We start from the raw sequence: 115,343 nt of genomic DNA, 5'->3' as shown, positions 1-115,343 counted from the left end.
CGGCCCGCTGCTGGATCTGTCCGATGCCGCCGTCAAGAAGATGATCAAGACCGCCAAGAAGCGCGGTTATGTCACTTATGACGAGCTCAACGAAGTTCTGCCGTCCGAGGAGGTGACCTCGGAGCAGATTGAGGACACCATGGCGATGCTCTCCGACATGGGCATCAATGTGGTGGAACAGGAAGAAGCCGACTCCGAGGACGGTGGCGAGGAGGAAGAGGGCGGCGATCTCGTCGAGGTCGGGTCCCAGGCCGTCACCAAGCAGACCACGACCCGCGAGCCCGCGGAGCGGACCGACGATCCCGTCCGCATGTATCTGCGCGAGATGGGCTCCGTCGAGCTTCTGTCACGCGAAGGCGAAATCGCGATCGCCAAGCGCATCGAAGCCGGCCGCGAGGCGATGATCGAGGGGCTGTGCGAGAGCCCGCTGACCTTCCAGGCGATCATCATCTGGCGCGACCAGCTCAACGAGGGAAAGATCCTCCTGCGCGATATCATCGATCTGGAGGCGACCTACGCCGATCCGGAAGGCAAGGGCGCGCCGGACACGTCCGCCGCGACCGGCAGCGATGACAGCGACACGTCCTCGGAAAGCGAGAGTGAAGGCGAGGGCGAAAGCGAAGACGACAGCGACGACGATTTCGAGTCCAACGTCTCGCTCTCGGCGATGGAAGCGGAACTGAAGCCGAAGGTGCTGGAGACCTTCGACAACATCGCGGAGAACTACAAGAAGCTCCGCCGCCTGCAGGACCAGAAGGTCGAAGCCCGGCTGCAGCAGAACAGGTCGCTCTCGCCCAGCCAGGAAAAGCGCTTCAAGAAGTTCCGCGACGACATCATCGTCGACGTGAAGAGCCTGTCGCTCAACCAGAACCGCATCGATACGCTGGTGGAGCACCTCTACGAGATCAACAAGCGGCTGATCAGCCAGGAAGGCCGGCTGATGCGGCTGGCCGATTCCTATGGCGTCGGCCGCGAGGATTTCCTGCGCCAGTACCAGGGGTCCGAGCTCGATCCCAACTGGATCCGCCGGGTGGCGAGCCTCGCCAGCCCCGGCTGGCGCCCCTTCGTCCAGAAGGAGAAGGAGACGATCCGCGATTTGCGCCAGGAGATCCACACGCTCGCCACCGAGACCGGGCTAGAGATTACCGAGTTCCGTAAGATCGTCGCCAAGGTGCAGAAGGGCGAGCGCGAAGCCCGGATCGCCAAGAAGGAGATGGTCGAGGCCAACCTCCGCCTGGTGATCTCGATCGCCAAGAAGTACACCAACCGCGGCCTGCAGTTCCTGGACCTGATCCAGGAGGGCAACATCGGCCTGATGAAGGCGGTGGACAAGTTCGAGTATCGGCGCGGCTACAAGTTCTCCACCTACGCCACCTGGTGGATTCGGCAGGCGATCACCCGCTCGATCGCCGATCAGGCGCGCACCATCCGTATTCCGGTCCACATGATCGAGACGATCAACAAGATCGTGCGGACCTCGCGCCAGATGCTGCACGAGATCGGCCGTGAGCCGACCCCGGAGGAGCTGGCGGAAAAGCTGCAGATGCCGCTGGAGAAGGTCCGCAAGGTCCTGAAGATCGCCAAGGAGCCGATCTCGCTCGAAACCCCGATCGGCGACGAGGAGGATTCCCACCTCGGCGATTTCATCGAGGACAAGAACGCGGTGCTGCCGATCGACGCGGCGATCCAGTCGAACCTGCGCGAGACCACCACGCGCGTGCTCGCCTCGCTCACCCCGCGCGAGGAGCGCGTGTTGCGCATGCGCTTCGGCATCGGCATGAACACCGACCACACCCTGGAAGAGGTGGGACAGCAGTTCTCCGTGACCCGCGAGCGTATCCGCCAGATCGAGGCCAAGGCGCTGCGCAAGCTGAAGCACCCGAGCCGGAGCCGGAAACTGCGCTCGTTCCTCGACAGTTAAGCCGCCCTCACGCCGAGTTCGCTACGCTCACCGGCTCCGGGTGGGCAGCCGGTTTTTTGATCCCGGTCGCTTCGCTCCGCGCCTCTTGATCGGCCGGCGCGCAGTCGCGCGCTGGTGGATGAGATACGGCCGGTCTGGGGATTGGCCGTAGGTTCGGCCTTGCCCCAATCTCCGCTCATTCCCGCGTAAGCGGGAGGCCGTAGGGCGGTCGTACAATGGCTGGTGCGTAACCTTCGTCCGCGTGCCTGCAGAACAGAATCTGATTTCTGTGCGGCCGGAGCCCGCCTTCGCGCTGGACACGGCGAAAACAGCCGGTTTGGACGAGCGTTGGGGGGCGGCCGGTTTCCTCGTTTTCCGGTTTCACGGCTGGACAGGGCAGCCACACTCGCAGTGTCTGGAAGTCTCGTCCTGCCCGGCGTGCCCAAGATATTTTAGGCGAAGAAGGAGGTCCTCACTGAAACCGGGCCGGAAGGCGTCTTTTTGCGCGAGGTCGATGGGTATCTTATGGGGTGTCGACGCCAAGCCGGGATTCACCGCCGCACGATCCATTGTCGGCGAAAGCATCAGGCGCATCGTCAGCGTCACCTGATGCTCTCGTTTCTTGTCGCTCAGATGATTTTATCTGCGTGAAAAAGGCTCTATTGCCAGTCGCAGTTCGCCTCCGCAGCTGTGCCGTAGGTGAGCCCGTCATGCGTCATGCATCCAAACTGGGTCTCGGTAGCACTGATTGACGTCGCCCAATCCGTACAGTCCTGTTTTGTCCAAGTATGCGGAACGGGAATGTCGTTTCTCCAAGAATTGGTGGCGATTACGGAACACACTTTCTGCGGGGGAAGGCCCGTGTTGGTCTGAGCCATGGCGGTGGTGGTGAGGGCACTGGCGACGGCGAGCGGGGCAATCAGGAGTCCGAAGCGCAAAGTCATAAGTGTCTCCATTTGGAAAATGATCTTATGAGTAGCAATTATATTAAGAGCACATGTTTAGGTTGAGTCAACGCCCGCGTCGTTGCCCTCGAGATTTTTCGGTAGGCACGCGCGCCGGCGCAAATGTCAAATTTGAATCACAGGAATCGCGACGCGCAATTGTTGTTCGCCTAGTGATCCCGAAAGCGGCCTAAGGACGACGCATGACCCGCATCTATCTCGCCGGCCCAGAAGTCTTCCTGCCCGATGCGTTGGAGGTGCTGGAAGCCAAGAAGCGGATCTGCGCCGAAGCCGGGCTCGAAGGCGTTTCGCCGCTCGATGCTGCGCTCGGCCCAGTGATGGACGGAACGGAAGAGGCCGCGCAGGCGATCTTCGCCGCCAATCGCGATGCCATGACAAGCTGCCCCTTCGCGATCGCCAACATCACGCCGTTTCGGGGTGTCTCCGTCGATCCCGGCACCGCGTTCGAGATCGGCTTCCTGGCGGCAAGCGGGGCGGTCGTGTTCGGCTACACAACCGATCCCGCCTCCTACCGAGTCAGGGTGGAGGACCATGCGCCCAATAACGCTGCGGTCCGCGCCCACGCTCATCCCCATTTCACCGTCGAGGACTTTGGGCTGGTGGAGAATTTGATGGTGCCGCTCGGCATCGCCGAAAGCGGCGGCACGGTGATCGAGCACCAGGTCGCAGAGCCGGAGCGGCGCTTCCGCGACCTCGTCGCCTTTTCCAACTGCGTCGCCGAAATCGCCCGGCGCGTGGACCTGGGAGATCGGGTGGGGTAAAGCAAAGCCTGAGAAAAGGGGATACCGGTTCGCCGCCCGACAACGCATCTCAGGGAGACCGATAGGCGATCGCGCAGGCTTCGGAACGGCGCCGACAAGGCCGGATGCCGGGAATGTGAGCTTCGGCGCTTACCCCGTTTTCGCTCGCACCATGGCAATTTTGTTGCCGAATGGCAGCAATGCGACAAAGCGACGACACGCCTCTCTGGATCAAAACGGCCAAAGACCCATATCTGGCGGGAATGCGTCGTCCGGGCATGCCGAGGATGACGAGCGAGGGGCCTATCGCCCGGACCCGTTTTGCCGATTGCGGAGCGCCACGTCGAAGAACCGGAATGGCGCCGTTATATAGGGGGATTGCCGCAGATCCGAGGTCCGCGCGGGCCTCAAGCTGCGGTCTATTTGTTGGACATGCGTATTATGTGGGATTCTCGAGGGCCGTCCCGTCCGGGCGAAGACATGGCGCCGGTGACCCCGGAGGCGATCGTCGACTGGCTGGTGGCCGAGGCGCCGCGGCTGGAGGTCGGAGCGTTCGTCGATGGTCTCGGCTGGCGCCTGCGCCGCGCTGGCATGCCGCTCGATCGGATGATGATCTCGCTCAGGATGCTGAGCCCCAACCTGCTTGCGGCGGGCATCGTCTGGCGTCCGTTTCAGCCGATCGGTTACTTCACTTACGATTATGCCGACCGCGACAAGGGCTTCTACGAGCGCAGCCCCTTCAAGGTGGTGCACGACTCCGGCGAGTGGCTAGAGCTGGATGTGGACAAGACGCCGGACGACCGGTTCGGCGTGATTCCGGATCTCAAGGAAGAAGGCGTTCGCCATTATCTGGTGGTGCCGCTTTGGTTCACGGTCGGCGCCCCCAACTCGCTCTCCTTCGCCACCAAGTCGCCGGATGGTTTTTCCGATGCCGACCGCGCGCTGGTCGCCCGCATCCTGCCGGCCCTGGCGAACGTGTTGGAGATCAAGCGGTTGCGGCGCACGCTGGACGAGCTGGTCGCCACCTATGTCGGCGCGGGCCCGGCCTCCCAGATCTTCAACGGCGTCGTGCACCGTGGAGAGGTGACGCGCATCGAGGCGGCCATGATGATGGCGGATCTGCGCGGCTTCACGGCGCTGTCCACCCGCCTGCCGGTGCAGGAGACGGCGGAGCTGTTGAATCGCTACTACGACGCCGTCGTGCCGGGCATCGTGGCGGAAGGCGGCGAAGTTCTGAAATTTATCGGCGACGCAGTGCTGGCGATTTTTCCGGCCGCGCCGGTCGGCAGTCAGGACGCCTGCGCCCGGGCGCTCAGGGCCGCGGAATCCGCCCTGGCGAGCGAGCTGGAGCCGGTCGTGGTCGACGGCGTGCCGCTGCCGGTGCGTTTCGGTATCGGCCTGCACTACGGCGAGGCGGTCTATGGCAATGTGGGGTCCGGCAATCGGCTGGACTTCACCGCCGTCGGGCGCGACGTGAACGTGCTCGCCCGGATCTCGGAGATGTGTAGTGCGCTCAAGCAGCCGCTTCTGGTGACGGAAAGCTTCGTGACCGCGCTCGGCGATACCGAGCGCGCCTTCAAGGCGCTCGGCAGCCATCCGGTGCGGGGCCTCTCAGAGCCGTTGGCCGTGTTTGAGCCGGCAACGTTCGGCGAGTTGAAACCGCCGCAAGCGCAACCGCCGACGGATCATGTCGGGTCGGGCGAAGGCGTTTCCACCAGCGCCCTGCCGAGCCGGGCGATCGCGATCTAGACTGTTTCCCCGGCCAAGAAGAAACCGGTTGGTCGTGCGGGTGCGCGTCAAACCGATCGGTTAGAGCCGGTCCGCGAAGGGCGGAGCGGCTCCAGAGCATGCCCCGTTCAAAGTGAATCCATTTGGACGACAAGGGTTTGCGCAAGCTATTGAATCTGGAGCCTCTTCCTATTGCACGGATGGTTCCATCTGAGCGGAAAAGGCTCCAGGTAGGTCGAGGCTGCTTACTCGGCCAGAATCTCGTAGACGATTCGAACCTGGGCCGACAGCGACTGCTCCCCCGCTTCGACCGGCACCGACATTGCGCTCGCCTCCATTCGCATCATCGGCATGGGCCGCGGCTCCTGGTTGCCGCCCTCGGTGATGGCGAGGACCCGGCCGAGCCGGACACCGGCGGCTTCGGCATAAAGCGCCGCCTTGTGCTTGGCGTCGGCCACGGCCGCGGTCCTGGCGGTGTCCTCCAGCTTGTCGGTGTTGGAGATGGCAAACTGGATCCCGGAAACGTCGTTGGCGCCGGCCTTGACCAGGGTGTCGAGCAGGCCGCCGAGCGTATCGAGCTGGCGTACGCGCACCGTCACGCCGTTGGTGACGCGGTAGCCGTCGATCTTCGGCGCCTCGTTGGAGTCGTTGCCGGGGTTGGTGTAGCGCGGCGAGACCGAGAAGCCGCTGGTCTGGATATCGCGGGCTTCGATGCCGGCGCCTTTGACGGCGTCGATCACGGCTTGGACCTGGCTCGAATTCTCGCTCAACGCGTCGCCCGCCGAGGCGGCCTCGGTCACGGTTCCGACGGAGACGGTCGCCATGTCGGGCGTGCCGGCGGCGGTACCCGTGCCGGTGACGGTCAGGTTCGCGGTATCGCGCGCGAAAGCGGGTACGGCGGAGACCGCAAGAACGGCTGCAAGGGTGACGGCAGCCAGAGGGGCAAGGCGCATGGTCAGTTTCCTCCCTGTGATGGATCGGAACGGTGTCGGCAAATGCGGGGCCGCCTTTTCCCGATGAAAGTGCGGCAAAACAAAGGCTTGGCGTAAACGCTCCAGCGCTCGACAACGCTCCAGCGCTCGACGGCCTGGATCCGTCATGTCTCGCGCTTGAGGTCGGAACTCGCCATCATCGCCTTCCGCGACCATCGGGAGCGTTTCCTCCTCGGCCCGGATGTCATGGGATTGCGACGCGAATGCGACGGTGCGGAGCGAGGGAAGTGGGTACGGCAAGGTGCTTGGGCGGCGTCCAACGCACATCCGCTGCACGCATCGGCTGGACAGCCTCCGCCGAGTCTCGATATAGACCAGACGAGGTGCCGCCTTCGCCGCGGAAACAGGAACGGACTTTGCCTCGTGTGACCGCAGTTGCTTTCAGGCGGGCCGGCACGGGCCTGTAGCTCAATGGTTAGAGCCGACCGCTCATAACGGTCTGGTTGCAGGTTCGAGTCCTGCCGGGCCCACCAATTTTCTATCTCACGGCAGATTGCTTCGCTCGCGCCTCCGACAGGGGGCGCTGACCGCGCGGCCCGGTTGGGCTTTGCGAACCTTCGGTTCGGTCTGATTCCATCACATTGCAGGCTCGTTCGCCGACGATGGCTTTGCCGTTCCGACGGAAGTTGTGCCGCTATAACGGTTGACCTCACAAAGGTCTGACGCCAGTTTATTATCAAAATCGATTGGTCGGCATCATTGTTTCATTATGGCAAATAACGTCAATCTGCGGCAGCTCCGCGCCTTTGTGATGGTTGCCGACAAGGGGAGCTTTGTGAAGGCGGCGGCCGCCCTCAATCTTTCGCAGCCGGCCCTGTCGCAGTGTATCCGCCAGCTCGAAGATCATATTGGCAGTCCGCTGTTCAATCGGACGACGCGGTCGGTCTACATCACCCCGCTGGGTCTCGGTTTCATCCCACACGCCCGCGACATTCTGCGCCAGTTCGACAACCTGATGGCTAATGTCCAGGACACGGTTCAGCGCCGACAGGGCCACGTCACCGTCGCCTGCCTGCCATCGGTCGCTTCGCGCCTGATGCCCCGGGTGCTTGCCGTCAACGAGAAGCAGTTCCCGAACATCCACGTCACCATCCGCGACAGCAACATGAAGGGCGTGGCCGCGATGATCCTGTCGGGCGACGCGGATTTCGGGATCGGCAGTACGGTGGTGGCCCACAGCGACCTGGATGCCTGCGCGTTCGCCAAAGATATGATGTGCGTCGTGGCTCCGGTCACTTCGCCTTTGGCGCGCAAGCGTACGATCCGATGGGCGGATCTGAACGAGCAGCCGTTCGTCGCCATGTCCCACGAAACAGGCATTCGCGATCTGGTCGACGAGACGGTCGAAAAGCTCGGAATTTCCCTTAAGATCGTCAGCGAGATTTCCAATCTTGCTACCTTGAGTGGCATGATTGAGGAGGGCATTGGCATCTCGGCCGCACCGGACCTCGCCTTGCCGCGCGAGAATCAGTCGCTGATCCGCCGCCGGCCGCTCTCCAACCCGACGATCCGGCGCCCAATCTCCCTATTCTGGAAAAAGGGGCAGGGCCTGTCACCGGCCGCCTCCGCGATCCTGAGCTCCTTGCACCGGTGTATCGTCGACGGCGAGATGGAGACCCACTTCCCCAACGTCGAGTGGGACCACAAGGCGCTGGAGAAGACCGGGCTGTTCTGAATTGGTTTCGAATTGGTGGCTCGACCTGATGGGCGCCACGCGTCCCGCTTGGTCGGCCATTGCCTCCGCTCGAACCACTGCGATCCACGCCCCCTCGCATCTCGATCGGATATCGCTGAAAACGATTATCGATGCGGGTGATTATGAAGTTAGGTTGAATAATCGTTCGGGTCATTGGATTTGTTCGGGCATTGGCCGGCCTTCTATAAATGCTTGGAAATTCGAACCAAGCAGGAGGTGACGCGTGGCCTTCGGACCCGACGACAACCGCGTCTACATAGTGCCGCTGATCGACGTGAATTGGCTCGTTTACGCCCCGTTCGATCCGGGCCGCAATTTCCGCGTCGATCCGCCGAATGTCCCCCAGTCGATTCTCGATACCCGTCAACTTATCGGCGAAATGCAGTCGATGACCGACGGCAAGTTCATCCTCACGCCCCATTCCGGCACCTATTGCCGGACCGGCTACTACGAGGGTGAAATGCTCGAGGTCTACCGCGAGGCGGTCAAGATGGGTGGCGAGCTCTCGGTTCATCTCCACGAGGAGATCAAGGGCGAGGGCACCCGCTACGATGAGCCCGAGCACATGGCGGAAGTCTTCAGGGACTGTCAGCGCCGACTGGAAGATGCCGGGATCATTCCGGTCGCCTATCGCGGCGGGCACAACGCCTACCATCCGCTGATGAACGCGTTGATGGAAGAGCAGGAAGTGTTGGTCGACTATTCCTGCTGCCCCGGCATGAACAAGCCGGATCGTGAGGCGATCTGGACCTATGCCTCGCTCAGCGCGGACTATATTCCTGAAAAGCTGCGCGAGCCCTGGGGGGGGCAGGCGCGCACTCGGATCCTGGAAATCCCGATCGGTTCGGACGGCGAAGGCGCAGCCTATAAGAATATTCTGCACGTGGAAATGAGCGAGCTCGACAATCTGGAGCGCGTGTGGGCGGCGCTCGTCGCGCGGGCAGAACGGGAGGAGCGCTCGCAGATCGTCCACTGCCTGTTCCACACCGCCTCCGTCGGTGTGCCGGAATGGCTGGAGCGCTACCGCCGGTTCCTGGATATGGTGCCGAAGCGGCACGGGCAGTTCGTCACCACGGCCGAGGCACGCGCCCTGCACGACCGCTTCGTCCTTGAGGCGACGGCATGAAGTGTCTCCTGATTCAGCCGATCCATCCCAGCGGCATCCAGCTTCTGGAAGACGCAGGGCTTGAGGTCATTCAGGCGAGCGCCGCCGATATGGCCACAGTCGCGGACGAGATCGTCGATGCCGACGCGGCGATCACGCGCAACGCCGGCTTGAACCGGGCGGCGATGCAGGCAGCCTCGAAGCTCCAGGTGCTCGGCAACCATGGCATCGGCGTCGACCCGGTCGATGTCGAGTACGCGACCGAAATCGGGCTTCCGATCGCCTTTACCCCCTACGCCAACGTTCAGTCGGTCGCCGAGCTCGTGATCGCTCACATGCTGGCGATCGCCAAGCGTGTGCGCGAGTGCGATGCCGCCGTCCGCGAGGATCGGTTCGACTATCGCTATACGCGCGATTTCCGGGAGGTCAGCGGCAAGACCCTGCTGATCGTTGGCTTCGGCCGGATCGGACGGCGCACGGCGGAAGTGGCGAAGGCCGCCTTCGACATGCGGGTGCTGGTGCATAGCCCCTCGGTCGCCGCCGACGAGATCGAAGCGGTCGGCTTCGTGCCCGCCCCCGATCTGGACGCGGCCCTAGGCGAGGCCGACTATGTCTCACTGCATCAGACGTTGACGCCGCGTACCCGGGGGCTCTTCTCCCGCGAGCGGCTGTTCTCGATGAAGAAGACCGCCGCCCTGATCAACACCGCTCGCGGCGCCCTGGTCGACCGGGAGGCTCTGGTGGAGGCGGTTGAGACGGGACACTTGCGCGGCGCGGCTTTCGACGTCTTCGAGACCGAACCGCCCACCGCCGACCACCCCTATCTCGCCTCCGACCGCGTTTTGCTCTCCCCCCACATTGGCGGCTCGAGCGAGGAGGCGGCCGAGCGCACAGCGGTTCAGGCGGCCGAGGCCGTGCTTGCCGTCCTTGCCGGCCGGCGGCCGGACCACATGGTCAATCCGGACGTCTGGGATCGGCGGCGCAAAGTCGCCTGATCCAGGCTGCGATTTTCAGCGACATAAGGAAATGAGATGATCAGATCCAATCCCGTCAAGGCGCTCTGGGCGGCGGGCAAGCCCGCGTTCGGAACCTGGATCACGCTGTGCCCGCATCCCCGCGTGGTAAAGATCCTGGCGGTCTCCGGATTCGACTTCGTACTGATCGAAATGGAGCACACCGATTTCTCCATGCAGACGGTGGGCACGCTTGCCATGTACGCTCGCGAATGCGGCTTGACCCCGATCGTCCGTCCTCCCGGAACGCTGAAGCCCCATGACCTTACCCGGCCGCTCGATGCCGGCGCCCAGGGCCTGCTGCTGCCGTCGATCGACGATGCCAGCCAGCTTGAGACGATTATCAGCCAGATCAAGTATCACCCGATCGGCAACCGGCCCATGAACCTGAAGGGGCCGCACACCGACTACTTCGTGGCGCCGCCGGCCGAAGTCATTGAGCATCTCAACCGCGAGACGCTGACGGTGGCGATGGTCGAGACGCGCAAGAGCATCGACAATCTGGAGGAGATCCTGAAGGTCGAGGGGCTGGACGCGATCATGATCGGTCCCGACGACCTGAGCCAGGATCTGGGCGTGCCCGGCGATCTCCAGGCCAAGATCCTGCACGAAGCCTACGATGAGGTGTTCGGCCTCTGCCGGAAGCACGGCGTGACCTACGGCCTCTCCGCCCAATCTCCGGAGATGGCCGGCGACTGGGTTGCCAAAGGCTGCAAGTGGATCCCGTATCAGAACGACGCCGCGATGGTGTTCAACACCGCCCGGGCGGCCGTGCCGAAGCTGCACGAGGTTGGGGGCCGCTGAGTCATATGGGTACGCCGGATACCGACGGTGCCGCCAAGCTCGCGGCGTCCCTGTTCGACCGGCTGTTCGAGGCCACGCGGGACGATCCGGGCGTGACCCGGATCGCCTATGGCGAGGGCGAGCAGACCGCCTTTGCGCTGGTCGCGGAAGCCGCGGCGACATCCAGGGTCGAGCGGACCTTCGATGCTGCCGGCAATCAGTTCCTGACGCTGCCGGGCCTGGATCGGTCAAAGCGGATCGTCATCGGTAGCCATCTCGACAGCGTCCCTCACGGCGGGAATTTCGATGGGGCGGCCGGCGTGATCATGGGGATCGCTGCTCAGAAGGCGCTTGCGGATGCCGGCATCCAGCCGGCCTTCGACCTGACCGTCGCCTGCCTCAGGGCAGAGGAAAGCTGCTGGTTCCCGCATTCCTATATCGGCTCCAAGACAGCGCTCGGCGTGCTCGAAAACGGCATTGCCGACCAGGTTCGGCGATCGGACACCGGACAGACCCTGGCGGAGCATATCGATGCTCTCGGTTTCGACGCCGACGGCGTGCGGCGCGGAGACGCTTGGCTCGATCCGGCGACGATCGCCGCCTATATAGAGCCGCACATCGAACAGGCGCCGGCGTTGATCGATGCCGATCTGCCGCTCGCCGCCGTCTCGGGCATTCGCGGCAGCTTCCGCTATCGCGAGATGGTCTGCCACGGCGAATACTCCCATTCCGGGGCTATGCCGCGTCACTTGCGGCACGACGCAGCCGTCGCGTCGGCGCGGTTGGTGGTCGCTATGCAGGCGCTTTGGGAGCGGCTGGAAGCCGAAGGCGAGGACCTGACGGTAACCTTCGGCCAACTCGGTACCGATCCGGCCAACCACTCTTTTTCCAAGGTAGCCGGCGAAGTCCGTCTCTGTCTGGACGTGCGCAGCCAGAGCAAGGAGACACTCGGTCGGGTCGAGAACGAACTGAAGGCGTTCGTCGACACGATCGGTGCGGAGACCGGGACACGGTTTGATCTAGGGCCGCGGAGCGGCAGCGAGCCGGCGATGATGGCGCCGCATCTGGTGGCGATGGTCAACGAAGCCTGCCGGGCCAAGAACTTGCCTGTCCATACCATGGCGAGCGGTGCGGGACACGATGCCGCGACTTTCGCAAACACCGGCGTGCCCAGCGTGATGATTTTCATCCGCAATGCCAACGGCAGCCATAACCCCGATGAGGCAATGGCGCTTGAAGATTTCAATGCCGCGCTTGCCGCTCTCACGCAAATGCTCATGGCTCGGGCCGCAGCCTGGACACTGAAATGATCGATGCCTCCGATGCGCCCGTCCTGCTTCCCGCCGAAACCCTGAAGCGGCACTGCGTCGGCCTTTTGACCCATGCCGGCGTATCCGAACCCGATGCGGAGCAGACCGTCGCGGTCTTCCTGCAGGCCGAGCTGATGGGGGAGGAAAGCCATGGGCTCCGGCTACTCTGCCAGGTGATCGAGCGGGTCCGTGCCGGCGGTGATCGCGCCCGGACGGAGATCACCGTGCTCTCCGAACGTGCCTCGGTCGCCCACTGGGACGCCAACCGGAGCCTTGGGCAGGTGACCGCCGCGCGGGCCATGGAGCGCGCCATCGCCATGGCGCGAGAGACCGGCGTCGGGCTCGTCGCGGTCAGGAATGGCAACTCGCTTACCTCCGCCAAGTTCTATCCGCTGATGGCGGCGGACGCCGGAATGGTCGGCGTGGCGTTCACCAACACCTCGCGCAAGCTGATGGCGCCGCCCGGCGGCACCGTTCCGGTCCTCGGCAACAATCCCGTCGCCTATGCCGCGCCGGCGGGGCGTTACGGCGCGTTCGTCCTGGACATGGCCTGCACGGCGGCGGCCGTTGAGCGGATCGTCAAGGCCAAGGAGCGTGGCGAGGAGATACCGTCCGGCTGGGCGCTGGACGCTGACGGCCGCGAAACGCGCGATCCCGCCGTTGCGCTCGAGACCCTCTCCCTGCAGCCGTTCGGGGGCTACAAGGCGTTCCACCTTGCCGCCGTCCACGAGATCTTTTCCAGCGTACTTGCTGCGGGCCAACTCTTCGCCGGCAACTCGACGGGCTTCCGCCCTTATGACGGGGCGATGAATACGAGCTTCAGCCTGCTGGCCGTTGATGTCTCTGCCTTCCAACCGCGCGCCGAGTTCGAGGCGACGATGGAACGAATGATCGACACCATGAAGGCGGGCCCGCTTGCGCCGGAGGCGACAGGCGTCAGCTTCGCGGGAGAGCGCAGTCAACGCGAGCTCGCCAAGCGGAGCATGGAGGGCATTCCGCTCGCGCGCTGGACCTATGACCGGCTGAACGAGTTGGCTGCCGAAGTCGGCCGAGAAGCGCTCGCTTAAATCTGCCCCAGCGAGGCGAGAATCCGCGGTGGCGTCAACGGCAGTGCGTAGACGGCCGATCCGCCGGCCGCCAGCAGCGCGTGGTTGACCGCATTGAGAAGTGCGGCCCCGGCCCCGACCGTTCCTGCTTCGCCGACGCCGACGATCCCGAGCCCGTCATCGGTGAAGGCCGGGTTCTCGGCATGGACCAACTCGATATCGGGCAGGTCGATGGCCATGGGCATCGGATAGCGGCCGAGCGAGGTCGCCGTCGCCCGGCCAGCCTCGTCGTAGCCGCAATGCTCGAAGAGCGCGCCGCCGAGGCCTTGAGCCACGCCGCCCCGGATTTGCTCATTCACCAAAAGCGGATTGACCACCCGGCCCGCCTCGTGAACCACGAGATGGCGCAGTGGTACGACCTTGCCGGTGCCCGGATCGATGTCGACGACGGAAAGCTGGATGCCGGTTCCGGCCCGGAATGGCTGATCCAGTGGACCGTACTCCGCCGCCGCGGAGAGTTGCGGCTGATGATCTTCCCCGAAGCGGTAGGGCTGGAAATGCGCCATCGCGGCGAGTTCGGCGAGCGAAACAAGAGCGATCCCGCTCGTTGCATCCACGACGGACCCGTCCGCCAGCTTCAGCGCGTCCGGCTCGCGCTGGGTCAGAAATCCGGCCAGCCGCAGGATCTCAGCGCGCAGAATCTGGGCGGCATCCCACGCGGCCTGTCCGCCGATTGCCATCGCGCGCGAACCCCAGGTGCCGCCACCATGCGGCGTGACGGCCGTATCGCCGGTGATCATCTCCACATCGGCGAGTTTGAGCCCGAGCGCGCGGGCGACGAGCTGGCGCACGCCAGTTTCCGTGCCTTGGCCCTGCTCGGTGACGCTGGAAAGGCAGCGAACCGTGCCGGATGGCTCCAGACGGACAACCGCGCCGTCGCGGCTGGAGACCGGGGCACCTCCCTTGCCGTAGAAGCCCGGTCCGCGGGCAGTCTGCTCTACGAAGGCAGCGATCCCCCATCCCGCAATCCGTCCGTCTGTGCGGGCTTGCGCGATCTCCGCTTCGAGTTCGGCAAGATCGACCTTGGCCTCAAGCGCGGCGAAGCACTCGGCAAAGGCGAGGCGCTGAAACACGGTGCCGGTGGGCGAACGGTGCGGAAAATCGCGGATAAGCTGTGCTTTGCGAACCGCAATTCGGTCGCGTCCGGTTGCCCATGCGACGGCGTCGACCAGCGCTTCGGTCACGGTGCAGGCGAGGGGATGACCGACCCCGCGATAGTGGCCGGACATGGCTTTGGTCTGGAAGACGATGTCCACGCGGCCGGCAAAGGCATCGAAGACATAGGGCGCGCCGGTCAGGCTCAGCAGCGCCCGGCTCTCTCCCAGGTTGGAGCGGGGGTATTGGGGATAGGGTCCGATGGCGTGAATGTCGTCGACAGCGAAGCCGGTGATCGCCCCGCTTACGTCAAGCGCGACGCGGGCTGTTACCTTGTGCTCGCGGGCCTGGATGTCGGAGAGCAGCGCTTCATGCCGGTCGGCCACGAACCGGACCGGACGACCCAGCGCGACCGCGGCCGCGGCGACCGCAAGCTCGTCCCCGTAAAGCTGCTGCTTCACGCCGAATGCGCCACCGACATCCGGCGTGGTGATGCGGACGCGGTGCTGGGCCAGGTCGAGCAGCCGCGCGAACTCCACCTGCATCTGATGCGGGCATTGATGACTCATCACCACCGAAAGTCGGCCCTCGCTCGCATCGAACTCGGCCCAGATGGCCCGAGGCTCCATCGGCACGCCGGTTTGGCGATTGAAAGAGAAGGTGCGTTCAACGATCTGGTCGGCCTCGGCGAAGACGCGATCCGCTTCCGCGCTCGCCTGTTCCAAATGGAGGGCGAGATTGGTGCCGAGCTCGGGATGGATCGGCGGCGCACCGGCTGCCGTCGCGGGATCGGTCACCGGAGGAAGCGGATCCCAGTCGACTGCGATCGCGGCGACTGCGTCCTCCGCCTCTGCGCGGCTGGCAGCCACGACCAGGGCGACGGGTTCGCCGTGCCAGCGGGCGACGTCGAGGGCGAGGGCATGTTGAACCGGCACCCGCATATCCGGATGCATTGCCGCCGATACCGCATATCCGCGAACGATTGTCGCCATATCGCGCGCCGTCATCACCGCCACGACACCTGGCATGGCCTTGGCGGCACCGATTTCGATGGCGGCGATCCGCGCATGGGCATGGGGCGAGCGCAGGAACGCGGTCTCCAGGGTCGTGCGGTCGGCGACATCGGCAGTGTATCGGCCGCGGCCGGCCAGTAGCCGCTTCGTGCGCGGCACCGGTACGGCGCCGCCAAGCACGCCGGGCAGGTCGAGGTTGCTCATTGCCCGCTCCGCTTGGCCGCGGTTTCGGCGATGGCGTCCACGATGGCGTGATAGCCGGTGCAGCGGCAGATGTGGCCGGTCAGACCGGCTCGGATCGCGCGTCGATCGACCGGACGCGTCTCGCTGAGCATCGCGTCCGCCGTCAGCAGGATACCGGAGGTGCAGAACCCGCACTGGAGCGCACCGCGAGCGTGAAAGGCCTCCTGTAGATCGGCAAGCCGGCCGCTGTCGCTCGCCCCTTCGATCGTTTCGATCGCCATGCCGTCGGCCTGCACCGCGAGCATCAGGCAGGCGCGCACGGTGTCGCCATCGGAGACGACCGTGCAGGCGCCGCATTGCCCCTCTTCGCAGCCGAGATGGGTGCCGGTGAGGCCCAAAACATCGCGCAGGAAGTCAGCGAGGCTCATGCGAACCGAAACCGCCTCGGTGCGTGCGACGCCATTCACCCGGCAGGTTATGGTGCGGGTGGTCTCAGAGCCTGTCACGATCGGATGCCTTCGCGTAGGCTCGGGCCGCCCGCCCGAGCAGAGTCATGACGAGATGAAGTCGGTAGCTGCGCTCGTCGGCGGGAAGTCGGTCGCCGAGCTCCTGCCCGGCAATGGCGCGCACCTCCCCCCAGTCCGGATTGGTGCCAAGGGCGGCCACGGCGGTCGCCTCGATCGTTATTGGCCTGTCCGCGACGGCGCCGAGGGCGACTCGCAGCGTTCCGTCCCGGTCTTGCGCCAGGGCCAGGCTGGCGAAGGCCGGCGCCGTGGGACGGAGCGAAATTTCATCGAAGTAGGCAAAGCGCGGAACGGGAAACCGTGCGGCGACGACCAGTTCGTCGGAACGCCTAACGCTTCGATGGGAACCGCGGAAGAACTCCGCCGCCGGCACGGTTCGCTCCCCCTTCTTGGACGCCAGGCGCACGGATCCGCCCAGGGCGACGAAGCAGAGAGGCCACTCCGCGGCCGGATCCGCGAAGGCGATGGAGCCGCCCACCGTCCCGCGATTGCGGATCGCGACGTTGCCGATCAGTCGTCCGGCCTCGGCGAGCATCGGAATGTTCCGGACGACATTCGCATCAACGATCACGTCGCGATGGCGCACCAGTGCGCCCATCGTCAGCGCGTCGCCGTCGGTCTCGATCGCTCCATGGGCCGCTCCGATCCGGTTGATGTCGACCAGAACGCGCGGACGGTGCGCCCGTGTGGCCAGGAGCGGCATCAGGCTCTGGCCACCGGCGAGCACCGTCGCATCGGCGCCGTGAGCTGCCAGCACCTCCAACGACTCTTCCAGCCCCTCTGGCCGGACATAGTCGAACGGCGCCGGCTTCATAGGGTCAGTGTCCGGTGAACAAACGGTTGCCGCCGACGTCCGCGGCCCAGATTCGGCGGTGGGCCTCGTCGAGATAGGGCTGCAGCTTCTCCACCCGTTTCTCGATCGCCGCATAGTCCTCGCGGAATTGCGGAACCACCGCCTTGATGTCGTCGAGAAGGCGCGCCTGGTCCATGGTCTTCAGCGCGCCGTCCTCGATGACGACGCGGCCGTCGACGATCACCGTGTGAACGCCGCGCCCTCCCTCCGTGTAGACGATCTGGCGAACCGCGCTGTTGAGCGGCACGAAGGACGGATCGGTGAGATCGAACAGCACGAGATCGCCGCGCGCGCCCACCTTGATCCGGCCGAGATCCGCGTCGCGATTGACGGCGTGGGCGCCGCCGGTCGTGGCGGCGCCGAAGGCGGCTTCGGCCTGCGGCGTCAGATCCTGATCATGACTGATATGGACCATCAGGCCGAACAGCTTCATGGCCTGGAAGATGTTCTGGGCGTCGCTGCACGAGCAGTTGTCGCAGCCGAGCGCCAGCGACACGCCCGCCTTTTGCAGCTCCAGGATCGGCGGAATCCCGCTCTTGAGCTTCATGTTGCTTAGAGGGTTGATCACCACGTTGGTGCCGGTCTCGCCTAGAAGCGCGATCTCTTCGTCCTGCAGCCAGACCGAATGGGCCAGGTTCAGGCGCGGCCCGAGCAGGCCCTCCTCATTCAGTCGTCGGATCAGCGAGCCGCCGTGTTCCGGGTATTCCATGCGCGCTTGCAGCGCCATGCCCTTGGATTCGTAGATGTGAGTGAAGATCGGCAGGTCGTAGGTCGCCGACAAGTCCACGGTTCGTCCGATCAGCGCGCTGGTGCAGCGCTCAGGCGCGGAGGGACCGAGCGCCCAGGTGATGCGCTCGAACTTATCGGGATGCTTCAGGAAGGTGTCTTCGAAATAGCCGAGTTGATCGATCCGGGCGTCGGGTTCGGCTGCGGTCGAGAGCTGGCCATGCAACTCCTCCGGAAACACCTCCTTCCAGAAGGGGATCGTGTTGATGCCCTTGATGTCGGCGTATTGGAGGGCGACGACGGCGCGCAGCCCGATTTCGTCATAGGCCTCTAAAACGGCGTCGAGATGCTCTTCGTCGAAGGGATAGAGGGTCACCATGTCCTGCACGGTGGTCATGCCTGAACGCAAGCACTCCAGCGCGCCCAGGAGCGTGCGCGCCTTAATCTCTTCGCGGCTGCGCTTGGGGTATTGTGGCGGCAGCGCCAGGAGCCGCCAGGTCTCCAGCGGCTTCTGCTCCATCAGCCCTTTCGCGAGCGTGTCGTGGGAGTGGTAGTGGGCGTTGATGAAGCCCGGCGAGACAAGCTTGCCGGCGGCGTTCAGCTCCGTGACGTCGGGCTCGGTCTCGGCATCGGCGATCGCCTGGTCGCCGATCGCGGCAATGACGCCGTCCCTTACGAGAATATCGGTTCGGACCGGCTGATGCGGGTCGCCGCCATCCAACAGGACGAGCCCGTCTCGGATCAGAAGGGAAAAGCCGGCCATGTCGCCAGGGTCTCCAGTTTGGGGTGTGAGATAGCGAGGACGCGGATCAACGTGACTTCGCGTGGCGCGTCAGTCGCTTTTCGAAAAGCCCGACGAGCTCCACGAGGACGAAGCCGAGCGTGAAGACGACGAGGACCAGGGCCCAAAAGCGGGTCATCTGGAACGTCTGAAGATAGGTTTCGAACAGAGCGCCGAAGCCGACCAGCGCAATCACGATCTGGCCGATGATCACGCCCTTGACGCCGCGGACGACGCCCAGACGGATTCCGGTCATTACTTCGGGCATCGCGGAGGGCAGCAGGATTTTCCAGAACATCTGCCAGCGCGTGGCGCCATTCGATCGCGCCATCTCGACCAGGGACGGACTGACGCCGCAAATGCCTTCGCGCGTGTCGATGATGATGACCCAAACCGCGAATAGGAACACCGTCGCGACCACGGTGGCCTCGCCGATCCCGAGAAGCGGCATCAGTGCCGGCACCACCGCCGTCAGTGGCGCGGAAATGAAGATGTTCACCCACACGTTCAGGATCTTGTCGGCGGCTTCGAAGCGTCCCATAAGGGCGCCCACGGGGATGCCGACGGCAAGTGCCAGCGCCATGCCCAGGGCGAAGGAACGGGCGGTTACGACGAGCGCGTTCTGGAACGACGTGAGCTGTACGACCTCGCCAATGGTCACGAGGATGGCGCTCAGCGGCGGGAACATCGTGCTGTCGGCGATCTGCGTCGCCACTTCCCAGAAAAGGGCCCAGGCGACGAGGGACAAGAGGATCGGAAGACGGCCAGCCATCGGTCAGCTCAGATATTGCTTGAGCTGGGACCAGATGTCGTCGACCGCATCGAGATAGCGTTGATCCCGGCGCACGGCATCGGGCCCGGCATTGCGGTCGAAACCGGGACGGATCGACTTGACCACCCGGCCGGGATTGCGGGTCAGAAGCACCACCTGATCGGAGAGGTAGACGGCCTCCTCGATGGAGTGGGTCACGAAGATCACCGACTTCTTCTCTTCGCGCAGCAGCTCCAGCAGGTCCTCCTGCAGCTTGCGGCGCATCTGTTCGTCGATGGCGGAAAAGGGCTCGTCCATGAGAAGCACGTCGGCATTGACCGTGAGCGCGCGGGCAAGACCGGCCCGCTGGCGCATGCCGCCGGACAGTTCGCTGGGAAATTTGTGCTCCGAACCGGCCAGGCCGACGCTTTTGATGTAGCGCCGGGCGACATCTTCGCGTTCCGCCTTCGGCGTCCCGCGCAGTTCCAGCCCGAACGCGACGTTGCGCAGGACCGTCGCCCACGGCATGAGCGCGAAATCCTGAAAGACGAATGCCCGTTCCGGGCCGGGACCGTAGACGGTCTTGTTGTTGACCCGGACTTCTCCGCCCGAGGCCGATAGCAGGCCTGCGATGATCTTGAGCAGCGTGGTCTTACCGCAGCCCGACGGTCCGAGAAGTGTCGTGAGCTCGCCGCGGCGGAATTCGATCGTCACGTCGGAGAGGGCTTCCGTCCCGTCGCCGTAGCGCTTGGAAATGCCCACCGCCTTGACGATGACCTCATTGGCGGAGACAGCGTCCGTCTCTCGGATGGCGCTCATGGAATTCATCAGCGGCTCCCCTGTCCCAGAACTTTGAAGATGCGGCGTTCGATGAGCTGAAGCCCGGTCAGGACCAGGGTGGCGAATGCGATCACGGAAAAGATGGCGGCGAACATTTCCGCGTAGCGGGCGATCGAACGGTAGTAGCTGATGATGTCGCCGATGCCCGTCGGCGTGATCAGAAGTTCGGCGAGAACGATGCCGATGAAGCCGCCGGAAATGCCGAGGCGGAGCCCCGCGAAGATCATGCCGCTGGCGTGTGGAAGCATGATCTTGGTGACTTGCTGTCGCCGGGTTCCCATGAAGGACCGCGTCATCTCCAGAAGCGAGTCGCTGGTGTGGCGGATGCCGTTGTAGGAATTGAGCGTGACCATCGGCAGGCTGAGAATGACGACCGCGATCACCTTGGCCGTGATCCCGATTCCGTAGGCGTAGGTGATCAGCGGGATGATGGCGGCCATCGGCGCGGTCTGCATGATGATCATCGGAGGAAAGAGCGCCAACTCCGACATCCTGGAAAGGCCCATGGCCACGCCGAACACGACACCGAAGATGGAGGTGATGGCCAGGCCGATGAGGAGTGGAGGCAGCGTCCGTCCGTAGGCTGAGAACAGTTCGCCGCTCGCCATCAACTTGACCAGTGCGACCATAACCGCGCTGAACGGCGGAAACGCCAAGCTGATCGGGATCTGTCCCGCGATTTCCCAAGCGCCGAAAAACAGGACGAAGGAGAGGATCTTCCAAGCGATCGGCGGCAATTCACCGACCCGGTAGTACAGCTTCCCGGTGGAAGGGGCGGGAGCCGGGCTGTCGTTGGAAAGCGTGTCGGCGGACATCGGGTCCTTCATGCCTTGCGACCGGCAGGTCGAATGCGCCCGACAGGTCCGGGCGCATTCTCAATCCGGGAACGGCCTACTTGCTGCTGTCGACGGTCTTCAGCGCAGCATTGAGCGGGCCGAAATCCCAGACCGTCTCGAGGTTGTTCGCGATCGCGGGCTCCAGCTTACCAGCCTGAGCGAGGAACTGAATGTCGGCTTTGGCTGCCGCCTCGCCGCCACCGTTCGTCGGGAAGATGCCGGCCTCGACCGCATCCTGGAAATAGGGCGTGATCTCGGCGACCTCTTCGGCCGTAAGATCCGGCAGCAGGCCCAGCTCTTCGCGTTGTGCGGCGGGCCAGGACGGGTCGGCGACTGTTGCCTTGGCTGCCTTCAACAACTCCTCCAGCAGGATTTCAACGGCTTCGCCGTTCTTTGCCAGGAAGTCGGTGTTGGCGTAGAGCGTGGAATCGGAGGCGTCGACGCCGTCCATCGGCAGTCGGCCGAACCGGTCCGGATCGCTATCCAGAAGGACCTTCGAGCTGACCATGTCGAGGAAGGTGGCCTTGATGTTGCCCTGCTGCATGGCGACGACGCGGACTTCGGAGCCCGGCACGTAGCTGATCTGGCTGAACTCGATCCCTTTGTTGGCTTCGATGATCTGAGCCAGCGTTTCGGTGCCCGATCCTCGCGAATGGACGACGAACTGCTCGCCGTCGAGCGCGTCCCAGTCGGGATAGATCGTCTTGTCGGCCACTGGGATATAGGCGAGCTTGCGGATCTGGTAGATGTTGCGGACCGGTGCGTCGAGATTGACGATCGGCTCGTAGGAATCGCCGACGCCCATATCGATCTGACCGTTCAAAACGGCCTGAAACACGATGTCGTCCGCGCGCAGCGAAGACAGCTGGATATCAACGCCCCGTTCCCGAGCCCGCTCATAGGCAATGAGCTGGATCAGGTCCTCGCCCGAAAAGGTATCGGCCTCGGCGACGCGAATGGTGCCGACATCCTGGGCTTGGGCGCCGTAGGCGGTCATCACGAAGAAAGCTGCCGTAGTGATCGGTTTAAGCATGTTCATGGGGATCTCCTGCGAACGTCCAACCGCGACCGAGGTCATGAACGGAAGCCTCGCATGGGCTCGATTAATCAGACCAATGGAAAGATCGAATAAACTATTCCCTTTCTTTTATTATTCCCGCGTCGCGGCGGATGGGGGACGATCGTCCGCCGCAGCTTGCAGAAAGCGGATGAACGCGGAGAGGAGGGGCGCGCCCGCAGCGGCCGGTCGGGACACGCACCAATAGCTCGCCCCGGTTCGCCAATCCGCGCCAGGAACGGCCACGAGCCGGCCGGATGCCATATCGTCTCGGACCAGGATTTCCGGAAGCAGGGCGGCGCCGAGCCCGGAACGGGCAGCCTCGAGCACCATGAAGAAATGCTCGAATGCGAGCGCGTTGGCCGTGTCGGTCTCCAGGCCGATGCCGTGGCGCGCGGCCCAGCGGGCCCATGCATGGGAGCGGGTGGTGTGGCTGAGCCTACGAACCCGCGCCACATCGGATGGCGCTTGAAGCCCATGGTGTGCGCTGAAGTCCGGGCTCGCCACAGCCAGCATCGTCTCCGGCATGAGGCGTTGAGAGGTGAGAGGAGTCCAGCCGCCGTGTCCCCAGCTTATGGCGGCGTCGATGGCGCCAGGGTCCCAGGTCACCGGATCCTTACGGTCGGTCCGGAAATCCGCGTCGATGGTGACGAGTTCGATCGCCGCGTGGGCGTGCGTGTCCAGAAAGCGGCCCAGCCGCGGCGTCAGCCACATGGCGCCAATGGAGGGCAAGGTTCCGATCCGCAGAATGCCGGGAAGGCTTTCGGCGAAGCCCTCCGTCGTCGCTTCGAGCCGGCGCATGGTCTCGGTGGCATAGTCCCAGAATCGCTCCCCGTCACGCGTCAGGGCGAGACTTCGGCCGTCCCGAGAAAACAGTGCCGTGCCGATTTCCGCCTCCAGCGCCTGCATGCGCCGGCTTACCGCGCTTTGCGTCAGGTCCAGATGGTGGGCGGCTTTCGTGAAGCTTTTGAACCGGGCGCAGGCCACGAAAAGGGGCAGGGCGGCGAGGACGCGGGAAGAGCGCGTATGCAACATGATCTATCGTGCATTTTCGGAATGGAGCCATGAGTATAGCGCAATTGAACGGGCGCGGAGAGCCGTTATCTCTCCCGGTGAAGCCGAGACTTGAGGAGAAAGCATGACTGTTCAGGACAAAGCCCGCCCGTTCCATCTTGCCTTCCCGGTGACCGATCTGGAGGAGACGCGCACCTTCTACCGCGATGTGCTCGGCTGCGGGATCGGGCGCGAAGACCCTGGCCATTGGATTGATTTTGATCTCTACGGCCATCAGATGTCCGCGCATTTGAGGCCTACGTCGCTTGCGGGCGACGAAACGGGCGTGGTTGGCGGCGATGCCGTTCCGATCCCCCATTTCGGGGTCGTGCTGACCATGGAGCAGTGGACCGCTCTCGCCGATCGACTGAAGGCCAACCCCGACACGCGCTGGGTGCTCGAGCCGAAGGTGCGCTTCAAGGGCGAAACGGGAGAACAGGCAACCCTGTTCGTTCTCGATCCCTCGGGCAATCCGCTCGAGTTCAAGGGCTTCGCCTCCGACGACGCGCTCTTTCAGTCGTAGCGAGCCGAGAGAATACAGAAAGAGAGCATCCTGGAAATGAAATAGGGTGCGGTTTCACGGCAGATTGCTTCGCCCGGCGCGTCCGGTCGCGGAGCTGTTGCCCATCATAGAAGCGACATGAGGTGTTGGGCGACCGGGAACAGCGCCGCGTCTTCATGCTCGAAACCCATGAGCTGAACCCCGAGCGGCAAGCCGTCCACGGACAGGACGGGAAGGTTCACGGTCGGTGCGCCGACGGCGGACGAGGCGTCGTTGTACCAGGGCGTGCCGACCTCCGGGTCGCCGTGCTGTCCCGGGCCGATATGGGCCAGCGTCACGAAGCCGTCCACCTTTCCCGACAGCGCGCGATGCAGGGCGCGCAGGGCATCGCGTCGGTCCAGCGCCGCGCGATAGTCATCCAGCGTGAGGGCGGCGGCGCTGTCGAGATGGCGATGCATCACGTGGCTGAACTGCGCCGGATGCGCTTGGCGCACTGCCAGCCAGGGCCAGCGGATCTCCCAGAACAAATCGAAGAAGAACTCCTGGGCGCGGGCGGTCGCCGCCTCATAGGCGGCAAACTCGGGGGATGCCTCCGGTTCCACGATTTCGACGCCGGCGTCTTGCAAGTGCGACAGCCAATCCTCGAAGGCGGCCTTGGAGCGCGCGTCGGTCTTTTCCCAGCCAATGGTGTATTGCCGCGCCAGCCGGGTCGGTTGTTTCGGTTCGGGGAACGGACCCGGCCGAAACGGGCGGTAGCCCGGATCTCCGCCGACGCCGCGGGCGATGATGGAGGCGCTCTCCCAGATATCGCGGAATGTCGCGCCGAGAAGGCCGAGATGGTTCAGTCCCGGCGAGGGGTCAACGCCGCCTTGGACGTTGAGAGCGCCGAAGGTCGGCTTGTAGCCGGGAACGCCGCAGATCGAGGCGGGCCGGATCACAGAGCCGCGCACCTGGCTTCCGGTCGCAAGCGGGAGCATCCCGGCGGCCACGGCCGCGGCGGAGCCTGAAGAGGAACCACCGGGCGTGTGATCGGTGTTCCAAGGATTTCGCGTCGGGCCGGGAAGCGCCATCGTGAATTCGGTGGTGACGGTCTTGCCGAGGACGTAGGCGCCGGCTGCACGCAGGGCGGCGACATGGGCGGCGTCGAACGCGGCGGGTGAGGCGTTATCGAAAACCGGGCTGTTGACGCGGGTCGGAAGGCCGGCGACGTCGAAGCAATCCTTTACCGCGAATGGCAGGCCGTCGAGCTCGGAAAGCGGCCGGCCTTGGCGCCAGCGGTCCGCTGCGGCATCGGCCGCCGCGCGCGCAGCAATGAGATCGAAGGAGACGAACGCTTTGACTGCGCCTTCCTGGCCTTCAAGGGCGGCAAGACATTCCTCCAGGAAATCTCGGGGGCCGTAGTCCGGAGAAAACCGGGCGCGAGCTGCGGCGAAGCTTCGGAACGCGGCCGTCTCGGGACGGTAGCTCATGCCGGGGTGTCCGGATTGCTGACGAGAATGCCGGCATCGGCACCGGGACGAAGCATCTGGCTGCAGGCGACCGGCGCCCCACCCATGTTGTTGACCCACCACAGCGAGAGCAGGGGCGCGCCCGGCGGGGTCTTGAGCATCATTGCAAAGCGGGGTTCGGCCAGGATCGCCTCCGCCCACACGGGTCCGAGCGCGACGGGCTGTCCCATGACCTCTGCGAGACGGGCCTCGAAATCCTCCGCTTCCGCCACGCCCTTGAGGTGTTCGGCAAGGCGGGGATGCAGATAGCGCTTGAGAGCGACCGGCCGCTGTCCGCCGGCCGAGGTCCGAATGAAGAAGGGACAATCGCGCCCGTGCGAAAGGTCCAGCATCTCGCGCACGACCGGTGGCGTGGGGCCGGCCCCGGTTCTGAGCAGTCGGCGCGCGCGTGACGCCGCGCCCAGCGCCTCCGGCATTGGAAGGCGCGGCCGCCCTTGCTTACCGGACGGTCGGGTGCGGACGAACGTTCCCCGGCCCGGTTGGCGCACGATCAGGTGGTCGCGTTCCAGGGCATCGAGTGCTTGGCGGATCGTGCCGCGGCTCACCTTGTGGGCGGCCTGAAGGGCGGCTTCCGATGGCATTCGCATGCCGGGCGCGAACGCGCCGTCTGCGATCTGATCCCTCAGAACGGCTTCCACCCGTCGGTAGAGATTCAACGCCTCGCGTGCCGACGCCTTTGCCATCGATCTGCCTCTTCAGAAGATATAATTGTATCTAACAATAGACATTTAAGCTACAGTTCTAAAAGAGATTATTTCCATAAGGCTTCCAACTTGACCGCTTCCGATTCCCCCGCCTACGGCAGCGATGTGATCGCCGATCTGCTGCAGGTCCTCGGCGTGCCGCATCTGGCAATCAATCCCGGTGCGAGCTTCCGCGGACTGCACGACAGCCTGGTCAATCGGACGGCTCCTGAGGCGCCGGATCTGATCCTCACCTTGCATGAAGCCCAGGCGGTGGCGATCGCTCACGGCTACGCCAAGGTTACAGGCGAGCCGATGGGCGTCGTGCTTCACGCCAATGTGGGGCTGATGAATGCGGTGATGGCGATCTACGACGCCTGGGCCGATCGCGTGCCGATGCTCATTCTTGGGGCGACAGGGGCGGTCGATGCGGCCCGGCGCCGGCCGTGGATCGAGTGGATCCACACCAGCCGCGACCAGGCCGCGATGGTTCGGTCCTTCGTGAAATGGGACGATCAGCCGGTCTCTGTCGCCGCGGCGCAGGAGGCACTGCTTCGCGGCTGGACGATAACGCGGACCGTGCCGTCCGCGCCGGTCTATATCTGCCTCGATACCGGCCTGCAGGAAGATCCGATCGAGACGGCGCCGGCACCGCCCGAGCTCGCCCGCTATGCGCCGCCCGCCGAAGCAGGCCTCGACATGGCGGCACTGCAACGGGTGAGAGATATGCTTTCCCGGTCCGAGCGGCCATTGCTGCTTGTCGGACGGCATGAGCGCAGTGAGGCAGCCTGGGCTGATCGGATCGCGCTTGCGCAAGCGATCGGTGCCGCAGTGCTCTGCGATCAGAAGTGCGGCGTGGGCTTTCCGAGCGATCATCCGGCCTTCATTGCCGCTCCGGCCCAGTATCCCGATGCGCGCACGGCCAAGCTTCTGGCCGAGGCCGATCTGGTGATCTCGCTCGACTGGCCGGATCTGAAAGGCCTCCTCGGCCTTAGACCCGATCGCGGGGAGGGTCTGGCGACCATCGTGGTTTCTCCCGACGAGCGCCTGCACAATGGCTGGTCGTTCGACCATTTTCCCTATCCGGAGGCAGACCTCCGTCTACCGATTCGGCCGGAGGTCTTTACCCGCACGTTGCTGCCCCTTTTGGAGAGTGCGGCGCAGTCGGCCTGGACCATTCCGCCCTCACCGAAACCGAACTGGCCGACCGCCGGTGCCATCACGCTTCCCGCCCTTGCCGATGCCTTCGATCGCGCGCGGGGAGACCAGCCGGTCTGCCTGACGCGGCTTACCTTCGGTCTCCCCGATGCGCAGGTGCGCTTCACCCATCCGCTCGATTGTATCGGCTACGATGGTGGCGGCGGCATCGGCTCCACCCCCGGGATCACGGTCGGTGCGGCACTCGCTCTGAAAGGCACGGGACGGCTGCCGGTCGCCATTCTCGGCGATGGCGATCTTGCGATGGGAAGCCAGGCGCTCTGGACAGCGGCTGCCCAGAAACTGCCGGCGCTCTTCGTCGTTAACAACAACCGCGCCTTCTACAACGACGTGGAGCATCAGGAAGCCGTCGCGCGCCGGCGCAATCGGCCGGTGGAGAACAAGACGATCGGGATGGCGCTGGAGGATCCGCCGCTGGACCTCCTCGCCATCGCCAGAGGCCATGGCTGTCAGGCGTTCGGCCCGGTGCGGCGCGTCGAGGAACTGGATGCCGCGCTCGCGCAAGCGTTTGCCGCCGCCCAAACCGGACCGGTCGTCCTTGATGTGGAGGTGCTGCCGCCTGCGCCGCGAGCTTGACCGGAGTCAGGCTGCCCGCGTCGCTGTCGGGCGACGGATCAAGGTCGCGACTTCCGAGCGGATGTGCACGAAATCCTCCCGCTCCTTGGTTTCGATCTGATCGCGCGGCAGCGGCAGCGGAACGGGAATGTTCGCGATCACCCGGCTCGGCGAGGTGGACAGCACGATCACTCGATCGGCCAGATAGACCGCCTCGTCGATGTCGTGGGTGACGATGAGGGTCGTGATCCCGAATTTCTGGTGCACGTCGAGCACCAGGTCCTCCAGATCGGCGCGGGTCTGGGCGTCGACGGAGGCGAACGGCTCGTCCATAAGCATCAGCTTTGGCCGGTAGGCGATGGCGCGGGCGATCGCGACCCGCTGCTGCATACCGCCGGAGAGCTGCCAGGGATAGCGGTCGGCAGCCCCAGTCAGACCTACGGCATCCAAGCTCTCGTCCACACGGTCCTTGCGGGCGGCGGCGTCGATCGATTGATATTTGAGCGGCAGCTCGATGTTCTCGCGCACTTTCAGCCAGGGCTGCAGCGAACGGCTGTATTCCTGGAACACCATCGCCAGGCCTTCCGGCACATCGGTAACCGTCCGTCCTTCCAGGGCGACCTCTCCGGATGTGGCTTTGAGCAGGCCGGCGAGGATCTTCAACAAGGTGGTCTTGCCGCAACCCGACGGACCGACGATCGAAACGAACTCACCCGCGTTCACCTCGAAGCTTTGCTCCGCAATCGCGACGCTGCTCGGCGTGTAGGCATGGTGGAGCTTGTCCACCTTGAGGACGGACGTCTGGTCGGATGAGGTCATTTCGCAAGTCTCCTGGCTGCCCGGTGCCAATAGAGCACATGGTTCTCGACCAGCGAGAACAGGCCGTTCAGAGATATGCCCAGAAGCGCGAGCAGCAGCACGTTTGCCCACATCGCGGCGAGTTGGAACGTGTTCTGGGCGTCGATGATGGCGTGGCCGATGCCGCTCGAGCTGGCGACGAGCTCGCTGACGACCATCAAAATGATGGCGATCGCAAGCGAGACCCGCATGCCGGCGAAGATATGCGGCATGGCCGCCGGCAACACGATGCGGAAGAGACGGGCGTGCGGTGGCAGGCGGAACACCCGGGCCATGTCGGTCTGGCCCTGATCCAGCGTGCGGATCCCCTCGATGCTATTCAAGAGCACCGGCCAGAGCGAGCCCATCACGATCAGGGTGATGCGCATGGTGGAATCGGTGCCCAGAAGGATCAAGAAAACCGGGATCAGTGCCGGGCTCGGCAGGGCGCGCAGGAACTCAAGCACCGGTTGGGCGGCCTCGGCCAATCGCCGGAAACCGCCGATAGCAAGGCCCAGTGCGACGCCCAACACGACCGCGATCGCCCAGCCGGCGAGCAACCGGCCGAGGCTCGGCAGCACGTCCCGGAACACGGCGTCGGTCAGGAAGAAGTGGGATGGGTCGCCGCTGAACCACAGCTCGCCGGCGGTCTGGAGAATGGTCAGCGGGGTGGGGAAGAAGAAGGAGCCGGCCCACATGGTGGCAAGCTGCCAAAGGATCACCAGCGTCACGATCCCGCTGTAGCGCCGCAGGCTCAGAAGGCGGCCGGCCAGAGCACCCGATGCGCCGGGACCTGGGGTGTCGATGGCGCTCATGTGTCGGCCTCCCGGCGGCTCCAACCGAACCAGCGCCGATCCAGCGCGGCGAGGCCTGCGTTCACGATCACGCCCAGCACTCCGGCATAGGCGGCGCCGGCGAGCACGGAGTCCATATGACCGCCGCTCGACGAGACACGGAAGATGAAAGCGCCGATCCCGGAACTGGTTGCCGCAAGCAGTTCCGCGCTGACCAGGACGACGAGACCGATGGAGGCGGAGATCTTCAGCCCGGTGAAGATCATCGGTGCCGCTTGGGGAAGCACGATACGTCGCAGGATCGCGCCTCGCGGCAGGCCGAAGCAACGGGCCGTGTCGGTCGCGACCGGATCGGCCCCGTGCACGCCATAGACGGTGTTGATCAGGATCGGCCACAGCGCGGCGTAGCTCACGAGAAGGAGCTTCATCGCCAGCCCTTGCCCGATCACCAGGATCGCGAGCGGGATGATGCAAACAGAGGGGATTGGTCGCAGCAGGTTGACGATCGGAAGCCCGATCTCGTGAGCGGTGGGCGAGAGGCCGAGCCAAAGCCCGAAGGCGACGCCCAGACCAAGGGCGATCGCGATTCCGAGGGCCCAGGCCCACAACGTGGCGGCCACATCGCTCAGAAACACGGGATCAAAGGCCAATTCGACGAACCGCACGACCACGCCGGTCGCGTGCGGGAGATACTGCTCGGGCACACCGGCGAAACGCGTCAGGATCTCGAATAACGAGATCAGAACCGCCCCGCCGAGGAGGCCAAGCAGGATCTTCCGAACCTGCGGGGGCATCCGCAGGCTCGGCAAGGATCGGCCGGCGCCAGAGGCACGCCTGGCGGCCGCCGCGGTGCCGGTCAGATCGGTCATTGCTCGGGAACCTTCACCGGGCCGTCGATCACGTCGAGCTGATCCATCAAATCGGCCACCACCGACAAGTCGCCTATGCCGCCTCCCGTGGGATAGGTGGGCAGGACGGCGGTCTTGGCCGTTTCCGGGCCGACACGCGTGTAGACCGAAAGCACCTCGCGGGAGCGGTCGGGATCGGTGTGGGCAACCTCCAAAGCCTTGGTCATCGCGCGCTGGACAGCGGCGAAGGTGTTGGGATTCTGGTCGCGGAACCGCGTGGTCGTCGAATAGCCGACGATCGGCATGTCCTCGTAGGGGCCGGTGAACAGGTCCAGGACATCGCGCAGGTCGTTATCGGCCATGGCCGGAGTGCGCAGCGGCTCGGGCAGGCAAGCCGCATCGATCCCGCCGGTCATCAAGGTCGAAACGAGTTCCGGTACGCCCAGCGCGACATATTCGATCGACTGATAGTCCTTGCCGTCTTTGAGCAGGACATCGTTCAGCGTGAGATCGCAGGCGCCGTTGGTCGACAGCACCCCGACCTTTTTGCCGATGAGATCTTCCGGCGTCTTCACCGGAGAGTCGCCTTTGACCGCGATGGTGGCGTAGCCCGGAGTGCCGCGGTCGAGCTCGCTCGCCGCCACCAGGGGAAGTCCGCGATTGTAGGCGGTCAGAAACGCGAACCAGGTGACGCCCGCGAAATCATAGGTGCCGCCGAGCACCCCGTTGAGAGAGGCCGGTGCGGTGGTGACCTGATAGGTCACGTCCAGGCCTTCGTCCTTGAACAGGCCGTCCTCGATCGCGATGACCACCGGCACATAGTCCATGGTCGGTAGGATCGCGACATTGAGCTCGGTCTTCTCCAGCTCCTGGGCGGTGGCCGGAGCCGCGGCGGTCAGCGTTAGCGCGGCGGCGACCATGGGAAACAGGCGCTGAAGGCTTCGACGTCGTTCGGATGGATGGATGGTTGTCACGGAAGGTCCCCGGTTGGTTTCTCTGGTGGATTTATTGTTGTGAAAGCACCGCCTCGGCCCAGCGGGCGACGGCGAGCAAGCGGGCGTCGTCCCAGTAGCGGCCGACGATTTGCACACCCAGCGGCAGCCGGTTCGGTCCGGTGCCGGCCGGAAGCGTGATGGCCGGCAGCCGCAGGACAGACCAAAGCCGATTGAAGATCGTGTCGCCGGTGTTCTGGAGGCCGTGCGGCGCTTCGCCCGGAGCGCTGTAGGTGAGGATCGCATCGGCCTGACCGAACAGATCCGCCACCCTGGCCCGGGCGGCCGCGACCTGACCGGATGCCGACTTGTAGGTGTCCGGCGTGATGCTCCAGCCGGTCTCGATATAGCTCTGCAGCAGCGGGCTGATCTGCTCGCGATGGGTTTGCCATTCCCAGACCATCGAGCGCGCCATCTCGTAGCATAGAAGTTTGATCTGGGCGTCGCAGGCCGCCTGTAGCAGTGCGTCGTCTGGGACGTCTCCTATTGCGGCGCCGGCTTCGGCGAACCGTTGCGCCACTCGGTCGAGCGCGACCACCGCCGGAGGCTCAGCCATTTCCGGCGCGGGGCCGCGAAACAGCGCCAAACGCGGAGGCGCGCTCAACCGGCCTTGCCAGGCGGATGCATCGACGGTCGCAATCAGCGCCGCCACGCGGGCCGCGTCGTCCACGCGCCGGGCCATGACGCCGATATGGTCGAAATCGGCCACCTGGGATTTCATTCCGGCCGGCGAGATCCGGCCCCAGCTCGGCTTGAAGCCGACGATTCCGCAATAGGCCGCCGGCCGGATCAGCGAGCCCATGGTTTGGCTCCCCAAGGCGACGGGGACCATATCGGCGGCGACGGCGGCCGCCGATCCGCTGGAGGAGCCGCCGGGCGTGCGCTCCAGATCGTGCGGATTGCAGGTCGGTCCGGGATAGGGGGCTGCGAACTCGGTCAGCGCTGTCTTGCCGACGATCTGCGCACCGGCTGCGCGCAGAAGCGCAACGCAGGCGGCGTCCGCCCGTGGCCGATAGCCGGAGTAGATCGGCGAGCCATAAGTTGTCAGCATGTCGCAGGTGTCGATGGAATCCTTGATCCCGATCGGCACGCCGGCCAGCGGGCCGGGCGGATGTGTTCTCTGAAGCCGCTCCGCGCTGGCGCGCACCTGTGGTGGGTCGAGATGCGTCCAGGCTTTGATCTGACCGTCCTGTGCGGCAATCCGTGCAAGCACGGCTTCCGCGAGCGCCGAACACGACGTCCGCTCGTCCGCCACCGCGTCGACCAGATCGGCGATTGGCTGATCGAGCAGAGCCGTGGAGTCGTTTGAGGAGATCGTGCTGGCTATGTCCTGCATGGGGCGGTGCCGTCACAAGGCCGCGTCAGGGAGCGGGCAGGGTGTCTCTCTGTCCGCTCTGCTATTCAGTTGTTTTCATAACTATATGATTTTGCTGTATTTTCATGATCAAATGTTATGAATTATGCATATATTTTGAGCGCGGAATTTTGCTCCTGTTCGGTTGGCCATATCAGCGAGCCCATCCCGTTCAAATCGACCCAATTTGGACGAAACGGACTTGCTCAACCTATTGAAGCTGGAGCCATTTTTTATCGCTCGGATGGTTCCATCCGAGCGGAAAAGGCTCTAGGAGGCCGCCCGATTGAGTTGCTCCGGCGAGTAGCCGGCAAGCCGTGAGTAGCCGTGGACGATCTCGGCACGCTCTTCGCGCGGGATGTCGGCGGGGGCGATCCCTTCCGCAGCAATCCGCGCTTCCACCATGTCGATAACTCGCTCCGGGCCGCCCTGGCGGTTGGTCATGACCACTTGGTAGACCCGCTCCCGGCGCTCGTCTTCATAGTTGGCGAGGGCGGCGACTGGATCGCTCTCCGCCGCCAAAGCACCTGCCAGCGCTTTGGCGTCCAGAATGGCTTGGGCGGCGCCGTTGCCGCCGAACGGATACATCGGGTGCGCGGCATCGCCGAGCAGGGTGACCCGTCCGACGCTCCATCGGGGCAGCGGATCGCGATCCGACATCGGAAACTCGAAGATGTCGGTCGTCGCCTCGGCCAGCGCTCGGATGTCGAGGTCGGGCAGGTCGAACGGCTCCAGCGCCTCCAGGCATTTGGCGCGGTCGGCCTTGCCCTGCCAATCCTGTGCGGGCGGCAAGGCCGTGCCATCGTCGGCCGCGCGGTGGACCAGCACCCAGTTCGTGCGCAACGTGCCGGGCGTGTCGCCCTTGGCGATTGGAAACAGCACCAGCCGCGTATCGATCGAACCGGCGATGACGAAGGTCTTGCCCTCTCCGAAGGCCGGCCAGTCGGCCGTGCCGCGCCACATGACGCGGCCACTCCAGCGCGGCGAGCCTTCCTCGGGATACAGGATGCGGCGCAGCTCGGAATGAATGCCATCCGCTCCGATCAGGATGTCTCCCGTCGCGGTATGGGTGGTCCCGTCCGCGGACCGGAAGGTCGCGGTAACGCCGCTGTCCGTCTCCTCGTATCCGACGAACCCGCGATCCGTATGGACGGCGCCGGGCACGCGCGCCTGAAATGCGCGGTAGAGCACGGCCTGCAGCCGTCCCCGGTGGACCGAGATCTGCGGAACCGGTAGGCCGGCTGCTCGTCCGCGGGGTTCGTCCCAGGCGGTCAGTCCGGAAAAGGTGCGATAGTAGAGGTGTTCCGGGGTGATGCCTTCGGCCTCGATATCGCCCAGAAGGCCGATCTCTTCGAAGGTGGAAATGGCCTGCGGCATCAGATTGATGCCGACGCCGAGTTCCTGGATCTCCGGCGCCCGTTCGTAAATTTCGCAGTCGAGCCCGTATTTGTGCAGGAAGAGCGCGGTGGTCAGTCCACCGATGCCTGCGCCGACGATGATGGCTTTCATGGCCGATCTCCCGGTCGTTCCGAAATCACTCGTGGTCTTCCGGCATCGTGCGGCTGTCCGTACCGAGCCAGCCGTGATGGGAAATGTCGAACACGATCCCATCGGGATCCTTGAACTTGCGCTCGAAATTGCCCTTCCGGGCGTCGCCGAGATCGAAATAGAATCTGCCGCCCAGCTCTTCGATGCGGTTGCGCATGGCATCGATATCGTCGACCTGGACGCCGAAATGATCGGTCCCCACGCTGCCGACCGCGTCTTCCGTGGCGGCACCCTCCTGGCCGAAATATTTGATCAGCGCCAGGTTGATCACTCCGTCACTGAGGTAGACGGCCGCGCCGATCGGGATTTCTTCCTGACCGACGCGCTCGAAGCCGAAGATCTCCTGGTAGAATGCGGCCGACTTTTCCAGGTCCTGAACCCTGAGGGCGATGTGGCGAAGGCGGGGGCGCATGGCGTGTCTCCTGTCGGTCAGCTTCCGTTGGCGCCGAGCGTGGCATCGGCGCCGCGCGCGGCGCGGAACGAAACATCGGTTGAAATTTGGGACGTGGCCAGGATGGCGTGGACGTGTCGACCGATCTCGGAGCTGGGATCGGCGAGGACGTCGAGAATCTCGAAATGATTGACGTTGGCGATCTCGGTGCAGCCGGCGAGTTTGCCGGCCGGTTCGAGTGCCGTCGCGAAGGCGCAGGCCTGCCGGCGGAATTCCGGCGATTCGTCCGCGCCATAGAAAAGATGCGCGGCCAGGCGCATGTCGGCGATGCGATGGATCGGGCTCAGCGCGGTGATCTCGTCCGGGCTGAGATCGATATAGCTGCGCCGAAGGCTCAGCATGACCGGCTCGAGGTCGTAGGAGCCGGAGATGCAGACGAGGGCCCGGAGCGCTTCGGCCGGAACCAGCTCTTCCGCGCCGTTTTCGGCGACCAGCAGCGCGGCCAGATGCGCACCCGACGAGTGTCCGGAAATCACGATCCCGGTAGCATCGCCCTCCGCGACGAACCGCTGGTGTGTCCACGCGAGCGCGCGCTTCAATTGCTCCAGGAGGATGGGCATGCGCACGCCAGGCAGCTTGGAGAATTCCGGCAGGACCAACGTCACGCCCGCGGCTGCCATGGAGGGGGCGAGGAAGGCGCTGTCCTCCTTGGCCTGACCGCGCCAAGCGCCGCCATGGACGTGGAAGTGGATCAGCGACCCGTCGGCGGGAAAGACGTCGATCCGCTCATCGGGGTGGGGCCCGTAGGAAAACGCGGCATAGCCGCTGTGGCCGGCCTTTGCTTCAGGGGCGGACGCTGACCAGCGCTTAAGGATGGCGTCCATGTTCGCCGCCCATTCTTTCTGGGTATAGGCGCGATCCAGTTCCGCCTGCGTGTAGCCGGGATAGATTTCGTCCGACAAGGGAGCCTTTCCTCGGTTTGCGCACGTGCCATGGAGCAACGGAGGAAAGTAAACACTAGGCCATCCCGGCGAGGCTATTGCATAATGAAGCGCATATTATAACATTTTGTAATGCTGCTAAATCATCGCGAACTCTCGGCCTTCCTGGCCATCGCGCGTCTGGGGACGATCAACCGCGCCGCCCAGGCGGCGGGCATGACCCAGCCGGCGCTTAGCCGGTCGCTGAAGCGCTTGGAAGAAACGCTCGGCGCCCAGCTGTTTCGTCGCCTTCCCGGCGGAATGGTGCTGACCGAGTTCGGGCGTGCGCTCCAGCGTCATGCGGAGATGATGGAGTTCGAGACCACGCGGGTGGTGGAAGAGATCCATATGCTCAGCGGCGCTGCAACCGGCGTCGTTCGGGTGGGCCTCGTGCCCAGCGTCGTGGCAAGCCTATTTCGCAGTGCGCTCCTGGACGTCAATCGCACCGCGCCGAACATTCAGATCCGGGTGATCGAGGGCGCGGGTGATCAGATGCTCGAGGCAGTGGTGCGCGGAACGGTGGATTTCGCCGTCATCGGGCGGCTTCAGGTGGATGCAGAGCCCGGTGTCGTGATGGTGCCGCTCGGCGTAGAGGAGGTTTGCGTCGCGGCGCGGTCGGAGCACCCGATTTTTTCCAAGGCGGATCTGACGCTGGCCGATCTCGGCGACTATCGCTGGGCGCTGCCGGAAAAGGGCAACGCCATCTGGCACGGATTTAACGACCTGTTTCGACGTCGTGGGCTGGAACCGCCGACCCCGACCGTCGCCACGAATTCGGTCCACACGTTGAAGTCCATCGTGTCTGAAGACGACTACCTCACCATGATGACGCGCATCGTCTTCGAGGTGGAGGAGCGATACGGCCTGATGCGGCCGGTGCCTCTCCCCGAAGCGCTCTGGCAAAGGGAAATCATGGTGGTCCGCCGTCCGCGCAGCGAGCTGCTCCCGGCGGCCCGGCTGCTCCTCGGCGAACTGGAACGCCAGGCCGGAGCCCTGGATGGCCGAGACGCAGGGGGCGAGGGCGTTTGAGTGCGGTGTGCCGTCCCCAGGGCCGACATTTTCCACCTTTGCAGGTCCCCTTCACCAACGCGCTGCTCTACTGGCTGCCGGTTCGTGATGGCGTCCAATCGACAATAGAGCCGGGCTTGCGCTGATCCGACCGTCGCGCGCTCCCCGCACGCGATGTCCAGCGCTTTGTCCGCACGCAATTGTTGACAGGTCTGGCGAATGTCATAGGCTATGTGACTGGGTGGTCACATTCTCGGTGAAGGTTGCGTGGTTCGGTCATGACGATAGGGATCGCGGCATACGGTCCGGGCGCAGGACGCGCCGTCCTCGACGGCGTGTTGGCGACCGAGATTCTCGGTCGCGGTGCGATCGGTGGCTTTGCCGTGTTTTCAGTCCTCGACGAGCGTGGCGAGCACCATCAGGTCGCCTGCCAAGAGGGCGGCGTTGCGGGGTTGCCCGGAGCGGACACCTATCGCGGTGCGCAATGCGCAGCGGTGATCTCCAGCGGACCGAACCGGCCGGAGCCGCTGTCGCAGTTCCTCGTCGGCCGTGCGGGGCTGGGATTGGTCACCGGCCATCGCCTGCCAAACCGGATGGGTGCGGCGGGTCGGCCGGTCAATGTGTCGGCGCTGGATCGTCTGTCTCGGGGCATCGCGCCGGCGGCGGCCGTGCGGGCCGAACTTGAGGACAATCCCGAGCTGGATTTCGGACTGATTGCGGTCACGCAGGATGGGCGCATTGGGTTCGGCAATTCGGCAAGGGTCGCGCGCCGCGGCGATCTGATCGAGGCGTCTCGGTTGGAGGAAGGGCGCGGTTACGCGCTGTTGTGCAATTCGATCTTCTTTGCCGCCGGCCTTCAGCCCGAGGTGGTTATCGGCGATATCGTCTGGTCCCGCCTCTCCGACGCACCCTCCCGTTCGTTCCTGGCCGAGCTGGCGGGGCCGGTTCCGGTCTCGTCGGCGCCAGAGGACAGGGTCGAGCTCGATGGCAGTGGCCGTGTGACGCGAGTTTATCGCGCCGAGCCTTGGCTGCCGGACGAGCCGGCTTTGACCACCGTGATCTATTCTCAGGCTCCTGTTTGGCAGGACGGAAAGCCAATAGGCCTCTGTCTCTCGGAAGTGTTCGCTCGTTTGGAGAAAGGTTGCGTTACGCCAGATCCCGCCTGTCAGGCCCGCTTTGCGGTGGAGAGGATCTAGGCGATGTCGCGGCGCAAGAACACGGAACAAGCCATCCTCAATGCGCTCGAGGCGCAGTTGACCGAGGGTGGGATGCAGAGCGTCGGAGTCAATGTGGTCGCCAAGCGGGCGGAAGTCAGCAAGGAGCTGATCTATCGCTATTTCGACGGGCTTCCAGGCCTGATGCTCGCGTGGATGCAAGGCCGCGACTACTGGAGCAGCAAGGCCGGGATGCTGGGCTCGGAAGATACCAGCAACCTAACCCCGGCCGCGCTTATCCGCGCCATGCTGCGCGAGCAAGAAGCGGTGCTGGCAAACGATCAGGCGCTTGCGGCAGTCCGCCGGTGGGAGCTCATCGAGCGCACGGAAGTCGGCGACCGGCTGCGGGAACGACGCGAGCGCGAGGCCCGGACCTTTATCAATCGACTCGATGGGCTGACGGACGATGTCGACATGCCCGCATTCGTCAGCGTCCTGTTGGCCGGCATCCTCTACCTGTCCCTGCGCGCCAAAACGGAAGACGTTTTTCTGGGGGTGCCTCTGCGCACGGAAGAAGGGTGGGAGCGCATTTGGAGCGCCGTGGATCTGATGCTCACCGCACTGCCGGAAGACCTGCGTGCGGAATCTCTGCGCGCCCTGGAGCGCGCGGATGCGGAAGCGACGGACAAGAGGGGGGCGACTGAATGACCAGGGCCGCAGACCTGCTTGTCAGGTCGCTGATCCGGCATGGGGTGGATCGTGTGTTTTGCGTTCCGGGCGAGAGCTATTTGAGCGTGCTTGACGCGATGGTGGACGCGCGGGAGATCCAGGTGGTGACAACCCGCCACGAGGGCGGCGCTGGTTTCATGGCCGTGGCGGACGCCAAACTGTGCGGGCGGCCGGGGGTTGCGTTCGTTAGCCGGGGTCCGGGTGCGATGAACGCCGCGATCGCGGTGCATACCGCTCAGCAGGACGCGGTGCCGTTCATCCTTTTCGTGGGTCAGGTCGAGCGGTCGCATCTCGGCATGAACGCCTTTCAGGAGGTCGATCACGCGGACGTTTTCGGCTCGATGTGCAAATGGACCGCCGAGGTGCATGACCCGGGGCGTTTGGCCGATACCGTCGCCACCGCATTCCATCGTGCCCGCAGCGGGACGCCTGGTCCGGTCGTCGTGTCACTTCCTGAGGACATGCTGGAGGAGGGGCCGTGCAGCGTGAACGTGCCTTTGCGGGGAGCGGTCCGGGCGGCAGCCGCCCAAGACGACATTGAGGAATTGTGTCGGCGGATCGCCGCGGCCGCTCGTCCGCTCATTGTCGCCGGTGGGCTTCTGCAGACACCCAGCGGAAGGGAAGCGCTGGCACGGGCGGCTGAATGTTTTGGGATCCCGGTCGCCGCGGCGGTGCGTCAGGTTGACGTCATCGACAACGATCATCCGCAATATGCCGGACATCTGGCCTATGGCGCGCCGGCCGAGCTGATCGACGCTCTTTTGCAGAGCGATCTCGTCCTCGGCTTTGGCACTCGGCTGGGAGACGTGACCAGCCAGGGCTTTCGTTTTCCCGCAGCACCCGATCCGGTCCAGCCGGTGATCCAGGTTTGGCCCGACGCCACCGAGACCGGCAGCTTTCGCGATCTGGCGCTGGGGATCGCCGCAGACCCGGTCGAAGTGCTGCTCCAGCTCGCTGCGGCCGCGCCTGAACGGCCCGATGAACGCCATGCCGAATGGAGCCGCCGACTTCGGAAGACGGCGGCCGGACTGCGTCGTTGGGAGGGATTGGACGACGCCGAGGATGGTGTCGTTTTCGGTGCGCTCGTGCGCGAAGTCGATGCGCTACTCGCCGACGATGCGATCATCGCCAGCGATGCCGGCAATTTCGGTGCCTGGGTGCAGAAGTTGATCCGTTTTGGGGGGCAGCGGCGAATGGTCGGCCCTTGCTCTGGTGCGATGGGTTTCGGCGTGCCCGGCGCCGTTGCGGCAAGCCTGCGGTTCCCCGGCCGGCAAGTCGTCGGCTTTGCCGGTGACGGCGGCGTTCTGATGACGGGAAACGAGCTTGCGACCGCCGTTCAATATGGCGCGAGCCCCGTGTTGATCGTGTCCGACAACGGCTCGTACGGCACGATCCGCATGCACCAGGAGCGGAGCTTTCCACGGCGGCTCGCCATGACCGATCTTCGCAATCCCGACTTCCGGGCCTGGGCGGAGAGCTTCGGCGCGAAGGCCTTCCAGATCGATCGCGCTGTGGAGATTCGCCCGGTTCTCCAAGACGCTCTTGCCGCCACGGAGCGTCCGGTCGTCGTCACCGTGCGCACGAGCCTCGAATATATTTCGCCCGCCACGACCATCACACGGCTGACGGCGGGCGACTGACCACAAAAAAACGACTCCCAACCAGAGGAACCGACGATGAAACTCAACAGGATGACAGGAGCCCGCCTGTTGGCGGGTGTCGCGGCGGCCGCGCTCACGCTCGGGGCGACAGCAGCGGGAGCTGAAACGCTCCGCGTGGTGATGCAGTCCGGTCTGCGGATCACCGATCCAATCATGACGACCGCGTTTATCACGCGCGATCATGGATACATGATCTACGACACCCTTCTCGGCGTGGACTCAGACTTCAACATTCGACCTCAAATGGCGGATTGGGAGGTCTCTGAGGACGGGAAGACCTATACCTTCACGCTGCGCGACGGTCTGAAATGGCATGACGGGGCTCCCGTGACCGCCGAAGACTGCGTCGCCTCGATCAAACGCTGGGCCGAGATCGACGGCACGGCCAAACCCCTCATGACCATGGTCGATGCCATCGAGGTGGTGGACAACAGCACTTTCAAGGTGGAGCTCAATACGCCGACGACGTTGCTGTTGGCCGGCCTTTCGAAGATGAGCTCGCGCGCGCCCTTCATGATGCCGAAACGCGTGGCCGAAACGCCAGCCAGCGAGCCGATCGACGAATATATCGGTTCGGGACCGTTCGTTTTCGTCGAGGATGAGTTCCAGCCAGGCATCAAGGTCGCCTATGAAAAGTTCGAGGACTACGTGCCGCGCGACGAACCTCCGAGCTGGACGGCCGGCGGCAAGGACGTGAAGGTCGATCGCGTCGAATGGCTGACGATGCCCGACCAGATGACTGCGGTCAGTGCCCTTCAGAGCGGCGAGGTCGATTTCATCCAGCAGGTGCCGTTCGACCTCCTGCCGCTGGTCGAGAACGCGTCAGATATTAAGGTCGATGTGCTCGATCCGCTGGGCGCCTGGACCTATTTCCGGATGAATTGGCTCTACCCACCCTTCGACAACAAGCTGGTGCGGCAGGCCGCCATTGCGGCGGTGGATCAGAACGACGTGATGCAGGCGTTGGTGGGCAATCCCAAATACTACCAGACCTGCGCAGCGATCATGGGATGCGGTAACGTCAACGGGGACGAATACGGCAAAGAGTGGGTTGTGAATGGCCAGATTGACAAGGCAAAGGCGCTGCTTGAGGAGGCGGGATATGATGGCACTCCGGTCGTCATCATGGCGCCCACCGACCTCGCAATGGTCGTACCCCAGCCAATCGTGATCGGCGACGCGCTCCGCAAGGCCGGTTTCAACGTCCAGATGAAGATGATGGACTGGCAGACGCTGGCTGCTCAGCAAAGCAATCAGAATGCCCCCTCCGAAGGCGGCTGGAATATCTTCTCGACGTACAGCATCCTGGCCACAAGCGGCGATCCGTTCGGGAACACGCCTCTTTCGACGGACGGACGCGAGTCTTGGGCGGGCTGGCCCGACGTGCCTGAGATTTCGGCGCTCCGGCTAGACTATGCCAAGGCCTCCTCCGTGGAGGAGCAGAAGGCGATCGCGAAGGAGATCCAGAAGATCGCCATAGAGGAAGGCGTGGTCGGCCCACTCGGCCAGTTCCGTATCCCCGCAGCTTGGAACAGCGACTGGAGCGGCTTCCTCAAAAGCCCGATCACCGTGTTCTGGAACGTGTCCAAGAACGGGTGAGGCCGGACCATGCTCCCCTACGTGCTCAAGCGTGTGTTGTCCTCTGTGCCAGTCATGATCGTTGTCGCCGTGGTGGTCTTTGCCATCCTGCGGTTAACGCCGGGCGATCCGGCGGCAGTGCTGGCGGGAAATGACGCGACAGGGGAGCAGCTGGCCCAAATCCGCGAAAACTTGGGGCTGGACGAGCCGATACTCGTTCAGCTCATGACATGGTTCCGCAACATCCTGGCCGGCGATCTGGGCGTGTCGCTGCTATCGGGCGTGCCGGTGGTGCGCATGATCGGCGAGCGGGTGGGGCCCACCCTCTCGCTCGCGGCCGGTACGATCATTGTGACCATCCTGATCGCGATCCCGATGGGGATCATCGCCGCACGTCGGCCCGGTGGGGTGCTGGACCGATTGGTCATGGCCCTTTCTGTGCTCGGCTTTTCGGTGCCGATCTTCGTGACGGGCTACCTTCTGATCTACCTATTCGCCCTCAAGCTCGGCTGGTTGCCGGTGCAGGGCTATCGTCCTTTAGGCGACGGGTTCTGGCCGTTCGCGCAGCGGCTTATCATGCCGGTGACGGCGCTCAGCGGCGTCTACATTGCCCTCGTCGCCCGCATTACCCGCAGCAGCATCATCGAAGTTCTGGGCGAGGACTACATTCGCACCGCCCGTGCAAAAGGTGCGCCCGAGCGCCGCGTCCTGCTGCGTCATGCGCTGCGCAACGCTGCGGTGCCCATTGTGACCATTATCGGCATCGGCGTCGCCTCCTTGATCACCGGCGTCGTCGTGACGGAGTCGGTATTCAACCTGCCGGGTCTCGGCCGGTTGGTGGTCGAGGCAGTATTGGCTCGAGACTACCCAGTCATCCAGGGCCTCATCCTGTTGTTCTCGTTTACGTACATCCTCATCAATTTGGTGGTGGACATCCTTTACACGGTGTTCGACCCGCGCATCCGATATTGAGAGGCGCACAGATGAAACTCTCCGCTCAGACCGATGCCTCCGGCGCTTCCACGCGTGAGGATGCACCGGCGAGCCGGCGCGCGCTGCTCCTGCAACGGCTGTGGTCCGCCTTCGGCAGGGGTCCGGCGCTGGTGGCTGTGATCATCCTCGCGCTGGTGACGCTGATGGCGCTCCTCGCGCCGTTGCTCGCCACAGCCGACCCGATTGCCATTGCGCCGGCCGAGCGGCTCTCCGGCGCTTCGGCGATTCATCCGCTTGGTACCGATGCCTACGGGCGGGACATTTACTCTCGTGTGCTCTACGGCGCCCGTGTCTCACTGCTCGTGGGGGCGGGGGCCGCGCTGGTGAGTGTCGCGATCGGCCTCGTGATTGGTGTCGTCGCGGGATATTTTCGCGCGATCGACACGGTAATCATGCGCACCATGGACGGGATCATGGCGATCCCCTCGATCCTGCTGGCCATCGCTTTGATCTCTCTGACCGGGGCATCGTTGTTGACGGTGCTGGTCGCCATCACCGTCCCCGAAATCCCCCGCGTGGTGCGCCTGGTCCGCAGCGTGATCCTCAACGTGCGTTCGGAAGCCTATGTTGAGGCAGCCGTCACGCTCGGCAGTCCCGTGCGCCGAATTCTGATGCGGCACATGGTGCCGAACACTGTGGCGCCGCTGATCGTCCAGGGAACGTTCGTTTTCGCGTCGGCGATCCTGACCGAAGCCACGCTCAGTTTTCTCGGCGCGGGCCTGCCGACCGAGATCCCGTCCTGGGGCAACATCATGTCCGAAGGGCGGGCATATTTTCAGCTCTATCCCGGCCTGGTCCTTTGGCCCGGCATCGCGCTCGCGCTCACGCTGCTTAGCGTCAACGTCCTGGGCGATGTGTTGCGCGACATGCTCGATCCGAAGATGGCGAAGCGGACATGACGGAAACAACAGTGCCCTTTCGCAATCCTGTGATCCGTGTCCGCGACCTGACGGTCAGCCTCACCCAAGGTGGTTCTCGGCCGGTGGTCCAGAATGTTGGTTTCGACATCGGTCCGGGCGAAACGCTCTGCGTGGTCGGCGAATCCGGCTCCGGCAAGTCGGTTACCGCGTTCTCCATCATGGGGCTCTTGCAGGCGAACGCTCTGCAACCAACCGGTGGTGAGATCCTGCTGGAACGCGAAGACTTGCTGCGGGCCCAGCCGGAGAGGCTACGCCAACTGCGTTCGACCCGAATGTCGATGATTTTCCAGGAACCTATGACTGCGCTCAATCCGGTGGAGAAGGTCGGGCGCCAAATCGAGGAGGTGCTTCTCCTGCATTCACGGGCAAATGCCGCGGAGCGCCGCCGGCTTACGCTCGAGATGCTTGAGACAGTTCATCTGCCGGACCCGGAGCGGATCTATGAATCGTATCCGCATCAGCTCTCTGGAGGCCAGCGGCAACGGGTCGTGATCTGCATGGCGCTCATTCTGGAGCCCGAACTGCTGATCGCGGATGAGCCCACCACGGCGCTCGACGTTACCACTCAGCAGCAGATCCTGACGCTGATCCGCGAAATGCAGGAGCGGCAGAATACGGCCGTTCTTTTCATCACGCATGATATGGGGGTCGTGGCCGACATCGCCGACCGGGTCGTGGTGATGAAAGACGGGCGTATCGTTGAGATCGCCGATAAGGAGACGATCCTGCGGTCTCCGGCGCAGGACTATACGCGGATGCTGATTTCGTCGGTGCCGAGTCTCGTGCCCGAGCCGCGCGCGCCGCTTCGCACCGAGACGGTTCTTAGCGTTGAAGGCCTCTGTAAAACCTTCCGCAAGAAAAGGTTCCTGCGGCCGGTCGCCGAAGTCCAAGCCGTGACGGACGTCCACCTGACCCTCCGCCGCAATGAGATCCTTGGCGTGGTCGGACAATCGGGGTCGGGCAAGTCCACTGTTGCACGCTGCATCGTCGGGCTGGAAGAGCCGAGCGCCGGGACAATTTCCATCTGCGGCGAGCGGCTCGACAGGGCTGGAACGGCTGCCCGGCGGCAGATGCGGCGCCGCATTCAGATGGTTTTTCAAGATCCGTATCGCTCGCTCAATCCACGGGTGAAGATCGGTCGCTCATTGATTGAAGGTCCCACGAACTTTGGGATTCCGGCCGAGACCGCGTTGAAGCGGGCCGGGGAGCTGATGGAATTGGTCGGCTTGCCCAAGGGCGTACTGGATCGCTATCCGCATCAATTCTCCGGCGGTCAGCGGCAGCGGATCTGCATCGCCCGGGCACTGATGCTGGAACCCGCGGTGCTGGTCGCAGACGAGGCCGTTTCGGCGCTCGACGTTTCGGTGCAGGAGCAGGTTCTGGAGCTGTTGAACGAGATCCGGACGGAGACGAGCGTTGGGATCGTGTTCATCACGCATGACCTTCGGGTCGCGGCCCGCATCTGCGACTCTATTTTCGTGATGAATGACGGCCGCATCGTTGAGTACGGCCCGGCAGAGCGCGTGCTGGCAAGACCCGAGGAGGCCTATACGCAAAAACTCTTCGAAGCGGCGCCTGGCCGACATTGGGATTTCCGCAACTTCTGCCCTGTCTGAGGAGCCTCATCATGGCGGAACACTTCGACCTGCTCATTCGCAACGGTACCATCGTGGACGGGACCGGCTCGGCACGCTACGAGGGCGACGTTGGTGTGACTGGCGCGCGCATTTCGCGGATCGGTGCGTTGGGCGATTGCGCCGCCGACTACGCGATCGATGCGGCGGGGCTGATCGTGGCGCCCGGCTTCATCGACTCCCATACGCATGACGATCGGATGCTGCTGGCCGATGGCGGAATGGTGCCCAAGGTCAGCCAGGGCGTAACCACCGTCGTCGCGGGAAACTGTGGCATATCGCTGGCGCCCATGCCTGTCCCCGTCTCCCGCCCTGTCCTGCCGCCGCTCGATCTGCTGGACGATAGCGGTGAGTGGTACCGTTACCGCAGCTTCGCCGACTATATCGAAGCGCTGACCGACACTCCCGCTGCGGTGAACGCGGCCGCCTACGTCGGACACACCACGCTCCGCGCCATCGTCATGGACGATCTGAACCGGCCTGCTACCGCGTCCGAAATTGCTCAGATGCAGGATTTGGTGGCCGAGGCGATGGAAGCCGGCGCCATCGGCGTATCCACCGGACTCGCCTATCCGCCGGCCAAGGCCGCGACGACCGAAGAAGTGATAGAGGTCTGCCGTCCCATAGCGGGGTATGATGGAATTCATGCCACGCATATGCGCGACGAGGGCGAGGCGACGATGGCGTCGCTCGACGAAACCTTCGCCATCGGGCGAGCGCTCAAAGTGCAGTCGCTGATATCGCATCATAAGCTTGCCGGTGCCGCTGCGCATGGTCAATCGGTCGCCACGCTGCGTGTCATCGCAGAGGAGATGGCGCGGCAGAAGGTCAGCCTCGACTGCTATCCCTATACCGCTTCGTCGACCATCCTGACCCTGGAACATGCCGAGAATTCCGGCCGCACCTTGGTGTCATGGTCGCGCAGTCGGCCCGATTGTGCCGGGCGGGATCTGGCGGAGATCATGGTCGAACTGAATTGTTCGCTGGAGGATGCCGTCGCGCAAATACAGCCGGCCGGAGCGGTCTATTTCCGAATGGACGAGGATGACGTGAGCCGCATTCTGGCCTTTGATCCTACGATGATCGGTTCAGACGGGCTGCCGCATGACAAATTCCCGCATCCGCGTCTTTGGGGCACCTTTCCGCGGGTCCTTGGCCACTACAGCCGCGATCGGGGCCTATTCAGCCTCGAGACGGCCGTGCACAAGATGACCGGCCTGACCGCTGCGGAATTCGGGTTTATCGACCGCGGTGTCCTTCGCGAAGGCGCTTTCGCCGACATTACGGTGTTCGATGCCGACCTGATCCGCGACCGAGCGACATTCGAGCAGCCGACACAACGCGCGGAAGGTATCAGCGCGGTTCTCGTGAACGGTGTTCCGGTCTGGGAAAATAACGAGCCGACAGGGGCGCGTCCCGGCCGTGTTTTGCGGCGCCAGGCGTCCAGGGCGGATTAGGTGCTGCCGGATACCGGTCCTCGGAGTGCGCCGTCGGGCGTTGCAGTCGAACCGTCCGAAACCGTGCAGCCGGACTCGCCAAGTCACTTTGCAACTCGTCGAACGCTGATCCGATCTGCATAATTCCGGTTCGCGGCTTCCATTCTCTTCACCACGAGCCGTCCCCGGGAGGATTTCAGATGCTGAAAATCATCGTCTTGGCTACGGCCCTTGTCTCTGCAAGTGCCGGCGCCGCATTGGCCCAGTCGGCCGCGCTGTCGGAAGACATCCGCGCTGCCTGCAAGAGCGATGCGGAGCGGTTGTGCAGCGACGTCGAGCCTATAGCCGTACCGGCGTGTCTGCAGGAGCACGGCGACGAGGTATCGAAGGGCTGCCGCGATATGATGAATGCCGGCGAGCTCGATCAGGAATATGGCAACGACTAGGGCGTTTCCAGGCCAAGTGGAAATCGGTTGGCCGTCCGGAAACGCGTCGAAACAATGACTTAGACCTGCTCCGTGATTCCGTGAAAACGGAATTGGCTAAACGCTGGACGATAGCCGAATCCGTTTTCTCGCAGTACGCGGTGCGACAGCGACAAAGGCTGTGAGCATCGGGCGAAGCCGACTATTGGCGTGATGCTCCAATGGTGCTGTGGCCCCCCTATTTGATCAGCTCATAGGCGGAGATCGTCAGAAAGGGCTCCAGGTCCGCAGCCGTCGATAGCTCCCGGAATAGGCCGATCGCTTCCTCGAAGCGGCCGCTGTCATAAGCCTCATCGCCAATTTCGGCCCGCACGGCATCCATCTCTTCGTTCAGAAGCTGAAGGAACAGCGGCTGGGTCACGGCGCGGCCATCCTCAAGCTGCGCCTCGAAGGTCAGCCACTGCCAGATCTGGGAGCGCGAAATCTCCGCCGTGGCCGCATCCTCCATCAGATTGTAGAGCGGCACCGCGCCCCGGCCGCGCAGCCATGCCTCGATATATTGCACGCCCACGCGGATGTTGTCGCGCAGGCCGGCGACCGTGCGCGAGCCGGGATGCACTTCCAGCAGATCGTGTTGGCTGACTTGCACATCGTCACGCTGCCGATCGACCTGGTTCGGCCCCGGCATCAGCCGGTCGAACACTTCCATGGCGACTGGCACCAGATCGGGATGGGCGACCCAGGTGCCGTCATGGCCGTCGCCGGCCTCTCGCTCCTTGTCCGCCCGCACCTTGTCCAGCGCGGCGGCGTTTGCCTCCGGATCGCGCCGGTTGGGGATCTGCGCCGCCATGCCGCCCATGGCGAACGCACCGCGGCGATGGCAGATCTTGATCAGAAGCAGCGAATAGGCCCTGAGAAAGGCCTTGCCCATCACCACTTGGCTGCGGTCGGGCAGCACGTAGCTGCGGTTTCGCCTGAGCGTTTTGATGAAGGAGAAAATGTAGTCCCAGCGGCCGGCATTGCAGCCGACGATGTGATCCTTCAGCTCGTACAGGATCTCGTCGATCTCGAAGGCGGCAGGCAGCGTCTCGATCAGCACGGTCGCCTTGATGGTGCCCACCGGCAGGCCGAGCGCCTCCTGAGCGTAGACGAACACGTCGTTCCACAGCCGCGCCTCGCGGTGGCTCTCCAGCTTGGGCAGATAGAAGTAGGGGCCCGTGCCCTTTTCGAGGAGCAGCTTGGCGTTGTGGAAAAAATACAGCCCGAAATCGACCAGGGCGCCGGCAATCGGCGTGCCGTCGACCTCGATGTGGGCCTCAGGAAGATGCCAGCCGCGCGGTCGAACCTTTAGGACGGCGGGCGTCTCGCCGAGGGCGTAGCGCTTGCCGCTGGCCTCGTCGGTGAAATCGAGCCGATCGCGCCAGCGGTCCATGAGGTTGAGCTGGCCTTCGACCACATTGGCCCAGGTCGGCGCGGTCGCGTCCTCGAAGTCCGCCATGAAAACCTTGGCGCCGGAATTGAGCGCGTTGACCACCATCTTGCGATCGACCGGGCCTGTGATTTCCACGCGCCGGTCCTGGAGGTCGTCGGGGATGGGGGCGACCTTCCACGTCCCCTCGCGGATTTCGCGCGTTTCCTCCAGGAAATCGGGAAGCGCTCCGTTGTCGAACTGCTTCTGGCGTTCGGCGCGCAGCGCAAGCAGCTCGCGGCGTGTGACATCGAACCGACGATGCAGCTCGGCCAGGAAGGCCAGTGCCTCCGGCGTCAAAACGTCCTCGTAGCGCGGCCCAAGCTGCCCGCTCACCCCGACGGAGTCCGGTGCGGCGGCTGCGGCGGTGATGTTCTCGGCCATGTGCCTCTCCTGTGTCGGGTCTCTCCCACTTCGCTCCTGCTACCACGACGCGGCGGCGGAAAGCAGGGAAGAATGTTTCCGTATAGGAGAAAGTCCTTATTCGTCAGCGAACGAACCCATGTTCTGGGCCCCGAGGTCCCATATGAGCGAATACGGAGCGGTAAGGCGAAGCGGGGGGATTCCCCGTTGCGCCGGTTCCAACCTATTGTTTGGACACGATCGCCAAACACCGATGCCGGCGGACTGGAGATTTGCATGGCTTGGGAACGACATCTGAGACCGGAACGCGGCGGGCTCTTTTGTGCCGACGGGGGTTTCTTCGTCGACCCGACCCGGCCGGTGGACAAAGCGATCATCACCCATGGCCATTCCGACCACGCTCGCGCCGGCCACGGCACCGTCTACGCCACGCCGGAAACGCTTGCCGTCATGGCCGCGCGCTATGGCGCGAATTTCGCGGAGGTCGCCCATCCGCTCGGCTATGGCGAAACGGTCGATCTCGGCGCCACGCGCGTCAGCCTGCATCCGGCGGGCCACGTTTTGGGGTCGGCCCAGGTGCGGATTGAGATGGCGGCGGGCGTTGCGGTGGTCTCCGGCGACTACAAGCGCCAGGAAGATCCGACATGCGCCCCATTCGAGCTCCTTGCGTGCGATTTGTTCGTAACGGAGGCGACCTTCGCGCTCCCGGTGTTTCGCCATCCCGATGCCGCCGGCGAGATTGCGAAGCTTCGCCAATCGCTCGCGCTGTTTCCCGACCGCCCCCATCTCGTCGGCGCCTACTCGCTCGGCAAGGCCCAGCGCGTGATCGCGCTTCTGCGCGCCGGCGGCCACGACCGGCCGATCTATCTGCACGGCGCGTTGGAGAAACTCTGCACGCTCTACGAGACGCTCGGGGTGGCGCTCGGCCCTCTGGTGCCGGTCAAGGATGCTGCGAAGGAGGAGCTTGGCGGCGAAGTCGTCATGTGCCCGCCGAGCGCGCTGTCCGATCTCTGGTCGCGCCGGTTCGGCGATCCGGTCACGGCGTTCGCGTCGGGCTGGATGCGCGTGCGCGCCCGCGCCCGCCAGCGCGGCGTGGAGCTGCCGCTGATCGTCTCCGACCACGGCGACTGGGAGGATCTCTGCACCACCATCGTGGAAACCGGGGCGCGCGAGGTCTGGGTCACCCATGGCCAGGAAGACGCGCTGGTGCATTGGTGCGAGACGAACGGCATCCGCGCCAAACCGCTTCGCCTGGTTGGCTATGGCGAGGAGGACGAGGCGGCCTGATCCTCCGTTTTAGCCTTCAATTCGACGTCGGCTTCAGCCGGAGCCCCGCCATCGCCAGAGACAGCCAGCCGAGCAGGAAGGCGACCCCGCCCACAGGCGTGATCATGACCAGGGCCCGACTGCCGGTGATGCCAAGAAAGTAAAGGCTGCCGGAAAACAGCACGATGCCGATCAGGAACAGGATGCCGGCGGCCTTGGCGGGCCAGCCTTTTGCGTTCAGACCCACCAGCGCGACTACGACCAACGCCACCGCGTGGACCAGGTGATAGTGTGCGCCGGTGTTGAAGATCGTGAGATCGGCTTCGGGCACGCTGCCCCGCAACCCATGAGCGGCGAACGCACCAAGCGCCACTGCAAGGAAACCGTTCAAGGCGCCGATGATGAGCCAGATGCGCATTTGTGTCTGTCCTTCTCGTCGGGCGCCTTTGTGCGCAGCCAACCGACCGCTTCCATGGCTTGGCCGGGCCAGGTTTGCCAAGGTGGCGCGCGGTCGCGGGGATGTCCGCGCTCTGAGTTTGGTTGCTCAATGCTCGCAACGCACGCTCTGACATCCTACTTTCGCTTAGTCGTCCGTCCCGAGTGTCTATTCTGCCGATATGCAGGCCTTCGCCCATCTTCTCGACCGTCTGTCCTACGAGCCGCGTCGGCTGGGTAAGCTGACGCTGATTGAAGCGCATCTGCGCGACACGCCGGATCCGGAGCGCGGTTTCGCGCTCGCCGCGCTGACGGGCGCGCTGTCCTTCCGTCATGCCAAGGCCGGGCTGATCCGCACGCTTCTGACCGAGCGCACCGATCCGGTCCTGTTCGCGCTTTCCTACGACTATGTCGGCGATCTTTCCGAGACCGCTGCGCTGATGTGGCCGGCCCAACCTACGAAAGTGGAGGACGCTCGGCCGCCGCGCCTGTCGGAGGTGGTGGACACGCTCTCCACCCTTTCCAAGGCGGATCTTCCGGGGCAGATCGCGCGCTGGCTCGACAGCCTCGACGAGATTGGACGCTGGGCGCTCTTGAAGCTGATCACCGGTGGGCTGCGCGTGGGTGTTTCCGCGCGCCTTGCCAAAACCGCAGCCGCGCGGCTCGGCGATGTGGACGTCAACGCCGTCGAAGAGGTCTGGCACGGCCTTTCGCCGCCCTATGAGCCGCTATTTGCCTGGCTGGAGAAGCGCGGTCCGGTTCCGGCCTTTGAAGATCCAGCCCCGTTTCGCCCCGCCATGCTGGCACATCCGATCGAAGAGGAGGCGTTTTCCGGCCTCGACGCCGCCGACTTCCTGGTGGAATGGAAGTGGGACGGTATCCGGGTCCAGGCGGCCGCCGGGCTGGACGCGGACGGACGGCGCGTGGCCCGGCTTTATTCGCGCACGGGCGAGGATATTTCCGCCGCCTTTCCCGATCTTCTCTCCGCCTTCGAGTTCGACGGCGCCGTCGACGGCGAGCTGCTGATCGTGCGGGAGGGGCGTGTCGAGCCGTTCAACGTGTTGCAACAACGGCTCAACCGGAAGACCGTGACCGCGAAGATGCAGGCCGCGTTTCCGCCAGTCATCCGTCTTTACGACGCGCTGGTGCTGGAAGGCGAAGATCTGCGCACCTTGCCCTTCCTCGAGCGCCGCCGGCGCCTGGAAGCCTTCGTCGCGGCGATGGGGGATGACCGGATTGATCTCTCGCCCCTCGTTCCTGCCCCAAGCTGGGAGGCGATTACGGCCGCGCGGGCCGACCCCGCCACTGCCGGGGCGGGAGCAGATGCCGATGCGGTCGAAGGGGTGATGCTGAAGCGGGCCGACAGCGCCTATGTGCCGGGCCGGCCGAAAGGGCTCTGGTTCAAGTGGAAGCGCGATCCCTTCAGCGTCGATGCCGTGCTGATGTATGCCCAGCGCGGCCACGGTAAGCGTTCGTCGTTTTATTCCGACTATACCTTCGGTGTCTGGCGTCAGGCCGAGGAGGGCGGCGAAGAGCTGGTGCCGGTCGGTAAGGCCTACTTCGGCTTCACCGACGAGGAGCTGCGCAAGATCGACGCGTTCGTGCGCCGAAACACAATCAACCGGTTCGGGCCGGTGCGGGAGGTTGTGCACGATGCGGCCGAGGGTCTGGTGCTGGAAATCGCCTTTGAGGGGCTGAACCGCTCCACCCGCCACAAGTCCGGTGTCGCCATGCGCTTTCCGCGTGTGGCTCGGCTCAGATGGGACAAGCCGCCCGGCGAGGCCGATCGGATCGAGACGCTGAAGGCGCTACTTCCGAGGGAGTGAGGGTGGCGGGATTCTTTTCCGCTCTCGCGAGTTCGCTTCGCTCACCGCTGCCCGGGCGCGGCCAAATATGGCAGGCGCGCGGTCGCGCACTGGTGGGATGCGATCATTAAATGTTGATGCTGGTTCTTCCTGAGCAACCCCAACCCTCCGCTCACTTCCACGAAAGCGGGAAGTGCCGGAGTTCGAGGGAGCGCCTCAAGTCATTCGCACCGCCTCTCCGTACTCACCAACCAGCCGACGACCGTCGGCCGGCCGGAGGCCGCCCCCGCGGAGACGTCGCGTGAAACGCGACTGTCGTGAGCGAAAGTAATCACAACGTCGCGGCGGCCTCCAGCGTGCGGCGGTCTTCGATGCAGTAATAGCCGGAGATCCGGCTGATGGTGCCGCCGCGCTTCCAGTCGTTGAGAACCCGGCTCACATTTTCCCGGGCACCGCCCGCCATGGAGGCGATGTCCGACTGGCTGATCTTGTAGTGGATCAGGACCCGCTCATTCTCCAGCGGCCGGCCGAAACTGACGGCCAGGTGCAACAGGGTCTGGGCGACCCGGCCCGGTAGGGGCAGGAAAGAGCGGGCGGCGAGCGCGTCGTTGGATTGGCGCAAGCGCTGGCCGACGATGGTGAGAATGTGCCGGTAGACGCCCGGATTGTCGTCGGCGAAGCGCTCGAAGGTCGATTTCTCAATGAAGGCGAGCCGGGTCGGCTTGACCGCGATGACGCTCGCCGAGCGCGGTCGCCCATCGAAAATCGAGAGCTCGCCCACCACCGATCCCGGCCCCAGCATGGCCAGAAGCTGCTCCGACCCGGCGCAGGAGGTGACGCAGACCTTCAGCGACCCGTCCAGCACGACATAGAAGCCGTTGCCGGGGTCGCCGGCGGTAAACAGCGTCTTGCCCGGCTCTAGCTTGACCGTGCGCGCAAGCTCGGCCAAGCCCGCGGCCAAGTCCGGATCGAGCCCCTCCAGCGAGAAGCTGCGATCGACGATCGTCTGTCCTATCGTCGCCGGCTCGGTGGCCATGTCCGGTCTCCCTAAATCCGCATTTACAATACTACCACAATTAAAAGCCCATTTCTCTTTGATTGAACCGAAGTGAGCGGTGTCCACGTTTCGGCAACGCAGTGTCACCGGTCGTTTGGCGATCGCCTGGTTTTCTTCCCCATCTCGACTGACCATCTTCCGCTCCACGATCCGCCAATACAGGCATGCGCCATTCGTTGGCGGCCATCATCATGGAGCGTTGTCATGTCGCCCGTTCGTGGTCTTCATCACATCACGGCCATTTCCTCGTCCGCCCAAGGCAATGTCGACTTTTTCGGCAAGGTTTTGGGCCTGAGGCTCGTCAAGAAAACCGTCAACTTCGACGATCCCGGCACCTACCATCTCTACTTCGCCGACGGCACCGGCACGCCGGGAACGGTGCTGACGTTCTTTCCCTGGGCGGGGGCGCACAAGGGACGGCCCGGTACCGGAGAAGCGGGCCTGACCCAGTTCGCCGTCGCCCCCGGAGCGCTCGATTTCTGGCGCGATCGGCTGATGGCCGCCTCCGCCCCGCTCGAAGAGAAGACGGTGGCCGACGAGACCCGGCTGATCTCGGCAGATCCCGATGGTTTCGCGTTCGCCCTGGTCGAGGCGCCCGACGATCCCCGCACCGGCTGGATCGTCGACGGTATCGACCCGGCGGCGGCGATCAAAGGGTTCCGCGGGGTCACGCTGACCTTGCGTGATGTCGAGCCGACCCGTGCGCTTCTGACCGGACTGATGGGCTACACCGAGGTCGGTCACGAGGGCGCGTTGACGCGGCTTGCCAACGCTGAGGTCGCGGCTGGCGTGGTCGATCTCGTTGCCGCTCCGCAAACGCCGCCCGCGTCCCAGGGTGCCGGCCGGATCCATCACATCGCCTTTCGGGTGGCCGACCGCGCGACCCAGGCGACCATCCGCTCGACCCTGGTCGCGGAGGGCTTTCAGGTCACGCCTCAGATCGACCGCTCCTATTTCACTGCGATCTATTTTCGCTCACCCGGCGGCGTGCTGTTCGAGGTCGCCACCGACGAGCCGGGCTTCGCCACCGACGAGCGCGTTGAGGAGCTGGGCCAGGGCCTCAAGCTGCCCGTCGAGCACGAGCATCTGAGGCCGATGTTGGAAAAGCGGCTTCCCGAACTGGTCGTGTGAGGCGCAATTCGCTCGCGTCGGGATCACGTCGATTTCAGAGTGCGGAGCGCGCAATGCATCCCCACATAACGCTCGCCTTGACGGCAGTGGTGAAGCGAGAGGAAATCGACGATGACCCCGACGGAGCGTGAGCTTCTGAGCCGATTGTTCGACCGGATCGACCAAGCTTCGAGCGGCCCGCGGGACGGCGAGGCGGAGGCCTTGATCGCGGAGCGCGTCGCCGCCAACCCGCAGGCGGCCTACCGGATGGCCCAGACGATCGCCGTCCAGGACAAGGCGCTCAATCGTGCCGAAGAGAAGATCCGCAATCTGGAAGCCGCCCCGGAGCGACGATCGGATGCTCCGCCGGCGCGCAGCCTTGCCGACGAGGCCGATGCCGCGCTTCCTCCGCGTCGCTCCAGCGTGCCGACGGCAGGAGCCCGGCCGGCGGGCTTCGGCGCCGGTGGTTTTCTTGCCGGGGCCGGCCAGGTCGCGCTCGGCATCGTGGGTGGCTCGCTGTTGATGGAAGGCATTCGCGGGCTAATGGGCAACGACGGCGCCGCCCAGGCCGGCGAGGGGGCGGGCGTGGATGGCGCGCCGGCCGACGCGGCGGGGGCCGATCCGGGCCAGGACTACGCCGACGCGGATGGCGACATGGACGCCGACGGCGGCGGTTTCCTGGACGGCATGTTCGACGACTGGGGGTAGGCCGCTCTGCGGCGAAGTGGGATCGATTTTCCCTGCGGAGACGCGACGAGCCTCCCGCAAAAGACAAACGGGCCGGCAAATCGCCGGCCCGTTCTCACTTTAGTTCGGCTCGAACTCCGGTAGAAACGCGGTTCCGTCCGTGCTCAGCGCGTGACGACGACCCGGGATCCGACCGGCACGCGGTCGTAAAGGTCGATCACGTCTTCGTTGCGCATCCGGATGCAGCCCGACGACACGGCATGGCCGATCGTCCAAGGGGCGTTGGAGCCGTGAATGCGGTAGAGGGTCGAGCCCAGATACATGGCGCGGGCGCCGAGCGGATTGTCCGGCCCGCCTTCCATGTAGGCCGGCAGATCCGGCTGGCGCTTGCGCATCTGCGGCGGCGGGGTCCAGCCCGGCCATTCCGCCTTGCGCGTCACGCGATGGGTCCCGGCCCATTCGAAGCCCGGACGGCCAACGCCGACGCCATAGCGGCGGGCCTTGTTGCCGGCTTCCACGAGATAGAGATAGCGATCCTCGGTATCGATCACGATCGTGCCGGGCCCGTAGGGACCGGAATAGTCGATCACGGTCGGCATGAATTTCGGATCGAGCTTGAAGGAGGCCGCTGCGCCGCCCGCCTGCACGGCGGCCATCTGGTTGCGCCGCTGCTCGCGGATTTCTTCGGCGGTCATGCCGCGCTGGGCATCCGCCTGCTCATTCAGGTAGCGCAGCCAGTCACCGCGATCGGTTCCCTGGAACGAGCTGGACGCAACGGCCGGACCGGCGATAACCAGCCCGAGCGCAAGGCTAAGAAGGAATTTCCGTTTGATCATGGTGACGACGCTCACACGCATCCTGTCGAATGTATCCCAGATCACGAAGATTTCGCGCCACACCGACCCGAAATCGAAAAACGTGACCAATTCAAACCAACTTAAGCAGGGATGACGACGAAAACCGGTTACCGCTTGTCCGCATCCTGCTCTCGGAGCGGGCAGCGACGCTCGAAAGCCCCGAGTCGCCCGCATCAGGCGTCTTTATGGCTGAAAAGTGTCGCAACCAGAAGCCCAATGCTGCGCGACGTAGCGCAAATTCAGTCAACATGCGGTGAACGTGCAACAGATCGCCGCCACAATTTGCGTCGGCTCCACGATTTTTTAGGGGCTGCCTTCCGCCAACCTGTCCGCGACTTGGAAACGGACAAAAACGAACCAATGCGCCGCAAGTCCCGGCGGGACTGAACAGGCGTCGAAAGCAGGCTGCACTTTCTTGCGTAGTTCTTCTGTTCAGGCCCGATTTTGGCTGCCAACGCAGCCTCTATTCCAGGTTCATGACCTAGCGTGCGTTGGGCGAGATCAGCTTGCGGGTGCGCAGCACCCATCTCAACCGCTGGCGGGAATCGCGGATGGCGGCGGGCAGCACGGGCAGCACCTCGTCCAGCGTCATACCGGTCTTTACCCGTCGATCGTACAGCATAGACAGGATGAACCAGTCGTACACGCCGAAGCCTTGAACCTTCGAATTGTCGTTGTAGATCGAATGCGGCAGCGAGGAATCGTCGTTTACCGGGCCGAGGCTCTGGGTGATTTCTTCGATCATGCAGTGGCGGAAATTCCGCCGGCCCTCGTTGGAAACGATGTAGACGAAGGCGCGCTCGAGCCCCTTGCCGGCGCGGCCACCCGTTACGGCCGAGCAGTCGTTGGACCGCAGAAAGCTGGTATCGAACGTATCGGGCAGGGTTTCGCGGATGGTTTTGCGATAGTAGGCCCGGTCGATCAGGAAGACGATCATGTTCGCCTGGTCTTCCTTGGAAACCACCCGGATGGAAAGCCCGGCCACCGTTTGATTCAGGATGCGGACGAACTCGACCACCTGGCGAGAAAAGTCCCGCTCGGCGCGATTGACGATAAAGACCTTCACCGGCCCGGAGAATTTCTTGACGGTGGTGAAGGTGGTCGGATCCTGGTCGCGCCGCATGATCTCGGCGCCGAACACCGTGGCGACGAATCCGTGAATCAGCTCCTCGTCGGAGAAGGCGTTGACCACCCGCTCCACGGTGAGCGGTTCGTCGCGCTCGGGCTCGCTGGACTGGGCCTGAACGCTCACGCCGGGGAACACGAGCAGGAGCCCGAGGAGGAGGAAAAACGAGGCGCGCATCACGCACTCCGAAGCCAATGCCTACACGGGTTTCGAGCACGTTCCGACGAGCGCAGCAAGGGCGATCGACAATCGGAGCAAAAATCACCCTGTCCAGGACCATTGCGGACCTTTCCGGACCGCAGGCCCGATGCTATCTGAAGCTTCATGAGCGAATCCACCCTTGCGACCCAGGCGAGCCAGGCGTCCGTCGGCGCTGAGCCGATTGCGGACATCCGAAACTTTTCGATCGTGGCCCACATCGACCACGGCAAGTCGACGCTGGCCGACCGGCTGATTCAAGCCACCGGCAGCCTGACCGACCGGGAGATGAAGGACCAGATCCTCGACAACATGGACATCGAGCGCGAGCGTGGCATCACGATCAAGGCGCAGACGGTCCGCCTCGTCTACAAGGCGAAGGACGGCAAGACCTACAAGCTGAACCTGATCGACACGCCTGGCCACGTCGACTTCGCCTACGAGGTGAACCGATCGCTCGCCGCCTGCGAGGGCTCGCTCCTGGTGGTGGACGCCAGCCAGGGCGTGGAAGCCCAGACGCTCGCCAACGTCTACCAGGCGATCGACAACGACCACGAGATCGTCCCCGTCCTCAACAAGATCGATCTTCCGGCTGCCGAGCCGGAGCGCATCAAGGCCCAGATCGAGGACGTGATCGGCCTTGACGCTTCCGAGGCGGTCGAGATCTCGGCGAAGACTGGCCTCGGTATCGAGAATGTGCTGGAAGCGATCGTCACGCGGCTGCCGCCGCCCACCGGCGAGGCAAAGGCGCCGTTGAAGGCGATGCTCGTCGATTCCTGGTACGATACCTATCTCGGCGTCGTCGTGCTGGTGCGCGTCATCGACGGCTATTTGAAGAAGGGCCAGCGCATCAAGATGATGCGCACCGGCGCCGTCTACGACGTCGACAAGGTCGGCGTGTTCACGCCGAAGATGCTGGAGGTCGACGCTCTCGGCCCTGGCGAGATCGGCTTCGTGATGGCCGCGATCAAGGAGGTCGCGGACACCCAGGTCGGCGACACCATTACCGACGCGGCCAAGCCCGCCGCCCAGCCGCTGGCCGGTTTCCGCCCGTCGATCCCCGTCGTATTCTGCGGTTTGTTCCCGATCGACGCCGCCGACTTCGAGGATCTGCGCGCCGCCATGGGCAAGCTGCGCCTCAACGATGCCAGCTTCTCCTACGAGATGGAGACATCCGCGGCGCTCGGCTTCGGCTTCCGCTGCGGCTTCCTCGGCCTTCTGCATCTGGAGATCATCCAGGAACGGTTGGCCCGCGAGTTCAATCTCGACTTGATCGCGACCGCACCCTCGGTGGTCTACAAGCTCGAGCTGACCGATGGCACCGAGCTGGAGCTGCACAATCCGGCCGATATGCCCGATCCGGTCAAGATCGCCGAGATCCACGAGCCCTGGATCCGCGCGACGATCCTGACCCCGGACGAGTATCTCGGCAATATCCTGAAGCTCTGCCAGGAACGGCGCGGCATCCAGGTCGATCTCAACTATGTCGGCTCGCGCGCCATGGCGACCTACGACCTGCCGCTCAACGAGGTGGTGTTCGACTTCTATGACCGGCTGAAATCGGTCTCCAAGGGCTATGCCTCGTTCGACTATCATGTCACCGGCTATCAGCCCGGCGATCTGGTGAAAATGCAGATCATGGTCAACGCCGAGCCGGTCGACGCGCTCTCCATGCTGGTCCACCGCTCCCAGGCGGAACGGCGCGGCCGCGCGATGTGCGAGAAGCTGAAAGAGCTGATCCCGCAACATATGTTCCAGATCCCGGTGCAGGCGGCGATCGGCGGGCGGGTGATCGCGCGCGAGACGATCCGCGCGCTCCGCAAAGACGTGACGGCCAAGTGCTATGGCGGCGACGCCACCCGCAAGCGCAAGCTTCTGGAAAAGCAGAAGGAAGGCAAGAAGCGCATGCGCCAGTTCGGCAAGGTGGAGATCCCGCAGGAGGCCTTCATCGCCGCCTTGAAGGTTGACAGCTAAAACGCGTGTTGCCGCGTCGTTTTAGGCCTCTCGCGGTCGTCCACATGGCGCTATGTTGCATTGCACTCGTCGCACGCATAGGCGAGATTGCCGCATGGCCGATGCATCCTTCCGAGTCCTGGTGATCGACGACAATGCCGTTCGCGCCTCGATCATCGAGGACGGGCTGCGCGAGGCCGGCCACGCCGACGTCACCGTCATCACCGAGATGCGCGGGCTCTTGCGCCAGATCGTCGAAGCGGATCCGGACGTCGTCTTCATTGACCTGGAAAATCCCAACCGTGACGTCCTGGAGCAGATGTTCCAGGTTTCCCGGACGGTTCGTCGTCCCGTTGCCATGTTCGTCGACCGCTCCGATGCTGCCTCGATCGAGGCGGCGATCGATGCGGGCGTTTCGGCCTATGTCGTCGACGGTCTGCGCAAGGAGCGGGTCAAACCCATCCTCGACATGGCGATCAGCCGCTTCAACGCCTTCAACCGGCTCCGCGAGGAACTCGACCGGACCAAGCAGGCGCTGGAGGACAGGAAGGTCATCGACAAGGCGAAGGGAATCTTGATGAAGACACGGGGGATCGGGGAAGAAGAGGCCTATGCACTCCTGCGCAAGACCGCGATGAACGAAAGCCGTCGGGTCGCCGATATCGCCCAGGGCCTCGTCACCGCGTCGAAGCTTTTGGGGTGACGATGATGGGCCCAGACGATCACGCGGACCGACAGGGCGGTTCTTCGAACGACGATAGCCGGACCGTTACGATCGGTTTCATCCCGCTCGTCGACTGCGCGCTCGTCGTTGCCGCCGCCGAAAAAGGGTTCGCCGAGGACGAAGGCCTGCGCCTCTCCCTGGTCCGCGAGACCTCTTGGGCCAATATCCGCGACCGGGCGATGCTAGGCCACTTCGATGCGGCCCACATGCTCGCGCCGCTGCCGATCGCTTCGACGCTCGGGGCCGGCGGGCACCTTCAGGTACCGATGGTGGCGCCGTTTTCGCTCGGGCTCGGCGGAAACGCCATAACCTTGTCGGAGCGGATTTGGTCCGCGCTCGAAGCCGAAGGCGCGCGGATCGACGACGATCCCGCAACGATGGTCGGTCATCTCGCCCGCCTGGTCGCACTGCGCAGGACCGAAGGCGCACCGCCGCTGACATTGGCCACCGTCTACCCGTTTTCCGGCCACAACTACGAGCTTCGCTATTGGCTTGCCTCGGCGGGGATCGATCCCGATGCCGATGTCCGGCTGGTCGTTCTGCCACCGCCGTTCATGGTCGATGCGCTCGCCGATGGCCAGGTGGACGGCTTCTGCGTCGGGGAGCCGTGGAACTCGACGGCGGTCGATGAGGGCGTTGGCGTCATTGTGGCCACCAAGTCCGCGCTTTGGCGTCAGGGGCCCGACAAGGTGCTCGGGCTGCGCAGGCAATTCGCCAAGGAGCATCCCGAACGCCTGAAGGCGCTGATCCGCGCGCTGCACCGTGCGGCGACCTGGGCTTCGGAGCCCGACCATCACGGCGAGCTGGCGGAGCTGTTGAGCCGCCCCGCCTATGTCGGCGGCCGGCCTGAGGTCATGCTGGCGGCGTTGAGCGGGCAAATCACCCGGCGCAAGGGCCTCGCCCCGAAAGCGATTGCCGATTTCCTGGTCCTGCACGCCCATGCGGCGAACTTCCCATGGCAGAGCCACGCCCTGTGGTTCTATTCGCAGATGGTGCGGTGGGGCCAGGTTCCCTATCGGGCGGAGGATCTCGCCAGGGTACGGGAGGTCTACCGGCCGGATCTCTATCGTGCCGCGCTGCAGTCGACGGATGCCGACCTGCCCAATGCCAGCGCAAAGGTCGAAGGTGCCTTGAAAGCGGCGACGCCGGTTGCCTCCAAAAGCGGGCGGATGGTGCTCGGCCCCGACGGGTTCTTCGACGGACGGCTGTTCGATCCCGACGATGTGGAAGGTTATCTCAAGTCCCTCGGCGTCGAGTTCTAAATCGTCACCACGGCCTAACCCCCTTTCCCCGCAAATCCCGGATGGAAAGCCGGCTGCCCCTTAATCCTGGGACTTGCTCGATCTCCCGCGCTGCCGCAAGTCTCATCGCACATGCACAATAGTTGGGCTTGCGAAGAGCGGAGGCCCGCCCGTAACCTTAAATTACTCGAACATCAGTTTCCCGGATCAGAAGTCTGAGAGAAATTTGAGATGGTCGAGCCGGCATGGGTTTGTGCCAACGATGGCTGACCGAGCTGGCTAGAGCGTTTTCCGGCGAAGCGGGACCCGGTTCGCCGTTGGGAAACGCGCCGAGACAATGACTTGGAGCTGTTCTGCGCGTCCGTGAAACGCGGAACGGCCCGAGAGACCCCGAACATATTTGGCGCACCCACTGTCGGGGCGCCCCAGGCGACGCCGTCGATCATCGTCCCCCTCGCCGGAGGAGGACGCGCTGATCCGACGGCTTTTTTCGTTTGCGCGGCTTTGCTCGCGACCAAGAACCGGAGTGGGAGATAATGATAGGGACGTTCGACAGGCGCACGGCGCTCAAAAGCCTCGCGTTGGGAGCCATGCTGGCGACGTTCGGGGTCGGGGAGGCCACCACCGCCTCCGCGGAGATGCTGTTTCCGGAAAAGGACGAGCTGACCTTCGGCTTCATCAAGCTCACCGACATGGCGCCGCTCGCCATCGCCTACGAAAAGCACTTCTTCGAGGATGAGGGGCTCTACGTCACGCTGGAACCTCAGGCGAACTGGAAGGTGCTGCTCGACCGGGTGATCACCGGCGAGCTCGACGGCGCCCACATGCTCGCCGGCCAGCCGCTGGCGGCGACCATCGGCTACGGCACCGAGGCCCACATCATCACGCCGTTCTCCATGGATTTGAACGGCAACGGCATCACCGTCTCCAATGAGGTCTGGGAGAAGATGAAGCCGAACATCCCGACCAACGAAGACGGCAAGCCCCAGCATCCGATCTCCGCCTCGGCGCTCAAGCCCGTGGTCGAAGAGTTCAAGCAGCAGGGCAAGCCCTTCAACATGGGCATGGTCTTTCCCGTCTCCACCCATAACTACGAGTTGCGCTACTGGCTGGCGGCCGGAGGGATCCATCCGGGTTACTACGGCGAAAACGATACCACCGGCCAGATTCAAGGCGACGCGCTGCTGTCCGTGACGCCGCCGCCGCAGATGCCGTCCACCCTCGAAGCGGGCACGATCTACGGCTACTGCGTGGGCGAGCCATGGAATCAGCAAGCCGTGTTCATGGAAATCGGCGTGCCGGTGATCACCGACTACGAGATCTGGAAAAACAATCCGGAGAAGGTCTTCGGCATCACCGCCGAGTTCGCGGAGAAATACCCGAACACGACGCTTGCGATCACCAAGGCGCTGATCCGGGCGGCAATCTGGCTTGACGAGAACGACAACGCCAACCGCGAGGAAGCCGTCGAGATCCTGTCGAAGCCGGAATATGTCGGTGCCGACGCCGAAGTCATCGCAAATTCCATGACCGGCACCTTCGAATACGAGAAGGGCGACAAGCGCCAGGTTCCGGACTTCAACGTCTTCTTTCGCTACAACGCGACCTATCCCTTCTATTCCGACGCCATCTGGTACCTGACGCAGATGCGGCGCTGGGGCCAGATCCCCGAAGCAAAGCCCGATAGCTGGTACGACGAGACCGCTAAGAAGGTCTATCGGCCGGACATCTATCTGAAGGCCGCGCGCATGCTGGTCGAAGAAGGGCTTGCCGACGAGGCGGACTTCCCCTGGGAAACCGACGGCTACCGCGAGCCCACCGACGCCTTCTTGGACGGCGTCGTCTACGACGGCCGCAAGCCCAACGCCTACATCGAGTCGCTGTCGATCGGCCTGAAGGGCTCCGAGAAGATCAAGGGCACCGAGGTGGTTGGGGGCTGAACGACCACCGAACCCGCCGCCGCCCGTCTTCGCGCACGTTCCAGCCATCGAGATCCAGACGCCATGACCACCGCCGACGATTTTGTCGATAGCGCCTCGAAAGCGCGGTCGAGCCAACGACGCGACGCCCGCCTGGCCGCCGTCGATCGCCTGTCCAGGCCGATGTCCAATTTCGGGTTCGGATGGCTGGTGCCGCTGGTGAGGATCGGTGCCGGCGACCATTCGCCGAGCCAGTTCAAAGCGGTCGGAAGCCAGATCCTGGTCCCGCTGATCGGTATTCTTGCCTTTCTCGCCGCCTGGGCCGTGCTTGCGCCGCAGGTCAAAACCTCGCTCGGCGCCATCCCCGGACCGGTTCAGGTGTGGCATCAAGCCGAGGCGCTTTACGGCGAACACGTCGCCGAACGCCAGGAAGCCCAAGCCTTCTACGACCGGCAGGAAGCGCGCAATGCCAAGCTGGTCGAGGCCGGCTACGGCGACCGCGTGAAATGGCGGGACTATACCGGCCGGCCGACCTACTTCGATCAGATCCTGACCAGCTTGAAGACCGTCGCGATCGGATTCGTTATCGCAACCCTCATCGCCGTGCCGCTCGGGATCGCCTGCGGCCTCTGGCCGACCGTGAACGGCGCGGTGAACCCGCTGATCCAGGTGTTCAAGCCGGTCTCGCCGCTCGCCTGGCTGCCGATCGTGACGATGGTTGTTTCCGCACTCTACGTGAATGCGGTCGATGCCTTGCCGAAATCGCTCGTCGTCTCGGCGATCACGGTGACGCTGTGCTCGCTGTGGCCGACCTTGATCAACACCGCGCTCGGGGTGTCCTCGATCGACAAGGACCTTCTCAATGTCAGCCGGGTCCTCAACCTCTCGCCGACCAAGAAGCTCACCAAGCTGGTGCTGCCGTCGGCGCTGCCGCTGATCTTTACCGGGCTGCGCCTGTCGCTTGGCGTTGGCTGGATGGTGCTGATCGCAGCCGAGATGCTCGCCCAGAACCCCGGGCTCGGGAAATTCGTCTGGGACGAGTTCCAGAACGGCTCCTCCGACTCGCTGGCGCGCATCATGGTCGCCGTTTTGACGATCGGCATCATCGGCTTCCTGCTCGACCGCCTGATGCAGGCGTTGCAGGTCGCCTTCACCCACTCCGCGACCCGCTGAGGAGGTGAGGCCATGGCCCTTCTAGAGCTCAAATCCGTGACCAAGGCCTACGGCAGCGGACCCGATCGCAATCCGGTCCTGGGCGGGATCGACCTGAGAGTCGAGCAAGGCGAGTTCGTCGCGATCGTCGGCTACTCCGGATCCGGCAAGACCACGCTCGTCTCCACGATCGCCGGTTTGGTGGCGCCGGACGCCGGCGAGGTGATCTTTCGCGGCAAGCCGGTGAGCGGACCGTCTCCCGAGCGCGGCGTGGTGTTCCAGTCCTATTCGCTGATGCCGTGGCTGACGGTCACCGGCAATGTCGAGTTGGCGGTCGACGCGATCTTCGCCAAGAAGGGCGGTGCGGAGCGCAAAGCGCTCGTCGACGCCTATGTCGAGATGGTGGGCTTGTCGCACGCCCGCGACCGGCGTCCGGCCGAGCTCTCAGGCGGCATGCGCCAGCGCGTTGCCGTCGCCCGGGCGCTCGCCATGCAGCCGGAGCTGCTGCTGCTCGACGAGCCGTTGTCGGCGCTGGACGCGCTCACCCGCTCCAAGCTGCAGGACGAGCTTACCGACATCTGCGCGCGGGAAAGGCGGACCTTCGTTCTGATCACCAACGACGTCGACGAGGCGATCCTGCTCGCCGATCGGGTGATCCCGCTCAATCCGGGCCCGAACGCCACGCTCGGTCCCGACTTCGAGGTGGATCTGCCGCGCCCGCGCGACCGGGCGGAGCTCAACCACGATCCGGCGTTCCGGCGGCTGCGCGTCGACATCATTCGCTATCTCGACGAGGCGGGCAGCGGAGCGGAGAGCGCTACGGAGCTGGACGTGCCGAAAGTCGTCTCGCTCGCGGCAGCCGGAGGCCCTCCGAAGGCCTATCGCGCCGCCGCCGCATCGCCGATCGAGGAGCGTTTCGTCGAATTCTCCGGCGTGCGAAAGACCTTCCCGACCAAGGACGGTCCGCTCACGGTCGTGGATGGCTTCGATCTGAAAATGCAAAAGGGCGAGTTCGTCTCGCTGATCGGCCATTCCGGTTGCGGCAAGTCGACCGTGCTCAATATGGCCGCCGGTCTCGCCGATGTGAGCGGTGGGGGGATCGTGCTCGATGGCCGCGAGGTCGATGGCGCGGGGCCCGAGCGGGCCGTGGTCTTCCAATCGCCCTCGCTGTTTCCGTGGCTGACCGCCCGGGAAAACGTGGCGATGGGCGTCGACCGGGTCTATCCCAAGGCCAGCGCGGCGGAGCGGCGCGAGGTGGTCGCGTATTACCTCACGCGGGTCGGCCTCGCCGACGCCATGGATCGCCGGGCCGCCGACCTTTCCAACGGCATGAAGCAGCGCGTCGGCATTGCCCGCGCCTTCGCGCTGTCCCCCAAGCTCCTTCTCCTCGACGAGCCGTTCGGCATGCTCGACAGCCTGACCCGCTGGGAGTTGCAGGACGTGCTGATGGACGTGTGGAAGCGCTCCAGCGTGACGGCGATCTGCGTCACTCATGACGTCGACGAGGCGATCCTGCTCGCCGATCGCGTGGTGATGATGACCAACGGTCCTCACGCCCGGATTGGCAAGGTCATGGAGATCGACCTGCCGCGCCCTCGCGACCGCAAGGCGCTGATCGAACATCCCGATTTCTACGCCTATCGCGAGGAGCTTCTGGAGTTCCTGGAAGCCTACGAAGGTGGCGCCGATCCCACGCCGGAGCATCTCGACCAAATCAGGGCCAAGCGCGCCGCGCGCCGCCCGGCCGTGGCGGCTGCGGAATAGGAGACCCCCAATGATCGAAGCGTGCGCAGCAGCTTGCAGCGACCCTACGGCAGCGGAGTAAGCAAGATGACCGATAAGCTCGTGGTCGTCGGCAATGGGATGGCCGCCGGCCGACTTCTCGAACACCTGACGGAAACCGATCGGGACCGCTACGACGTTACGCTGTTCGGTGCGGAACCACGGGTGAACTACAACCGGATCATGCTGTCGCCGGTGCTCGCCGGGGACAAGCGGTTCGAAGACATCCTCATCCACGATGAGGACTGGTACGACGAAAACGGCGTGACGCTGGTCTCTGGCCGCAAGATCGTCGGGATCGACCGCGCGGCGAAGACCGTCACTGCCGATGATGGGGCCGTCACGCCCTACGACAAGCTGGTGCTCGCCACCGGCTCGGATCCGGTCATGATCCCGCTTCCGGGGCACGACCTCCCGGAAGTGATTTCCTTCCGCGATCTCGATGACGTGGAAAGCATGACGGCGGCGGCGGCGAACGGCGGCAAGGCCGTGGTCATCGGCGGCGGCTTGCTCGGGCTGGAAGCGGCCGCCGGTCTCAACGGTCGCGGCATGGACGTGACCGTGCTTCATCTCGCCCCCACCCTGATGGAACGCCAGCTCGACCCCTCGGCCGGCTATCTCCTGCAGAAGGAGCTGGAGAGCCGCGGCATCCGGGTGATCACGCGGGCCAATACCAAGGCGATCCAGGGCGGCCGCCACGTCGAAAGCGTGCTTCTCGACGACGACACCGAGCTTGACGCCGACCTGGTGGTGATGGCCGTCGGCATCCGCCCGAACGCCACGCTGGCGAAGTCCGCCGAGCTTGAGGTGGGGCGCGGCGTCGTCGTCGACGATCGCCTGCAGACCTCGGACCCCGACATCCTCGCCATCGGCGAATGCGTGGAGCATCGCGGTACCTGCTACGGGCTGGTGGCGCCGCTCTACGAGATGGCGAAGGTCGCCGCGGCGCGTTTGTGCGGCGAGGCGGAGGCCACTTTCGTGGGGGCCGTGACGTCGACCAAGCTCAAGGTCACTGGCATCAACCTGTTCTCCGCCGGCGATTTCGCGGAGGGCGATGATCGCGAGGAGATCGTCCTGCGCGATGCGTCGCGGTCGATCTACAAGCGCCTGGTCATCGAGAACGATCGGATCGTCGGGGCCGTGCTCTACGGCGACACCTCCGACGGCGTCTGGTTCTTCGACCTGTTGAAGGAGAAGGCCGATGTGACCGAGCTGCGCGAGACCTTGATCTTCGGCAGCGCCTATGCCGGAGGGGCGCCGCTGGACCCTACGGCGGCCGTTGCAGCCTTGCCGGATAGCGCGGAGATCTGCGGCTGCAACGGCATTTGCAAGGGCGACATCGTCTCCGCGATCGCCGACAAGGAGCTGTCATCTTTGGAGGACGTTCGCAGCCATACCAAGGCCTCCAACAGTTGCGGCACGTGCACCGGGCTGGTCGAGCAACTGCTCTCGCTCGCGCTGGGCGACGCCTACGATCCGGCGGCCATCAAGCCGATGTGCGGGTGCACAGATCTCGGCCATGGCGAGGTCCGCCGGCTGATCGTGGCCAAGGAGTTGAAATCGATCCCGGCCGTCATGCAGGAGCTGGAGTGGGCGACCGCGAACGGCTGCGCCAAGTGCCGACCGGCGTTGAACTACTATCTGGTTGCCACCTGGCCGGGCGAATATGTCGACGACCAGCAGTCCCGGTTCATCAACGAGCGCGTGCACGCCAACATTCAGCGCGACGGTACCTACTCCGTGGTTCCGCGCATGTGGGGCGGTGTGACCAGTGCGCAGGAGCTGCGCGCGATCGCCGATGTGGTCGACAAGTTCGAGATCCCGACCGTGAAGTGCACGGGCGGGCAGCGCATCGACATGCTCGGTGTGCGCAAGGAAGACCTGCCGGCGGTGTGGGCCGATCTCAACGCCGCCGGGCTCGTGTCGGGCCACGCTTACGGTAAGGCGCTGCGCACCGTGAAGACGTGCGTGGGAACTGATTGGTGTCGCTTCGGCACGCAGGACTCCACCGGGCTCGGCATTCGGGTCGAAAAGTTCATGTGGGGCTCGTGGACCCCGGCCAAGGTGAAGATGGCCGTGTCCGGCTGCCCCCGCAACTGCGCCGAGGCGACCTGCAAGGATGTCGGCGTGGTGTGCGTCGACAGCGGCTACGAAATCCAGATCGGCGGTGCCGCCGGCCTCGACATCAAGGGCACGGAACTCCTCGGCAAGGTTGCCACGGAAGACGATGCCTTCGAGGCGATCGTCGCCGTCGTGCAGCTCTACCGCGAACAGGGCTGGTATCTGGAGCGGATCTACAAGTGGATGGCGCGGGTCGGGCTGGAGACCATCCAGGCCCAGGTGATGGAAGACCTTGAGAACCGGCGGGCTCTGTTCGACCGCTTCGTCTTTTCCCAGCGCTATTCACAGGCCGATCCCTGGCAGGAGCGGACCAAAGGCCGCGACGCCCACGAGTTCGCCCCGCTTGCGGATCTCACCCTCCAGGAGGCTGCCGAATGACAGAGCGCTGGCACAGGATCGGGCACCTCGACGACGTTCCGCGCTTGGGCGCGCGCTGCGTGCTGACCCCGTTCGGCCGCGTGGCCGTGTTCCGCGCGGCGGATGACGAGGTCTACGCCCTGGAAGACCGCTGCCCGCACAAGGACGGGCCGCTCTCCCAGGGGATCGTCCACGACAGATCGGTGACCTGTCCCCTCCACAACGCTGTGATCTCGCTTGCGACGGGCGAGATGGAAGGGCCGGACAACGGCCGCACGCGCGCGTTTTCCGTCCGGATCGATCCGGCGTCGCACGCAATCGAGCTGTCATTGGAACCGAGTTCGGCTGAGTTCAGGCGGCCTGAACCGGAGAGCGAACCCGCCTGAGAGAAGATTGAGGAAACGCCCGAGGGCCCGAGGCCGCCGCACGGAAATGTCGCCGGCCACAACAAGCACCTCCACCATCGGGAGTACCAGCCATGTCTTATCTCGCCCCCACGGAGTTCGTGGCCAAAATGGTCGACGCCGGGGAATCCAAGGTCTTCATGAACGCCAAGGATACGGTGATCCGAGCCTATATGGCCGGTGCCATCCTTGCGCTTGCCGCCGCCTTCGCCGTCACCATCACCGTCCAGACCGGCGAACCGCTGATCGGTGCCGTTCTGTTCCCGGTCGGGTTCTGCCTGCTCTATCTCCTCGGATTTGATCTTCTCACAGGGGTCTTCACCCTGGTTCCCCTCGCGCTGCTAGACCGACGCAACGGCGTGACCGTCAACGGCGTCTTGCGCAATTGGGGTCTCGTCTTCGTCGGCAACTTTGCCGGGGCGCTGACCGTGGCCGTCTTCATGGCGATCATCTTCACCTACGGCTTCTCCGAGGCGCCCAACGCCGTTGGCCAAACCATCGGCCATATCGGGGAGGGGCGCACCGTCGGCTACGCGGACCATGGCGCGGCCGGCATGCTGACGCTTTTCATCCGCGGTGTGCTCTGCAACTGGATGGTCTCCACCGGCGTCGTCGCGGCGATGATGTCCACCTCGGTATCCGGCAAGGTCATCGCCATGTGGATGCCGATCATGGTGTTCTTCTACATGGGCTTCGAGCATTCGGTGGTGAACATGTTCCTGTTTCCCTCCGGACTGATGCTCGGCGGCAATTTTTCTTTCGCCGACTACCTGATCTGGAACGAAATTCCGACCGTAGTCGGCAACCTCATCGGCGGTGTGACCTTCGTCGGCCTGACGCTCTACTCCACCCATTACGTCAAAGCGCCGAAGCACCGCTCCGAAGAGACGATGGATAGCATCGCTGAACCGGCAGAATAGCCACCGCGAAGGCGCGTCGCCGGACCGCGCGGTCGCGGCGGCGCGCTCCTCTTCACCCGCCTTTTAGTCAACCCGAACCGGAGACCGGCAATGGACGCGGCACGCACCGACACCACGGTTCGGACCACCTGCGCCTATTGCGGGGTCGGTTGCGGTGTGTTGGCGACCCCACGCGCCGACGGTGGCGTCGAGATCTCCGGCGATCCCACCCACCCGGCCAATTTTGGCCGGCTGTGCTCCAAGGGGATGGCGCTTGACGAAACAGTGGGGCTTGAGGGGCGGCTGCTCCATCCGCACGTCGACGGCCGGCGGACGGGGTGGGAGGCTGCGCTTGATCGGGTCGCCTCCGGCTTTTCCGAGGCAATCGTCGAAGATGGTCCGGATTCCGTGGCCTTCTATGTGTCCGGCCAGCTTCTGACCGAGGACTACTATGTCGCCAACAAGCTGATGAAAGGCTTCATCGGCTCGGCGAACATCGACACCAACTCCCGCCTGTGCATGGCCTCCGCCGTGGCCGGGCACCGCCGCGCCTTCGGGGCGGATATCGTTCCCGGCACCTATCAGGACGTCGAGACCGCCGATCTCGTCGTCCTTGTCGGCTCCAACCTCGCCTGGTGCCATCCCGTGCTCTATCAGCGCCTGATGGCGGCGCGCGAGAAGACCGGCGCCCAATTGGTGATCGTCGATCCGCGCCGCACCGCGACTGCCGTCGAGGCCGACCTGCACCTTGCGATCGCGCCGGGCTCTGACGTTGCCCTTTTCAACGGTCTTTTGACCCATCTCTCCGAGGCCGGGGCGATCGATACGGCGTTCGTCGGCGCGCATGCCTCTGGCCTCGGGGACGCCCTTGCCGCCGCATATGGCGATATCGCGAACGTCGCTCGGGCGACCGGCCTCGGTCCCATCGAGCTGAGGACGTTTTACGCGCTGTTTTCGGCGACGAATAAGGTCGTGACCGTCTTTTCTCAGGGCGTGAACCAATCGTCGGCGGGAACCGACAAGGTGAACGCGATCCTCAACTGTCATCTCCTGACCGGTCGTATCGGCAAGCGGGGCATGGGGCCGTTTTCGGTAACCGGCCAACCCAACGCGATGGGTGGGCGCGAAGTCGGTGGCCTGTCGAACCAGCTTGCCGCGCACATGGAACTGGAGAACGTCGCCGATCGCGATCGGGTCTCCCGCTTCTGGGGCAGCGGCCGCATCGCCGACCATGCCGGACCGAAGGCAGTAGAGCTGTTCCGCGCGGTTCGCGATGGCCGAATCAAGGCGCTTTGGATCATGGCGACCAATCCGGTTGTCTCGATGCCGGAGGCCGATCTGGTGCGGGAGGCGCTGGAGGCGTGCCCGTTCGTGGTGGTCTCCGACGTTCTGCCGGACACCGACACCGCGGCCTATGCCGATATTCTGCTGCCTGCGGCGGGATGGGGCGAGAAGGATGGCACCGTTACCAACTCCGAGCGGATGATCTCGCGTCAGCGGGCCTTTCTCGACCTTCCCGGCGAGGTGCGTCCCGACTGGTGGATCGTCACGGAAGTTGCCCGGCGGATGGGCTTTGCCGCAGCGTTCCCCTACGCAACCGCCGGCGAGATCTTCGCCGAGCACGCCGCCCTGTCAGGCTTTGAGAATGAAGGTACGCGCGCCTTCGACATCGGCGGACTGTCCGGGCTCGATGCCGCAGGATATCACGAGTTGGGGCCGGTGAGGTGGCCGGTGCGCCGCGACGCAACCCGCCGGGTGCGGTTTGGGAGTGATGGGCATTTCTTCACGCCCGATGGCCGCGCCCGGTTCGTACCGACGCCGGCTGCGTCGTCTACAGACGATCCGGACTATCCGCTGGTGCTCAACACCGGCCGGGTGCGCGACCAATGGCACACCATGACCCGCACCGGCCGCTCGCCGCGCCTGTCGAGCCACATTGCGGAACCCTATGTCGAGATCCATCCCGATGATGCCGCCACGGCTGCGATTGCGCCGGCGAGCCTCGTTCGGGTCGAAAGCCTTGAAGGGCGGATCGTCGTGCGGGCGCTGGTCACCGAGGCGCAGCGGCCGGGAACGGTCTTCGTGCCGATGCACTGGAACGGTCGGACGGCGAGCGCCGCACGTGTCGACAGCCTGGTTACCGCAACGACCGATCCGGTCTCGGGCCAGCCGGCCCTGAAGTCTGCAAGGGTGCGGGTCGGACCGTTTCCCGTCCGCTGGTACGGCTTCGCCGTCACGCGAGGTCGGCCCAAGCTCGGCGCCTGCGACTACTGGGCCGTTGCCAGGGCGCGTGGCGGCTACCGGGCGGAACTCGCCGGATCGGCGGATCCTGAAAGCTGGCGCGGGCTGCTTGCCTCGCTGCTCGGGCTGCCGCTGGCCGACGACGAGGTGCTCGCGGTTCAGGACGCGCGCTCCGGACATCACAGGTTGGCGGCGTTTTCCGGCGACCGGCTCGTTGGGGCGCTGTTCGTGGCGCCTGAGCCGGTGTCGGTCTCGCGCAGCTTCGTCGCCGGCGCCCTCTCCGAGACGTTCGAGTCGCCGCAGGAGCGGCTCGGTGTTTTGGCGGGGCGTCCGCGCGGCGAAGTGCCGGACTCGGGCGCGATCGTCTGCTCGTGCTTCGACGTCGGCATCAACCAGATCGACGCGCTGGTTCGATCCGGCGCGGCGACGAGCGTCGAGGCCGTCGGAACGGCCTTGAAGGCCGGAACCAACTGCGGCTCCTGCCGCGCGGAGATCCGGAGGATCATCCATGCCCGTTCGCTTCAAACAGCCGTCTGAACGCAAGCCGGGGCGCATTGCTCCGCTGGCCAAGCTTCCCGTCTTTTTCGATCTCGCTGGCCGAACGGCCGTGGTGATCGGTGGCTCGGAGGGAGCGGCCTGGAAGGCGGAGCTGCTTGCGGCGGCCGGTGCCGAAGTCTCCGTCTTTGCCGCGCAGGCGGGCGAAGACATGGAGGAGCTAACGGCTGCGGCTCTGCCCGCGGGGGCGCTCCGCCTGGTCCGTCGCGGCTGGCGCCCGGACGACCTTGCCGGAGCGGCGATCGTCGTCGGCGACGCCGATACGGTGGAGGAAGCTCAGGCGATCCGGGAGGCGGGACGCACGGCCGGGGCTGCAGTCAACATCGTCGACAAGCCGGACTTCTGCGATTTCCAGTTCGGCTCGATCGTTAACCGCTCGCCGGTCGTGATCGGCATTTCCACCGACGGGGCCGCGCCGGTGCTCGGCCAGGCGATCCGTCGGCGGATCGAGGCCCTGGTGCCGCCCTATCTCGGTGGCTGGGCGCGGGCCGCGAAGGATTGTCGCGCGTTTGTGGCGGACCGCATCGCCGACCCGGCCGGCCGCCGTCGTTTCTGGGAGCGGTTTTGCGATCTCGCCTTCCGTGCGCCGCCGGACGACGATGCGGCCGGGACGTTGCAGTCCCTCGCGACTGATATCGGCGCCGGGAGCCAAGGCGGGCGGGTCACTCTGGTCGGGGCAGGTCCCGGAGATGCCGAATATCTGACGCTGAAGGCGATGCGGGCGCTGCAGTCGGCCGACGTGATCCTGTTCGACGATCTGATTTCCGACGAGGTTATGGAGCTTGCCCGCCGGGAGGCGCGGCGGCTTCTGGTCGGCAAGCGAGGCGCCCGCGCCTCCTGTCGGCAGGAGGAAATCAACGCGCTGATGATCAAGTTGGCCGGCCAGGGCAAGCATGTGGTCCGGCTGAAGTCCGGCGATCCGATGATTTTCGGTCGGGCGGGCGAGGAAATCGCCGAGTTGTCGCGTCACGACATCGCCGTGGAGGTGGTTCCCGGTATCACCTCCGCGCTCGCGCTGGCCTCGAAGCTCGGGGTGTCGCTCACGCACCGCGACTGCGCTCACTCCGTGCGGTTCGTAACGGGTCATGCGCGTGATGGGCAGTTGCCGGAGATCGACTGGACCGGCCTTGCCGATCCCGAGACCACCCTGGTGGTCTATATGGGCGGCCGCACCTGCTCGCAATTTGCCGAGCAGCTCATCGCCAAGGGCCTGCCGCCGTCGACGCCGAGCGTTGCCGGGTGGGCCTTGGGCCGTCCCGACGAGCGGATCGTGCGCGGCACGCTCGCCAGCGTGGCCGACGACGTGGCAGAGGTCGGCTATGAGCGCCCGGTCCTGCTCGGCATCGGCGAAGTCTTTCTTTCGGCCCTCTCGGCCGCAACAACCGAGGTTCCGGATCTTCCAATGGAGGTCATGGCCTCATAAATGAGAAGGCGCCAGCCGCAACGCTTGGATCGTTCTGCGGTTCGCGGAATCGCCGAACGCTCCAAGTTATTGTTTTGCCACGTTTCCGGACGGCGAACCGGTTTCCACTTCACCTGGAAATGCGCAAACTGCGGCCTACTTCGCCTGCAGGTATACGCCTTTGTGCCAATCACGAAGTCGGTTGAAACTGGCAAATCTCCCCGCTGTCCACGTATGAAAGCCATCGGTCTTCGCGGAGAGCCCCGTGACGTTCCGCCCTGGATTTGCATCGGCCACAATATTGGTGTCGACGGGATAAAAGCTGCATTTCGCAGAGTGAGGGCCGGCGACAAATCGTTGGATAGGGCCTTCGATGCGCTCGTTTATGATTGGCCGCTCAAGGAAGGCAAGGCAAAGCGGGCATATGCGCGGCGGGGCATATCGTGTGGATACTCCACACCGCATGGCATCGATGTGGTCCGGCAATGGAGGCGACCCTGAGTCAAACCCGTAACAAAGGGAACCATCAAACCGATGCGCGAAGGAGGACGACGACAACCGGCTCAGCCGAGCGGGGGTTGGGTGCTTCCTTGCGTATGGCGCATCGCTTCTACACCAGACGACTTCAAGGACATCTCGCTAAACGTGGTCTCACGCTTGCCCAGTATTTGCATATGCGCGTCCTCTACGAGGAAGGCGCTCTCTATCAGACGGAAATCTCCTCGCTTCTCGGCATCGAAAAGGCATCGTCTACCAGTGTTCTCGACAATCTGGATCGGAGTGGGTTGATTGAACGAAGGCGTGATCCGAGCGACCGCAGACGCTTGGCAGTCAGTCTTTCCGAAAAAGGGCGTCTTCAGACAGTGGACCTCTTGCACTTTGCTCGAGAAGTTGCCCAGGATGCGATTTCCGGGGTGGACGACAGCGACCGCGAAGCTTTTTTTCGCGTTATCGATCGGATCGTTGCCAATCTCGCCCCTCTGCCTTCGGACGATTAGGCGGTGGTGACGATTTGGTGACCCTCCGCGTGGCCGTCTAAGCGCGCTCGCAATTCAGCGACAGTCATTAAGGTGTAGGGTCAAAATTGGCCCTTAAGGCGCGCGGCTCATGAGGCCTGTGCGTCGATGCGCCCGAAATAGTCCAGTATCTCTTCCGTCTCGATCACATCGGCATATTTCGCATTCAGATCATACAATGCCTGATCATGGGCATCTTTCCAGCGGTCCCCGACGGCATCGCGCGCGATGATCGGACGGAAACCGGATTGAATGGCATCGACGGCAGTCGCGCGCACGCAGCCGCTCGTCGTCATTCCAACGATGATCAGCGTGTCGCGCGCGGACGCGTTCAAGCGGCTGGAAAGATCGGTGCCGAAAAAGCAGGATGCGTACTTCTTCACGAGTACCGCTTCTTTGTTCTCGCGGCTCAGGCGCGGATCGAGTTCAACACCGTCCGATCCGGCAAGCAGGTCCGGATGGGTCCCGATTTTCTTCGCCCACAGCCCCGCGTCCGAGAAATCGGGATCGTCATAGGCGACGACCGTGAAGATGATGGGGATATCCGCCGTCCGCGCCGCCCCGGTGATGCGGTTGATTTGAGCAATCAGTTCGCTTGACCCTGTAGCCAGTGGTCGGTGCTCTTCGGTGAACGCCCGCGTGACGTCGATCACCAGCAGGAGCGGCCTCGCGCCGAAACCGAGCCGCCGCCCCCATGTCGAAGCGGTATCGCTGTCTGTGGTGGGTTTGCTCATGAGGTGGCCCTCCTGTCAGTTGAAAACGGCGCCGCCGTCGACGATCAGGTTCTGGCCCGTCATGAACCGGCTGTCCTCCGACATCAGGAAAGACACGACGCCGGCGAGGTCGTCTGGTACCTGAGCCCGCTTCAGCGAGCGCATGGCAATCAGCGCTTCGCGCTGAGCCGACGTCACGGTGGCGCGTTCGATGCCGGTTTCGGTCGCGCCGGGCAAGACGGCGTTGACCGTGATGTTCCAGGGGCCGAGCTCTCGGGCCATCGCGCGCGTCATCCCGACAACGCCGCCTTTTGAACCGACATAGTGCAGGTAGTCCTGACGTCCCATCGGCACGACGGACGAAGCGATATTGATAATGCGCCCCTGCTCGCGTTCGCGCATAGGACCGGCCGCGGCCTTGGAGCAGATGAAAACCCCGGTCATGTTGACGTCGACGACGCTCCGCCACTCGTCCAGCGGGATCTCGAAAAACGGCCGCATCTTCAGCGTGGAGAAGATCGAGGCATTGTTGACGAGACCCTCGATTGCACCGAACCGATCGAGCGCGAGCTCCACCATCCGGCCCGCCGAGCCTTCGTCGGTGACGTCGACCCCAATGGCGGCCGCCTCGTGGCCCTGCGCCGCAATGGCTTTGGCGACAGCGTCAGCTTTGTCGGATGCGATGTCGGCAACGACGACGGGATAGTGCTCTGCTGCCAGCCGTACGGCAAAGGCCTGACCGAGGCCCTGTCCCGCACCGGTCACGATGACGGCGCCTCTTTTCGGCGATGCGTTCATTGAGTGTCCCCTCAAATCAGGCTTGGAAGAAAGGTTACGATTCCCGGGAAAATCGCGAGCAGGACCATCCCGAGAATGAAGATGAAGACAAAGGGCCATGCGGCGGAGAACACCTCGGCCAGTCGCCCGTCCTCCCAGCCGCTTTTGAGGGCGAAGAGGGTATAGCCAAACGGCGGTGTCATGCCGCCGACGGTGATGTTGATGAGAAACAACAACCAGAACCAGAGCGGATCCACCCCGATATTGTTCAGAATCGGTATGTAGATCGGCACGACGATGAGCATCAGCGCGATCTGGTCGATGAACATGCATAGGATGAACGGCAATGCCATCAACAGGAAGATCATCAGCCATGGCGCGACATCCAGCCCGGCAACGAGCTGGGTCAGTGCCGTTGCGCCGCCGGTAAAGGCGAGAAGTTGAGAGAAGAGCTTCGAGGTGGCCATGATGATGAGGATCATCGCGGCGATCCTGGCCGAAGAGATGGTCGAGTCCTTGATCAGGGACAGGCTGAATCGTCGATAGATCGCCGCGGTGACGAGGGCGCCGAGAACGCCCATGGCACCCGCCTCGGTCGGCGTTGCGATGCCCATGAGGATGAGGCCGATAACGCTGATGATGACGATCGAGAACGGAATGAGTTGGACGAGCGCCATCACGACCTCGCCGACTGAGGGCTCCTTGCGGATGCCTTCGTCTGAAGGGGCCAATGACGGATCGAGCCGCACCCTAATAAACGTGTAGCCAAGGAAAAGGACGGCGAACATGAGGCCCGGTAGGATGCCCGCGATCAGCAACCCGGATATCGAAACACCGGCCAGCATCCCCACGATGATCGCCAGAATGCTGGGCGGAATCAGCGGCGCGAGGCTGGCGCCCGCCAGGATGTTGCCGATGGCCAGTTTGGAATCGTAGCCGCGCGCCACCATGGTCGGCAGCAACGATCGACTGAGCATGGCGGCGACGCCCATCGCGGCACCGGACAGCGTACTGAAAATCGTGGCGAGCAACACGGTCAGGACGTATTGCCGGCCGCGCACTTTGCCGACGATGGTGTCGATGGAATGAAACAGCACGTCGACCGCGTTCGAGCGGAACAGGATTTCACCCATCAGGATGAACATCGGAATCGTCACGAGCGAGTTCGTCGTGGTCGTGTCGAACATGCTGGCGATGAACATGCCGTAGCCCGACGGGCCAAGCATCAAGCCGACAGCGAGCAGGTTGACCGTCAAAAACGCAATGAAGACGGGGAGTCCGAGAAGCATCAGTCCGAGCAGAAGCCCTACACCGACGACAATGGCGGGAATGCCTTCAAGCACGGCCGGTCCCCGCTGCGTTGGTCGCGTGACGGAAGGTCAGACGGAAAAAGTAAAGACCGGCGTTGAGCATGCTTAAGGTGATAAGGGCCAGCATCGGCCATCGCGGCACGCGAACGGTTGTCAGCGTCATGGTGTTGCGCTCGAAAAGCCGAAGCGTCTCTTCAAGTCCGATGTAGGCGACGTACAGACAGGCGAGACCGCTAATGAAAAAGCCGAAGCGCAGGAGCTTGTCGCCGAGAGCTGGCGGGAGATAGTCCGGCAGAAGCGTTACAGCGACATTGCCTCCGTCACGGGTGAGCCAGGGCAAGACCGCGAAGACCGAGATCAGAAGAAGAAACGAGACGAAATCACTCGCCCAGACCGTCGGGGTGCCGATGAAATAGCGCATGATGATCTCATAGGCATAGATCACCACGATCGCCGCCAAAGCGATCGCACCAAGCCCTTGACCCGCAATGGATACCGCATCCTGAACGCGCAGGAGGGGCCTGAGAGAAGAGACAGCGTTCGACATGGATGAACCTCTTCGACAGGAGTGGGACGGAGCGCCATCGCGGTCCGTCCCACATCCTTCGCTATTGCCCGTCGTTGAGGCCGGCGTCCTCTGCGATCTTTCTGATTTCGGCGACCGCGTCGGGGCTTAGTCCGGCCGCCAGGTTCATGGCCCCGTCGTACCAGGTACTTCCGATGACCGAGCTGTACTCATCGCTGAGCTCGGTAACCGACATGCCTTCCGCCGCAAGCGTCTCTTCTTCTTCCGCGACGACAGCGTCGAAGAGCTCAATCGCTTCGTCCTCGAACTCCCGCGCAACCCGCGTGATGAGCTCCTTGGTCTCGTCGTCCAGCGAATTCCAACGTTCGAGATTCATGAAGACGGGATGTCCGACCTGCCCGAATGTCGGCCGCATCAGATAGTCCGCGACTTCAAACCAGCGGAAGCCTGCGGCGCCAACGGTCGGCCAGGCTGCGCCATCCACAACGCCGCGCTCAAGCGCGGAATAGATCTCGTTGCCCGGCAGCACGACCGGCGAGCCTCCGAGTTCTTCGATGAGCGGATGGTAGATCGGGGTGCCGCGGACACGCCGGCCTTCAAGGGCGTTGTCTGTGACGGGCTCGCGCAGAATGATGTTATACCCGTTCATGTCATAGAGAACGGCGATCAGCTTCAGCCCGAGTTCCTGATAGCGCTCATCGATATAGTCCCACATGCCGGACTCGTGCACTTCGGCCGGTGTGGCGCTGACGGCATCGAATGTCATACCGGCAGCGGTCTGGTTGGCGTGGTAAGCGCCGTTCGTGAACAGCATGTCGAACAGGCCACGCGAGACGGGATCCAGCTGCTCGAACGGTGGAATGGTCTCCGGACCCGAGCGAGATGTCGTGATCTCGCCGTTGGATTCCTCCGAAAGCCGCTCGAGAAAGGGATCCAGCACGCGGGGAACGGGTGCGTAGGTCGTGTCCCAACTGCTGAGCACCCGAAAGTCTTCGGCCAGAGCCGGCTGTGCCACCAGAATGGCCGTGGACAGCAGTAACCCGGACATCAGAGTCTTCATCGTGGTTTCCTCCTCCTCATGAAATTCGTGACACCGTCACTCTCTTTGTTCCGCGAACAGCCCGGCGCCTTATGCCCTGTTGCGGGCAAGGGCTATGCGCGTGTTTCCTTTGACGAACGTGACAGTTGCTTTGTCGCGGATGCTCGTCAGATTGCGGACCAACTCGACAAGCGAATTGCCGGCGAGCGCTTCCTCTTTCGGCTCAGGCGCGTTTCGCGCGATTTTTGGCGCTTCTTCATCGACATAGACGCGCAGGATAAGATCCTCGTCGCTCAGGCTCTCGCCATAGTGCCGACGGACTTCGTCCAGGCTCGGCTGGGCGTACTCCACGGCAGCCAATTCCTTGGCGCGTGCGCGGTCGAGAATGCGGTCCCGGGCATCGGCGTCCATATGCTCCAATGCTTCGCGACCCCAGTGCCCCAGCGCGTATTGAATGGTTTCGTCCGTCACCTGGCCGTAGCGGGATCCGGTCATGACGTTGACCGCCGCTTGAGTCCCGACAAATTGGGATAGCGGTGTGACCATGATCGGATAGCCGAAATCGCGGCGAACATTGGCGGCCTCCTCGAGAACCTCGGGGAGTCGGTGTTCCTGTTTTACCTTGGCCAGCTGGTAATACAGGTTGGAAATCATGCCGCCGGGGACCTGGTGGCTGTAAAGGTGCTCCTCGTACTCGACCGGATGCCCGATCGAGAAACCGTCGCGGTCTGCCACACCGGTCAAGAACTCGGATGCTTCGCGCAGGGGGGCTTCGTCGATCCCTGGATCAAAGCCCAGTTCGCGGGCATTCGCGACGACATTGAAGACGGATGGCTGGGAGGAGCCATTCGCGAGGGGCGGGAGAGCTGAGTGCACGTGCGTTAGCCCGTGCTGCAAAACCTTGACCACATTGTAGGGGCCTAGCCCGTTGTTGCAGTGGCAATGGAATTCGATCGGAATGCCGCCGGCAGCTTCCTTGATTTGCGGCAAGAGCGTATCGATGCGGTCCGGCGTCAGGAGTCCGCCGACGTCCTTCAAACACAGCCGGTAGGGCTTGAGCGCTGCCGCCTTACGCACCCGCGCGATGAAATACTCATCGGTATGGCGTGGCGAAACCGAGTAGATGAGGTTGACGACGGACTCCATGCCCATCTTTCGAAGCTCGTCGTGCTCCTCACGCATGCCGTCGAAGTCGTTCCAGGGATCGGATACCCTGGCGACGGAGATGCCGGTGTCGATAACGAGCTTGACGAGCAGCTTGGCGACGGATTCGGGAATTTTCCCAAGGCCGCTGCGATATCCGGCGTGAAGGCGCAACGGTGTCTGTGACGTCTTTTGTGTGCCCAGACGCAGCCACTGAAACGGGTCCTCGCCCAGGTCGCGGATCATCTTCTTGATCTGCACAACCGGCACGTAGAACTCCATCGCCTCGAAGCCGGCCCGGTCCAGCCGGTCGAGTGCGGCCAGCATCGTGCCGGTGCGCATATTCATGGCCCAGAGGCTCTGTTGGCCGTCCCGCAATGTCGTGTCTATGATCGAAAGGCTTTTCGACATTGGTTTCCTCCCCTGGTCATGCCGCATCGGCGGCAAAACCGGGCGCGATCGCCTCGAGCCACCGTGTATTGAAATGCCCCTCCCGAAAGTCCGGCTTGTCGAAGACATAGCTGAGGAAGGGGAGGGTGGTTTCCGGCCCTTCGATCTCGAAAGTCGCAAGGGCTTCGCTCATGCGTTCCACGGCAGCCGGCCGGTCTTGGCCGCGGACGATGAGCTTCCCCAGAAGAGAGTCGTAATAGGGGGAAATCACCCAGCCTTCGAACGCATGGGTGTCGAGCCGGATATGATCCCCGGTCGGTGGCCGCCAGCGCATGACGCGCCCGGGCGAGGGGTTGAAACCGCGGGCCGGGGCTTCGGCATTGATGCGGCATTCGATGACGTGCCCGCCGAGCGCCACATCCTCCTGCTTTACCGACAGTGGCAGGCCCGCGGCGATGCGAAGTTGCTCCGCCACGATGTCGACGCCGGTCAGCATTTCCGTCACCGGATGCTCAACCTGAATCCGGGTGTTCATCTCAAGGAAATAGAAAGAGCCGCGATCGAGATCGACGATGAATTCGACCGTTCCCGCGCTCACATATCCGATCTTCTGCGTCAGTCGGACGGCCGCCGCATGAATTTCGGCGCGCAGGTCGTCGGCGAGACCGACCGAGGGCGCTTCCTCCACCATTTTCTGATAGCGGCGCTGGAGCGAGCAATCGCGCTCTGCCAGATGAACGACGTTGCCTTGAATGTCGGCGAGGATCTGCACTTCGACGTGGCGAGCGTTCTCGATATATCGCTCCATGAAGAGCGCGCGATCGCCAAAGGCCGCTTGGGCCTCTGCCGCGGCCTGCTCGAAGGCTCCGCGCAATTCGGCTCGGTCTCTGACGATGCGGATTCCGCGTCCTCCGCCTCCGGCGGCCGCCTTGAACAGCAGCGGCATTCCGATATCGTCAGCAATCGCTTCGGCATGCGAGAAGTCGTTGATCCGCACCGAGCCGGCCGCCAGCGGAATATCATAGGCTTGCGCCAGACGGCGCGCTTCGAGCTTGTTGCCCATCGATTTGACGTTCTCCGGCGTGGGGCCGACGAACGTCAGGTCGTTGTCTCCGCATAGCTCGGCGAAAGAGGCATTTTCCGCAAGGAAGCCGTAGCCCGGATGGAGCGCGTCGCACCCGGTGCCGAGTGCGGCCGAGATCAACCGCCCCTGGCTCAGGTAGCTGGCAGCGGTGGGGCCAGGACCGATGCACACCGCACGGTCGGCAATCTGAGCGGCAAGACTGCCCCGATCGGGCTCGGAAAAGCCGACGACAGCTTCGATACCGAGCGAATGGCACGCTTTAACGATCCGGACGGCGATCTCGCCTCTGTTAGCCACAAAGACGCGATTCAGCATCGTCCTCATGTCTTCTCTCGAACGAGAAATAGGGCCTGGCCGTGCTCGACAAAGGCGGAGTCATCGACCAGCCGCTTGACGACGGTCCCGGCAACGCCCGCTTTGACGCCATTGAACACCTTCATGACTTCGACCAGGCCGACCGTGGTGTCCGCATCGATGTCGTCACCCTCTTCGATAAAGGGTTTTGCGCCGGGTTCGGGGGCGACGTAGAAGAGTCCGACGATCGGGGCTTTGATCTCGACGAGACCGGCCTCGTTGCCGCTGTTGACATCGGTGTCCGATGACGACGCTGGTCCAGGTGTTCGGACCGGTGCAGGCGCGGTCTCCACGGCGGAGGGCGCAGGAGTCGGGGTTGATGCCGGCGCAACGCTGGCAGGTTGCGTGGGCGCGCTCGCCGCGCCCGTCTTGCTCACCGATAAATGCAAGTCTCCGACCTGCAGCTCGAAACTCTCGAAGATTGAATTTTCAACGAGGGCGAGAATCTGACGCACATCGTCGGTCGAGAGCTCGCTTCCCATGTAACGCACCATTATTCGTTTCTTCCAAGATGCTTGCCGATAGCTGATCAGTTCATTCGATTCAGGGCGGCGGCCGGTGTTCGCTGACCTTTCAAACCCCTTGAGAACCGGATCTCTCATGGTCGCAAAGAAATGTGCCGGGTCGCACGGACGCGGTGTCGAAGGGGTGGAGAACTTTCGGCCCCTCGTTCGAAAAACATAGATTGATCAACACGTGTCGGACACGGGATTGCCGACGACGTGCGCGCTCGCGATCAAGCGCATGCCTGCAAGTAAGCTTGTTGGCACCGGCAAATGTCCCTCCCTTTCCCATGCGGCACTCGCCTAGACGAGCCGACGAAATCGCTCCCCGGATCTCGTCGGTATGTCCGATCATGGATGTGCGCTGTGCGCGCAACGTGTACGCTTAGTGAAGAGCGTATGAGCGAAGCGAGTCAACTGTCAATCATTAGTCTTCTTAGAAATTATTCGTCTATCCGACCTTGGCTGAGTGCCTCACCTCATCGATGGTCCGCACGGCCTCGGATCCAATTGGTCAAAGCCCGCGCCATGGGAATCAGGCGCGTCGGCAGGTCGCTCCGACGAGGTACGCCCGCTCAGAGAGGATGACGGGAAGCGCTGCGGCTGTTGGCGAATGCCGGCAGCAAGACCGCCCGTTGTTCGATTTTCCAGAAAGCCGCGACGCGTCTCAAATGCAGCGATATTCGCCTTTTCAGCGAAAAATGGGCCGTGATTGACAACCTTGGCTTGGGCCGCTATCGCTCTTTACTAAGTAATCTAATTATATCTCAGGGAGGGATCTATGAAGAAATGCGTTTCGGCGATGGTTCTTGGCGGGATGATGGTCGCCGCAAGTGCCATTCAGCCTGCATCGGCTCAAACCTATAATCTCACGCTTTGCGGCGCGAGCCCGGGCGGTCTTTGGAGCTTGTTGGGCGCGGGTATCGATGCCGCCGTAAAGGCATCGTTTCCCGGCTCCACGGTGACCTATCAGACTTCGGGTGGGGGGCTTGCCAACGTCAAGTTGCTCGACGAGGGAAATTGCGACCTCGCCATCATTCACGACGCGGAAGCCAAGGCGGCCATCGGCGGGCTTGAGCCCTTCAACGGAGTGATCGATAGCATGGCGACCGTTGCTCAGCTCTACACCTGGGCACCGATGCAGGCGATCGTGAATGCGGACTACGCGGCAGAGCATAGGCTGACCAAGCTCGAGGACATCGCCGAGCAAGAGCTGCCCATTCAGATCGCGCTCAACAGGCGCGGCAATGTCGTCAGTGCGGTCGGTGAATCGATGCTGAACGCGGTGGGCGCGAGCCCGGAGCAGATCGAGTCCTGGGGCGGCCAAGTGACCTACGCCGCGTCCAGCGAGCAGGGCGACCTCATGCGGGACCGCCGCGTGGACATGATCCTGAACTCACTTTTCGTCAATCACAGCTCGATCCGTGAACTGGCGTCGGCGATCGACGTGACGTTGCTTCCGATTACCAAAGAGACGGCTCAGAAGGTCATCGACGAGTGGGATATTCAAGAATTCACCATCCCCTCCGACGCCTATGAATGGAATGACGACGATACCCTCACCGTCACTGTTTCGGCACAACTGTTCGTGCGCAAGGATGCCGACGAGCAGATGGTCCGCGACATCACCACGGCGTTGACCGAGAATTTCGAGGAGTTGCGGCGTGTCCACAACGCGATGTCACCATTGGACGTTGAGTTGATGGCGGGTGCATCCACCGTTGATTACCATCCGGCGGCGCAAGAGGTGTACGAGCAAGCCGGCAATTGATCGTGCGAACAGCACATGGATGCGAAGGCGTGGGGTGCTCCCGCGCCTTCGTTTTTGTGAGCGGGATCGGAAATAATGTTGAAATTCTTCTTTGACACGGGCACGCGCCGCAGTCCCGAAGGATGGGCCGGCCATGTGATCAAGGCCTATGCGGCGTTCACTGCATTGTGGGTTGTCTATGCGGCTGCCTTCTCCCGTGAAGACACGCTGACACTGACCATGACGTTCCTGGCGCTCATGCTGGTGTTGACATTCCTCCTCATCGGACCATCCGCCAACTCCGACCGTGTGCGCATCCTGTTATTCGATTGGGTCGCCGCCGCCCTGTCTTTGGTGTGCGGATTCTATTTTGTCTCGCAGGCGGAAACGATCGCTCGCCGCATCACGCTGCTGGATCCCTTAAGCACCTATGATATCGCCTTTGCGTCGCTGCTTCTTCTGCTGACGATCGAGGCGATGCGTCGAACGGTCGGTATGGGGTTGACCACGATCGTGTTGCTTTTCCTCGCCTACAACCTCTTCGGTCATCACATCGGAGGTGTGCTTGGCCATGGCGAGATTTCCTACGCGCACTTCCTCGACATCATTGTTTTCACGACGGATGGCCTGTTCGGCGTGCCGCTTCGGGTGGCCGCCACCTATGCATTTCTCTTCGTCTTGTTCGGAACGGCGCTCGCAAAGTGTGGCGGCGCGAAGTTTTTCTACGATCTGGCTGCCTATCTGACCGGTTCCTCGCCGGGCGGTCCTGCCAAGATTGCGGTCGTTTCGTCGGGCCTCTACGGGACCATCTCCGGAAGTCCAACGTCAGACGTCGTGACTACGGGCAGTATTACGATCCCGATGATGAAGCAAATGGGCTATCGCTCGACTTTTGCCGCCGCGGTCGAAGTTGCGGCATCTTCGGGGGGGAGCCTGTTGCCGCCCGTCATGGGCGCTGCGGCCTTCATCATGGCCGAATACACCGGGATCGATTATGTCCAAATCGCGATCGCGGCGCTCATTCCGGCCCTTCTCTATTATTTTCCGATCTATCTTCAGGTGCATTTTCGCGCGCTGAAAGAAGGTCTTGCCGGTGTCGATCGGTCGGCGGTTCCGCCTCTGTCCAACGTTCTGCGGGAAGGGGGGCTGTTCGTCGTTCCGTTGGCGGTGATCAGTTGGGCTCTACTTGACGGTTACACGCCGACGTACAGTGCAGTCTACGGCATCGTCGCCGTCCTCGCCGTGTCGATGGTGAGAAAGAGCACGCGCCTCACACCCCGTGCGATCTACGAGGTTCTGTCGGAAACCAGCGTGCGGATGGTTGCGGTAGCCGGCGCCTGTGCGGCTGCGGGATTGGTGATCGGAGGTATCACCATGACCGGCCTGGCGTCCAAATTCTCGACCCTCGTTTTTCTCGTGTCGGGCGCCAACCTGTTCCTCTCTCTGGTGATTGCGGCCGTTTTGACGACACTGCTCGGTATGGGGATGCCCACACCCAGCGCCTACATTCTGGCCGCGGTTCTGATCTCGCCGGTGATGCAGCAACTGGGGATCGATCAGATGGCAGGGCATCTGTTCATACTCTACTATGCGGTCATGTCCGCCCTGACACCACCCGTCGCCGTAGCCGCCTATGCCGCGAGTGCGATCGCCGATGAGAATCCACTCAAGATCGCAGCCCAGTCCGTCAAGATCGCGGTTGGTGCCTTCCTGATCCCATTTGCCTTTATCGCCTATCCGGGCCTGTTGCTCCAGGGCAATGTCGGCCAGATCCTGTTCGCAGTCGGCAGTGCGCTCGTCGGACTCTTCTGCATCGCTGTGGCCGTTGAGGGGTACCTGCGGTCGATCGTAAGCCGCGGCCCGCGGCTCCTTTTGTTTGCCGGCGGCATGCTGGTCTTGTTCGGTGGCTATATTGTTTCGGCTGCCGCCTTGGCTTGTATCGCCGGGGGGGTCGTCTGGCATCGATATGGTCTGCGCAGCGAACGGGAAAAGCCGTCGACCACTTCTCATTCGGAGGAGGGCTCCAGTCTTGCCGACAAGTCACCCCAATAGCGCGTCGCAAAGGCGTTTGCGCTGGCGGCGATCTTTGCTTCCACACCCATTTGAATCAGGGGATTCGCCCGGCCGGTTCGTTCATTGATCGGGCCGCTCTTTGCGTTGCTGTCGGCGCTTTGTTTTGCGACCGCCAGCGCGTCCATCGCCAAAGGGGCCGGACAGACCAGCGGTGACAACGGCGCATTTCTCTCCGTTGTCATGACGTTGATCGTGGCCGGAACGCTCTGGCTCTTGCTGGGAAATCCGCTGGGATCCTTCGACCGGGCGCTGGCGATCGGCGCAGTCTATTTTGCGCTGAGCGGGGTTCTTTCGACGGTCGTGGGGCGCCTCACTCTATTCCGGTCCGTCGAATTGGCCGGAGCTATTCAGGCCAGTCTTTTTCGACGTTTGACCCCTCTTTTTGGCGCGGTTTTCGCCTTCGTCATTCTCGGGGAGACCGTGGGTTATCTCGGTGTGGCCGGGATGGCGGTCGTCCTGGCGAGCCTCTTCTTGGTCATCGCGATCAAGGCCGAGGCCAACCCATTCGAAATACGCGGTGACGATGTCGCCACCACCCACAGAGGCCAGGTCTTTGGGACGCTTTCGGCGGGGTCCTACGGTGCATCGTACGTCGCGCGTAAGCTCGGCATGATGTACGTGCCGGATCCCACGCTGGGTACCTTCGTCGGCGCCTTGTCTGGGCTTCTGTTCTACGGCATCGCGATGCCCGTTAACCGCCGCTTTCGCGCCGCCATTTGCGGCGTGTTCCGCAACACGGGCCGATGGCAGCTGCTTGCGGCGGCGCTGATCTCATTTGGCCAGGTCGCGCAATTTTTTGCGCTTATTAATACCGGCGTAGCCGTTGTGGCAATTATCGGATCTTTGGAAGTTTTTCTCAGTATCTACGTTGCGGCTTACATTTTTAAGTCGGAGCCACCACCCGGGATCCGCGTCGTTGTTGCATCGACGGTTGCGACCATCGGCGTCATTTTGTTTGCTCTCGACTAGGTGACCGCCTCATAACTCCGCAACCAGATGCGGATCGAAGCGAGCTGGGCGGAAGCGAGGAAATTGTCGTCGCGCTTATCGTATCGGGTGGCTGCGGCCCTGAAGTGTTTGAGTTTATTGAAGAACCGCTCGACGGCGTTGCGTTGGCGGTAGACCCATGCGCTGAACGGGAAGGTTTTGACGCGGTTCGGCATGGCTCGGATGTTGGCCCATGCGCCGCGCTTTGCCATCGCGGCGCGGAGCGTGTCGCCGTCATAAGCGCGGTCGGCGAGCAGGATATGCCCGGCCTCGACGGTCTCGAACATGTCGGAGGCCGAGCGTCCGTCATGGGCCTGGCCCTCGGTCAGCTTGAGGCGGATCGGCCGGCCTTCGGCATCAACGAGGGCATGGATTTTGGTGATCTGGCCGCCGCGCGAACGCCCCATGCAACGGGATCGCTCATCTTTTTTTGACCGTTGGCGGCGTGCTGGTGGACGCGGATCGAGGAGGAGTCAATCATTTGCACGTCACCATCGTAAGCGGCTGATACGGCTTCGAGAATGCGCGCCCAGTAGCCGGCTCTGCGCCACCGGTTGAAGCGGTTCACGCACGTCGTGTGCGGACCGTAGCGCGCCGGAATGTCGGCCCAGGGAGCCCCCGTGCGCAACCGCCAGAAGATGCCGTTCAGGACCTTTCGGTCATCGGCGCGCAGCACCCCGCGCACCTTCGTAGGAAGCAACGGCTGGATCACCGACCACTCGAAATCCGTCAGATCGAAACGCCCCATCTCAGCCTCCTGTCGATTGCAGGAAGGGAAGCACAGCCGCTGATTGGGAATCGCGTTTATGGGTATGTGACCTAGAGCAATTTCTGGAAAAGTGGGAACCGGTTTTCCGTCCGAAATTGCACGAAAAACAGAGGGTTAGAGCTGTTTGGCGCTTCAACGAAAAGCGGAAAAGGCTGACGACGTCGTCTCGGCCTTGATCAGCCGATGTTGAGCCGTTGCACCAAATTGGTTTGAATTAGGCCAAGCAACCGAAGCAGCTCGTCGCGCTCTGTCTCGTCCATCGTGCAGGCCGCGTCATCGACAACCTCGCGGGCAAGCGGAAGAAGTTCCGTTCGCATCGACCGACCCTTCGGTGTCAAATAGACATTGATCTTGCGCCGGTCGCGCTCTTGCCGCTCTCTCCGGATGAAGCCGCTTCGTTCCATGGCGCGTATCGCTGTCAGCGTGGTCGGCTCCATCGTCCCGACGCGTTGGGAGAGCTCGCGCTGGGTGAGGCCATCCTCGTCCCACAGGACACGCAGAAAATACCACATGCCCAGAGAGACCCCATAAGGCTCGATCTTGACTTGCAGATAGCGTTGAAACAGCCGATGTGTCGTCCGGATCTGGTAACCAATGCTTGTCTCGAGCGGCAGAATCTCGAAATCGGCTGTTTCGTCGATCACTGTCATTGTCAACCTTGCTCCGCCACGCGCGATCTCAAATCGGGAACCCTACGTCAATTCAGTTGGTTTGTTGGCGGGGCTGGCCGGCAAAGGGCCGTGTAACGGTCGCTATCCCCACGAAAATGCACGATATACCAACCAAATGATACCATCGAAAGGCCTCGCCGAGCGCGACGACGGCCAAAAAAGTGCTGAAGATGGGCATCAGATACATGAACAGCCCCGTCGTTCCCGGACCGAGCGCCGAAACCGCACGATTCCAAAAAATGTAGGCGAGCAATGAGGCGAACAGGCCAAAATAGACGAGCGCGATGATGGCGGGGGCCGTCACTTGGAATGTGCCTCGGACGGGGATTTCGATCGCAAGCAGTGGCAGGTGTGCCACAAGACCAAAAAGAATTGTTGCCGACAGGAAGGCAAGAGGGGGCAGCTTTGTCGGCCGCCAGCGGATCAGCACCGTATAAAGAGCCCAAAATGTCAGCCCGATCAGCACAAAAATATCACCGCGGTTGAAATCGATCGCTAACAGCGTGTCCAAGTGGCCGCGGGTGATAATGAACAGCGCTCCGACGATGCAAACAGCAACCCCGCCGATCTGGGTTGGACGCAGGCGGTCACCGATGAATATGAGTGCGAAGATGAAGGTGGCGACGGGCATCAACGAGTTTATCAGGGCTGCGTTGACCACGGTCGTATATTGCAGTGCCGTATAGACAGCGCTGCTGAAAATCATCACACCGACAGTGCCAAGGAGCGCCAAAAACGGCAGTTCGTGCCGTATCTGATCACGGTTCTGCCAGAAGGCTCCCGCGGAAAAGGGGAACAATATCGCGAACGCGATGACCCACCGCCAGAAGGACATCTGGATCGGAGGAATCTCCTCGTGGAGCATCCGGGCCACGAGGAAATTGCCGGCCCAGAAGAGCGGCGGGAAGAGCGCAAATATGTAGGCCGCAGACTTGGTCTGCGGCCCATCTTTCCGAAAGCGATCTAGCATGGTTATGCCGGATTGATCCTCATCTTATGTTCTTGGCCTGCTCGAAAGGCCCCGGCCTGGGATTATTCCGCCGCATCGAGCTTTTCTTCTGCGTCCACCAGCGTTCGCCAGTCCACGGTTTTGGGGTAGACGCCCTCATGCGATGCAATTTTCGCCTGGGGCACGCGCGGCTCCTGGGTTCCGATCGCTTTACCACCTTCTGCCACCTTGTTGGCAGCATCAACCATGATGCGGCGGAACTCCACGATCGCCAAGTCCGACGCGCCGAGAACGTCGGTGTGACGCTGAACCCGCGACCCCATGCTGACCCACATCACGATATCCTGGTTCGGAATTCCCTTCACGCCGGTGAAGTCACCTTCCTTCATGGCTTCGCGATCCTGCAGAAAGTCGTTCTCCAGCGTTCGGACGGGCCGCCACTTGTGGTCGATATCAGTGCCGGGAACGGCATGGGCAAAGCGCCGCCATTCTTCCGTGCTCGGGACGTTCGGGCCGCCCCACGCAATGAAATGGAACGCGGTTTCGTCATCGTTGATCGGCACGATGACACTGGCGACCTTGTAGTTGTTGTTCGGCGGAATCAGCGAGTAGTAAGGCGCCACGAACTCGGTGATGCGCAGATAGTTATGCGTTTTTGCATCTTTGATGGGTTTGCGTATGGCGGCATAGTGGAAGCCATAGCTGGTCGTCTGGGTCTGCATGCGGGGCGACTTGTCGGTGGACGGACGGTACCAGGACTTGTCGTCCGACGCGGCGCTCTCCACCTTCGCCGGCTTCATGTCCGACGAGTGCAGGCTGGACGAATGCGCGCTGTCGATCTGGCCTTCATGAATCTGCGCCCAATTGGCCGGCACGCGGATTTTCAGGATCGATACCGGCGTGTCTTCAGTCGGGGCAAAGGCCGGCGGATCGAATTCCGGCACCTCTTTCGGGTCCCCAAGCCAAGCCCAGACGAAACCGCCCCACTCCTTAACCGGGTAGGCGCGTGCCTTGACCTTGTCCTTCAAGGGGCTGCCTTCGGGCTCCGAGGACATTGCCAGGATGTTGCCGTCAACATCCATTTTCCAGCCGTGGTATAGGCACCGCAAACCGCAATCTTCGTTGCGCCCGTAGACGAGTGAGGCCTTCCGGTGCGGACACTTCTCGTCGAGCAGTCCCACCCGACCCTTAGTATCACGGAAGGCCACATAGCTTTCACCGAGTGCCTCCACCCGAAGGGGCTTGCCGTCGGGTTCGGCCACTTCCTCGATGAGACAGACGGGCGTCCAGTGCTGGCGCATCAACTTCGCCATCGGCGCCTCGCCGGTCACTCGGGTGAGAACTTCGTTTTCTTCAGGCGTAAGCATTTCAATCTCCCACGCGTCGCTTCATTAGTATTCTAACTAAACATAACGCAGCCACCCAAAGGCGTCTAGAGGTTGACATAAAATGATTAGATTTCTAAGTCATCTCCTTCGAAACTGGAATTTTAGAGGACCGATACGCGGCAGCTGGACCTCATGACGGAAAAATCAGAAACCATAAAAATGCGCGTGACGGCGCGGCGCAATCTCACGCCACACATCGTCGAATTCACGCTTTCACCGGTCGAGGAAACCGCTCTTCCGAGCTACGGCCCCGGTGCCCACGTGACGGTGGAAACCCCGTCCGGCGCAATGCGTCGCTATTCGCTCGTCGCTCCCGGCGACAGCCCATCTCAGTATGTCATCGCGGTCAAGCGCGAGCCGGATTCGCGCGGCGGTTCCCAATCCATGCACGATGAGGCCGTGGAAGGGACCGAATTGGAGGTCGAGCCCCCGGAAAACGACTTTCCGATGGGGGAGGCCCCGAAATATCTCCTGATCGCGGGCGGGATCGGCGTCACGCCGATCTATGCGATGGCGCAGAAACTGGCGGGCGACGGCAAAGAGTTCGACATCATCTATTGCACGCGCAGCGCGGAGGAGACGGCTTATCTCGACGAGATGAAGGAGGCGTTCGGCGACAGGCTTGTTGTCCATCATGATGCCGGCGATCCGGATGAGGTCTACGATTTTTGGGACCACTTCGAAGAGCCGAAAAATATGCACGTCTATTGCTGCGGTCCGAAGGTCCTGATGGAGGAAATTGAAGCGATCTCGGGTCACTGGCCGGAAGGGCGCGTGAATTTCGAGGATTTCAAGCCGGTCGAGGTCATCCGGGCCGACGACGAAGCGTTCGACGTTGAGCTGGCCAAGAGCAACAAAACGGTGACCGTTCCGGCCGACCGCTCCATCCTCGAGGCTATCCGCGACAGCGGCGTCAAGACCGTCAGCTCTTGCGAAAGCGGCACTTGCGGAACCTGCAAGACGCGTCTGATCAAAGGCGACGTCGATCATCGCGACATGGTGCTGATGGATGAAGAGCGCGACGATTACATTATGATCTGCGTTTCACGCGCCCGCAGCGGGAGCCTGATTCTTGACATTTGATCGTGGGAGCAACCCGCTGCGTCTGGGCGTCGTCGGCCTCGGACGCGGTTTTGTGTTGATGCTGTCGGCCTTCCGGAGCGATCCGAGGGTTCAGCTGGTTGCAGCCTGCGCACCGCGCGAAGAGTCGCGCAACGCGTTCACGGCCGAGTTCGGCGGGCGGGCCTACAGCGACGTCGACGCGCTTTGCGCCGACACCGATGTCGAGGCCGTCTACATCGCGACCCCGCATCAGATGCATCGCGATCACGTCATCAGCGCGGCACGGGCAGGCAAGCATGTCCTCGTGGACAAGCCTCTCGCCGTGTCGATGGACGACGGGCGGGCAATGGTCGAGGCCTGCCGCGATGCCGGTGTCGCGCTCTTAGTCGGGCCGAGCCACAGCTTCGATGGACCGGTCGGCCAGGCCCGGGCGATGATCGACGACGGCGTGATCGGACATGTGCGCATGATCCAGGCCTTCAACTATACCGACTTTCTCTACCGTCCGAGACGGCCCGAAGAGCTGGTGACCGCAGAAGGCGGTGGGGTGATCTTCTCGCAGGGCGTTCATCAAATCGATATCGTGAGGCTTCTTGCCGGCGGCGGCGGGGAGCGCGTATTTGCCATGACGGGCGCGTGGGATCCGAACCGCCCCACGGAAGGCGCCTATTCGGCACTGGTCTCCTTTGAAGGCGGCGTCTTCGCGTCGCTGACCTATTCCGGCTATGCCCACTTCGATAGCGACGAATGGATGGACTGGGTCGGCGAACTGGGAACTGCGAAATCCGCGGACAGCTACGGCGGCGCTCGCAAGGCTCTAGCGGGTATCAAGTCGGCCGCCGATGAAAGCGCGCTGAAGTCGACGCGGACGTATTCGGCGGATGTCAAAACGCCCAGCCCGAACGATCATGAACATTTCGGCCCGATCATCGTTTGTGGGGAGCGAGGTGACCTCAGGCTGACGCCCAGAGGGATCCATTTCTATGGCGACACGGAGCGAACATTCGTCGACGCGCCGCCGCTCGTGCATCCGCGCAAGGAGGTTGTCGATGCACTGGTCGCCTGCGTGCGGGACGGAAAGATGCCGGCCCAGACAGGGCAGTGGGGGCTCGCCAGTCTGGAAATCTGTCATGCCATTTTCGCCTCAGCGGAAAAGGGCGAAGCGGTCGGGCTCGAACATCAAGTAAAGGTATCAGGGGAGGGTGTCATAAATGACCGATCTTAGGCTTTCGCTTGCGATGGGAAACTATGACCGCACGCGGCCAATCGCTGACGGGCGGGTCAAGATCGACGGTGTCGATCCGGCGTGTATGCTGCTTTCACCCGAGGAGATGTTCTTCCGGGCGTTCCGTCACCAGGCGTTCGATATCAGCGAATTGTCGCTCTCGTCCTATTCGATCTCGGTGGCTCGGGGCGACCCGCACTATGTGGCGGTTCCGGTTTTCCTGTCGCGCGCCTTTCGGCACACCTCGGTCTACATTCGCAGCGACAAAGGGATAGAGAAGCCGGAGGATCTGAAAGGCAAGCGCATCGGAATCGCCGAATACCAGCTGTCGGCCAATGTCTGGATTCGCGGGATACTTGAAGATGAGTTTGGTCTGAAACCCTCCGACGTCACATGGGTTCGTGGCGGCATGAACGCGCCGGGCCGACCGGAGAAGATTAAGGTCGACGTCCCGGCCGACGTGACGATGGAAGAAGCGCCTGCGGGAAGCACCCTCAACGAAATGCTCATGGATGGGTCGATCGACGGGTTCGTCGGGCCACGTGCGCCACGGTGTTTCGATGAGAGGCATCCGAAAATCACGCGGCTTTTCGCCGACTCCGTGAAAGCGGCCGAAGACTACTATGAAAAGAGCGGTGTTTTCCCGATCATGCATGTCCTGGGGGTTCGCCGATCACTGGCGGAGGCCTACCCCTTTCTGCCCGGGACGTTGATGAAAGCGTTCGGCGAGGCGAAGGCGATGGCGCAGGCCGCGTTGGCGGACACCTCTGCCACCAAGGTGACGATGCCGTTCGTGGAAGACAATCTCGCGCGCGCACACAAGCTGATGGGCGCGGATATCTGGACTTACGGTGTTCAACCCAACGTGAAAACGCTTGAGACCTTCCTGGAATACCATCATCGACAGGGACTTTCGCCGCGTAAGGTGAATATCGATGAATTGTTCCATCCCGCAGCGCTGGAAGCCTACAGTCTCTAGAGCAATTTCGGGAAAAGTGGGAACCGATTGGCCGTCCGGAAATGCGTCAAAACAAACGATGTTAGAGTCGTTTGGAGATTCAACGAAAAGCGGAACGGCTCTAGACGTCACCGAAGGTAAGAAGGGTCGGTATAATGTACGCTTTCAATCCCGGCGACATTGTCGAGATCGAGACGAGCAATGGCCTTGCCTACGTGCAAGTGACCCATAATCATCCCTCCTATCCCGAAGTCTTTCGCGCTCTGCCGGGACTTTTCCAGAAGCGTCCCGACGATTTTTCTCTTTTAGCGAAGAGAGAGGGCGTATTCGTGGCGATGAGCCCCCTTCGCAGTGCGATCGAGCGCGGCTCTCTGTCGGGCGAATTCTGTGGCAATCAGCCTGTTCCGAAATCGGAACAGACGTTTCCGACCTTCAAAATGGCGATCCGGGACAAGCAGGGCAACGTCGCCTATTGGTGGTATTGGGATGGCGAAGGCCTGCGTTATGAGGCCGACGCGGATGCCGATAATGAGACCCTGCCGGCACGTGAAATCATGAGCGTCAAAGCGCTCGTGGGCCGACTGGCCGCAGCAGAGATGCAGTCCGCAGACTGAACTGTCTTTGTCATTGCCGTCTGACCCGGATGGCGACGCTGTCCGCGCAAGCAGGACGGCCGTGTTGCTGACATTCTCACTGCAAGCGAAACGCGCCGGCGTCAAGCCGTGTGGGAGCACGGCTTGACGCCTGAGACGCGGCTTGACGTCCGATCCGCACCCTTATATCGTATGGATAGCATACTAATTAGGGGCGCGTGATGTCCAAGACGTATGTTTGCGCCGAGGCTGAGCTTGCTGACGGAGATGTGCGGGTCGTCGAAGTTGGCGACGTCGAGATCGGAGTTTTCCGTCACGGGGATCAATATTACGGCTATCGCAACGTCTGTCCTCACCAAGGAGGGCCGGTCTGTGAGGGTATGCGAATTGCCAAGGTAACGATGGAGCTCGACGAGGTCCGACGGTTCCGACGGCACAATTTCGATCGCAGCGATATGCACGTCGTCTGCCCCTGGCACGGCTGGGAGTTCAGACTGGAAACGGGCGAAGCCGCCGGCGATCCCGCGATCCGCTTGAAGCGGTACACGGTGAAGGCGCAGGACGGCGGCATCTATGTCGACGCCTGAGCTTGCCGAAGCGACCGCTGTTCTTGAGGCGGCCGTATCCGACGGAACCGTTGAACAGATTGCAGATCGCGACCTCCAAAGGATTCTGGCGGCAGCCTTGCGCCTTTATGCGGCAAAGACGAGCAACGGCGAAGAATTCCCGCCTTTTTTGTCGGATGATGGCGTGACGGCGACCGATGTCGCCACCAGCGCGACCGCCATACTGGATGCTGCGCAGATTGCGGTCTTCGAACTGGGAATGTGGCAGGCGGTCACGGGGCGCTCATAACACGCGGATAAATGCCAGGGAGGAAACCGCGATGGATTTCAATTTGACGGGTCTTCCCGCTGAAGGTCCCCCAGTCGAGGACTTCGATACGACGAAGCTGCTGCGCAACGCGGCGCGACAGGCGCGCAAGCGGCACTATGAAGATTTCTTTATCTGCGATGTCGACGCGCACCACTACGAGACCGAGGCGTTGCCGGAAATCCTAGAGTATATGGATGATCTGGTTCTGCGCCATCTTGGCGTTTCCTCGGGCAACGTCGGACGTTCCGGGCTGATCCCCTCGGTGATCGGCTCCCAGGACATGGCGGGCCGGGTCACGCGGTATCCCGGGCGCCGGCACGAGACAGTGCCGGAAACGCCGCATCGGGACATCACACTGACACGGCGCTGGATGGATGCACTCGGCGTTGATATGGCCTGCCTCTTTCCCACGCCGATGCTGACGCTCGCGACGCACCCGCAGTCCGACGTCGAAGTGGCCATGGCCCGCGCCTACAACCGCTGGCTTTGCGAACGTATTCTGGAGGAAGATCCGCGCATTTGCTCGATGCTTTATCTGCCTCTCAACGAGCCGCATGAAGCGGAACGCATCGTCGAGGAGTTCGGCGAGCGGCGCGGCGTCGTCGGGTTCCTCTCGACGGGCTACCTGAAGCGGCCGGTGCACGACAACGCCAATATGCGGGTCTACGCGATGCTCGAAGAGCGCGGGATGCCGCTCGGATTCCACGCCGTCTATCATTGGGGCGACACGTCGCTCGCTCAGCTCAACCGGTTTATCTCCGTTCACGCGCTTGGCTTCACCTTCTGCAACATACTCCACATGACCAACTGGTTGATGAACGGCATGCCGGAGCGCTTTCCGAAGCTCAAGACGATATGGATCGAAAGCGGCCTTGCGTGGATTCCCTTCGTCATGCAGCGGCTCGATAACGAATACATGATGCGGACATCGGAGGCGCCTCTCCTCAAGCGCAAGCCGAGTGAGTACATGCGGGAAATGTATTATTCCTCGCAGCCTATGGAGATGGTGGACAATCGTGAGGCGCTTGAAGTCACGTTCAAGATGATCAACGCGGAAACGCAGCTTCTTTATTCGTCGGACTATCCGCATTGGGACATGGATCTGCCGAGCACGATCTACGACCTGCCTTTTCTCTCGGAGCAGTCCAAGCGGGACATATTGGGTGGCAACGCACAAAAGCTCTTTAATATCGAGCCGCTGCTTGCGGATTGGAAAGTGGAGGCACGCGCCGCGGGCCCTGGCTCTGGAGTCAGGCAAGACAGTCGCGTGTGATTTCGGCGATGTTTCGGCAGCCGATGAGCCTCATCGTCCGACTTAGTTCGTCGGTCAGGATCTCAAGGGTGGCCCGCGCGCCGCTTTCACCCGCGGCGGCCAGCCCATAGAGCGGCGCCCGGCCGGCCATCACGGCATCGGCACCGAGCGCGAGCGCCTTGACAATGTCCGTGCCGCGACGAAAACCGCCATCGGCCAAAATGGTCATTTTTCCTTGCGCGGCCTCGACGACGGCGGGCAATGCGGCAATGGCAGACGGCGCACCGTCCAGTTGTCGCCCGCCGTGGTTCGAGACTACGACGCCGTCGATCCCGATCGACTTCGCTTTAATGACGTCTGCCGGTGACAGCACACCTTTGACGATGAGCGGCTTGTCCCACACGTCCCGAATGCGCTCCAGATCGGACCAGTCGAACGCCGGGTTGCGCTTCTGGCGTGAAAAATCGGCCATATCGCGCGCGGTGGCGTTTTCTGGCAGGAATGCCGCAAGATTTTCGAGTTTCGGCATTCCCGTTTTGAGCCAAACCTGGGTCAGCCACCTCGGGTGCAGGAGACCGTCGAGAAGGATGCCGGGCGACCAATTGATGTGATGTGAAAAGCCGTTGCGGCGGTCGCGTTCCCGGTTGCCGGGAACCAGGGAGTCGATCGTGACGATGGCAGCGCTGTATCCTGCGTCTTCGGCTCGCTTCAGAAGGGCTGCCGAAAAATCCGGGGTGCCCCAGGGATACAGCTGGAACCAGCCCGGCTTGTCCAATGTTTTGGCGACTGTCTCGAGATTCGTATTGGAGGCCGTCGACAGGGAAAAGCCGATGCCGGTTGCGTTCGCTGCCCGGGCCAGACACAGATCGCCTTCCCGCCAGAAGATGCCGTTCAGTCCTGTCGGTGCAATTGCCAGTGGGGCGGCGAGATTTGTACCGAACAAATCGACTGTCGTGTCGATCGCGCCCCCCGTGAGGATCCTGGGCTGAAAGGACAAAGACTCGAAGTCGCTTCGGTTCGAACGAAGTGTCACTTCATCTTCTGCGCCGCCGTCAAGATAGTCGAATACGACGCGGGGCAGGCGTCGTTTGGCGAGAGTCCGCCAATCATCGATATTGATTGTTTGCGTCATTCGGTAATCCCACGAAAAAAAGCCTGCCGAGACGAGTGTCACCTACATTCCATTCGCCGACAGGCCAACCCATTCTTGCCAAGTGAGGTGAGGGCCGCGACGCCAATTCTCGACAACCTGCCGGTGTCCGTTGTCGGGCGAACCGCACGCGACGAGCCGGGCTGGAGCCGGTACGGGTCGCGTTGCCGATCTTATAAATCGTTGGATAACGAAGGATATAGGCTGGGAAGCGGTTTCGCGATGCTTCGTGGGTGATGGGTATGCCGTCCATTACGGGAAACCGTTTGACAAAAATCAAAACCAGCATTTAGGTTAATTAGAGTTCTAATCTTTGACGCTCTGGTCGTCTGGATAGGAACCGGGGAGGATATGAGTGGTTCTAGAAATCCGAAACGTCGGGAAGGCGTTCCAATCCAAAGACGGTCAGGTCGTTCGTGCGCTTTCGGAGGTGTCTCTTTCCGTTCAGGAAGGGGAATTCGTTTCGATCATCGGGCCGAGCGGCTGCGGAAAGTCGACGCTGTTCAACATCGTCGGCGGCCTTTTGACCGACCATGACGGCAAAGTCGAAGTGGACGGAATGACCATCCAGGGCCCGCACCGGGAAATCGGCATGGTCTTTCAGGAGGAGTCGACCTATCCGTGGCGCAGCGCGATACGCAACGTCGAGCTGCCTTTGGAGATAGCCGGCGTCGCGGCCAAGGAACGCCGCAAGCGCGCGGCAGATTTGATCAAGCTCGTCGGGCTGGAGGGGTTCGAGGAGCGGTTGCCGCGTGAATTGTCCGGCGGCATGCGTCAGCGGATATCGATCGCGCGCACGCTCGCGTTTCAGCCACGCATCATGCTGATGGACGAACCTTTCGGCGCTCTCGACGAACAGACACGTCTGCTTCTGGGCGATAAAATCCTTCAGATTTGGCAGGACATTCGTCAGACGACCCTGCTGATCACACACAACATCACCGAAGCCGTGCAGATGAGCGACAGAGTCGTCGTCATGTCGCACCGGCCGGGACGCATCAAGCAGATCATCGAGATCGATCTTCCGCGTCCGCGAAGCTCCGAAAACATTACCGACAAGGCCTTTGGCGACTATGTCGGGATGATTTGGCGCGATCTGCGGGAGGAAGCGAGCATGTATCTCACCGAAAGTGAGGCGCCGGGCGCGGTCGCCAAAAGTGCGTAGACGCGAATACTCGAAAAAACGACTGGGAGGAAACATGAAACATTGGAAGACAACCGCATTGGCCGTGGGGCTCGCCACCGTCGTCGGAGGACATGCCGTCGCGGCCGACCTCGTCCGGGTCGCCAGTTCTCAGCGCGGCTTCTGGGATCAGACGCTGATCCAATTCGGCGATGATGCCGGCATCTTCGATAAGCACGACATCGATCTGGAGATCCTCTGGACGGACGGGGGCGCCGATGCGCAGCAGTCGGTCATCTCCGGCAGCATGGACGTTGCGGTCGGCACCGGCGCCCTGGGCGTCATCAGTGCCTGGGCAAAGGGCGCTCCCATCGATGTGATCGGCGCGTCTATGACCGGGTCGTCGGACCTTTTCTGGTATGTGAAGGCCGACAGCGACATCAAGAGTATCGCCGACGCAGCCGGGCGCACGGTTTCCTTCTCGCGCCCGGGGTCCTCGACCAATCTCATCGCTGCCAAGCTCGTCGCGGCGGCCGACGTCGACGCGGAGTTGGTTCCCACGGGCGGGCCGGCGGCGACGATGACCCAGGTCATGTCGGATCAGATCGATGTCGGCTGGTCGGCCGTGCCGATCGGCCTCGACCGGGAAGCCTCGGGCGACATCCGCATTATCGCCAGCGGGAACGACGCGCCGGGGGTGGCCGAACAGTCGGTCCGCTACCACGTCGTCAACCGCAATTTCCTCGAACAGAATCCGGACGTCATCAAACGTTTCCTGGCCGCGTACCAGGAAACGCTCGATTGGGCCTACGACAGCGACGAGGCGCTGCAGATGTGGGCCGATATGAACGACCTTACCATGGAAGAGGCCAAATCGGCGCGTGATCGTGGATATCCGCGCGAAGCGCTTCAGCCGTTCCCGATCAAGGGGACCGATCAGAACGTCCAGGAAGCGGTTGAAAACGACCGGCTCGACGAGCCGCTGACGGAGGAGCAGGTTTCCGAATTCCTGTCGACGGCCGAAGAGGTACGTGGATCGAGCAGCGAGTAAGCGACCGTGAAAGCGTTCGTTGAACATCGATGGGGGCCGGCATTCGCCGGTCTCCTGCTCGTCGTCGCTCTCGGTGGCTGCCTTCAGCTGGCCGTTGGCGGTGGGCTGATTTCGCCGTTCGTCATTCCCTTGCCGAGCGACGTGCTGGCGGAGGTGCCGAGCCTTTTTACCGAAGAAGGACTTGCGCACCTGTTTGCGTTGACGTTTGGCATCACGCTGCTCGCAACGCTGCTGTCCACGGTGATTGGCGTTCCGGTGGGGTTGTTCCTTTTCCGGCAGCGTGACTTCGGTCAGGCCTACGAAAACTGGCTCGGCGCCATATTCTCTGCGCCGGTCATCCTGCTTTATCCGCTGTTTCTTGTCGTCATGGGACGCGGTCTTCACACGATAGTGGTGATGAGCGTCTTCGTTGGGGTGACGCCGATCATTCTGAGTACGTATCGCGGCTTTCTGTCGGTTCCGCCCGTCTATGTGCGCGTAGCACGTAGTTTCAACATGTCCTCGCACGACACCTTCTGGAAGGTCCTTCTGCCAGCGGCTCTGCCGTCGATCTTTACCGGGATCCGTCTGGCGCTGATCTACGCGATGATCAATGCCGTGGCGATCGAGTTCCTCGTGAGTATCGGCGGCCTCGGTTTCCTCGTGGGCGACCTTTACGACCGCTACAACATACCCGGCATGTATGCGGCCGTCGGTTTCGTCATTATTGCCAGCATGATCTTTTTCTCCGGACTTGAATGGCTTGAGAAATGGCTGGATCCGCAGTGAGTGCTTCGACAGGGGCGGTTCCGGGCCCAATAATCTCGCGCGTCACCGTTATTCGTGTCGTCACGCTGCTTGCCGTGTGGGCGATCTACGAGGCGGCTTCGCGCTCCGGTCTCTTCTTCGAGGGTGTCGTGCCGTCATCGTTCGTTGTCCTGCGCACGATGTTCGAAACGCTGGCGTCGCCGGAATTCTATCCGCACCTGTTTCGCACGCTGACCGAGGTCGTCAGCGGCTTCGTTGTGGGCGTGGTTGCGGGGGTTTCGGTCGGCATCGTGTTCGGATCGTCCAGACTGATTGCCGGCATGATCTCGCCTTGGGTCAATTATCTGGGGCCGGCCCCGAAGATTATCTTCCTGCCGATCCTTCTTCTCGTGTTCGGGGTGGGAATGGGATCGAAGGTCGCGATGGCGGCGCTATCGGCCTTTTTCCCGGTGGTTATCGCCACCCATGCCGGGATGCGGCACATCCCGCCTGTCTATCTGCGTGTGGCCAAGACCTTTAACGCCAGCTGGCACCAGATTGTGACCAAGGTCTACATCCCCGCGCTGGTGGCGCCGGTGATGACCAGCTTCCGGCTGGCGATCGGCGTTGCCTTCATCGGCACGCTTCTCGCTGAGATCAAGCTGTCCAATCAGGGCCTCGGGTACCTCATCATTCAGCACTACAACTTCCTTCGAATACCGGAAATGTACGCGGTGCTGCTGCTGACCTTCATGTTGGCCGTCGCCGCCAACGCCTCAATGGGATGGCTTGCCGACCGCGTCGAACACGAACGCCACTGAAGCCAGGCTACCCCTCGCGATCCGTAATGTGGAGAAAGTCATGAATGTTGCAGCCGATCCGAAATCGGAAGGACCGTGGAAGCCTGTTCTGCCCGAACATCTGTCGCTCTATTTCGGAGGCGGTTGGCACGATCCCGTCAATGGCGGCCGTTCGCCGACCTTTGATCCCGGCTTGGGTGTGCAACTCGCGGAAGTGGCCGAGGCCTCGTCCGGTGACGTTGACCTTGCCGTCGCCTCTGCGCGCAAGGGTTTTCTCGAATGGCGCGATGTGCCTCCGCTGGAACGTGCGCGCGTGCTGAAGGAGATCGCCCGTATCTTGCGCGACAACGCGCGCGAGCTTGCGACAATCGATGCGGCGAACTGCGGCAATCCGGTCGCCGAAATGGTCAGTGACGCCAACATTGCTGCGGCCCAACTGGATTTCTTCGCCGGCCTTGTGACGGAAATGAAGGGCGCCTCCATTCCGATGGGGCCGAACGCGGTAAATTTTTCCGTACGTCAACCGCTCGGCGTCGTCGCGCGTATTCTCGCCTACAATCATCCTTTCATGTTCTGTGGCGGCAAGATGGCGGCACCGCTTGCCGCCGGTAATGCGGTAATCATCAAGCCGCCGGCCCAGGCTCCGCTGTCATCGCTGAGGCTTGCCGAACTCGTCGACGGCCTTCTGCCCGCAGGTGCATTCAGCGTCATTCCCGGCGGGACAGAAGCCGGCGCATCGCTCGCAAGTCATCCCGATGTCGCCAAGGTCACGCTCATCGGCAGCGTGGCTGCGGGACGCGCCGTCATGCGCTCGGCCAGTGACACGGTGAAGCCGGTGTTGCTCGAACTCGGCGGCAAGAACGCGCTCATCGCCTTTGCCGACTCCGACCCCGACGCCGTCGCCAAAGCCATTGTTGGCGGTATGAATTTCACTTGGTGCGGACAGTCGTGTGGTTCGACCAGCCGCGCCTTCCTGCACGAGGATATCCACGACGCCGTGGTCGAACGCGTCAACGCGGCGGTCACGCGTTTCAAGCCCGGCATACCGACCGATCCGACGACCACCATGGGTGCGCTCGTGAGCAAGGCGCAGTTTGACCGGGTGATGGGGTATATCGACAGTGCGAAGGAAGAGGGAGCCCGGCTGGTCTGTGGCGGCGGATCGCCGGCGACGGACGAGCTGAAAAGCGGCTACTACATTGAGCCGACGATTTTTGCCGACGTCACGCCTGAGATGCGGATCGCGCGCGAAGAGATCTTCGGTCCGGTCCTTTCGGTTCGGCGTTGGTCGGACGAAAAAGCGATGATCGACGAGGTGAACGGCCTCGAGTACGGCCTGACCTGCTCGATCTGGACCCGGGACCTCGCGCAAGCACATCGGACAGCGATGGCTGTCGAGGTGGGATTCGTCTGGATCAATGAGGTTTCCAAGCACTTCCTCGGCGCGCCTTTTGGCGGCTCGAAACAGTCGGGTATCGGGCGTGAGGAATCGCTTTCGGAGCTGATCGCCTTCACTCAGGAAAAGAACATCCACGTCAACCTCGTCGGGCAATAAAGCGAACGAGGTCCTTTTTCCTTGCCATTCTCAGAGGTTGTCTATCGCCAAATGTCCGACGAATCCGCAATAGAAGAAGCCGTTCGCGATCTGGTCATCGCCAATCGCATCCTGGCGCATGAAGATGTCATCGATGATTTTGGTCACATCAGCGTCCGCAACCCTGTCAAACCGAACCACTTTTTCCTCTCGCGTTCGCGGAGTCCGGAACTCGTGACACGCGAGGACATCTTCGAGTTTACGCTCGAGGGCGAACCCGTGTCCGGTATGCAGGGAAAAAGACCTTACGCCGAGCGCTACATCCACGGCGCGATTTACGCCGCGCGTCCTGACGTCCATTCGGTCTCGCATCATCACGCCCGCTCCGTTTTGCCTTTCACCGTCTCGAAGACGCCGCTTCGGCCCGTCTTCCACATGGGATCGGTGATCGGCAAGAACGTGCCCGTCTGGGACAGCCAGCCCGAGTTCGGCGACACCAACATGCTTGTCGATTGCTGGGAGATGGGCGTGTCGCTGGCAAAAACGCTTGGAAACGACACGGTGGTGCTTTTGGCGCGCCATGGTGCGGCCGTTGCCGCGAGCAGCGTCAAGGACTGCGTGTTCACGTCCGTGTATCTCAACGAAACGGCTGAAGTCCTCCTGAATGCTCTGCCGCTCGGGGAGCCGTCTTACTTGACGGATGGGGAAATCGACATGACCGCGTCGATGCTGAGAGGACCGATGCCGCAGGAGCGGGCCTGGACATACTATGTCAAACGAGCGGGATACGAAGGGCTCTAAAGGCGTTCCTTTGTCTGCCTGATCTATATCCTGATTTAGATAGGCGAAACCGCGACTTCGTCACGGCGCGTTTCAAGGCCGGGCCCCAGGGCGAGCGATCCGTTGAATGGCGCCTGGGGCCCGGGGAGCTCCGCCGAAGTCGGTCTCTTCATCTGCGTGGCCGCCGCACGGCGGGTTTGACGCCGGCGGCGCACCTTGGCGCGTTTGAGAAGACATCCATACACGGGTCATGGTCGGACCCAACGGACAACTTTCAAAGACGATCGATCGATGGAGAAAATCAATGACCAACGCGTCTTCTGATGAACTTGAGTTCTTTAGTAAACGCGGCTTTGGTGGCGCAATTGGATTTGGTGAGAACCCGGCGCTCCTTGTCGTCGACATTATGCGTGCCTTTACGGATCCGAATATGCCCCTCGGTTCAGACCTGAGCCCGCAGATCGGGCACATCAACAGCCTTCTGGAAACTGCCGAGAAAACGCAGATTCCGACCTTCTTCTCAGTCGTTTGTTATGACGATGCGGATTGTCGCGATGCTGGCGTATGGGGACGCAAGATGAGCGGGCTTTTCGATCTGACAGCTCGCTCGGCTGCCGTCGAACTGGACCCGCGGTTGCGTAAGCGGGCCGATGCGTCGGTGTTCAATAAGAAATATGCGTCCTGTTTCTTCGGCACTGATCTCATCTCGCGCCTTCAGGCGCGTAGGATCGACACTCTGATCGTTACGGGGTGTACGACCAGCGGGTGTGTCAGGGCGACCGTCGTGGATGCGGTCCAATACGGTCTCATGCCAATCGTCGTTAAGGAAGCGGTGGGGGATCGCTCGACTACGGCGCATGCGCAAAGCCTGTTCGATATCCAGGCGAAATACGGTGACGTTATGAGCCTCGATGACACGATCGAGAAGATCGACGCCCACTTTGGTGCGATCGGATCATAAGGGAGAATATGATGGACAATAGGCTTTACGAATATTCGCCGATCGTTTCGCGTCCGAAGCTCGCGTGGCCCAACGGAGCGCGGGTTGCGTTCTATGTCGGATTGAACGTCGAGCACTACGAAGTCGACAAGCCCTCCACGAGCATCTTCCCCGGCACAGCTGGTCTTGCGCCCGATCCCCTCAATTTCGGCTGGCGCGATTATGCGTTGCGGATCGGTATCTGGCGTCTGATCGAGTCGCTCGATCGATATGGACTGCGTGCCTCCGTGTTGCTCAACTCAGATTGCTGCGAGCGCTATCCGCAGGTCATTCAGGCAGGCAAAGAGCGCGGATGGGCCTGGCTCGCCCACGGCAAGAACAATTCCATCCTGCAGGCAGGCATGACCGTTGAGGAGGAGCGACAATATCTGACGAACGTCGTCGATACGATTCGCGAAGCAACAGGACAGTCCGTCAAAGGGTGGCTCGGGCCGGCACTCACCGAGACCTTCGAGACCCCTGGGATCCTGAAGGAGATCGGGCTTTCTTACCTTCTCGACTGGTGTTCCGACGATCAGCCATTTCCGCTAAGTATCCCAGGAATGCTGTCCGTGCCGTATTCGATCGAGTTGAACGACGTCACGATGTTTGTCGGTAAGTCGCTAACGGGTGAGCAATTCTATCAGATGGTCGTCGACCAGTTCGACCAGTTGTATGCAGATAGTGCGCAGTCCGGACGTGTGATGGCGCTCTGCCTTCATCCATTCATCATCAATCAGCCGTTTAGGCATAAATATCTCGATAAGGCACTTGAATACATCGCGAATCATGAAGGCGTATGGTTGACGACGTCGGATGAAATCGCGGCGCACTATGCCGAAAACTATAATCAATAGTGGGAGATGGAGTGCTGTCCGTTCGAATTGAGCCAATTTGAACGAGGAGAAATGGCTCACTTCGGCCGAGGTGACCGCCTCATAACTCCGCAACCAGATGCGGATCGAAGCGAGCTGGACGGAAGCGAGGAAGTTGTCGTCGCGCTTATCGTATCGGGTGGCTACGGCCCTGAAGTGTTTGAGTTTATTGAAGAACCGCTCGACGGCGTTGCGTTGGCGGTAGACCCATGCGCTGAACGGGAAGGTTTTGACGCGGTTCGGCATGGCTCGGATGTTGGCCCATGCGCCGCGCTTTGCCATCGCGGCGCGGAGCGTGTCGCCGTCATAAGCGCGGTCGGCGAGCAGGATATGCCCGGCCTCGACGGTCTCGAACATGTCGGAGGCCGAGCGTCCGTCATGGGCCTGGCCCTCGGTCAGCTTGAGGCGGATCGGCCGGCCTTCGGCATCAACGAGGGCATGGATTTTGGTGATCTGGCCGCCGCGCGAACGACCCATGCAACGGGATCGCTCATCTTTTTTTGACCGTTGGCGGCGTGCTGGTGGACGCGGATCGAGGAGGAGTCAATCATCTCACGTCACCATCGTAAGCGGCTGATACGGCTTCGAGAATGCGCGCCCAGTGGCCGGCTCTGCGCCACCGGTTGAAGCGGTTCACGCACGTCGTGTGCGGACCGTAGCGCGCCGGAATGTCGGCCCAGGGAGCCCCCGTGCGCAACCGCCAGAAGATGCCGTTCAGGACCTTTCGGTCATCGGCGCGGGGCACCCCGCGCACCTTCGTAGGAAGCAACGGCTGGATCACCGACCACTCGAAATCCGTCAGATCGAAACGCCCCATCTCAGCCTCCTGTCGATTGCAGGAAGAGAAGCACAGCCGCTGATTGGGAATCGCGTTTATGGGTATGTGACCTAAAGGAAATGGCTCCAGCGTTTGACGCCGGAGCCATATTTCATCGGTCAGGCACTTTGCCCGCGGAGTTGGGGCCGGGCTCTAATATACCGGCAACGATCCACCGTTGGCCCAGTAATCCGAACCGGTTACAAAGCTGGCCCGGTCGGAGGAAAGGAACAGAACGACCTCGGCGATTTCTTCCGGTTCGCCGATGCGTTGAAGCGCAAATTTTTTGTGCTCTTTGGCAAAGTGGTCGACGACCTTCTCGCGGTCCATTCCACCATACATTTCGGCCAGAAGATCGATAAAGCCGCCCGGCTTCTCCCAGATCGGTGTCCGCGTCGCGCCTGGTGAAACACAGTTGGCGCGAACGCCTTTGGGGCCGAATTCGATCGACAGCGATTTCATGAAGCTGAGGACGGCCGATTTCGACACGCAGTAGTCGTAGAACAGCGGCTCCGGCATGCGCCCGAAATCGGAGGCAATTGCGACGACCGAGCCTTTGCCCTGTTCGGCCATCTGCGGAACGGCCGCGCGGGCGCATCGAACGACACCGAGGGTGTTCACGTCGAAGGTGGCCATGAAATCTTCCGGACTGACGTCTGCCAGTCCGGTGCGGGTGGGAGCCACACCTGCGCAGCAAACCAACGCGTCGATCCGGCCGAACGAATCGAGAGCCGCCTCCGTCAACTGCGTTGCGCCGTCGGCTCTCAGATCGATTTGCAGCGGCACGGCCTTTTCCTTGCCGGAAAGCTCGTTGACCGACGAAACATCGAGGTCGCCGGCTACCACGTTTGCGCCCTCTTCAAGAAAGCGCCTAGTGGTCGCAAGCCCAATTCCAGAGCCCGCGCCGGTGACGAGTACCGTCTTCCCTTCCAACTGATATGTCATGGAATCCTCCCATTATTGGTACGAACTGTTTTCGTTGGTCGATGTCCTGAGGACCCCGCCTGAGGGGGTCAGATGAAGAGGCTGAATAAGTGGTCGAGCGAGAAGGGCCCGCCACCGTAAAAGACAAAAAACAGCGCACACATTCCCCACAGGGCGTAGTGCTCGAAACCGTTCTGGTTCGAGAAGAAACCGTCCTTGATGTGATGAATTGCCGACAGGAACAGCAACACGGCGCAGGACAGCGCGACCAGACGCGTCAAGAGCCCGAAGGCGAGCATCGCTCCCCCGACGAGATTGTTAATCGTCGAGAGCCACGCCCAGAATAGGCCGGGCTTCCACCCGAACCGTTCCATGTATTCCGCCGTTCCTTCGACTGTTTGTACGGGCATTCCGGTGTTTGGGAAAAAGCCGAAGCTTGCGCGCAGGGCGTAAAGGACGAGCACGCAGCCGACCCAAAGTCGTAAAACGAAGGCCCAGAGCGAAATCATTGAGCCTTCTTCCAGGAAAGGAAGAACAGAAGGGTTGGCAGGAATTTCCATGGAGATATCGGCCTGTTCCGCTACGCCACACTAGAGCACCTCCAGTTCAGGCCGGTTCGATCTGAACGAAAAGGAATTGCTCAAGCACTTAAATCTATAGCCATTTCTTGTCGATCACGTGCGTCCACCTGATCGGAAAAGGCTCTAGGCGGTTTCGTGTGGGGTGTCGGATTGCTCCATTGCCCAGCGTGCAATTTCGTCCTTGCGGAGGAAAATGACGCCGGGATGCTCTTTGGCATAGCCGATGAAATCGGAAACGACCTTCGCGATTGCCGGCTGTCCGCCGATCCGATCGTGAACGCTGACGGACATCATGCGGCGCCGGGTCGCCGCTTCGGCGTAGAGAACATCGAATTCGTCGCGCAGATCGGAACCGAAGTTCGCGGCTGAAAGCGACAGTTGATGGAATCGATCGATGTCGTTGTTGCGCCGTGTATACGGCACCACCCCGAAGGGTTTGCCCGCCACTTTGATGGTGAACGGCTCATCTCGGCTGGTGTCGTCGATGTAGTAAAGGAAGCCGAGTGATTGCAGGATCTTCAGCGTATTGGGGCCGTTGCGGAGGGCGAAAGCGTTGAAGCCCACCGGTTTGGTACCGGTTGCATCGTCGATCGCTTTAATGTTGTCGACGTATGATTTTCTTTCGTCCTCTTCGGACATGCGCCAATGCGGCTGCCACGTGTGGCCGTGCGCTGCAGCCTCATGGCCGCGCTCGACAATTTCTCGAGCCAATTCGGGATTTTTCTCCACGGCTTGGCCGACCATATGGGACGTGACCTTGATTCCGTGGCGGTCCCAAAGGTCAAGAAGGCGCGGCAGACCTTCTTTGAAGCCGTATTCAAACCACTTGACCGTCGCCATGTTCGCCGTTTCGGCATCCATCTCGGCGAATGGGCTGTAGGGGGCCTTATCAGGCTGTGCACCCGCCTCAAATTGCATGGATACCGAGATCGCCAGCCGTGCTCCGTCTGGCCAAAACCCTTCAGACATCATGCCCTCCCGATAATTCATTTATAATGTAACGAATTAAATCCAGTCAGTAGGGGCTGGGCTTGCGTTTGTCAATTGGTCGTCCCCCAAGCCACAGTGGGTGGCTATTGACTTGATAAGACTTAGAAGCCTAACCTCCAATGAAACGTTATTAATATAACGAAAAGGCTCTAGAGGGCCGGGAGGAGATTAAAAGTGCGAGACAGGGAGGGGGCCCGGGCGCCATCCGCTCGGAACCGCTGCATTCCTGAGGCGAGTCGACAGGGCATAAGCGGGCTGACGGCGCCGGGCGTGGTCGGTCATGACTGCGTCGGACCGGATCTGGATTGTCGGCTGACATGCTGACCCTTTGGCCGGCATGTGTGCGCAGCCATTCGTTGTACGACCAGATCACGGCGGCAGCATCGACTGGATTTTCGGCGATTGCGATTAATTCCGCCGGTTACGTCGCCGCGCGGTCATCCGGCATGACCGCGTCCCGGATCAGAGAGACCTTGCACGACTGCGGTATGACTGTGTCTTGGGTCGATGCGGTCACGGGATGGCTTCCGGTGCGCTTTCCGCCGCGGTCACCTGAATTGAAAGGCTTTCTCGATCACGAGCTCGATATCGCGTTTGAGATTGCAGCTGAGCTCGGGGCGGAAGGTCTTCTTGCGATCGGCAGTTTCGATCATGGCGCTGTGGATCGGTCGCGCCAGATCGATTGTTTCGGTCAGCTGTGCGAGCGAGCGGCGGGCAACGACTTGCGTGTCGGGCTCGAGCCGATCCCGTTTTGGGGAATCCCTACGCTTCGTGCCGCGCTCGAAATAGTCGATACCGTCGGTGCGCCGAACGGTGGGCTGATGCTCGATTCGTGGCATTTCTACCGCGGCGATCCCGATATCGCGCTGCTGGAACGTGTCCCGGGAGAGAAGATCTTCGGCGTCCAGCTCGCCGACGCAGAGTGGGAAGTCCGGGGCGACCTGCAGCAGGATTGTCTGGAGCACCGGCTTTTGCCCGGCGACGGTGACTTTCCGCTCGACGCCTTTATGTCGCGCCTCGTCCGGATGGGGGTGCGTGATTTCGGCCCGGAAGTGTTCTCCGCGCGTCTCGACGCGCTGTCGGCCGAAGAGGCCGCGCAACGATCGGCCCAAGCGGTGCGGGCGGTTCTCATAAAACATGGAGTTGAAGCCGCATAGCGGCGAATCCGAAAGGGAGTGCCAAGGATGAATCTCGGCTTGGAGGGTAAGGTTGCGGTCGTCAGCGGCGGCGGACGTAAGGATGGCATCGGGTGGGCCACGATCAAGGAATTGATCGAGGCTGGCGCAAAGGTGCTCATGGGCGATATCGAAATCGACCCGGCTTACGAGGAGCTGACCGGCGACGGCGCCGTGGAGGTCGAAAAGATCGACCTTTCGCAGGCCGGCAACCCCGAGCGGCTGGTGGACCGCGCCATAGAGCGCTTCGGCAAGCTCGACATTCTCATCAACAATCTCGGGGTGACGATTTTCCGTCCCGGCTTTCTGGAGACGACCGACGACCATTGGGACATGATTTTCAGAACCAATTTCATGTCGAACGTGCGCGCGTCGCGAACGGCCCTCCCGCATCTCATCGAGTCCAAGGGCGTCATCGTCAACTTGGCATCCAGCCTTGGCACCACGCCGGTACCGAGCCTCGTCGATTACAGCGCCTTCAAGTCGGCGGTCCTGAATCTGACTAAGACATTGTCCGAAGAGTTCAGCCCGCAAGGCGTGCGGGTTGTCGCGATCTCGCCCGGAGCGGTGTTGACGCCCCATTGGACGCGGCCCGGCGGCGCGCTGGAAATGATGGCCCAGGAACAGGGTGTCGACGTGGAAACGATGAAGGCGGAGATCCCGAAAATGTTCGGAATGACGACCGGCCGCATGGTCTGGCCCGAAGAGATCGCCGCCGCGATCTGCTTTGCCGCGTCGAACCGCGTGGGGTCTCTGACCGGGACGGCACTATCGGTCGACGGCGGTTCGGTGAAGACGCTTTGATTGGTACGCATACGAAAGGGCACCGTCTATGTCAGACGAAGCGTCAGTAGATGCAACGACGACTTCTGCCGGGAAAGCCAGGAAGCCGTTGTGGATGCGCCTGACGAGGTTCGATGAGGCGGGTTTGCTGCTCGGTTTCATCGCTCTGGTGCTGATTATCGGCATTCCCCACCCGGAGTTCTTCAATGCCGGGTCGATCGAGGCCGTGCTGCGACAGACGGCTTTTGTCGCCATCATCGCCTTCGGCATGGTCTTCCTGGTCGCCATGGTCGAGTTGGACCTCTCGGTCAGCGGCATCTACGCCGTCGCCGGAATGTCGATGGCGCTGCTGGTCAAGGCCGGCATGGATCCCTGGTTGGCTGTTTGTATCGCCCTTTTTTCCGGATGCGTGATGGGGGCGCTCAACGGGGCTCTGACCAGCGCCCTCAAGGTGCCCCTGATCATCATCTCGCTGGGGATGCTGTCGGTCTATTTCGGTATCAATCTGATCATTTCCCAAGGTACAGCCGTATTCGGCATGCCGCGTGACCATTCCTTTTTTACGTTGGTCGGCGGCAATCACTTCGGCATGCCGATGGTCGTCTGGATCACGATCGTCACCGGCGCCATCCTCCATTTCGTCTTGTGGCGAACGCGGTACGGCGCGACCGTTCGGGCCGTCGGATCCAACATCACGGCGGCGCAGTTCTTGGGGATCCGAGTGGTTCGCACGCGGATCATGACGACGATCCTCGTCGGCTTTCTGTCTGCGCTCTCGGGCGTCTTGACGCTGGCTTTTTTCAAAACCTCGGAGCCGACGATTGGTGCCGGAATCGAGCTCCGGGTGATCGCGGCGGTCGTGATCGGCGGGACGTCTCTTGCGGGCGGGTCCGGGACGATACTGGGAGCGGCGCTCGGCGCCATCATCATCACGCTGATCGACAGCGGCATCGTCTTCTACGGCATCGACCCGGACTACTCGCAATTTGTCACCGGCGTCGTGATCGTCGCCGCCATTGCGCTCGACCGATTGGCAAAAAGCCACCGAGCGTCTTCGTCATCCTAGTCTTAACAGTCGTAAAAGGGAGGAACTCATGTTGGAGAACAAAAGTATAAAACAACGGGCCTGCGCGATCGTGATCGGAAGCGCCATGCTGGTGGCGACGGCGGGCGTGGCAAACGCCCAAGAGAAATTAACGATTTCTCTGATTCAGATTCTGACGGTGCAAGAATGGGCGTCCGAGCTGGCCGATGGCGCGCGAGCCGCCGTCGCGGATCTTGGTGAGGACAAGATCGAATTGCGGATCTTGGGACCGGCCGGGTTCGAACTGGCGAAACAGGCCCAAGTCACACTCAGCGAAGTCGAGCGCGGCACCGACGCGATCATCCTCTCCAACGTCGCACCCGGCGCCATGATCGAGCCGGCTGCGATGATCGCCGAACGTGGTGTACCGGTTACCTGGGTCGTCTCGGCACCGCCGGACGAAGTGCCCGACGCCTTTTTTGTCGGTGTCGATCCCTACGCGGTCGGCGAGTCGGGTGCGGAACTGATCGTGTCCGAGCTCGAGGAAAAGCACGGCAAACCGGCATCCGAGCTCAGCGGCGATGTCGTTCAGGGGTTGTGTGTCCCGGGCCTGCCGGTGCTGACGCGCCGCATGGATGCGATCGAAGCGGCGATCTCGGAGAAAATTCCGAACGCAAACTTCATCCCGCCCTTCGATTCCAAGCTCGATCTCACGCGTAGCTATGCCGCGTGGAACCAGGCCATCCAAAAATATCCGGATGCATTGTTCTATTCGGACCCGTGCGAGGAGGCCAACAAGAATATTCAGAAGATCCGGGCAGACGACAACATAGACGTCCCGCAGGTCTACTACGACAATCCCGAAGCCGCCCGTGTGGCCGTCAAGGAGGGCGAAGTGACCGGCATCGTGTCGTCCAATCGCTTTACGGAGGGCTATATCGCTGTCTGGGTCACGGCGAAGGCGTTGATGGATGAAGAGCCGTTTCCCTCCGGCTGGGTGAAGGTGCCGCACGAGGTCATCGATTCTTCCAATGTCGAGTCCTACATCGAGGCATGGAACAACGGCCAGGATGGCCTGCGGAAGTATTACGACCAGCAAATCACCGAAACCCGCGATACCCCGCTCAAAGACTTACCTCCTGCCAGTTCATACGATGGCAGCAACTGAGGACTGGTCTGTGTTGGCGCTGCCTTCGGGCGGCGCCTTTTCCCAGATGGGGGATGTGATGGAAGGCGCCATTTACGTCGCAACCGGGATTCGAAAAACGTTCGGGCCGACTGTCGCCCTTGATGACGTCGGGTTTGAGGTGAGCAGGGGTTCCATCGTCGGGCTTGCGGGCATGAACGGTGCCGGAAAGTCGACACTCCTTCGGATCATCGCCGGCGCGACGCAACCGGATGTGGGACAGCTTCGCATCGATGGTCGTGAGGTGAAGTTCGCCTCGACGTCCGATGCGCTGAGCGAAGGTGTCGCGATCGTTTCCCAGGAACTGAGCCTGTTTCCATCGCTTACGGTGGAGGAAAACCTCAAGATCGTCGACGGGCGAGGCGGTTGGGCCTCTGGCGCAAAATTTCGCCGCGATGCGGAACAGACGCTGAGCGAATTGGGCTTCACCTACGGCCTCAAAGAGCGTGTCGAAGGGCTTAATCTTGCGGAACGGCAATTGGTTGAAATCGCCCGCGCGCTTCTGCAACGGCCACGCGTGCTCATCCTCGACGAGCCGACGTCATCGTTGCACGCCGCAGAGGTTGAACAATTGCACGCACAATTGCGGCGTCTGCGCGATGACGGCGTTGGAATCGTCTATGTCACCCATTTCTTGGAGGACCTGCTCGACGTCTGCGACGAGGCGGTCGTGCTCCGCAACGGTCAGCGCGTGGAATCGCCGGACATGGCGAGATCGGATGCATTGCCCGCGCTGGTTTCCGCGATGCTGGGAGATGCTGACGTCGACGCAGACGAAAGCGCTGTGGCCGGCGAGGCCGAGTTGGCGCACTTTGTGCCGAAGGCGGGCGGACCGCTCACGATTTCCAACCTCAAAGCTGATCCCGCTCTTGTCGTTCCGCAGCTCAACATCGCGCCGGGTGAGGTGTACGGGCTTGCCGGTCTGGTCGGGTCCGGCGTTTCCGACCTCTTCGAGGTTTTGTTCGGATTGAAGAAGGCGTCATCAGGATCGGTGACCCTGCCGTCGGGTAAGCCTCTTCAAAAGAGCCCGGTCGCGGCCGTCCGGGCCGGCGTTGCCTATGTTCCGTCCGATCGCAAAACGGTGGGGCTGATGCAGCGCCAGACGATTGGCGAAAACGTTGTCAGCGTGCGTGCCCTGGCGCAGGGCCGGGATGGTTGGATTCCGAACAGGGCGACACTGGGTGAAGTCGCCGGCAAGCATTGTGCCGAGCTGGGCGTGCGGATGTCGTCCACCGATCAGATTGTTTCGACGTTGTCGGGCGGCAATCAGCAAAAGGTTGTCTTTGCCAAGTGGCTCGAGGCGGAGCCCTCCATGTTACTGCTCGACGACCCGACCCGCGGGATCGATATCCATGCGCGACATGAGATCCATGAAATCATCAGGAAGCTCGCTCGGTCGGGCATGACCATTCTCATTTATTCGAGCGATCCCGGTGAGGTTGACCTGCCCCAACGAAGTGGTCCAGTTTCAGTCTTAGTGCATGACGGGTGTTGGAGCTACGACCGGGGTGGCCGGC

Annotated in this window: 101 protein-coding genes, 1 tRNA gene and 1 pseudogene (1 of these 103 running past the window's edge); 61 read left to right on the top strand and 42 right to left on the bottom strand. The window is 62.8% G+C overall.

Annotation, left to right across the window (positions count from 1 at the left end; all coding sequences use genetic code 11):
• The 3 genes from rpoD to HNS03_RS00505 form a co-directional block, all read left to right on the top strand.
• On the top strand, positions 1-1,921 hold the 3' portion of the coding sequence (gene rpoD, locus HNS03_RS00515; protein ID WP_367192270.1) for an RNA polymerase sigma factor RpoD. 59 nt of this gene lie to the left of the window's left edge; only the last 1,921 of its 1,980 coding nucleotides appear in the window; its start codon lies off the left edge, out of view; it ends in the stop codon at positions 1,919-1,921.
• Positions 1,922-3,047: 1,126 nt separating this feature from the next.
• Complete coding sequence (locus HNS03_RS00510) at positions 3,048-3,626, top strand: nucleoside 2-deoxyribosyltransferase (protein WP_367192268.1); 579 nt, start codon at positions 3,048-3,050, stop codon at positions 3,624-3,626.
• Positions 3,627-4,085: 459 nt separating this feature from the next.
• The gene (locus tag HNS03_RS00505; protein ID WP_367192266.1) at positions 4,086-5,354 is read left to right on the top strand and encodes an adenylate/guanylate cyclase domain-containing protein; all 1,269 of its coding nucleotides are present in this window, start codon (positions 4,086-4,088) and stop codon (positions 5,352-5,354) included.
• A gap of 224 nt (positions 5,355-5,578) precedes the next feature.
• On the opposite strand, the gene HNS03_RS00500 is transcribed toward HNS03_RS00505, so the two are convergent.
• On the bottom strand, positions 5,579-6,286 hold the full coding sequence (locus HNS03_RS00500; RefSeq protein WP_367192264.1) for an SIMPL domain-containing protein: 708 nt from the start codon (positions 6,284-6,286) through the stop codon (positions 5,579-5,581).
• A 436-nt stretch (positions 6,287-6,722) separates the two neighbouring features.
• Here HNS03_RS00500 and HNS03_RS00495 point away from each other — a divergent pair.
• From HNS03_RS00495 to HNS03_RS00465, 7 genes are all read left to right on the top strand, one after another.
• Positions 6,723-6,798 (top strand) — tRNA-Ile (locus HNS03_RS00495).
• Positions 6,799-7,034: 236 nt separating this feature from the next.
• Positions 7,035-8,000, top strand: a complete 966-nt coding sequence (locus HNS03_RS00490) for a LysR substrate-binding domain-containing protein (RefSeq protein WP_367192263.1) — start codon at positions 7,035-7,037, stop codon at positions 7,998-8,000.
• Positions 8,001-8,244: 244 nt separating this feature from the next.
• The gene (locus tag HNS03_RS00485) at positions 8,245-9,147 is read left to right on the top strand and encodes a hypothetical protein (protein WP_367192261.1); all 903 of its coding nucleotides are present in this window, start codon (positions 8,245-8,247) and stop codon (positions 9,145-9,147) included.
• Positions 9,144-10,121 (top strand): hydroxyacid dehydrogenase, encoded by a 978-nt coding sequence (locus HNS03_RS00480; RefSeq protein ID WP_367192260.1) that lies wholly within the window; start codon positions 9,144-9,146, stop codon positions 10,119-10,121. Before HNS03_RS00485 ends, HNS03_RS00480 begins: the two co-directional genes overlap by 4 nt.
• Before the next feature lie 36 nt (positions 10,122-10,157).
• The gene (locus tag HNS03_RS00475; RefSeq protein WP_367192258.1) at positions 10,158-10,943 is read left to right on the top strand and encodes an HpcH/HpaI aldolase/citrate lyase family protein; all 786 of its coding nucleotides are present in this window, start codon (positions 10,158-10,160) and stop codon (positions 10,941-10,943) included.
• Positions 10,944-10,948: 5 nt separating this feature from the next.
• Complete coding sequence (locus HNS03_RS00470) at positions 10,949-12,232, top strand: hydantoinase/carbamoylase family amidase (protein ID WP_367192256.1); 1,284 nt, start codon at positions 10,949-10,951, stop codon at positions 12,230-12,232.
• Positions 12,229-13,299: an Ldh family oxidoreductase gene (locus tag HNS03_RS00465; RefSeq protein ID WP_367192255.1), complete on the top strand. Its 1,071-nt coding sequence runs from the start codon at positions 12,229-12,231 to the stop codon at positions 13,297-13,299. The genes HNS03_RS00470 and HNS03_RS00465 overlap by 4 nt, the downstream gene beginning before the upstream one ends.
• On the opposite strand, the gene HNS03_RS00460 is transcribed toward HNS03_RS00465, so the two are convergent.
• The 9 genes from HNS03_RS00460 to HNS03_RS00420 form a co-directional block, all read right to left on the bottom strand.
• The gene (locus HNS03_RS00460; RefSeq protein WP_367192253.1) at positions 13,296-15,650 is read right to left on the bottom strand and encodes a xanthine dehydrogenase family protein molybdopterin-binding subunit; all 2,355 of its coding nucleotides are present in this window, start codon (positions 15,648-15,650) and stop codon (positions 13,296-13,298) included. The genes HNS03_RS00465 and HNS03_RS00460 overlap by 4 nt on opposite strands.
• Positions 15,647-16,108 carry a (2Fe-2S)-binding protein gene (locus tag HNS03_RS00455; protein WP_367192795.1) on the bottom strand — a complete coding sequence of 154 codons (462 nt, stop codon included), beginning with the start codon at positions 16,106-16,108 and terminating at the stop codon, positions 15,647-15,649. Before HNS03_RS00455 ends, HNS03_RS00460 begins: the two co-directional genes overlap by 4 nt.
• A 13-nt stretch (positions 16,109-16,121) precedes the next feature.
• The gene (locus HNS03_RS00450; RefSeq protein WP_367192251.1) at positions 16,122-16,967 is read right to left on the bottom strand and encodes a xanthine dehydrogenase family protein subunit M; all 846 of its coding nucleotides are present in this window, start codon (positions 16,965-16,967) and stop codon (positions 16,122-16,124) included.
• 4 nt (positions 16,968-16,971) lie between these two features.
• The gene (locus HNS03_RS00445) at positions 16,972-18,495 is read right to left on the bottom strand and encodes an amidohydrolase family protein (protein WP_367192250.1); all 1,524 of its coding nucleotides are present in this window, start codon (positions 18,493-18,495) and stop codon (positions 16,972-16,974) included.
• 46 nt (positions 18,496-18,541) lie between these two features.
• Positions 18,542-19,285 (bottom strand): ABC transporter permease, encoded by a 744-nt coding sequence (locus tag HNS03_RS00440; RefSeq protein ID WP_367192249.1) that lies wholly within the window; start codon positions 19,283-19,285, stop codon positions 18,542-18,544.
• 3 nt (positions 19,286-19,288) lie between these two features.
• Positions 19,289-20,092 (bottom strand): ABC transporter ATP-binding protein, encoded by an 804-nt coding sequence (locus HNS03_RS00435; protein WP_367192248.1) that lies wholly within the window; start codon positions 20,090-20,092, stop codon positions 19,289-19,291.
• A complete protein-coding gene (locus HNS03_RS00430) occupies positions 20,092-20,919 on the bottom strand; it encodes an ABC transporter permease (RefSeq protein WP_367192246.1) in 828 nt (275 codons plus the stop codon). Before HNS03_RS00430 ends, HNS03_RS00435 begins: the two co-directional genes overlap by 1 nt.
• 76 nt (positions 20,920-20,995) lie before the next feature.
• Positions 20,996-21,979, bottom strand: a complete 984-nt coding sequence (locus tag HNS03_RS00425) for an ABC transporter substrate-binding protein (RefSeq protein WP_367192244.1) — start codon at positions 21,977-21,979, stop codon at positions 20,996-20,998.
• Positions 21,980-22,090: 111 nt separating this feature from the next.
• Complete coding sequence (locus HNS03_RS00420; protein ID WP_367192243.1) at positions 22,091-23,032, bottom strand: LysR substrate-binding domain-containing protein; 942 nt, start codon at positions 23,030-23,032, stop codon at positions 22,091-22,093.
• A 103-nt stretch (positions 23,033-23,135) separates the two neighbouring features.
• Between HNS03_RS00420 and HNS03_RS00415 the strand changes: the two genes are divergently transcribed.
• Complete coding sequence (locus HNS03_RS00415) at positions 23,136-23,573, top strand: VOC family protein (RefSeq protein ID WP_367192241.1); 438 nt, start codon at positions 23,136-23,138, stop codon at positions 23,571-23,573.
• Between the two features lie 104 nt (positions 23,574-23,677).
• On the opposite strand, the gene HNS03_RS00410 is transcribed toward HNS03_RS00415, so the two are convergent.
• Together HNS03_RS00410 and HNS03_RS00405 are read right to left on the bottom strand one after the other, a co-directional pair.
• Complete coding sequence (locus HNS03_RS00410; RefSeq protein WP_367192240.1) at positions 23,678-25,021, bottom strand: amidase family protein; 1,344 nt, start codon at positions 25,019-25,021, stop codon at positions 23,678-23,680.
• Entirely contained in the window at positions 25,018-25,743 is a 726-nt protein-coding gene (locus HNS03_RS00405) for a GntR family transcriptional regulator (RefSeq protein ID WP_367192239.1), read from the bottom strand. The genes HNS03_RS00410 and HNS03_RS00405 overlap by 4 nt, the downstream gene beginning before the upstream one ends.
• 90 nt (positions 25,744-25,833) lie before the next feature.
• Between HNS03_RS00405 and HNS03_RS00400 the strand changes: the two genes are divergently transcribed.
• Positions 25,834-27,537: a thiamine pyrophosphate-binding protein gene (locus HNS03_RS00400; RefSeq protein WP_367192238.1), complete on the top strand. Its 1,704-nt coding sequence runs from the start codon at positions 25,834-25,836 to the stop codon at positions 27,535-27,537.
• Positions 27,538-27,543: 6 nt separating this feature from the next.
• Here the strand turns inward: HNS03_RS00400 and HNS03_RS00395 are convergent, their stop codons facing one another.
• From HNS03_RS00395 to HNS03_RS00360, 8 genes are all read right to left on the bottom strand, one after another.
• The gene (locus tag HNS03_RS00395) at positions 27,544-28,335 is read right to left on the bottom strand and encodes an ABC transporter ATP-binding protein (protein WP_367192236.1); all 792 of its coding nucleotides are present in this window, start codon (positions 28,333-28,335) and stop codon (positions 27,544-27,546) included.
• A complete protein-coding gene (locus HNS03_RS00390) occupies positions 28,332-29,168 on the bottom strand; it encodes an ABC transporter permease (protein ID WP_367192234.1) in 837 nt (278 codons plus the stop codon). Before HNS03_RS00390 ends, HNS03_RS00395 begins: the two co-directional genes overlap by 4 nt.
• Positions 29,165-30,016 carry an ABC transporter permease gene (locus tag HNS03_RS00385; protein ID WP_367192232.1) on the bottom strand — a complete coding sequence of 284 codons (852 nt, stop codon included), beginning with the start codon at positions 30,014-30,016 and terminating at the stop codon, positions 29,165-29,167. Before HNS03_RS00385 ends, HNS03_RS00390 begins: the two co-directional genes overlap by 4 nt.
• Entirely contained in the window at positions 30,013-30,969 is a 957-nt protein-coding gene (locus HNS03_RS00380; RefSeq protein WP_367192231.1) for an ABC transporter substrate-binding protein, read from the bottom strand. The genes HNS03_RS00385 and HNS03_RS00380 overlap by 4 nt, the downstream gene beginning before the upstream one ends.
• Positions 30,970-31,000: 31 nt before the next feature.
• The gene (locus HNS03_RS00375) at positions 31,001-32,323 is read right to left on the bottom strand and encodes an amidase (RefSeq protein ID WP_367192229.1); all 1,323 of its coding nucleotides are present in this window, start codon (positions 32,321-32,323) and stop codon (positions 31,001-31,003) included.
• A 288-nt stretch (positions 32,324-32,611) separates the two neighbouring features.
• Complete coding sequence (locus tag HNS03_RS00370) at positions 32,612-33,850, bottom strand: FAD-dependent monooxygenase (protein WP_367192227.1); 1,239 nt, start codon at positions 33,848-33,850, stop codon at positions 32,612-32,614.
• 25 nt (positions 33,851-33,875) lie between these two features.
• Entirely contained in the window at positions 33,876-34,301 is a 426-nt protein-coding gene (locus HNS03_RS00365; RefSeq protein WP_367192225.1) for a VOC family protein, read from the bottom strand.
• Positions 34,302-34,318: 17 nt separating this feature from the next.
• Positions 34,319-35,242 (bottom strand): alpha/beta hydrolase, encoded by a 924-nt coding sequence (locus HNS03_RS00360; RefSeq protein ID WP_367192224.1) that lies wholly within the window; start codon positions 35,240-35,242, stop codon positions 34,319-34,321.
• 111 nt (positions 35,243-35,353) lie between these two features.
• Between HNS03_RS00360 and HNS03_RS00355 the strand changes: the two genes are divergently transcribed.
• From HNS03_RS00355 to HNS03_RS00310, 10 genes are all read left to right on the top strand, one after another.
• Positions 35,354-36,289: a LysR family transcriptional regulator gene (locus tag HNS03_RS00355; protein ID WP_367192222.1), complete on the top strand. Its 936-nt coding sequence runs from the start codon at positions 35,354-35,356 to the stop codon at positions 36,287-36,289.
• A gap of 257 nt (positions 36,290-36,546) precedes the next feature.
• Positions 36,547-37,464, top strand: coding sequence for a hypothetical protein (locus HNS03_RS00350; RefSeq protein ID WP_367192220.1), 918 nt, complete (start codon positions 36,547-36,549; stop codon positions 37,462-37,464).
• A 3-nt stretch (positions 37,465-37,467) separates the two neighbouring features.
• The gene (locus HNS03_RS00345; protein ID WP_367192219.1) at positions 37,468-38,130 is read left to right on the top strand and encodes a TetR/AcrR family transcriptional regulator; all 663 of its coding nucleotides are present in this window, start codon (positions 37,468-37,470) and stop codon (positions 38,128-38,130) included.
• Positions 38,127-39,791: a thiamine pyrophosphate-dependent enzyme gene (locus tag HNS03_RS00340; protein ID WP_367192217.1), complete on the top strand. Its 1,665-nt coding sequence runs from the start codon at positions 38,127-38,129 to the stop codon at positions 39,789-39,791. The genes HNS03_RS00345 and HNS03_RS00340 overlap by 4 nt, the downstream gene beginning before the upstream one ends.
• A gap of 69 nt (positions 39,792-39,860) precedes the next feature.
• Positions 39,861-41,411: an ABC transporter substrate-binding protein gene (locus tag HNS03_RS00335; protein ID WP_367192216.1), complete on the top strand. Its 1,551-nt coding sequence runs from the start codon at positions 39,861-39,863 to the stop codon at positions 41,409-41,411.
• Positions 41,412-41,420: 9 nt separating this feature from the next.
• On the top strand, positions 41,421-42,362 hold the full coding sequence (locus HNS03_RS00330) for an ABC transporter permease (RefSeq protein WP_367192215.1): 942 nt from the start codon (positions 41,421-41,423) through the stop codon (positions 42,360-42,362).
• A gap of 11 nt (positions 42,363-42,373) precedes the next feature.
• The gene (locus HNS03_RS00325; protein ID WP_367192213.1) at positions 42,374-43,282 is read left to right on the top strand and encodes an ABC transporter permease; all 909 of its coding nucleotides are present in this window, start codon (positions 42,374-42,376) and stop codon (positions 43,280-43,282) included.
• On the top strand, positions 43,279-44,919 hold the full coding sequence (locus tag HNS03_RS00320) for a dipeptide ABC transporter ATP-binding protein (protein WP_367192211.1): 1,641 nt from the start codon (positions 43,279-43,281) through the stop codon (positions 44,917-44,919). The genes HNS03_RS00325 and HNS03_RS00320 overlap by 4 nt, the downstream gene beginning before the upstream one ends.
• Positions 44,920-44,930: 11 nt before the next feature.
• Positions 44,931-46,394, top strand: a complete 1,464-nt coding sequence (locus HNS03_RS00315; protein ID WP_367192210.1) for an amidohydrolase family protein — start codon at positions 44,931-44,933, stop codon at positions 46,392-46,394.
• A 179-nt stretch (positions 46,395-46,573) separates the two neighbouring features.
• Positions 46,574-46,819, top strand: a complete 246-nt coding sequence (locus tag HNS03_RS00310; protein WP_367192208.1) for a hypothetical protein — start codon at positions 46,574-46,576, stop codon at positions 46,817-46,819.
• A 217-nt stretch (positions 46,820-47,036) separates the two neighbouring features.
• Here the strand turns inward: HNS03_RS00310 and aceB are convergent, their stop codons facing one another.
• The gene (aceB, locus tag HNS03_RS00305; protein WP_367192207.1) at positions 47,037-48,650 is read right to left on the bottom strand and encodes a malate synthase A; all 1,614 of its coding nucleotides are present in this window, start codon (positions 48,648-48,650) and stop codon (positions 47,037-47,039) included.
• A gap of 255 nt (positions 48,651-48,905) precedes the next feature.
• Between aceB and HNS03_RS00300 the strand changes: the two genes are divergently transcribed.
• Entirely contained in the window at positions 48,906-49,916 is a 1,011-nt protein-coding gene (locus HNS03_RS00300) for a ligase-associated DNA damage response exonuclease (protein ID WP_367192206.1), read from the top strand.
• A gap of 16 nt (positions 49,917-49,932) precedes the next feature.
• Here the strand turns inward: HNS03_RS00300 and HNS03_RS00295 are convergent, their stop codons facing one another.
• On the bottom strand, positions 49,933-50,313 hold the full coding sequence (locus tag HNS03_RS00295) for a DUF423 domain-containing protein (protein ID WP_367192204.1): 381 nt from the start codon (positions 50,311-50,313) through the stop codon (positions 49,933-49,935).
• A 199-nt stretch (positions 50,314-50,512) separates the two neighbouring features.
• Here HNS03_RS00295 and HNS03_RS00290 point away from each other — a divergent pair, with 199 nt between their 5' ends.
• On the top strand, positions 50,513-52,156 hold the full coding sequence (locus HNS03_RS00290) for a cisplatin damage response ATP-dependent DNA ligase (RefSeq protein WP_367192202.1): 1,644 nt from the start codon (positions 50,513-50,515) through the stop codon (positions 52,154-52,156).
• A gap of 310 nt (positions 52,157-52,466) precedes the next feature.
• Here HNS03_RS00290 and HNS03_RS00285 read toward each other — a convergent pair whose 3' ends face one another.
• Positions 52,467-53,171 carry a Crp/Fnr family transcriptional regulator gene (locus HNS03_RS00285; protein ID WP_367192201.1) on the bottom strand — a complete coding sequence of 235 codons (705 nt, stop codon included), beginning with the start codon at positions 53,169-53,171 and terminating at the stop codon, positions 52,467-52,469.
• A gap of 225 nt (positions 53,172-53,396) precedes the next feature.
• Here HNS03_RS00285 and HNS03_RS00280 point away from each other — a divergent pair, with 225 nt between their 5' ends.
• The gene (locus tag HNS03_RS00280) at positions 53,397-54,323 is read left to right on the top strand and encodes a ring-cleaving dioxygenase (protein ID WP_367192199.1); all 927 of its coding nucleotides are present in this window, start codon (positions 53,397-53,399) and stop codon (positions 54,321-54,323) included.
• A 111-nt stretch (positions 54,324-54,434) separates the two neighbouring features.
• Positions 54,435-55,010 (top strand): DUF2076 domain-containing protein, encoded by a 576-nt coding sequence (locus HNS03_RS00275; RefSeq protein WP_367192197.1) that lies wholly within the window; start codon positions 54,435-54,437, stop codon positions 55,008-55,010.
• A gap of 143 nt (positions 55,011-55,153) precedes the next feature.
• Here the strand turns inward: HNS03_RS00275 and HNS03_RS00270 are convergent, their stop codons facing one another.
• Together HNS03_RS00270 and HNS03_RS00265 are read right to left on the bottom strand one after the other, a co-directional pair.
• Positions 55,154-55,825 (bottom strand): L,D-transpeptidase, encoded by a 672-nt coding sequence (locus HNS03_RS00270; protein ID WP_367192794.1) that lies wholly within the window; start codon positions 55,823-55,825, stop codon positions 55,154-55,156.
• A gap of 502 nt (positions 55,826-56,327) precedes the next feature.
• On the bottom strand, positions 56,328-57,149 hold the full coding sequence (locus HNS03_RS00265) for a DUF2927 domain-containing protein (RefSeq protein ID WP_367192195.1): 822 nt from the start codon (positions 57,147-57,149) through the stop codon (positions 56,328-56,330).
• A gap of 147 nt (positions 57,150-57,296) precedes the next feature.
• Here HNS03_RS00265 and lepA point away from each other — a divergent pair, with 147 nt between their 5' ends.
• From lepA to HNS03_RS00205, 12 genes are all read left to right on the top strand, one after another.
• Positions 57,297-59,144 carry a translation elongation factor 4 gene (lepA, locus tag HNS03_RS00260; protein ID WP_367192194.1) on the top strand — a complete coding sequence of 616 codons (1,848 nt, stop codon included), beginning with the start codon at positions 57,297-57,299 and terminating at the stop codon, positions 59,142-59,144.
• Between the two features lie 94 nt (positions 59,145-59,238).
• Entirely contained in the window at positions 59,239-59,826 is a 588-nt protein-coding gene (locus HNS03_RS00255) for an ANTAR domain-containing response regulator (RefSeq protein ID WP_367192193.1), read from the top strand.
• 5 nt (positions 59,827-59,831) lie between these two features.
• Positions 59,832-61,109, top strand: coding sequence for a CmpA/NrtA family ABC transporter substrate-binding protein (locus HNS03_RS00250; RefSeq protein ID WP_367192191.1), 1,278 nt, complete (start codon positions 59,832-59,834; stop codon positions 61,107-61,109).
• A 569-nt stretch (positions 61,110-61,678) separates the two neighbouring features.
• On the top strand, positions 61,679-63,028 hold the full coding sequence (locus HNS03_RS00245) for a CmpA/NrtA family ABC transporter substrate-binding protein (RefSeq protein ID WP_367192792.1): 1,350 nt from the start codon (positions 61,679-61,681) through the stop codon (positions 63,026-63,028).
• Positions 63,029-63,091: 63 nt separating this feature from the next.
• Positions 63,092-64,180, top strand: coding sequence for an ABC transporter permease (locus HNS03_RS00240; RefSeq protein ID WP_367192190.1), 1,089 nt, complete (start codon positions 63,092-63,094; stop codon positions 64,178-64,180).
• Positions 64,181-64,192: 12 nt separating this feature from the next.
• Positions 64,193-65,923 (top strand): ABC transporter ATP-binding protein, encoded by a 1,731-nt coding sequence (locus HNS03_RS00235; RefSeq protein WP_367192188.1) that lies wholly within the window; start codon positions 64,193-64,195, stop codon positions 65,921-65,923.
• 66 nt (positions 65,924-65,989) lie between these two features.
• Positions 65,990-68,440: a nitrite reductase large subunit NirB gene (gene nirB, locus HNS03_RS00230; protein WP_367192186.1), complete on the top strand. Its 2,451-nt coding sequence runs from the start codon at positions 65,990-65,992 to the stop codon at positions 68,438-68,440.
• The gene (gene nirD / locus HNS03_RS00225; protein WP_367192184.1) at positions 68,437-68,805 is read left to right on the top strand and encodes a nitrite reductase small subunit NirD; all 369 of its coding nucleotides are present in this window, start codon (positions 68,437-68,439) and stop codon (positions 68,803-68,805) included. Before nirB ends, nirD begins: the two co-directional genes overlap by 4 nt.
• A gap of 92 nt (positions 68,806-68,897) precedes the next feature.
• Positions 68,898-69,743, top strand: coding sequence for a formate/nitrite transporter family protein (locus HNS03_RS00220; RefSeq protein WP_367192183.1), 846 nt, complete (start codon positions 68,898-68,900; stop codon positions 69,741-69,743).
• A 90-nt stretch (positions 69,744-69,833) separates the two neighbouring features.
• Entirely contained in the window at positions 69,834-72,500 is a 2,667-nt protein-coding gene (locus HNS03_RS00215) for a molybdopterin-dependent oxidoreductase (protein WP_367192181.1), read from the top strand.
• On the top strand, positions 72,472-73,941 hold the full coding sequence (gene cysG / locus HNS03_RS00210; RefSeq protein ID WP_367192180.1) for a siroheme synthase CysG: 1,470 nt from the start codon (positions 72,472-72,474) through the stop codon (positions 73,939-73,941). Before HNS03_RS00215 ends, cysG begins: the two co-directional genes overlap by 29 nt.
• A 464-nt stretch (positions 73,942-74,405) precedes the next feature.
• A complete protein-coding gene (locus tag HNS03_RS00205) occupies positions 74,406-74,918 on the top strand; it encodes a MarR family winged helix-turn-helix transcriptional regulator (RefSeq protein WP_367192179.1) in 513 nt (170 codons plus the stop codon).
• Between the two features lie 107 nt (positions 74,919-75,025).
• On the opposite strand, the gene HNS03_RS00200 is transcribed toward HNS03_RS00205, so the two are convergent.
• The 8 genes from HNS03_RS00200 to HNS03_RS00165 all read right to left on the bottom strand — a co-directional run bounded on the left by HNS03_RS00200 (position 75,026) and on the right by HNS03_RS00165 (position 82,766).
• Entirely contained in the window at positions 75,026-75,670 is a 645-nt protein-coding gene (locus HNS03_RS00200; RefSeq protein ID WP_367192177.1) for an isochorismatase family protein, read from the bottom strand.
• A gap of 15 nt (positions 75,671-75,685) precedes the next feature.
• Positions 75,686-76,447, bottom strand: coding sequence for an SDR family NAD(P)-dependent oxidoreductase (locus HNS03_RS00195; RefSeq protein ID WP_367192175.1), 762 nt, complete (start codon positions 76,445-76,447; stop codon positions 75,686-75,688).
• Positions 76,448-76,458: 11 nt separating this feature from the next.
• Positions 76,459-77,769: a TRAP transporter large permease subunit gene (locus HNS03_RS00190; RefSeq protein ID WP_367192174.1), complete on the bottom strand. Its 1,311-nt coding sequence runs from the start codon at positions 77,767-77,769 to the stop codon at positions 76,459-76,461.
• Positions 77,762-78,283 (bottom strand): TRAP transporter small permease, encoded by a 522-nt coding sequence (locus HNS03_RS00185; RefSeq protein ID WP_367192173.1) that lies wholly within the window; start codon positions 78,281-78,283, stop codon positions 77,762-77,764. The genes HNS03_RS00190 and HNS03_RS00185 overlap by 8 nt, the downstream gene beginning before the upstream one ends.
• Positions 78,284-78,344: 61 nt before the next feature.
• Entirely contained in the window at positions 78,345-79,322 is a 978-nt protein-coding gene (gene dctP / locus HNS03_RS00180; protein ID WP_367192172.1) for a TRAP transporter substrate-binding protein DctP, read from the bottom strand.
• A 69-nt stretch (positions 79,323-79,391) separates the two neighbouring features.
• Complete coding sequence (locus HNS03_RS00175; RefSeq protein WP_367192171.1) at positions 79,392-80,855, bottom strand: hypothetical protein; 1,464 nt, start codon at positions 80,853-80,855, stop codon at positions 79,392-79,394.
• 16 nt (positions 80,856-80,871) lie between these two features.
• Positions 80,872-82,242, bottom strand: coding sequence for an acetyl/propionyl/methylcrotonyl-CoA carboxylase subunit alpha (locus tag HNS03_RS00170; RefSeq protein ID WP_367192169.1), 1,371 nt, complete (start codon positions 82,240-82,242; stop codon positions 80,872-80,874).
• Entirely contained in the window at positions 82,239-82,766 is a 528-nt protein-coding gene (locus tag HNS03_RS00165) for an acetyl-CoA carboxylase biotin carboxyl carrier protein subunit (RefSeq protein WP_367192167.1), read from the bottom strand. The genes HNS03_RS00170 and HNS03_RS00165 overlap by 4 nt, the downstream gene beginning before the upstream one ends.
• Positions 82,767-83,556: 790 nt before the next feature.
• On the opposite strand from HNS03_RS00165, the gene HNS03_RS00160 reads away from it, so the two are divergent.
• The 3 genes from HNS03_RS00160 (at position 83,557) to HNS03_RS00150 (ending at position 87,567) form a co-directional block, all read left to right on the top strand.
• Positions 83,557-84,546 carry a TAXI family TRAP transporter solute-binding subunit gene (locus HNS03_RS00160; RefSeq protein WP_367192165.1) on the top strand — a complete coding sequence of 330 codons (990 nt, stop codon included), beginning with the start codon at positions 83,557-83,559 and terminating at the stop codon, positions 84,544-84,546.
• Positions 84,547-84,624: 78 nt separating this feature from the next.
• On the top strand, positions 84,625-86,577 hold the full coding sequence (locus HNS03_RS00155; protein ID WP_367192164.1) for a TRAP transporter permease: 1,953 nt from the start codon (positions 84,625-84,627) through the stop codon (positions 86,575-86,577).
• An 84-nt stretch (positions 86,578-86,661) separates the two neighbouring features.
• Entirely contained in the window at positions 86,662-87,567 is a 906-nt protein-coding gene (locus tag HNS03_RS00150; RefSeq protein WP_367192162.1) for an EamA family transporter, read from the top strand.
• Here the strand turns inward: HNS03_RS00150 and HNS03_RS00145 are convergent.
• The 4 genes from HNS03_RS00145 to HNS03_RS00130 form a co-directional block, all read right to left on the bottom strand.
• A protein-coding gene (locus HNS03_RS00145) for an IS5 family transposase (protein ID WP_367192161.1) occupies positions 87,564-88,333 on the bottom strand; the annotation gives its coding sequence in 2 pieces (ribosomal slippage) (positions 87,564-88,019 and positions 88,022-88,333; 768 coding nt in all). The two genes, HNS03_RS00150 and HNS03_RS00145, sit on opposite strands and share 4 nt — an antisense overlap.
• Positions 88,334-88,530: 197 nt before the next feature.
• Entirely contained in the window at positions 88,531-89,004 is a 474-nt protein-coding gene (locus HNS03_RS00140; RefSeq protein ID WP_367192159.1) for a MarR family winged helix-turn-helix transcriptional regulator, read from the bottom strand.
• Between the two features lie 52 nt (positions 89,005-89,056).
• Entirely contained in the window at positions 89,057-89,995 is a 939-nt protein-coding gene (locus tag HNS03_RS00135; RefSeq protein ID WP_367192158.1) for a DMT family transporter, read from the bottom strand.
• A gap of 62 nt (positions 89,996-90,057) precedes the next feature.
• On the bottom strand, positions 90,058-91,341 hold the full coding sequence (locus HNS03_RS00130; protein WP_367192157.1) for a Rieske 2Fe-2S domain-containing protein: 1,284 nt from the start codon (positions 91,339-91,341) through the stop codon (positions 90,058-90,060).
• A gap of 180 nt (positions 91,342-91,521) precedes the next feature.
• Between HNS03_RS00130 and HNS03_RS00125 the strand changes: the two genes are divergently transcribed.
• From HNS03_RS00125 to HNS03_RS00095, 7 genes are all read left to right on the top strand, one after another.
• The gene (locus tag HNS03_RS00125) at positions 91,522-92,445 is read left to right on the top strand and encodes a 2Fe-2S iron-sulfur cluster-binding protein (protein ID WP_367192155.1); all 924 of its coding nucleotides are present in this window, start codon (positions 91,522-91,524) and stop codon (positions 92,443-92,445) included.
• Positions 92,435-93,649: a Gfo/Idh/MocA family oxidoreductase gene (locus tag HNS03_RS00120; RefSeq protein ID WP_367192154.1), complete on the top strand. Its 1,215-nt coding sequence runs from the start codon at positions 92,435-92,437 to the stop codon at positions 93,647-93,649. The genes HNS03_RS00125 and HNS03_RS00120 overlap by 11 nt, the downstream gene beginning before the upstream one ends.
• Positions 93,636-94,628 (top strand): ABC transporter substrate-binding protein, encoded by a 993-nt coding sequence (locus HNS03_RS00115; protein ID WP_367192152.1) that lies wholly within the window; start codon positions 93,636-93,638, stop codon positions 94,626-94,628. The genes HNS03_RS00120 and HNS03_RS00115 overlap by 14 nt, the downstream gene beginning before the upstream one ends.
• A gap of 134 nt (positions 94,629-94,762) precedes the next feature.
• Positions 94,763-95,221, top strand: coding sequence for a hypothetical protein (locus HNS03_RS00110; RefSeq protein ID WP_367192151.1), 459 nt, complete (start codon positions 94,763-94,765; stop codon positions 95,219-95,221).
• Between the two features lie 200 nt (positions 95,222-95,421).
• The gene (locus HNS03_RS00105; protein ID WP_367192150.1) at positions 95,422-95,787 is read left to right on the top strand and encodes a Rieske (2Fe-2S) protein; all 366 of its coding nucleotides are present in this window, start codon (positions 95,422-95,424) and stop codon (positions 95,785-95,787) included.
• Complete coding sequence (locus HNS03_RS00100) at positions 95,774-96,055, top strand: hypothetical protein (protein WP_367192149.1); 282 nt, start codon at positions 95,774-95,776, stop codon at positions 96,053-96,055. The genes HNS03_RS00105 and HNS03_RS00100 overlap by 14 nt, the downstream gene beginning before the upstream one ends.
• 31 nt (positions 96,056-96,086) lie before the next feature.
• Complete coding sequence (locus HNS03_RS00095) at positions 96,087-97,349, top strand: amidohydrolase family protein (protein WP_367192147.1); 1,263 nt, start codon at positions 96,087-96,089, stop codon at positions 97,347-97,349.
• Here HNS03_RS00095 and HNS03_RS00090 read toward each other — a convergent pair.
• Positions 97,327-98,460 carry an alpha-hydroxy acid oxidase gene (locus HNS03_RS00090; protein ID WP_367192146.1) on the bottom strand — a complete coding sequence of 378 codons (1,134 nt, stop codon included), beginning with the start codon at positions 98,458-98,460 and terminating at the stop codon, positions 97,327-97,329. The genes HNS03_RS00095 and HNS03_RS00090 overlap by 23 nt on opposite strands.
• A 373-nt stretch (positions 98,461-98,833) precedes the next feature.
• Here HNS03_RS00090 and HNS03_RS00085 point away from each other — a divergent pair, with 373 nt between their 5' ends.
• The 8 genes from HNS03_RS00085 to HNS03_RS00050 all read left to right on the top strand — a co-directional run bounded on the left by HNS03_RS00085 (position 98,834) and on the right by HNS03_RS00050 (position 106,328).
• Positions 98,834-99,643 carry an ABC transporter ATP-binding protein gene (locus tag HNS03_RS00085; protein ID WP_367192144.1) on the top strand — a complete coding sequence of 270 codons (810 nt, stop codon included), beginning with the start codon at positions 98,834-98,836 and terminating at the stop codon, positions 99,641-99,643.
• 34 nt (positions 99,644-99,677) lie between these two features.
• A complete protein-coding gene (locus HNS03_RS00080) occupies positions 99,678-100,652 on the top strand; it encodes an ABC transporter substrate-binding protein (RefSeq protein ID WP_367192142.1) in 975 nt (324 codons plus the stop codon).
• Positions 100,653-100,658: 6 nt separating this feature from the next.
• Positions 100,659-101,420, top strand: a complete 762-nt coding sequence (locus HNS03_RS00075) for an ABC transporter permease (protein WP_367192141.1) — start codon at positions 100,659-100,661, stop codon at positions 101,418-101,420.
• Complete coding sequence (locus HNS03_RS00070) at positions 101,417-102,199, top strand: ABC transporter permease (protein WP_367192140.1); 783 nt, start codon at positions 101,417-101,419, stop codon at positions 102,197-102,199. Before HNS03_RS00075 ends, HNS03_RS00070 begins: the two co-directional genes overlap by 4 nt.
• A 40-nt stretch (positions 102,200-102,239) precedes the next feature.
• Entirely contained in the window at positions 102,240-103,733 is a 1,494-nt protein-coding gene (locus HNS03_RS00065; protein ID WP_367192791.1) for an aldehyde dehydrogenase family protein, read from the top strand.
• Positions 103,734-103,784: 51 nt separating this feature from the next.
• Positions 103,785-104,513 (top strand): class II aldolase/adducin family protein, encoded by a 729-nt coding sequence (locus HNS03_RS00060; RefSeq protein ID WP_367192139.1) that lies wholly within the window; start codon positions 103,785-103,787, stop codon positions 104,511-104,513.
• 283 nt (positions 104,514-104,796) lie between these two features.
• A complete protein-coding gene (locus HNS03_RS00055) occupies positions 104,797-105,453 on the top strand; it encodes an isochorismatase family protein (protein ID WP_367192138.1) in 657 nt (218 codons plus the stop codon).
• A gap of 11 nt (positions 105,454-105,464) precedes the next feature.
• Positions 105,465-106,328: a polysaccharide deacetylase family protein gene (locus HNS03_RS00050; RefSeq protein WP_367192136.1), complete on the top strand. Its 864-nt coding sequence runs from the start codon at positions 105,465-105,467 to the stop codon at positions 106,326-106,328.
• 84 nt (positions 106,329-106,412) lie between these two features.
• Here the strand turns inward: HNS03_RS00050 and HNS03_RS00045 are convergent.
• The 4 genes and pseudogenes from HNS03_RS00045 to HNS03_RS00030 all read right to left on the bottom strand — a co-directional run.
• Positions 106,413-107,163 (bottom strand): annotated as a pseudogene (locus HNS03_RS00045) (IS5 family transposase); the annotation flags it as partial.
• Between the two features lie 153 nt (positions 107,164-107,316).
• Positions 107,317-108,108, bottom strand: coding sequence for an SDR family NAD(P)-dependent oxidoreductase (locus tag HNS03_RS00040; protein ID WP_367192135.1), 792 nt, complete (start codon positions 108,106-108,108; stop codon positions 107,317-107,319).
• A gap of 68 nt (positions 108,109-108,176) precedes the next feature.
• The gene (locus HNS03_RS00035) at positions 108,177-108,647 is read right to left on the bottom strand and encodes a DoxX family protein (RefSeq protein ID WP_367192133.1); all 471 of its coding nucleotides are present in this window, start codon (positions 108,645-108,647) and stop codon (positions 108,177-108,179) included.
• Between the two features lie 144 nt (positions 108,648-108,791).
• On the bottom strand, positions 108,792-109,637 hold the full coding sequence (locus tag HNS03_RS00030; RefSeq protein ID WP_367192132.1) for a polysaccharide deacetylase family protein: 846 nt from the start codon (positions 109,635-109,637) through the stop codon (positions 108,792-108,794).
• Between the two features lie 338 nt (positions 109,638-109,975).
• Between HNS03_RS00030 and HNS03_RS00025 the strand changes: the two genes are divergently transcribed.
• The 5 genes from HNS03_RS00025 to HNS03_RS00005 form a co-directional block, all read left to right on the top strand.
• Positions 109,976-110,815 carry a sugar phosphate isomerase/epimerase family protein gene (locus HNS03_RS00025; protein ID WP_367192130.1) on the top strand — a complete coding sequence of 280 codons (840 nt, stop codon included), beginning with the start codon at positions 109,976-109,978 and terminating at the stop codon, positions 110,813-110,815.
• 27 nt (positions 110,816-110,842) lie between these two features.
• The gene (locus HNS03_RS00020) at positions 110,843-111,637 is read left to right on the top strand and encodes an SDR family NAD(P)-dependent oxidoreductase (RefSeq protein ID WP_367192128.1); all 795 of its coding nucleotides are present in this window, start codon (positions 110,843-110,845) and stop codon (positions 111,635-111,637) included.
• A 94-nt stretch (positions 111,638-111,731) separates the two neighbouring features.
• Positions 111,732-112,682, top strand: coding sequence for an ABC transporter permease (locus tag HNS03_RS00015; RefSeq protein WP_367192127.1), 951 nt, complete (start codon positions 111,732-111,734; stop codon positions 112,680-112,682).
• Positions 112,683-112,710: 28 nt separating this feature from the next.
• Positions 112,711-113,808, top strand: coding sequence for a sugar ABC transporter substrate-binding protein (locus tag HNS03_RS00010; RefSeq protein WP_367192125.1), 1,098 nt, complete (start codon positions 112,711-112,713; stop codon positions 113,806-113,808).
• Positions 113,809-113,821: 13 nt separating this feature from the next.
• Positions 113,822-115,343: sugar ABC transporter ATP-binding protein (locus tag HNS03_RS00005; RefSeq protein WP_367192123.1), on the top strand; the 1,522-nt coding region annotated here is incomplete at its 3' end.

The sequence above is a fragment of the Amorphus sp. 3PC139-8 genome, assembly GCF_040750475.1.
Lineage (GTDB): Bacteria > Pseudomonadota > Alphaproteobacteria > Rhizobiales > Amorphaceae > Amorphus.
Note: the sequence above shows the minus strand (reverse complement) of the source record. Positions and strands in the feature narration are given on the sequence as shown.

What these genes read in the sequence shown, in the direction of transcription:
- HNS03_RS00315 (WP_367192210.1), top strand. Translation starts at nt 44,931, where the DNA reads ATGGCGGAACACTTCGACCTGCTCATTCGCAACGGTACCATCGTGGAC.
- HNS03_RS00270 (WP_367192794.1), bottom strand. Translation starts at nt 55,825, where the DNA reads ATGATCAAACGGAAATTCCTTCTTAGCCTTGCGCTCGGGCTGGTTATC.
- HNS03_RS00290 (WP_367192202.1), top strand. Translation starts at nt 50,513, where the DNA reads ATGCAGGCCTTCGCCCATCTTCTCGACCGTCTGTCCTACGAGCCGCGT.
- lepA (WP_367192194.1), top strand. Translation starts at nt 57,297, where the DNA reads ATGAGCGAATCCACCCTTGCGACCCAGGCGAGCCAGGCGTCCGTCGGC.
- HNS03_RS00300 (WP_367192206.1), top strand. Translation starts at nt 48,906, where the DNA reads ATGGCTTGGGAACGACATCTGAGACCGGAACGCGGCGGGCTCTTTTGT.
- HNS03_RS00465 (WP_367192255.1), top strand. Translation starts at nt 12,229, where the DNA reads ATGATCGATGCCTCCGATGCGCCCGTCCTGCTTCCCGCCGAAACCCTG.
- HNS03_RS00505 (WP_367192266.1), top strand. Translation starts at nt 4,086, where the DNA reads ATGGCGCCGGTGACCCCGGAGGCGATCGTCGACTGGCTGGTGGCCGAG.
- HNS03_RS00125 (WP_367192155.1), top strand. Translation starts at nt 91,522, where the DNA reads ATGCGCGTGACGGCGCGGCGCAATCTCACGCCACACATCGTCGAATTC.
- HNS03_RS00170 (WP_367192169.1), bottom strand. Translation starts at nt 82,242, where the DNA reads ATGAGGACGATGCTGAATCGCGTCTTTGTGGCTAACAGAGGCGAGATC.
- HNS03_RS00110 (WP_367192151.1), top strand. Translation starts at nt 94,763, where the DNA reads ATGTACGCTTTCAATCCCGGCGACATTGTCGAGATCGAGACGAGCAAT.
- HNS03_RS00490 (WP_367192263.1), top strand. Translation starts at nt 7,035, where the DNA reads ATGGCAAATAACGTCAATCTGCGGCAGCTCCGCGCCTTTGTGATGGTT.
- HNS03_RS00020 (WP_367192128.1), top strand. Translation starts at nt 110,843, where the DNA reads ATGAATCTCGGCTTGGAGGGTAAGGTTGCGGTCGTCAGCGGCGGCGGA.
- HNS03_RS00430 (WP_367192246.1), bottom strand. Translation starts at nt 20,919, where the DNA reads ATGTCCGCCGACACGCTTTCCAACGACAGCCCGGCTCCCGCCCCTTCC.
- HNS03_RS00285 (WP_367192201.1), bottom strand. Translation starts at nt 53,171, where the DNA reads ATGGCCACCGAGCCGGCGACGATAGGACAGACGATCGTCGATCGCAGC.
- HNS03_RS00060 (WP_367192139.1), top strand. Translation starts at nt 103,785, where the DNA reads ATGTCCGACGAATCCGCAATAGAAGAAGCCGTTCGCGATCTGGTCATC.
- HNS03_RS00275 (WP_367192197.1), top strand. Translation starts at nt 54,435, where the DNA reads ATGACCCCGACGGAGCGTGAGCTTCTGAGCCGATTGTTCGACCGGATC.
- HNS03_RS00080 (WP_367192142.1), top strand. Translation starts at nt 99,678, where the DNA reads ATGAAACATTGGAAGACAACCGCATTGGCCGTGGGGCTCGCCACCGTC.
- HNS03_RS00050 (WP_367192136.1), top strand. Translation starts at nt 105,465, where the DNA reads ATGGACAATAGGCTTTACGAATATTCGCCGATCGTTTCGCGTCCGAAG.
- HNS03_RS00135 (WP_367192158.1), bottom strand. Translation starts at nt 89,995, where the DNA reads ATGCTAGATCGCTTTCGGAAAGATGGGCCGCAGACCAAGTCTGCGGCC.
- HNS03_RS00185 (WP_367192173.1), bottom strand. Translation starts at nt 78,283, where the DNA reads ATGTCGAACGCTGTCTCTTCTCTCAGGCCCCTCCTGCGCGTTCAGGAT.
- HNS03_RS00325 (WP_367192213.1), top strand. Translation starts at nt 42,374, where the DNA reads ATGAAACTCTCCGCTCAGACCGATGCCTCCGGCGCTTCCACGCGTGAG.
- dctP (WP_367192172.1), bottom strand. Translation starts at nt 79,322, where the DNA reads ATGAAGACTCTGATGTCCGGGTTACTGCTGTCCACGGCCATTCTGGTG.
- HNS03_RS00010 (WP_367192125.1), top strand. Translation starts at nt 112,711, where the DNA reads ATGTTGGAGAACAAAAGTATAAAACAACGGGCCTGCGCGATCGTGATC.
- HNS03_RS00385 (WP_367192232.1), bottom strand. Translation starts at nt 30,016, where the DNA reads ATGACCGATCTGACCGGCACCGCGGCGGCCGCCAGGCGTGCCTCTGGC.
- HNS03_RS00375 (WP_367192229.1), bottom strand. Translation starts at nt 32,323, where the DNA reads ATGCAGGACATAGCCAGCACGATCTCCTCAAACGACTCCACGGCTCTG.
- HNS03_RS00425 (WP_367192244.1), bottom strand. Translation starts at nt 21,979, where the DNA reads ATGAACATGCTTAAACCGATCACTACGGCAGCTTTCTTCGTGATGACC.
- HNS03_RS00240 (WP_367192190.1), top strand. Translation starts at nt 63,092, where the DNA reads ATGACCACCGCCGACGATTTTGTCGATAGCGCCTCGAAAGCGCGGTCG.
- HNS03_RS00235 (WP_367192188.1), top strand. Translation starts at nt 64,193, where the DNA reads ATGGCCCTTCTAGAGCTCAAATCCGTGACCAAGGCCTACGGCAGCGGA.
- HNS03_RS00055 (WP_367192138.1), top strand. Translation starts at nt 104,797, where the DNA reads ATGACCAACGCGTCTTCTGATGAACTTGAGTTCTTTAGTAAACGCGGC.
- HNS03_RS00345 (WP_367192219.1), top strand. Translation starts at nt 37,468, where the DNA reads ATGTCGCGGCGCAAGAACACGGAACAAGCCATCCTCAATGCGCTCGAG.
- HNS03_RS00165 (WP_367192167.1), bottom strand. Translation starts at nt 82,766, where the DNA reads ATGGTGCGTTACATGGGAAGCGAGCTCTCGACCGACGATGTGCGTCAG.
- HNS03_RS00365 (WP_367192225.1), bottom strand. Translation starts at nt 34,301, where the DNA reads ATGCGCCCCCGCCTTCGCCACATCGCCCTCAGGGTTCAGGACCTGGAA.
- HNS03_RS00265 (WP_367192195.1), bottom strand. Translation starts at nt 57,149, where the DNA reads ATGCGCGCCTCGTTTTTCCTCCTCCTCGGGCTCCTGCTCGTGTTCCCC.
- HNS03_RS00205 (WP_367192179.1), top strand. Translation starts at nt 74,406, where the DNA reads ATGGAGGCGACCCTGAGTCAAACCCGTAACAAAGGGAACCATCAAACC.
- HNS03_RS00475 (WP_367192258.1), top strand. Translation starts at nt 10,158, where the DNA reads ATGATCAGATCCAATCCCGTCAAGGCGCTCTGGGCGGCGGGCAAGCCC.
- cysG (WP_367192180.1), top strand. Translation starts at nt 72,472, where the DNA reads ATGCCCGTTCGCTTCAAACAGCCGTCTGAACGCAAGCCGGGGCGCATT.
- HNS03_RS00095 (WP_367192147.1), top strand. Translation starts at nt 96,087, where the DNA reads ATGGATTTCAATTTGACGGGTCTTCCCGCTGAAGGTCCCCCAGTCGAG.
- HNS03_RS00035 (WP_367192133.1), bottom strand. Translation starts at nt 108,647, where the DNA reads ATGGAAATTCCTGCCAACCCTTCTGTTCTTCCTTTCCTGGAAGAAGGC.
- nirB (WP_367192186.1), top strand. Translation starts at nt 65,990, where the DNA reads ATGACCGATAAGCTCGTGGTCGTCGGCAATGGGATGGCCGCCGGCCGA.
- HNS03_RS00025 (WP_367192130.1), top strand. Translation starts at nt 109,976, where the DNA reads ATGCTGACCCTTTGGCCGGCATGTGTGCGCAGCCATTCGTTGTACGAC.
- nirD (WP_367192184.1), top strand. Translation starts at nt 68,437, where the DNA reads ATGACAGAGCGCTGGCACAGGATCGGGCACCTCGACGACGTTCCGCGC.
- HNS03_RS00040 (WP_367192135.1), bottom strand. Translation starts at nt 108,108, where the DNA reads ATGACATATCAGTTGGAAGGGAAGACGGTACTCGTCACCGGCGCGGGC.
- HNS03_RS00250 (WP_367192191.1), top strand. Translation starts at nt 59,832, where the DNA reads ATGGGCCCAGACGATCACGCGGACCGACAGGGCGGTTCTTCGAACGAC.
- HNS03_RS00105 (WP_367192150.1), top strand. Translation starts at nt 95,422, where the DNA reads ATGTCCAAGACGTATGTTTGCGCCGAGGCTGAGCTTGCTGACGGAGAT.
- HNS03_RS00200 (WP_367192177.1), bottom strand. Translation starts at nt 75,670, where the DNA reads ATGAGCAAACCCACCACAGACAGCGATACCGCTTCGACATGGGGGCGG.
- HNS03_RS00090 (WP_367192146.1), bottom strand. Translation starts at nt 98,460, where the DNA reads ATGACGCAAACAATCAATATCGATGATTGGCGGACTCTCGCCAAACGA.
- HNS03_RS00395 (WP_367192236.1), bottom strand. Translation starts at nt 28,335, where the DNA reads ATGACCTCATCCGACCAGACGTCCGTCCTCAAGGTGGACAAGCTCCAC.
- HNS03_RS00140 (WP_367192159.1), bottom strand. Translation starts at nt 89,004, where the DNA reads ATGACAGTGATCGACGAAACAGCCGATTTCGAGATTCTGCCGCTCGAG.
- HNS03_RS00065 (WP_367192791.1), top strand. Translation starts at nt 102,240, where the DNA reads ATGAATGTTGCAGCCGATCCGAAATCGGAAGGACCGTGGAAGCCTGTT.
- HNS03_RS00100 (WP_367192149.1), top strand. Translation starts at nt 95,774, where the DNA reads ATGTCGACGCCTGAGCTTGCCGAAGCGACCGCTGTTCTTGAGGCGGCC.
- HNS03_RS00030 (WP_367192132.1), bottom strand. Translation starts at nt 109,637, where the DNA reads ATGTCTGAAGGGTTTTGGCCAGACGGAGCACGGCTGGCGATCTCGGTA.
- HNS03_RS00175 (WP_367192171.1), bottom strand. Translation starts at nt 80,855, where the DNA reads ATGTCGAAAAGCCTTTCGATCATAGACACGACATTGCGGGACGGCCAA.
- HNS03_RS00215 (WP_367192181.1), top strand. Translation starts at nt 69,834, where the DNA reads ATGGACGCGGCACGCACCGACACCACGGTTCGGACCACCTGCGCCTAT.
- HNS03_RS00015 (WP_367192127.1), top strand. Translation starts at nt 111,732, where the DNA reads ATGCGCCTGACGAGGTTCGATGAGGCGGGTTTGCTGCTCGGTTTCATC.
- HNS03_RS00295 (WP_367192204.1), bottom strand. Translation starts at nt 50,313, where the DNA reads ATGCGCATCTGGCTCATCATCGGCGCCTTGAACGGTTTCCTTGCAGTG.
- HNS03_RS00470 (WP_367192256.1), top strand. Translation starts at nt 10,949, where the DNA reads ATGGGTACGCCGGATACCGACGGTGCCGCCAAGCTCGCGGCGTCCCTG.
- HNS03_RS00435 (WP_367192248.1), bottom strand. Translation starts at nt 20,092, where the DNA reads ATGAATTCCATGAGCGCCATCCGAGAGACGGACGCTGTCTCCGCCAAT.
- HNS03_RS00220 (WP_367192183.1), top strand. Translation starts at nt 68,898, where the DNA reads ATGTCTTATCTCGCCCCCACGGAGTTCGTGGCCAAAATGGTCGACGCC.
- HNS03_RS00370 (WP_367192227.1), bottom strand. Translation starts at nt 33,850, where the DNA reads ATGAAAGCCATCATCGTCGGCGCAGGCATCGGTGGACTGACCACCGCG.
- HNS03_RS00510 (WP_367192268.1), top strand. Translation starts at nt 3,048, where the DNA reads ATGACCCGCATCTATCTCGCCGGCCCAGAAGTCTTCCTGCCCGATGCG.
- HNS03_RS00355 (WP_367192222.1), top strand. Translation starts at nt 35,354, where the DNA reads ATGCTGCTAAATCATCGCGAACTCTCGGCCTTCCTGGCCATCGCGCGT.
- HNS03_RS00330 (WP_367192215.1), top strand. Translation starts at nt 41,421, where the DNA reads ATGCTCCCCTACGTGCTCAAGCGTGTGTTGTCCTCTGTGCCAGTCATG.
- HNS03_RS00195 (WP_367192175.1), bottom strand. Translation starts at nt 76,447, where the DNA reads ATGAACGCATCGCCGAAAAGAGGCGCCGTCATCGTGACCGGTGCGGGA.
- HNS03_RS00460 (WP_367192253.1), bottom strand. Translation starts at nt 15,650, where the DNA reads ATGAGCAACCTCGACCTGCCCGGCGTGCTTGGCGGCGCCGTACCGGTG.
- HNS03_RS00410 (WP_367192240.1), bottom strand. Translation starts at nt 25,021, where the DNA reads ATGAGCTACCGTCCCGAGACGGCCGCGTTCCGAAGCTTCGCCGCAGCT.
- HNS03_RS00440 (WP_367192249.1), bottom strand. Translation starts at nt 19,285, where the DNA reads ATGGCTGGCCGTCTTCCGATCCTCTTGTCCCTCGTCGCCTGGGCCCTT.
- HNS03_RS00255 (WP_367192193.1), top strand. Translation starts at nt 59,239, where the DNA reads ATGGCCGATGCATCCTTCCGAGTCCTGGTGATCGACGACAATGCCGTT.
- HNS03_RS00500 (WP_367192264.1), bottom strand. Translation starts at nt 6,286, where the DNA reads ATGCGCCTTGCCCCTCTGGCTGCCGTCACCCTTGCAGCCGTTCTTGCG.
- HNS03_RS00310 (WP_367192208.1), top strand. Translation starts at nt 46,574, where the DNA reads ATGCTGAAAATCATCGTCTTGGCTACGGCCCTTGTCTCTGCAAGTGCC.
- HNS03_RS00450 (WP_367192251.1), bottom strand. Translation starts at nt 16,967, where the DNA reads ATGAAGCCGGCGCCGTTCGACTATGTCCGGCCAGAGGGGCTGGAAGAG.
- aceB (WP_367192207.1), bottom strand. Translation starts at nt 48,650, where the DNA reads ATGGCCGAGAACATCACCGCCGCAGCCGCCGCACCGGACTCCGTCGGG.
- HNS03_RS00130 (WP_367192157.1), bottom strand. Translation starts at nt 91,341, where the DNA reads ATGCTTACGCCTGAAGAAAACGAAGTTCTCACCCGAGTGACCGGCGAG.
- HNS03_RS00280 (WP_367192199.1), top strand. Translation starts at nt 53,397, where the DNA reads ATGTCGCCCGTTCGTGGTCTTCATCACATCACGGCCATTTCCTCGTCC.
- HNS03_RS00245 (WP_367192792.1), top strand. Translation starts at nt 61,679, where the DNA reads ATGCTGGCGACGTTCGGGGTCGGGGAGGCCACCACCGCCTCCGCGGAG.
- HNS03_RS00115 (WP_367192152.1), top strand. Translation starts at nt 93,636, where the DNA reads ATGACCGATCTTAGGCTTTCGCTTGCGATGGGAAACTATGACCGCACG.
- HNS03_RS00160 (WP_367192165.1), top strand. Translation starts at nt 83,557, where the DNA reads ATGAAGAAATGCGTTTCGGCGATGGTTCTTGGCGGGATGATGGTCGCC.
- HNS03_RS00340 (WP_367192217.1), top strand. Translation starts at nt 38,127, where the DNA reads ATGACCAGGGCCGCAGACCTGCTTGTCAGGTCGCTGATCCGGCATGGG.
- HNS03_RS00415 (WP_367192241.1), top strand. Translation starts at nt 23,136, where the DNA reads ATGACTGTTCAGGACAAAGCCCGCCCGTTCCATCTTGCCTTCCCGGTG.
- HNS03_RS00480 (WP_367192260.1), top strand. Translation starts at nt 9,144, where the DNA reads ATGAAGTGTCTCCTGATTCAGCCGATCCATCCCAGCGGCATCCAGCTT.
- HNS03_RS00350 (WP_367192220.1), top strand. Translation starts at nt 36,547, where the DNA reads ATGACGATAGGGATCGCGGCATACGGTCCGGGCGCAGGACGCGCCGTC.
- HNS03_RS00445 (WP_367192250.1), bottom strand. Translation starts at nt 18,495, where the DNA reads ATGGCCGGCTTTTCCCTTCTGATCCGAGACGGGCTCGTCCTGTTGGAT.
- HNS03_RS00405 (WP_367192239.1), bottom strand. Translation starts at nt 25,743, where the DNA reads ATGGCAAAGGCGTCGGCACGCGAGGCGTTGAATCTCTACCGACGGGTG.
- HNS03_RS00320 (WP_367192211.1), top strand. Translation starts at nt 43,279, where the DNA reads ATGACGGAAACAACAGTGCCCTTTCGCAATCCTGTGATCCGTGTCCGC.
- HNS03_RS00390 (WP_367192234.1), bottom strand. Translation starts at nt 29,168, where the DNA reads ATGAGCGCCATCGACACCCCAGGTCCCGGCGCATCGGGTGCTCTGGCC.
- HNS03_RS00420 (WP_367192243.1), bottom strand. Translation starts at nt 23,032, where the DNA reads ATGTTGCATACGCGCTCTTCCCGCGTCCTCGCCGCCCTGCCCCTTTTC.